The organism is Bacillus changyiensis, from assembly GCF_027706145.1.
Classification (GTDB): domain Bacteria; phylum Bacillota; class Bacilli; order Bacillales; family Bacillaceae; genus Bacillus; species Bacillus changyiensis.
This window is the reverse complement of record NZ_JAQFWW010000003.1, coordinates 1-115,343: the sequence shown is the minus strand read 5'-3', so window position 1 is coordinate 115,343 and position 115,343 is coordinate 1. Positions and strand designations below refer to the sequence as shown.

The 115,343-nt window shown below is 38.7% G+C and carries 96 protein-coding genes, 2 tRNA genes, 2 rRNA genes, 4 pseudogenes and 2 riboswitches (1 of these 106 running past the window's edge); of the genes and pseudogenes, 13 read left to right on the top strand and 91 right to left on the bottom strand.

Going from position 1 to position 115,343, the window contains the following annotated elements:
- Both PDT38_RS12320 and PDT38_RS12315 read right to left on the bottom strand, forming a co-directional pair.
- Positions 1–126, bottom strand: partial view of a C40 family peptidase gene (locus PDT38_RS12320; RefSeq protein WP_270801940.1) — the 5' portion only. It extends 465 nt beyond the left edge of the window; the window shows 126 of its 591 coding nt (coding positions 1–126); the start codon lies at positions 124–126; the stop codon falls past the left edge of the window.
- Between the two features lie 192 nt (positions 127–318).
- Positions 319–3,453: an efflux RND transporter permease subunit gene (locus tag PDT38_RS12315; RefSeq protein ID WP_270801936.1), complete on the bottom strand. Its 3,135-nt coding sequence runs from the start codon at positions 3,451–3,453 to the stop codon at positions 319–321.
- A gap of 145 nt (positions 3,454–3,598) precedes the next feature.
- Between PDT38_RS12315 and PDT38_RS12310 the strand changes: the two genes are divergently transcribed.
- Positions 3,599–4,450 (top strand): TetR/AcrR family transcriptional regulator, encoded by an 852-nt coding sequence (locus tag PDT38_RS12310; protein WP_270801935.1) that lies wholly within the window; start codon positions 3,599–3,601, stop codon positions 4,448–4,450.
- Between the two features lie 47 nt (positions 4,451–4,497).
- Here PDT38_RS12310 and gatB read toward each other — a convergent pair whose 3' ends face one another.
- The 3 genes from gatB to gatC are packed head-to-tail and all read right to left on the bottom strand — an operon-like array spanning position 4,498 to position 7,708.
- Positions 4,498–5,928, bottom strand: coding sequence for an Asp-tRNA(Asn)/Glu-tRNA(Gln) amidotransferase subunit GatB (gene gatB, locus PDT38_RS12305; RefSeq protein WP_270801933.1), 1,431 nt, complete (start codon positions 5,926–5,928; stop codon positions 4,498–4,500).
- A gap of 13 nt (positions 5,929–5,941) precedes the next feature.
- On the bottom strand, positions 5,942–7,399 hold the full coding sequence (gatA, locus tag PDT38_RS12300) for an Asp-tRNA(Asn)/Glu-tRNA(Gln) amidotransferase subunit GatA (RefSeq protein ID WP_270801930.1): 1,458 nt from the start codon (positions 7,397–7,399) through the stop codon (positions 5,942–5,944).
- Between the two features lie 18 nt (positions 7,400–7,417).
- On the bottom strand, positions 7,418–7,708 hold the full coding sequence (gatC, locus tag PDT38_RS12295) for an Asp-tRNA(Asn)/Glu-tRNA(Gln) amidotransferase subunit GatC (RefSeq protein WP_270801929.1): 291 nt from the start codon (positions 7,706–7,708) through the stop codon (positions 7,418–7,420).
- A gap of 427 nt (positions 7,709–8,135) precedes the next feature.
- Here gatC and putP point away from each other — a divergent pair, with 427 nt between their 5' ends.
- Positions 8,136–9,620, top strand: coding sequence for a sodium/proline symporter PutP (putP, locus tag PDT38_RS12290; RefSeq protein WP_270801927.1), 1,485 nt, complete (start codon positions 8,136–8,138; stop codon positions 9,618–9,620).
- A 128-nt stretch (positions 9,621–9,748) separates the two neighbouring features.
- On the top strand, positions 9,749–10,441 hold the full coding sequence (locus PDT38_RS12285; protein WP_270801925.1) for an MgtC/SapB family protein: 693 nt from the start codon (positions 9,749–9,751) through the stop codon (positions 10,439–10,441).
- Between the two features lie 73 nt (positions 10,442–10,514).
- Here PDT38_RS12285 and PDT38_RS12280 read toward each other — a convergent pair.
- The 16 genes and pseudogenes from PDT38_RS12280 to PDT38_RS12205 all read right to left on the bottom strand — a co-directional run bounded on the left by PDT38_RS12280 (position 10,515) and on the right by PDT38_RS12205 (position 28,358).
- Positions 10,515–11,193: pseudogene (locus PDT38_RS12280) on the bottom strand (glucosamine-6-phosphate deaminase).
- Between the two features lie 14 nt (positions 11,194–11,207).
- Positions 11,208–12,359, bottom strand: coding sequence for a YhfX family PLP-dependent enzyme (locus PDT38_RS12275; protein WP_270801924.1), 1,152 nt, complete (start codon positions 12,357–12,359; stop codon positions 11,208–11,210).
- Entirely contained in the window at positions 12,359–13,585 is a 1,227-nt protein-coding gene (locus tag PDT38_RS12270) for a phosphopentomutase (RefSeq protein ID WP_270801922.1), read from the bottom strand. Before PDT38_RS12270 ends, PDT38_RS12275 begins: the two co-directional genes overlap by 1 nt.
- The gene (locus tag PDT38_RS12265; protein ID WP_270801921.1) at positions 13,582–14,700 is read right to left on the bottom strand and encodes an aminotransferase class V-fold PLP-dependent enzyme; all 1,119 of its coding nucleotides are present in this window, start codon (positions 14,698–14,700) and stop codon (positions 13,582–13,584) included. The genes PDT38_RS12270 and PDT38_RS12265 overlap by 4 nt, the downstream gene beginning before the upstream one ends.
- Positions 14,697–15,587: a phosphotriesterase family protein gene (locus PDT38_RS12260; RefSeq protein ID WP_270801920.1), complete on the bottom strand. Its 891-nt coding sequence runs from the start codon at positions 15,585–15,587 to the stop codon at positions 14,697–14,699. Before PDT38_RS12260 ends, PDT38_RS12265 begins: the two co-directional genes overlap by 4 nt.
- A 27-nt stretch (positions 15,588–15,614) precedes the next feature.
- Entirely contained in the window at positions 15,615–16,916 is a 1,302-nt protein-coding gene (locus PDT38_RS12255; RefSeq protein ID WP_270801918.1) for a YhfT family protein, read from the bottom strand.
- A gap of 40 nt (positions 16,917–16,956) precedes the next feature.
- Positions 16,957–17,325, bottom strand: coding sequence for a DUF2620 domain-containing protein (locus PDT38_RS12250; protein ID WP_270801917.1), 369 nt, complete (start codon positions 17,323–17,325; stop codon positions 16,957–16,959).
- A gap of 15 nt (positions 17,326–17,340) precedes the next feature.
- Positions 17,341–17,703, bottom strand: coding sequence for a PRD domain-containing protein (locus PDT38_RS12245; RefSeq protein WP_270801916.1), 363 nt, complete (start codon positions 17,701–17,703; stop codon positions 17,341–17,343).
- Positions 17,704–17,920: 217 nt separating this feature from the next.
- Positions 17,921–18,835: a GntR family transcriptional regulator YhfZ gene (gene yhfZ, locus PDT38_RS12240; RefSeq protein ID WP_270801915.1), complete on the bottom strand. Its 915-nt coding sequence runs from the start codon at positions 18,833–18,835 to the stop codon at positions 17,921–17,923.
- 160 nt (positions 18,836–18,995) lie between these two features.
- The gene (locus tag PDT38_RS12235) at positions 18,996–20,186 is read right to left on the bottom strand and encodes a CamS family sex pheromone protein (RefSeq protein ID WP_270801914.1); all 1,191 of its coding nucleotides are present in this window, start codon (positions 20,184–20,186) and stop codon (positions 18,996–18,998) included.
- 15 nt (positions 20,187–20,201) lie between these two features.
- Positions 20,202–22,205 carry an NAD-dependent DNA ligase LigA gene (gene ligA / locus PDT38_RS12230; protein WP_270801912.1) on the bottom strand — a complete coding sequence of 668 codons (2,004 nt, stop codon included), beginning with the start codon at positions 22,203–22,205 and terminating at the stop codon, positions 20,202–20,204.
- 24 nt (positions 22,206–22,229) lie between these two features.
- The gene (gene pcrA, locus PDT38_RS12225; RefSeq protein ID WP_394356274.1) at positions 22,230–24,437 is read right to left on the bottom strand and encodes a DNA helicase PcrA; all 2,208 of its coding nucleotides are present in this window, start codon (positions 24,435–24,437) and stop codon (positions 22,230–22,232) included.
- 61 nt (positions 24,438–24,498) lie between these two features.
- Entirely contained in the window at positions 24,499–25,185 is a 687-nt protein-coding gene (locus PDT38_RS12220; RefSeq protein WP_270801908.1) for a heptaprenylglyceryl phosphate synthase, read from the bottom strand.
- 131 nt (positions 25,186–25,316) lie between these two features.
- Positions 25,317–25,622 (bottom strand): YerC/YecD family TrpR-related protein, encoded by a 306-nt coding sequence (locus tag PDT38_RS12215; RefSeq protein ID WP_270801906.1) that lies wholly within the window; start codon positions 25,620–25,622, stop codon positions 25,317–25,319.
- Between the two features lie 2 nt (positions 25,623–25,624).
- Positions 25,625–26,590, bottom strand: coding sequence for a DUF3048 domain-containing protein (locus PDT38_RS12210; RefSeq protein ID WP_270801904.1), 966 nt, complete (start codon positions 26,588–26,590; stop codon positions 25,625–25,627).
- A gap of 28 nt (positions 26,591–26,618) precedes the next feature.
- Positions 26,619–28,358 (bottom strand): adenine deaminase C-terminal domain-containing protein, encoded by a 1,740-nt coding sequence (locus PDT38_RS12205; RefSeq protein ID WP_270801901.1) that lies wholly within the window; start codon positions 28,356–28,358, stop codon positions 26,619–26,621.
- 107 nt (positions 28,359–28,465) lie between these two features.
- On the opposite strand from PDT38_RS12205, the gene PDT38_RS12200 reads away from it, so the two are divergent.
- Entirely contained in the window at positions 28,466–28,699 is a 234-nt protein-coding gene (locus PDT38_RS12200) for a YgaP family membrane protein (RefSeq protein WP_270801899.1), read from the top strand.
- Positions 28,700–29,339: 640 nt separating this feature from the next.
- Here the strand turns inward: PDT38_RS12200 and purD are convergent.
- The 15 genes from purD to PDT38_RS12125 form a co-directional block, all read right to left on the bottom strand.
- On the bottom strand, positions 29,340–30,599 hold the full coding sequence (gene purD / locus PDT38_RS12195) for a phosphoribosylamine--glycine ligase (protein WP_270801898.1): 1,260 nt from the start codon (positions 30,597–30,599) through the stop codon (positions 29,340–29,342).
- A gap of 13 nt (positions 30,600–30,612) precedes the next feature.
- Positions 30,613–32,151, bottom strand: a complete 1,539-nt coding sequence (gene purH / locus PDT38_RS12190) for a bifunctional phosphoribosylaminoimidazolecarboxamide formyltransferase/IMP cyclohydrolase (RefSeq protein ID WP_270802150.1) — start codon at positions 32,149–32,151, stop codon at positions 30,613–30,615.
- Positions 32,145–32,735, bottom strand: coding sequence for a phosphoribosylglycinamide formyltransferase (purN, locus tag PDT38_RS12185; RefSeq protein ID WP_270801897.1), 591 nt, complete (start codon positions 32,733–32,735; stop codon positions 32,145–32,147). The genes purH and purN overlap by 7 nt, the downstream gene beginning before the upstream one ends.
- Complete coding sequence (gene purM / locus PDT38_RS12180) at positions 32,732–33,772, bottom strand: phosphoribosylformylglycinamidine cyclo-ligase (protein WP_270801895.1); 1,041 nt, start codon at positions 33,770–33,772, stop codon at positions 32,732–32,734. Before purM ends, purN begins: the two co-directional genes overlap by 4 nt.
- A 67-nt stretch (positions 33,773–33,839) precedes the next feature.
- Positions 33,840–35,270 (bottom strand): amidophosphoribosyltransferase, encoded by a 1,431-nt coding sequence (gene purF, locus PDT38_RS12175; protein WP_270801893.1) that lies wholly within the window; start codon positions 35,268–35,270, stop codon positions 33,840–33,842.
- The gene (gene purL / locus PDT38_RS12170) at positions 35,246–37,474 is read right to left on the bottom strand and encodes a phosphoribosylformylglycinamidine synthase subunit PurL (protein ID WP_270801892.1); all 2,229 of its coding nucleotides are present in this window, start codon (positions 37,472–37,474) and stop codon (positions 35,246–35,248) included. The genes purF and purL overlap by 25 nt, the downstream gene beginning before the upstream one ends.
- On the bottom strand, positions 37,458–38,141 hold the full coding sequence (purQ, locus tag PDT38_RS12165) for a phosphoribosylformylglycinamidine synthase subunit PurQ (RefSeq protein WP_270801890.1): 684 nt from the start codon (positions 38,139–38,141) through the stop codon (positions 37,458–37,460). The genes purL and purQ overlap by 17 nt, the downstream gene beginning before the upstream one ends.
- On the bottom strand, positions 38,138–38,392 hold the full coding sequence (gene purS / locus PDT38_RS12160) for a phosphoribosylformylglycinamidine synthase subunit PurS (RefSeq protein ID WP_046130445.1): 255 nt from the start codon (positions 38,390–38,392) through the stop codon (positions 38,138–38,140). The genes purQ and purS overlap by 4 nt, the downstream gene beginning before the upstream one ends.
- 1 nt (position 38,393) lies before the next feature.
- Positions 38,394–39,110, bottom strand: a complete 717-nt coding sequence (purC, locus tag PDT38_RS12155; protein WP_270801887.1) for a phosphoribosylaminoimidazolesuccinocarboxamide synthase — start codon at positions 39,108–39,110, stop codon at positions 38,394–38,396.
- 67 nt (positions 39,111–39,177) lie between these two features.
- The gene (purB, locus tag PDT38_RS12150) at positions 39,178–40,473 is read right to left on the bottom strand and encodes an adenylosuccinate lyase (protein ID WP_270801884.1); all 1,296 of its coding nucleotides are present in this window, start codon (positions 40,471–40,473) and stop codon (positions 39,178–39,180) included.
- Positions 40,466–41,599, bottom strand: coding sequence for a 5-(carboxyamino)imidazole ribonucleotide synthase (gene purK / locus PDT38_RS12145; protein WP_270801883.1), 1,134 nt, complete (start codon positions 41,597–41,599; stop codon positions 40,466–40,468). Before purK ends, purB begins: the two co-directional genes overlap by 8 nt.
- On the bottom strand, positions 41,592–42,080 hold the full coding sequence (gene purE, locus PDT38_RS12140; RefSeq protein WP_270801881.1) for a 5-(carboxyamino)imidazole ribonucleotide mutase: 489 nt from the start codon (positions 42,078–42,080) through the stop codon (positions 41,592–41,594). The genes purK and purE overlap by 8 nt, the downstream gene beginning before the upstream one ends.
- 126 nt (positions 42,081–42,206) lie before the next feature.
- A riboswitch (purine riboswitch) is annotated at positions 42,207–42,308 on the bottom strand.
- A 79-nt stretch (positions 42,309–42,387) separates the two neighbouring features.
- A complete protein-coding gene (locus tag PDT38_RS12135) occupies positions 42,388–42,585 on the bottom strand; it encodes an NETI motif-containing protein (protein ID WP_270801878.1) in 198 nt (65 codons plus the stop codon).
- 110 nt (positions 42,586–42,695) lie between these two features.
- Positions 42,696–43,451 carry a hypothetical protein gene (locus tag PDT38_RS12130; protein ID WP_270801876.1) on the bottom strand — a complete coding sequence of 252 codons (756 nt, stop codon included), beginning with the start codon at positions 43,449–43,451 and terminating at the stop codon, positions 42,696–42,698.
- Between the two features lie 196 nt (positions 43,452–43,647).
- Positions 43,648–44,970 carry an NCS2 family permease gene (locus PDT38_RS12125; RefSeq protein ID WP_270801875.1) on the bottom strand — a complete coding sequence of 441 codons (1,323 nt, stop codon included), beginning with the start codon at positions 44,968–44,970 and terminating at the stop codon, positions 43,648–43,650.
- A gap of 133 nt (positions 44,971–45,103) precedes the next feature.
- Positions 45,104–45,205: riboswitch (purine riboswitch) on the bottom strand.
- Between the two features lie 460 nt (positions 45,206–45,665).
- Between PDT38_RS12125 and PDT38_RS12120 the strand changes: the two genes are divergently transcribed.
- Complete coding sequence (locus PDT38_RS12120; protein WP_270801874.1) at positions 45,666–46,406, top strand: MerR family transcriptional regulator; 741 nt, start codon at positions 45,666–45,668, stop codon at positions 46,404–46,406.
- A gap of 367 nt (positions 46,407–46,773) precedes the next feature.
- Here the strand turns inward: PDT38_RS12120 and PDT38_RS12115 are convergent, their stop codons facing one another.
- The 10 genes from PDT38_RS12115 to PDT38_RS12070 all read right to left on the bottom strand — a co-directional run bounded on the left by PDT38_RS12115 (position 46,774) and on the right by PDT38_RS12070 (position 62,220).
- Positions 46,774–46,980, bottom strand: a complete 207-nt coding sequence (locus PDT38_RS12115) for a hypothetical protein (RefSeq protein ID WP_270801873.1) — start codon at positions 46,978–46,980, stop codon at positions 46,774–46,776.
- A gap of 223 nt (positions 46,981–47,203) precedes the next feature.
- Positions 47,204–50,302, bottom strand: a complete 3,099-nt coding sequence (locus PDT38_RS12110) for a type I restriction endonuclease subunit R (RefSeq protein WP_270801871.1) — start codon at positions 50,300–50,302, stop codon at positions 47,204–47,206.
- A 41-nt stretch (positions 50,303–50,343) separates the two neighbouring features.
- On the bottom strand, positions 50,344–51,540 hold the full coding sequence (locus tag PDT38_RS12105; protein ID WP_270801870.1) for an AAA family ATPase: 1,197 nt from the start codon (positions 51,538–51,540) through the stop codon (positions 50,344–50,346).
- Between the two features lies 1 nt (position 51,541).
- Positions 51,542–52,792 (bottom strand): restriction endonuclease subunit S, encoded by a 1,251-nt coding sequence (locus PDT38_RS12100; RefSeq protein ID WP_270801869.1) that lies wholly within the window; start codon positions 52,790–52,792, stop codon positions 51,542–51,544.
- On the bottom strand, positions 52,789–54,333 hold the full coding sequence (locus tag PDT38_RS12095; protein ID WP_270801868.1) for a type I restriction-modification system subunit M: 1,545 nt from the start codon (positions 54,331–54,333) through the stop codon (positions 52,789–52,791). The genes PDT38_RS12100 and PDT38_RS12095 overlap by 4 nt, the downstream gene beginning before the upstream one ends.
- Before the next feature lie 523 nt (positions 54,334–54,856).
- A complete protein-coding gene (gene guaA, locus PDT38_RS12090; RefSeq protein WP_270801866.1) occupies positions 54,857–56,398 on the bottom strand; it encodes a glutamine-hydrolyzing GMP synthase in 1,542 nt (513 codons plus the stop codon).
- Positions 56,399–56,561: 163 nt separating this feature from the next.
- Positions 56,562–58,808, bottom strand: coding sequence for a DUF4129 domain-containing transglutaminase family protein (locus PDT38_RS12085; RefSeq protein ID WP_394356269.1), 2,247 nt, complete (start codon positions 58,806–58,808; stop codon positions 56,562–56,564).
- A 5-nt stretch (positions 58,809–58,813) separates the two neighbouring features.
- A complete protein-coding gene (locus PDT38_RS12080; protein ID WP_270801862.1) occupies positions 58,814–60,019 on the bottom strand; it encodes a DUF58 domain-containing protein in 1,206 nt (401 codons plus the stop codon).
- The gene (locus tag PDT38_RS12075) at positions 60,016–60,981 is read right to left on the bottom strand and encodes an AAA family ATPase (protein WP_270801861.1); all 966 of its coding nucleotides are present in this window, start codon (positions 60,979–60,981) and stop codon (positions 60,016–60,018) included. The genes PDT38_RS12080 and PDT38_RS12075 overlap by 4 nt, the downstream gene beginning before the upstream one ends.
- A gap of 363 nt (positions 60,982–61,344) precedes the next feature.
- On the bottom strand, positions 61,345–62,220 hold the full coding sequence (locus PDT38_RS12070; protein ID WP_270801859.1) for a cation diffusion facilitator family transporter: 876 nt from the start codon (positions 62,218–62,220) through the stop codon (positions 61,345–61,347).
- Positions 62,221–62,472: 252 nt separating this feature from the next.
- Between PDT38_RS12070 and PDT38_RS12065 the strand changes: the two genes are divergently transcribed.
- Positions 62,473–64,014 (top strand): multicopper oxidase family protein, encoded by a 1,542-nt coding sequence (locus tag PDT38_RS12065; RefSeq protein ID WP_270801856.1) that lies wholly within the window; start codon positions 62,473–62,475, stop codon positions 64,012–64,014.
- A gap of 81 nt (positions 64,015–64,095) precedes the next feature.
- Here the strand turns inward: PDT38_RS12065 and lepB are convergent, their stop codons facing one another.
- Complete coding sequence (gene lepB, locus PDT38_RS12060) at positions 64,096–64,638, bottom strand: signal peptidase I (protein WP_270801854.1); 543 nt, start codon at positions 64,636–64,638, stop codon at positions 64,096–64,098.
- A gap of 198 nt (positions 64,639–64,836) precedes the next feature.
- Between lepB and PDT38_RS12055 the strand changes: the two genes are divergently transcribed.
- Entirely contained in the window at positions 64,837–65,010 is a 174-nt protein-coding gene (locus tag PDT38_RS12055; protein ID WP_270801853.1) for a hypothetical protein, read from the top strand.
- Positions 65,011–65,091: 81 nt separating this feature from the next.
- On the opposite strand, the gene PDT38_RS12050 is transcribed toward PDT38_RS12055, so the two are convergent.
- From PDT38_RS12050 to PDT38_RS11985, 14 genes are all read right to left on the bottom strand, one after another.
- Positions 65,092–66,120 (bottom strand): TolB-like translocation protein, encoded by a 1,029-nt coding sequence (locus PDT38_RS12050; protein ID WP_270801851.1) that lies wholly within the window; start codon positions 66,118–66,120, stop codon positions 65,092–65,094.
- A gap of 50 nt (positions 66,121–66,170) precedes the next feature.
- Complete coding sequence (locus tag PDT38_RS12045; RefSeq protein ID WP_270801849.1) at positions 66,171–66,554, bottom strand: septal ring lytic transglycosylase RlpA family protein; 384 nt, start codon at positions 66,552–66,554, stop codon at positions 66,171–66,173.
- Positions 66,555–66,708: 154 nt separating this feature from the next.
- Positions 66,709–67,344: a GNAT family N-acetyltransferase gene (locus tag PDT38_RS12040; RefSeq protein ID WP_270801847.1), complete on the bottom strand. Its 636-nt coding sequence runs from the start codon at positions 67,342–67,344 to the stop codon at positions 66,709–66,711.
- A 281-nt stretch (positions 67,345–67,625) separates the two neighbouring features.
- Positions 67,626–68,312, bottom strand: coding sequence for a beta-phosphoglucomutase (gene pgmB, locus PDT38_RS12035; RefSeq protein ID WP_270801845.1), 687 nt, complete (start codon positions 68,310–68,312; stop codon positions 67,626–67,628).
- Positions 68,309–70,012 carry a glycoside hydrolase family 13 protein gene (locus PDT38_RS12030; RefSeq protein WP_270801842.1) on the bottom strand — a complete coding sequence of 568 codons (1,704 nt, stop codon included), beginning with the start codon at positions 70,010–70,012 and terminating at the stop codon, positions 68,309–68,311. The genes pgmB and PDT38_RS12030 overlap by 4 nt, the downstream gene beginning before the upstream one ends.
- Positions 70,005–72,290 carry a glycoside hydrolase family 65 protein gene (locus tag PDT38_RS12025; RefSeq protein WP_270801839.1) on the bottom strand — a complete coding sequence of 762 codons (2,286 nt, stop codon included), beginning with the start codon at positions 72,288–72,290 and terminating at the stop codon, positions 70,005–70,007. Before PDT38_RS12025 ends, PDT38_RS12030 begins: the two co-directional genes overlap by 8 nt.
- Positions 72,268–73,143: a DUF1189 family protein gene (locus tag PDT38_RS12020; protein WP_270801837.1), complete on the bottom strand. Its 876-nt coding sequence runs from the start codon at positions 73,141–73,143 to the stop codon at positions 72,268–72,270. The genes PDT38_RS12025 and PDT38_RS12020 overlap by 23 nt, the downstream gene beginning before the upstream one ends.
- A 2-nt stretch (positions 73,144–73,145) precedes the next feature.
- Positions 73,146–73,997, bottom strand: coding sequence for a sugar ABC transporter permease (locus PDT38_RS12015; protein WP_270801835.1), 852 nt, complete (start codon positions 73,995–73,997; stop codon positions 73,146–73,148).
- Complete coding sequence (locus tag PDT38_RS12010; RefSeq protein ID WP_270801833.1) at positions 73,998–75,305, bottom strand: carbohydrate ABC transporter permease; 1,308 nt, start codon at positions 75,303–75,305, stop codon at positions 73,998–74,000.
- 39 nt (positions 75,306–75,344) lie between these two features.
- The gene (locus tag PDT38_RS12005) at positions 75,345–76,598 is read right to left on the bottom strand and encodes an extracellular solute-binding protein (RefSeq protein WP_270801831.1); all 1,254 of its coding nucleotides are present in this window, start codon (positions 76,596–76,598) and stop codon (positions 75,345–75,347) included.
- Between the two features lie 94 nt (positions 76,599–76,692).
- Positions 76,693–78,450: a glycoside hydrolase family 13 protein gene (locus tag PDT38_RS12000; RefSeq protein WP_270801830.1), complete on the bottom strand. Its 1,758-nt coding sequence runs from the start codon at positions 78,448–78,450 to the stop codon at positions 76,693–76,695.
- A gap of 103 nt (positions 78,451–78,553) precedes the next feature.
- Positions 78,554–79,504, bottom strand: coding sequence for a LacI family DNA-binding transcriptional regulator (locus PDT38_RS11995; protein WP_270801828.1), 951 nt, complete (start codon positions 79,502–79,504; stop codon positions 78,554–78,556).
- A gap of 109 nt (positions 79,505–79,613) precedes the next feature.
- A complete protein-coding gene (amyS, locus tag PDT38_RS11990) occupies positions 79,614–81,149 on the bottom strand; it encodes an alpha-amylase (RefSeq protein WP_270801826.1) in 1,536 nt (511 codons plus the stop codon).
- A gap of 154 nt (positions 81,150–81,303) precedes the next feature.
- The gene (locus PDT38_RS11985) at positions 81,304–81,963 is read right to left on the bottom strand and encodes a DUF3298 and DUF4163 domain-containing protein (protein ID WP_270801824.1); all 660 of its coding nucleotides are present in this window, start codon (positions 81,961–81,963) and stop codon (positions 81,304–81,306) included.
- A gap of 190 nt (positions 81,964–82,153) precedes the next feature.
- Here PDT38_RS11985 and PDT38_RS11980 point away from each other — a divergent pair, with 190 nt between their 5' ends.
- Positions 82,154–82,537, top strand: coding sequence for a DUF488 domain-containing protein (locus tag PDT38_RS11980; RefSeq protein WP_270801822.1), 384 nt, complete (start codon positions 82,154–82,156; stop codon positions 82,535–82,537).
- A 330-nt stretch (positions 82,538–82,867) separates the two neighbouring features.
- Here the strand turns inward: PDT38_RS11980 and PDT38_RS11975 are convergent, their stop codons facing one another.
- From PDT38_RS11975 to PDT38_RS11930, 11 genes and pseudogenes are all read right to left on the bottom strand, one after another.
- Positions 82,868–83,062 carry a GNAT family N-acetyltransferase gene (locus PDT38_RS11975; RefSeq protein WP_270802148.1) on the bottom strand — a complete coding sequence of 65 codons (195 nt, stop codon included), beginning with the start codon at positions 83,060–83,062 and terminating at the stop codon, positions 82,868–82,870.
- 519 nt (positions 83,063–83,581) lie between these two features.
- Positions 83,582–84,529 (bottom strand): methyl-accepting chemotaxis protein, encoded by a 948-nt coding sequence (locus tag PDT38_RS19465; protein ID WP_394356273.1) that lies wholly within the window; start codon positions 84,527–84,529, stop codon positions 83,582–83,584.
- A pseudogene (locus PDT38_RS19460) lies at positions 84,524–85,264 on the bottom strand (MCP four helix bundle domain-containing protein); the annotation flags it as partial. The gene PDT38_RS19465 and the pseudogene PDT38_RS19460, both read right to left, overlap by 6 nt.
- 209 nt (positions 85,265–85,473) lie before the next feature.
- Entirely contained in the window at positions 85,474–86,301 is an 828-nt protein-coding gene (locus tag PDT38_RS11965; RefSeq protein ID WP_270801820.1) for a pentapeptide repeat-containing protein, read from the bottom strand.
- Between the two features lie 150 nt (positions 86,302–86,451).
- On the bottom strand, positions 86,452–87,912 hold the full coding sequence (locus PDT38_RS11960; protein ID WP_270801819.1) for a glycoside hydrolase family 32 protein: 1,461 nt from the start codon (positions 87,910–87,912) through the stop codon (positions 86,452–86,454).
- Positions 87,905–90,109, bottom strand: coding sequence for an alpha-galactosidase (locus PDT38_RS11955; RefSeq protein ID WP_270801817.1), 2,205 nt, complete (start codon positions 90,107–90,109; stop codon positions 87,905–87,907). The genes PDT38_RS11960 and PDT38_RS11955 overlap by 8 nt, the downstream gene beginning before the upstream one ends.
- 70 nt (positions 90,110–90,179) lie before the next feature.
- Positions 90,180–90,998, bottom strand: a complete 819-nt coding sequence (locus PDT38_RS11950) for a carbohydrate ABC transporter permease (RefSeq protein ID WP_270801816.1) — start codon at positions 90,996–90,998, stop codon at positions 90,180–90,182.
- Positions 90,998–91,831 carry a carbohydrate ABC transporter permease gene (locus PDT38_RS11945; RefSeq protein WP_270802146.1) on the bottom strand — a complete coding sequence of 278 codons (834 nt, stop codon included), beginning with the start codon at positions 91,829–91,831 and terminating at the stop codon, positions 90,998–91,000. Before PDT38_RS11945 ends, PDT38_RS11950 begins: the two co-directional genes overlap by 1 nt.
- 157 nt (positions 91,832–91,988) lie before the next feature.
- Positions 91,989–93,227 (bottom strand): ABC transporter substrate-binding protein, encoded by a 1,239-nt coding sequence (locus PDT38_RS11940; RefSeq protein ID WP_394356268.1) that lies wholly within the window; start codon positions 93,225–93,227, stop codon positions 91,989–91,991.
- Positions 93,228–93,263: 36 nt separating this feature from the next.
- The gene (locus PDT38_RS11935) at positions 93,264–94,319 is read right to left on the bottom strand and encodes a LacI family DNA-binding transcriptional regulator (protein ID WP_270801813.1); all 1,056 of its coding nucleotides are present in this window, start codon (positions 94,317–94,319) and stop codon (positions 93,264–93,266) included.
- 255 nt (positions 94,320–94,574) lie between these two features.
- Entirely contained in the window at positions 94,575–97,172 is a 2,598-nt protein-coding gene (locus PDT38_RS11930) for a calcium-translocating P-type ATPase, PMCA-type (protein WP_270801811.1), read from the bottom strand.
- Between the two features lie 285 nt (positions 97,173–97,457).
- On the opposite strand from PDT38_RS11930, the gene PDT38_RS11925 reads away from it, so the two are divergent.
- On the top strand, positions 97,458–98,309 hold the full coding sequence (locus PDT38_RS11925) for an AraC family transcriptional regulator (RefSeq protein ID WP_270801810.1): 852 nt from the start codon (positions 97,458–97,460) through the stop codon (positions 98,307–98,309).
- Between the two features lie 1,419 nt (positions 98,310–99,728).
- On the opposite strand, the gene PDT38_RS11920 is transcribed toward PDT38_RS11925, so the two are convergent.
- The 4 genes and pseudogenes from PDT38_RS11920 to PDT38_RS11905 form a co-directional block, all read right to left on the bottom strand.
- Positions 99,729–100,928, bottom strand: a complete 1,200-nt coding sequence (locus PDT38_RS11920; RefSeq protein WP_270801809.1) for a hypothetical protein — start codon at positions 100,926–100,928, stop codon at positions 99,729–99,731.
- A 50-nt stretch (positions 100,929–100,978) separates the two neighbouring features.
- Positions 100,979–101,728, bottom strand: a complete 750-nt coding sequence (locus tag PDT38_RS11915) for a hypothetical protein (RefSeq protein ID WP_270801807.1) — start codon at positions 101,726–101,728, stop codon at positions 100,979–100,981.
- A gap of 454 nt (positions 101,729–102,182) precedes the next feature.
- Positions 102,183–103,033, bottom strand: a pseudogene (locus PDT38_RS11910) (peptidoglycan recognition protein family protein).
- 63 nt (positions 103,034–103,096) lie between these two features.
- Positions 103,097–103,156 (bottom strand): hypothetical protein, encoded by a 60-nt coding sequence (locus PDT38_RS11905; protein WP_270802144.1) that lies wholly within the window; start codon positions 103,154–103,156, stop codon positions 103,097–103,099.
- Positions 103,157–103,181: 25 nt separating this feature from the next.
- Between PDT38_RS11905 and PDT38_RS11900 the strand changes: the two are divergent.
- Positions 103,182–103,452 (top strand): annotated as a pseudogene (locus PDT38_RS11900) (tyrosine-type recombinase/integrase); the annotation flags it as partial.
- Between the two features lie 57 nt (positions 103,453–103,509).
- Here the strand turns inward: PDT38_RS11900 and groL are convergent.
- Positions 103,510–105,147 (bottom strand): chaperonin GroEL, encoded by a 1,638-nt coding sequence (groL, locus tag PDT38_RS11895; RefSeq protein WP_270801806.1) that lies wholly within the window; start codon positions 105,145–105,147, stop codon positions 103,510–103,512.
- A gap of 44 nt (positions 105,148–105,191) precedes the next feature.
- On the bottom strand, positions 105,192–105,476 hold the full coding sequence (gene groES, locus PDT38_RS11890; RefSeq protein WP_152850215.1) for a co-chaperone GroES: 285 nt from the start codon (positions 105,474–105,476) through the stop codon (positions 105,192–105,194).
- Positions 105,477–105,704: 228 nt separating this feature from the next.
- Between groES and PDT38_RS11885 the strand changes: the two genes are divergently transcribed.
- Together PDT38_RS11885 and PDT38_RS11880 are read left to right on the top strand one after the other, a co-directional pair.
- Entirely contained in the window at positions 105,705–106,427 is a 723-nt protein-coding gene (locus PDT38_RS11885) for a CPBP family intramembrane glutamic endopeptidase (RefSeq protein ID WP_270801803.1), read from the top strand.
- Positions 106,427–106,615, top strand: a complete 189-nt coding sequence (locus PDT38_RS11880; protein WP_253907751.1) for a YdiK family protein — start codon at positions 106,427–106,429, stop codon at positions 106,613–106,615. Before PDT38_RS11885 ends, PDT38_RS11880 begins: the two co-directional genes overlap by 1 nt.
- Positions 106,616–106,633: 18 nt before the next feature.
- Here PDT38_RS11880 and tatC read toward each other — a convergent pair whose 3' ends face one another.
- The 4 genes from tatC to moaC are packed head-to-tail and all read right to left on the bottom strand — an operon-like array spanning position 106,634 to position 108,777.
- Entirely contained in the window at positions 106,634–107,401 is a 768-nt protein-coding gene (tatC, locus tag PDT38_RS11875) for a twin-arginine translocase subunit TatC (RefSeq protein ID WP_270801799.1), read from the bottom strand.
- A gap of 15 nt (positions 107,402–107,416) precedes the next feature.
- A complete protein-coding gene (locus PDT38_RS11870) occupies positions 107,417–107,593 on the bottom strand; it encodes a twin-arginine translocase TatA/TatE family subunit (protein ID WP_172293156.1) in 177 nt (58 codons plus the stop codon).
- Positions 107,594–107,614: 21 nt separating this feature from the next.
- On the bottom strand, positions 107,615–108,268 hold the full coding sequence (locus tag PDT38_RS11865) for a redox-sensing transcriptional repressor Rex (protein WP_270801796.1): 654 nt from the start codon (positions 108,266–108,268) through the stop codon (positions 107,615–107,617).
- Positions 108,265–108,777 carry a cyclic pyranopterin monophosphate synthase MoaC gene (gene moaC, locus PDT38_RS11860; RefSeq protein ID WP_270801794.1) on the bottom strand — a complete coding sequence of 171 codons (513 nt, stop codon included), beginning with the start codon at positions 108,775–108,777 and terminating at the stop codon, positions 108,265–108,267. Before moaC ends, PDT38_RS11865 begins: the two co-directional genes overlap by 4 nt.
- 146 nt (positions 108,778–108,923) lie before the next feature.
- Between moaC and PDT38_RS11855 the strand changes: the two genes are divergently transcribed.
- Complete coding sequence (locus tag PDT38_RS11855; protein ID WP_270801792.1) at positions 108,924–110,855, top strand: ABC-F family ATP-binding cassette domain-containing protein; 1,932 nt, start codon at positions 108,924–108,926, stop codon at positions 110,853–110,855.
- A gap of 228 nt (positions 110,856–111,083) precedes the next feature.
- On the opposite strand, the gene tsaD is transcribed toward PDT38_RS11855, so the two are convergent.
- From tsaD to PDT38_RS11810, 9 genes are all read right to left on the bottom strand, one after another.
- Positions 111,084–112,109 (bottom strand): tRNA (adenosine(37)-N6)-threonylcarbamoyltransferase complex transferase subunit TsaD, encoded by a 1,026-nt coding sequence (tsaD, locus tag PDT38_RS11850; RefSeq protein WP_270801790.1) that lies wholly within the window; start codon positions 112,107–112,109, stop codon positions 111,084–111,086.
- Positions 112,099–112,545, bottom strand: a complete 447-nt coding sequence (gene rimI / locus PDT38_RS11845) for a ribosomal protein S18-alanine N-acetyltransferase (RefSeq protein WP_270801788.1) — start codon at positions 112,543–112,545, stop codon at positions 112,099–112,101. The genes tsaD and rimI overlap by 11 nt, the downstream gene beginning before the upstream one ends.
- Positions 112,546–112,558: 13 nt before the next feature.
- Complete coding sequence (tsaB, locus tag PDT38_RS11840; protein ID WP_270801787.1) at positions 112,559–113,251, bottom strand: tRNA (adenosine(37)-N6)-threonylcarbamoyltransferase complex dimerization subunit type 1 TsaB; 693 nt, start codon at positions 113,249–113,251, stop codon at positions 112,559–112,561.
- Positions 113,232–113,708, bottom strand: coding sequence for a tRNA (adenosine(37)-N6)-threonylcarbamoyltransferase complex ATPase subunit type 1 TsaE (gene tsaE / locus PDT38_RS11835; protein WP_270801786.1), 477 nt, complete (start codon positions 113,706–113,708; stop codon positions 113,232–113,234). Before tsaE ends, tsaB begins: the two co-directional genes overlap by 20 nt.
- A gap of 16 nt (positions 113,709–113,724) precedes the next feature.
- Entirely contained in the window at positions 113,725–114,699 is a 975-nt protein-coding gene (gene thiL, locus PDT38_RS11830; RefSeq protein ID WP_270801785.1) for a thiamine-phosphate kinase, read from the bottom strand.
- Positions 114,700–114,862: 163 nt separating this feature from the next.
- Positions 114,863–114,939, bottom strand: a tRNA-Asp gene (locus PDT38_RS11825).
- 37 nt (positions 114,940–114,976) lie between these two features.
- Positions 114,977–115,053 (bottom strand) — tRNA-Met (locus PDT38_RS11820).
- A 12-nt stretch (positions 115,054–115,065) separates the two neighbouring features.
- A 5S ribosomal RNA gene (rrf, locus tag PDT38_RS11815) occupies positions 115,066–115,181 on the bottom strand.
- A gap of 63 nt (positions 115,182–115,244) precedes the next feature.
- Positions 115,245–115,343, bottom strand: a 23S ribosomal RNA gene (locus PDT38_RS11810); the annotation flags it as partial.

The window sequence follows — 115,343 nt, the reverse complement described above, 5'->3', positions numbered from 1 at the left end:
CATACGATGTTTTTTGGCGATGCCTGTGAGCGTATCACCCTTTTTTACATAGTATTGGGCGTTTGCAAGGTTCGGAAGTGTAAGCATTAGCGCTGTAAGACATGCAATGATTGTTGTTTTTTTCATGGTATGTTTTGCTCCTTACTTATCATTTTGATTTGCTTATTTTATCCATACACTTCTGTAATATTCCATAAATCTTTTTTTACGTTGGAAAGAGGTAGATTGGAAGACATGTGTATCTGCAATACATGTATTAGCCGAACAATTCAAAAAAAGCCTTGGTACCACCGATTCGTGGAACTAAGGCTTTTTTGTTTATTCTTCTTCAGTTTTCCGGCTCTTGCGTCTGAATTTGCTTAATACTTCATAAACAATCGGAACGATCACAAGTGTTAGAAGTGTTGAGCTTGTTAGACCACCAATGACGGTCACACCAAGTCCCTTAGAGACGATTTGACTTCCGCCTTCAAATCCTAATGCAAGTGGCAAAAGTGCGCCTATTGTTGCAAAAGCGGTCATTAAGATCGGGCGAAGCCTTGTTGCTCCTGCTTCAAGTAGGGATTCTCTCGTTGAAAGTCCTTCGCGTTCTTTGTGAATGACTCGGTCAATTAAGACAATCGCGTTTGTTACAACAATTCCGATTAGCATCAATACTCCAATTAACGCGTTTAAACTGATCGTCTCTTTTGCAATAAAGAGGCCAACAAGCGCTCCGATTACTGCAAACGGCAGTGAGAACAGGATGGCGAATGGTGCCAATGCTTCACCGAATGTGATCACAAGAATTAAATAGACGATCGCGATTGCAGCAAGCATGGCGAGCCCTAGTTGTGAAAATGATTCGGCAATATCTTTTGTAACTCCGCCAGTATCGATGTCAACATTAGACGGCAAGTCAAGTTTATCAACTTTTTTCTGGATGTCTTGCGATACTTTTGACACATCATCTGTTGTTAAATCAGCGCTGACTTCAACGAAAATTTTGCCGTCTCGTCTTGTCACTGTGTCAGACGTTTTACCTTTCTTCAGATCAACAACATCACCAATTTTTACTTTTTTCCCAAGTGGTGTTTGAATCATTTTGTTCTCTAAATCACTAATTTTTTTGTGATCTTTTTTGTCTGTCTGAACATAGACATCAAACTCTTTTCCATCTTTTTCAATTTGAGTCAGTGCAGGTTGGTTCCGTTCAGGCATAAGTTCAGCAGCAATTTGTGAGGCAGTAAGCCCTAGTTTGCTGAGTTTTTCTTGATCAGCTTTGAATGTAAATTCTTCATAAGACTCTGCTAAGCTAGAATCAACATTTTTTAATCCTGACTCTTTTTTCATAATCTTTTCGACATCTTTCACAGTGCCTTCAAGGTTTGAAATCTTGTCGCCATAAATAAAGTAACTGATTTTATTATTTGCACCGGACGATGACATGTTTTGCGATTCCCATTCACCTTTATTCGCCTTTTTCTGGATCGCTTTAACAGCTCGCTCTTTTTCTTTATCAAAGTTAGGTGTGTCTTCATCATAAGAGACAAAGAAGAGTGCATCATTAGTATTGCCTGGGTTCATTGGATTTTCAGATCCGAGTGAGAGCTGAACACTTTTGACATGATCTCGCTTCAAAAGGATCTCTTCCGCTTTTTTGACTTCTTTTTCTGCTTGGCTTCGCGTTTGTCCTGGTTCAGGGCTATACGTGATCATCGCAGTTTTTTCTTTTTCACTTGGCAAGAAGCTAACACCGATAAATGGTGTCAAAAGCAAACTACCGACAAGCATTAAGGTTGCGATTCCTGAAGTGATCCATTTATGATTCAATGTCCAGTTGAGAATGTTTTTATAAACATCAGCCAATTTGCTTGGCTTATGTTCTTTTAGTTTCGTTTGGCCTGTCAGTCCTTTTTTAAAGAGGCTGTGCGCCATTGCTGGCACAAGCGTAATTGAGATTAACAGAGAAGCAAGCAACGCAAAGACAATTGTCAGAGCAAACGGCATAAATAATTCGCCGACCATTCCACCTACCAAACCAAGCGGTAAAAAGACCGCAATTGTCACAATCGTTGAAGACATGATAGGCATAAACATTTCTTTTGTTGCTTCACGGACTAATTGTTTACCTCTCAGTTTTTCTTCTTTTAAAGCCATCCGCCTATAAATATTTTCAATAACGACAATCGAATCATCAATGACCCGGCCTATGGCAACTGTCATCGCTCCAAGAGTCATAATGTTGAGCGTAATATCCATCTGATTAAGAATAAAGATCGCAATCAACAGTGATAATGGAATCGACACGACTGAGATAATCGTTGATTTAATGTTTCTTAAAAACAAGAGAATGATCGCAATCGCAAACAATGCACCAAAAATCGCTTTGTTTAACATCGTGCTCACAGACTCTTCAATCGGTTTAGCCTGATCATAAGTTGTATTGAACTTTAAGCCTTTATGATCTTTTTCAAACTTTTTCAGTTCTTCTTTTACATGGTTTGCAACAACAACAGTATTGGCATCTGCCGCTTTCACAATTTGAATCCCGATACTTTCCTTACCATTTGTTCGAGAAATCGATTTTGCTTCACCGACAAGCTTCACATGAGCAATTTCTGAAAGTTTAACTGTTGGCACTCCACTACTTTGTGGTACGCGTGTTGGTGTCTGTGCTGCTTGTCCAGCTTGTGCACCCTGGCCTGCTTGAGCTGCACCAGAAGGTTGCCCAGTGACCGGAATCCGCATGTTTTTTAAATCTTTCAAACCGATAATGTTTCCATCAACGACTACCGATTTTTCTTTATTTCCAAAGGTTTGCAAACCTAAAGGCATTTTGATGTCAGAAGCTTTGATCATGTTTTTAACCGTTTCTTTATCAAGACCGTATTTTTTCAATTGATCTTCTTTAAAAGATAAACGAACTTCTTTTACTTGCTGACCAGCGATTTGAACAGAACCGACTCCATCAAGTCCTTTTAAAGATGGAACGATATCATTTTCAATGGTCGTAGTTAAATCTTCAAGCGAATCTTTTTCACTTGAAACACTTAGTGACATAATTGGAAAAGCATTAAAACTCATTCGAGAAATTTTTGGTTTCTCTGCACCATCTGGCAGTTTTAAATCAGAAAGGGCATCTGTTACTTCATCTTTTGCCTCATCCATATCTTTTTCAAACTTATATTGAATTTGAACTGATGATGCATTTTCAAATGAAGTTGATGTATAAACATCGACACCGTTCATATTTTGGACAGCCTGTTCAATCGGCTTTGTCACCTTCTCAGTTACTTCGTCAGGTGTTGCCCCAGGGTAAGTTGTCGTGACTGTGATGATTGGTGTAGTAATGTCTGGAATGGTTTCCTGTTTCATGTTCAAGCCAGCATATAAGCCAGCCAACGTCACAATGATTGTCAAAAGCCATACAGCAAACTTGTTCTTCAGCACAAAATTAATGATATAATTCATTACGACCTCCATTTTTTCTCGGAAATAATCAATAATACAGATTGACTGACTGGTCATTCTAGATAATAATAAACTGTACGGATAAACAGGGTCAACTGATATCCATTAAAATTTAACTAATTTTAAAGTTAAAAGGGGTACTTTTATGACAGAAAAAGAGGAAAAAATTATTAAAGCAGGTCTCCGCCTGTTCGCCAAAAAGGGGTTTGCTTCAACAACCATTCAAGACATCGTTAATGAATGTGAGATCTCGAAAGGATCTTTTTATCTACATTTCAAATCTAAAGACGCACTTTTATTAGCTATCATTAAATATTATATCGATCGAACGATGGACAATATGAAGAGGATTCAAGAAAAACATGCAATCCCGAAAGAAATTTTTAAAGAACAGATTGCTTATCAATTTAAAGAAAGCAAAGAGCAGCGTGACTTTATTCTAGTGATGATTAGTGAACATAGCATCCCAGAGAACAGCAAAATCAAAGAATATTTCAAAAAGATCGGTGATAAGTTCCATGAAACTTATTATGAAGTTCTTTTCTCAGCATATGGAGACACTTGCCAACCGTATCTTGCCGATCTATCCATTATGGTTCAAGGAATTGTTCAGTCCTATCAAAATTTATTTATCTTTCACGAACTTGATATTGATATTGATGAACTGGCCAGTTTCATCGTCAGAAGAGTCGATGAGATGATCGATGGACTCCTCTCAAGTGGCGAGAAACCAATGCTTAATTTAGATATTTTTTATTCTTACCGAAACGGCCACGATCACACAGATCAAATGAAAATTTTGCAGGAAATTGACAAACTAAAAAAAGAGGGTGAACTTCCAGAAGACATTATTATCACACTTGATGTCATTGAAGAAGAATTGAAAAAAGATGTGGTCAGAAAGCCTGTCATAAAAGGAATGCTGACAAACTTAGAAAAACAAAAGAATATGCATGGACTAATAGAGAAGATTTCTCATTTTCTTATGGACAATTGATGGTGAAAGTGCTATGCACTAAAAAAAGCAGCCGCATGGCTGCTTTTTTAACGTTTATTGATTTCTTCAAGCAGAAATTTATTGACCAGCGGTGGATTTGCCTGGCCTTTTGAAGCTTTCATAATTTGTCCCACAAGGAAGCCGATTGCTCGGTCTTTTCCATTTTTAAAGTCTTCGATCGACTGCGGGTTGTGATCAAGTGCTTCAGTCACAAGTTTTCTTAGTGTTGCTTCATCAGAGATTTGCACAAGTCCTTTTTCTTTGACAATTTTCTCTGGATCTCCGCCATTTTCAATTAATTCTTTAAAGACTTTTTTAGCGATTTTAGAGGAAATCGTTCCTTTTTCAATCAGCTTAATCATACCGGCAAGACCTTCAGGTGTCAGTGCAACATCTGCAAGTTCTTTCTGCTGTGCATTCAAATAAGCAGATACTTCACCCATTAGCCAGTTGGAGGCAAGTTTTGCGTCAGCACCTTTTTCAACAGCAGCTTCAAAGAAATCGGACATCTCTTTCGTTAATGTCAGCACTTTTGCATCATAAGCTGGTAATCCGAGCTTTTCGATATAACGTTTGCGGCGTTCATCAGGAAGTTCTGGAATGGTATCTTTCACACGCTGTTTCCACTCATCATCAATATAAAGCTCGACAAGATCAGGTTCGGGGAAATAACGGTAATCATCAGAACCTTCTTTGACCCTCATCAAAATCGTTGTCTTTGAGGCCTCATCATAGCGACGCGTTTCTTGCTGAATCACACCGCCTGAAAGAAGGACTTGTGCCTGACGTTTTTCTTCATGCTCAAGACCTTTTTGGACAAAGGCAAATGAATTTAGATTTTTAAGTTCTGTTTTTGTACCGAATTCTTCCTGACCAATTGGACGCAAGGAAATATTCGCATCACAGCGAAGTGAACCTTCCTCCATCTTACAGTCGGAAACACCTGTATATTGAATAATTGATTTTAGCTTTTCAAGATAGGCATATGCCTCTTCAGGTGTTCTGATATCTGGCTCTGAGACAATTTCAACAAGCGGTGTTCCTTGACGGTTATAATCAACAAGAGAGTATCCGTCACCTGTATGTGTCAGTTTTCCAGCATCTTCTTCTAAATGAAGACGAGTGATACCGATCCGTTTTGTTTTTCCTTCAACTTCAATCTCAATCCAGCCGTTTTCACCGATCGGTTTATCAAATTGAGAAATTTGATATGCTTTCGGATTATCTGGATAGAAATAGTTTTTTCGGTCGAATTTTGTCTCTGTTGCGATTTCACAGTTTAAAGCCATTGCCGCTTTCATCGCAAAATTGACTGCTTCTTTATTTAAAACAGGGAGAACACCCGGATAGCCCAAATCGATGACACTTGTTTGGGTATTGGCTTCAGCACCAAATGGTGTTGGTGAACTTGAGAAGATTTTTGATTTTGTTTTTAACTCCACATGGACTTCAAGTCCGATTACCGTTTCAAAATTCATGGATTATCACCCCTTACAATTCAGGTTTTTGTTTATGGTGGTCTGTTGCTTGTTCATAGGCATGGGCAACGCGGTATACAGTGCTCTCATCAAAATGTTTGCCAATGATTTGCAGGCCAAGCGGTAAACCATCCGCAAAACCGCATGGTACACTAATTCCTGGTACTCCAGCAAGATTGACAGGAATCGTCAAAATGTCGTTCGCATACATTGTTAGTGGATCACTTGTTTTTTCTCCAAGTTTAAACGCAGGTGTAGGCGTTGTTGGTCCAATAATCACGTCATAGTTTTCAAATACATCTTCAAAGTCTTTTTTGATCAATGTTCTAACTTTCTGCGCTTTTTTGTAGTAAGCGTCATAATATCCTGAACTTAATGCAAACGTTCCAAGCATAATGCGCCGCTTGACTTCATCGCCAAAGCCTTCGGAACGTGTCTGTTTATAAATATCGATTAAGCTATCGGCATGATCGGTTCGATAGCCATAGCGGATACCATCAAAACGAGCCAAGTTGGCTGAAGCTTCAGAAGATGCGAGCAAATAATAAGTGGCAAGCGCATATTTACTATGCGGCAAAGACACTTCTTCCCAAGTTGCGCCAAGACCTTCCAGTACTTTTAAAGATGCAAGAACTGAATCCTTGGCAGCTTGGCCAACACCTTCACCAAGATATTCTTTCGGAACCGCAATTTTAAGTCCTTTAATATCCCCGGTTAATGCAGACAAATAATCAGGTACTTCGACATTTGCGCTCGTCGAGTCCATCTCGTCGACCCCGGAAATGGCTTGAAGAAGATAGGCATTATCCTCAACAGATGTTGTAATGGGACCGATTTGATCTAATGAAGAAGCAAATGCAACAAGACCATATCTTGAAACACGACCATATGTCGGTTTTAAACCGACAACACCGCAGAAAGATGCCGGCTGGCGGATTGAGCCGCCTGTATCTGATCCGAGTGAAAATGGTACTTCCCCTGCTGCAACTGCTGCCGCTGAGCCACCGCTCGAGCCGCCGGGAACTGTTTCTAAGTTCCAAGGGTTTTTCGTTTTTTGGAATCCAGAGTTTTCTGTAGAAGACCCCATTGCAAACTCATCCATATTCAGTTTTCCAATTGTAACAGCCTCAGCTTCATGAAGGCGCTGAACAACGGTTGCATCATAAATCGGATCAAAATTTTGTAAAATTTTGCTTGCGCAGGTTGTCCGTAGATCCTTTGTTACAATATTATCCTTGATGCCAATCGGCAATCCGAAAAGAAGACCATGCTCATCTCGACTGCCTACCGCTTCATCAAGCTCCTTTGCATATGCGCGAGCTTTTTCTTCATCAAGCTGTAAAAAGGCTTGCACCTTTCCATCCACTTTTTGAATTCGTTGATAAGATTCATCGACTAAATCTGAGATCCTGATCTCTTTTTTATGTATGAGCGTTTTAAGTTCAGATATTTTGTGATCAAACAGTGACATCGTTTTACGCCCCCTCCTTTAGTCCAAAATTGATGGTACTCGAATATAGCCGTCTTTATGGTCAGGTGCGTTTTTGACAACGTCCTCAACCGGTAGGCCTTTACCCGGGTCATCTTCCCTCATAATATTTTTCATTTGCAATACATGTGTTGTTGGTTTAACATTCTCTGTATTCACTTCATTCAGCTCTTCTGCAAACGTAATGATACTGTCGAGTTGCTTTGTAAACATTTCCGCCTCCTCATCTGTAATCGCAAGTCTAGCAAGGTGGGCGACATGTTTTACTTCTTCTATAGAAATACGCGACATAAAAAAACACCTCCAAGATGATCCTATCCTTAGTCATATAATATTGATCATACCAAATTTCCGTATTGCAAAGCAATAGAACCGTAGATGAACCCTATTTCAAATAGTCAATTCCTCTTAAATGACATGTACTAATTTTCTGAATATTTTTACTTTATATTTTATTGTAAGCGTTTTCATTGTTTTGTTAATCGCGAAATTCAAGATTTTTTCAAAAAAAGAAATCATTTTATACGGTTGATCGATTTGCAATTGTTTGATAGTTTAAGTAACTAAGTACGATCCATATTGGCAGCGCCTGATTTATCAATACTTGATTTTTTAAAAAGAGAGGCTCTGCATTTATTCTTCGTACACAAAAAATCAGTGTTGATCAAAATCAAAAAGAGGTGATGCCAAATTAATGTAAAGAGGAGAGATATAAAACGTGAAAATTGAAATACTGATTGCTTTGGGGATTTATTTTGGTGTCATGTTGTTAATCGGCTGGTATTCATACCGAAAGACAACCAATCTGAATGACTATATGCTAGGTGGCAGAGGTCTTGGTCCTGCTGTTACCGCATTATCAGCTGGCGCATCAGATATGAGCGGCTGGATGTTAATGGGACTACCGGGAGCAATGTATACAACAGGTCTTTCCGGCGCTTGGCTTGCCATTGGTTTAACGATTGGAGCTTATCTAAACTATTTGATTGTCGCACCCCGTTTACGGACATATACAGAAGTGGCAAATGATGCGATTACGATTCCTGACTTTTTTGAAAACCGCTTCAATGATAAAACTAGAATCTTACGGCTGTCATCAGCTCTTGTCATTATCGTGTTTTTCACAATGTATACATCAGCGGGCATGGTGTCAGGTGGCAAGATGTTTGAAACAGCATTTGGGCTCGACTATAGGATTGGTTTAATCGTAACTGCTTCAGTCGTTATGATTTATACGTTGTTTGGCGGATTTTTAGCTGTCAGTCTCACTGACTTTCTGCAGGGTGTCATTATGTTTGTCGCACTAGTGCTCGTGCCGATCGTTGCCTTTACTGATTTAGGTGGAATCACTCCGACATTTAATGTCATAGAAGAAATCAATCCAAGCCTGTTAGATTTCTTCAAAGGAACGACCGTCATTGGCATTATTTCTTTTCTTGCTTGGGGATTAGGCTACTTCGGGCAGCCGCACATTATCGTCCGATTTATGGCGATTTCATCCGTTAAAGCGCTAAAACCAGCACGTCGCATTGCGATGAGCTGGATGATCATCTCCGTACTCGGAGCAGTGCTTGTCGGCTTAATTGGAGTAGCTTATGTTCATAATACAAGTGCGACCCTCGAAGACCCGGAAACGATATTTATCATCTTTTCACAAGTATTGTTCCATCCTTTGATTACTGGATTTTTACTTTCCGCATTGCTCGCAGCCATTATGAGTACGGTATCTTCTCAGCTGTTGGTGACATCAAGTGCCATGACCGAAGATTTTTACCGAACATTTTTCCGCCGCAAAGCAACAGATCGAGAACTTGTTTTTGTTGGACGGCTTAGTGTGTTACTCGTTGCTGTCATCGCGATCCTACTCTCTTTAAGTCCGAATAAGACGATTCTCGATCTTGTTGGTTATGCGTGGGCTGGGTTTGGTTCAGCATTTGGACCAGCGATTCTTCTCAGCTTATACTGGAAACGAATGAACCAGTGGGGCGCTTTAGGAGGTATGATAACAGGAGCAGTAACGGTATTAATCTGGATTATTACTGACCTTAAAGGTATAACAGGTATCTATGAACTGATTCCTGGATTCTTCATAAGCTTAGCTACGGTTGTTATCGTCAGTCTAGTTAGCAGTTTACCGGCTAAAGAAGCTACAGATCTATTTGAAGAAATGGAACAAACACATGGAAAACAACAATCTCTTTAATATATTAATGACCTGATAAAGCCGCCAAGGATGCGTTTCTTGGCGGCTTTTCATATCCTTTTAGGCATTCCATTACATTTTTCTGGCAAATATGATGTAACATAATCTGTAAAGGGGGGTCGGGAGACATGGATTGGTATATCGAATTTGATACATTTATGAAGTTAGGGATTGCGACATTAATTGGCATGGTCATCGGTCTTGAAAGGGAACTAAAAAATAAGCCGCTCGGCTTAAAAACTTGTATTGTCATTGCGATCAGTTCATGTGTATTAACAATGATCAGCATTGATGCGGCATACCATTTTCCAAAATCAAACCGGATTATGATGGATCCGTTACGTCTACCAGCACAGATTATTTCTGGAATTGGTTTTATCGGAGCCGGTGTGATTTTAAGAAAAAGCAATGATGTTATCTCAGGTCTCACCACTTCTGCGATGATTTGGGGGGCAGCAGGTCTAGGAGTGGCAATCGGTGCCGGCTTTTATAAAGAAGCGTTTGTTAGTCTTGCCTTTATTTTAGTCAGTGTTGAATTTTTGCCATGGTTTGTTGGCAAAATCGGACCGAACCGATTGCAGGAAAAAGAAATCCGAATTCGCATGTCATTATCTGATAAACATAAAATGACAGATATACTGAAGGAAATGAAAAAAAAGGACATTCGAATTCATTCCGTCCGTATTGATGATATGCGTGAAAAAGACTTTCCGATTATGGAAACGAAAGTCATGGTTCATAAGAAGCGTTATGTGACTGACGTTTATTATGATATTAAAGCAATTGACGGTGTTGTCGGGGTTAAATGTGATACTCTTTAAGTTCGTCAATGAGAAACCTACACCGCCAATTTTCAGGTGGTGCAGGTTGTAACTTCAATCGAACATTAAAGCTTCAGCATCTTGCAATGACTGTCACATCTTGATGTTTCCATAAAATAGAGGCCGGAAAATCTTTGGAAACATGACGACTTTTCAATAACCTTGCCAATGGTTTCGATTTCTTTTTCCCAGAAACAAGCAATAACATCTGTTTACTTTTCATGATTGACGTTATTCCCATCGTCATTGCCTTTGTCGGTACATGATCAATCGATGAAAAAAATCTAGCATTGGCTTTTCTAGTTGATTGATCTAATGTCACAATATGTGTACCACTTTTAAAACTTGTCCCTGGCTCATTAAAACCGATATGTCCATTTACCCCTATATTTGAATGTTCCGTTCATGATCAGAGATAAGTCTGTCATAGTTGATACATTCTTCATCTAAATCTTCTGCCATTCGGTTAGGAATATCAATCTGTTTAAATAATGTTTCTTTCATATAATAATGGAAACTGTGTTGATTCTCTTGAGCAAGTCCAACATATTCATCTAGGTTAAAGTCGTGTCATGTTTAAATGAAATGTCTTTTTGTTGGTAATGTTGAACTAAACAGTCATATAAACCTAATGGGGTTAAACCTGCTGCAAGACCTATGACAGGGTTTTGCAAAGCATTCATCTGTTTGATGATCAAACTAGCTGCCTTCAGACTCATTTCTTGATCATCCTTTACAGAGATGACTTTCAAATCTTGTTCTTCTTTCAAATTGAACGATTAATCAAATTCCCCATCGAATCATATATGCCGATCAACTGAGGATTTGTAGACAAATTTTTTATGATAGCTAAATGAGCATTTGTGACAAATACTTGTGTGCGAAAAGCATAGATGACAGGATCACCAACTTGAACTTCATCTGTATTTATTGAACCATAATAATCAATATGTGTTGGATCATTTTCTATAGTAGAAACTCGTTTAAGACTTGTTCCCACTAGTGCTTCTTTCATATGTGACCGTGGATAAAAACCTCCTCCAAAAACATAAGCATGATGATTGTATAGATGGGATACTTCAGATATATATACCATTGCAGGTTTTTCCGATAAATGGTGAACAGCATGTAGTGGAGTTGTTCCACTAAGAGCATGACCTGGTTCAGCTTGTGTTGCGCCATGTTCTTTCAGCAATTTCATTGTTGCAATGGAAGTAGCGCTTGGCATATTCATTTCAAGGTTTTGATATCCACAGTTGATTAAAAATGATTTTGCTGCTTGCATGGATTTGACATTAGAAGTAATCGTTGGGACCCCATCGTGAACAAATAAACAAGGGAAACTGGTTAATCCTGATATTTCAATTCCAGCCAACTGTTCGAGCTGGTCAATATCATATATCAGTTGGTCATGGGTGAATCCACCTTCTTGACCTTGATACATCTCATCATGTTGATTTGCGATTCGTAAAAATATTTTTTGTTTTATCCCCAATTCTTTGGCTACTCTGCTAATATTTTTTGCATTTTCATAACTGAATACTGTAACATAGTCAGGATTCAGCTTTAAGATTGTAGCGATCAAGTGGACCGGTATTTGTGTCAAATGTCCAACATGACCGATTTTAACCCCATGTTGATGAAGAGTAACTGCCTCCCATGGATCTACGGCAACTGCCTTTTCAATTCCGCCTTTTGCAATCGTTTGTGCCACTAGTGGATTCCGACCAAATTGCTTTGTCATAAAAAATAATTCAATATCCTGTTTACTGGCTTCTTCCCGTAAAGCAATTGCATTTTGTTCGATCGTATCCAAATCGATGACATAAGTATTGGGAAAAATCATACCTTGTTGATGAAATTCTAATGCAGTAGCGATTAATTTGTTGTTATATTTGAGTGTTGATTCCAAAAACATTAGCTTTTCTCCTCTTTTCCTTCTTGTAATAATGTAAGGAATGAATCGCCATTCTCAGGATGATGAAGACCTAAATATTCTGCTGAGGTTGCCGCTATATCAGAAAGTGTGTGTCTTTCGCCAATGTTTACTGGGGAGAATTTTTTATGGAAAGCTAACAAATATGTTTTCTCACGTGTGTGTTGACTATGACCAATTGTAGGGTCGTTTCCATGGTCTGCACTCATGAACAGCAAATCTTCATCTGTCATATTCTCTAGTACATCTGATAAATAGTGGTCTACTACTTCAATACGGTCTGAATAACGGAAAGGATTTTGTGCATGACCAGCCAAATCTGTTTCTTGTACTGTAGCAGCAATGACTCCATTCTTGACATGATTCATTTCCTGTAATATATCTTTCATGACTTGTTCTGTATCAACACCTGGTAACCTGTTTGCGCCTTTACAATAAATGACGTCCTGCATCTTTCCAATTAGTGAAACATCCAGCCCTTTGTTTTTCGCCAAAGTGGGCAACTGACCTTGAGGAGAGATGCCATAACCTAAATGCCTCACTTGATACCCTTGTTTGTAAACATTTGATTTAGGGGAATTGACTCCTACTAATCCATCTTCTCTTCTTTCAACCGAATTCCTCAGCTGTTCTGGTGTTACGTGTTCTCCACCCAGTACAATCACTCGATTGACTTCAACATGATCACGCACACATTGCCCGATTTTTAAGACCTCTTCAAATGAAATATGATCTAAAGGTGCGCTAACATTGTAGATTTGTCCGTAATCTGTTTCAATATTATCTGCCACAATGACTAAGTCATTGACCAATAAATAAGGTAATTCAGGATTTGGGATGGAGACATGATAACCTTGTTTTTCTAATGCCAGCTTAACATGATCAATATTTGTTAAAAGAGGTGCTAAATACGCCTTTTTTGGTTTCGTTCCCATGATTTCATTATGTCCTTCAAAACTGTCTGCTCCTTGATGCATCAGATTGAGCACACCGTAACTTGCAATATGATTAACATGTTTCAAGATGGGATGGTGTAAGATTTTATTGATTCCCATTCTTTCTAAGTTCGGGATCTTAATAGCAGGTACTTGATCAATAATATGATAAAATGTATTGGCTCCAACATCTGCTGGATGGTAGTTGCTTGCATCCTCCATATACCCGACACCTAGGCTATCCAATATGATGATCATGACTCTTCGATTCATTCCCATTCCCCTTCATTACATGTAGCTCGACGAATTGAGTTGTCTAGTATTCTTAAAACGGTCTCAACACCACTTCTTAACGGATTAATCCGAATCATTTTATCGGCCAAAGTTGGAGCTGAGGATAAGAAAGTACCTGAAACTCTATAAAACATCGGAACAACTTCATATCTTGATTCAGCTCCAACTGGATGGGGTGCTGCCCCTAATTCATTCGCATAATGGAGTACTTTCTCTGCCATTGGTTTCATCAATTCAACGAGGACAACTTTTGATTGTGCATTTGCTAAATAAGCCCGTTTTACGCCTTGAACGACTCCTTGATTTAGTCGCTGGACTAACTCATCAGTCACATCAGCTTGAATGGCCAGCATGACTGGAGCATAGATTAATCCCCTTAATGCTTCTAAGGCTTCATAACCTTGTACTTGACTCCCTCCTGAATAATGGATCTCTTCAATTTTCTCAATGAAAGCAGCTCTTCCTAAAATGACACCGATACCTTCTGGACCTAACAGTTTAAACAGTGAAAATGTTGATAAATCAGCACCAAGTTGCGCTCCGATCTGCTCAGCTTTCAGCGCAGCATAATTGTCATCTGTAATGATCTTTAAAGCCGGGTTTACGGAACGAATGTGATCAATGACTTCTACCAAATCATAATGGTCATCAAGTTTTTGTCTAGTATGCTGAATCAGCACACCTTTTAGGTCAGGGTTTTGCCTGATGACACGGTGTATGTCTTGACGATCATGAAAATCGACATAGATTGGTGTGACCCCCATTATGTTCAGTGTTGTTTGACTTGTAGGATATATTGGTGCATTGTGGACAAGCAGGTGATCACCCGGTTTCAAAAAACTCATTAAACCAAATCTTAATGCACCTGTTCCGGCACCACGTACTAACATAGCTTTTTCAACATGAAAGAAATCCGCTAATGTCTTTTCTACTTTTATTGTATAAAGAGGTTTATAGCTTCCTTTGACAATGCCTAAGTCACCAAGTGAAAGTGCTTCATTCCCACGAAAATACTTTGTCATTACATCAACAAGTTCAAACTGTTTTTGCTTTGCTTCTTCAATAGACATCCTTTTTAGTGGATTCGTTTTCATATTGATTCCCCCAACTCTTTCATAAAAGCATACGGATTGTGAATGAATAAACACTCAATCGAATGACTGGTAATTCCATATGCTTGTAATAAAGGAATAAATGAATCTAGCAAATAAGAATAGCCTAAGCCACCTTTATACTTGAGATGTGATTTTCTCGTAATATCCATTGACAAGAACACTTTCTCTATAAACCCTTTATCTTGGATTTTCTTTAACATCTTTGCTCGAACATGATCAGGCATGTAACTTTCTTTGCCAATTGTGTCAAATGCGATGTACACCCCTTCTCTTAGCATCTGAAGGATATAATCAATATCTCCGGTTAAATCAACATGACCAATCACCACTCGGTTTAAATTGACTCGATTCTTTTTAAAAAAATTGACCTGCTCATGTCCTAACGTTCCAAGTGAGGTATGGGTAGAAATTGGTTTTTTTGTTGCTTGATGTGCGATGATAACAGCTTCAAAGACCTTCTTTTCAGCTTCTGTCCATGTGTTATAACTTGTCCCAATTTCTCCAATCATTTCAGCTTTTATCGTTGTTCCTTTGATTCCGTCAACGATTTCGGCTATCATTCTTTCTGCCAGCTGTTGTTTCGTTTCTCTTAGTACCTGAATCGGATAAAATGACTCTTGGTAAAAACCAGTAGAAGAAATGATATTAATCCCGCTTTCCTCCGCTACTTTTTGGACATATGTGATGTTCCTCCCCATTCCAATATTTGTTACATCAACAAGGTTACGTACACCCTTTGCGTATAATGTCCGATATTCTTTAATCGTTTCAGAAAAAACATCTAACTTACAATCTTCATTATTTTTTACCTCAGAAAGGTCGATCGTTGTATGTTCATGCATATAGGTTATTCCGTTTTTGAACATGGCGATTTTTCTCCCTTTTATTCTTGTTTACCCTGCCGGCCATAATCCAATAACATTTAGGAGATTGATGATGACTCCTAACAAAATAGCTGCGATCGGACCAACTGCCAATTCAACGAGTGGTTTTTTCGCAATTCGATTGATTAAATAAAAGCCAAGCACCCAAAAGAAACCAATTCCTGGAGCTATTTTTGCAGCTGCCATAGCACTTCCTATTAATATAGCCATCCCGAGAACATCTGATAGTGAGGTTCGAATATGCTCACCCATCTCACGTACACCAGGTAATTTATCCATACTTTTTGATACGGCTGATAGTGATATGACCTCCAAATACATGACAACTGCACCTAATATAAAAGCGAGAATCGGTATATCCCTAAAAATAAGACCGATTGCAAATACTAACGTTGTTCCAGCTAAACCGTACACTCCTGTTACAATGGCAGTTGAGAAAACTAATGGAACAAATCCAATGGCTCTGACAAATGTAGCAATGGCTGCTTCAGTATAGAGACCTTGATTTATTAATGCTTGGGGCATTGCATCAACTGCTAAAATGAGCATGCATGATGTTAAAGAAATCAACCCACCCATTAAAGCTAATAACCAGCGGTTTTTCTTAATTCGATGAACACGTTCATTAAAAATATTGACTAAATCAGTATTTGTAGACGCATCCTTAGCTTTAATTCTTGCTGCATAATAAATCATCATCATCATTCCTGCTAATAAAGCGATACCTTCGGGACTAAGAACGATCTTATATCCGGCAATTTCAAATGTACCAAATTTTTCAAATAACAGAAGAAATGTTAACGTGACAATTGCAGTAGTGGCAGCTTTCTTTAAACCGTGTTGATACCCGACTGCAATTGCTGGAAAAACGGTAAAAGCGATAATAATAGGTTGGCCAATCAAATTTAAAGATTCCAAAAAATTCACATGGAGCATCTGAAATACATGTACGACAAATTGGAGCCCTAAAACAAGTCCAATACTATAGATTGCACCAATCACACCTGCTATGATCAATCCCAGTTTGCTTTTTGGCGACCAAATACCAATCATGTCACACGCTAACAAAATACTATGTCCAATCATAATTGCAGCACCGATGGAAAGCGGAATTCCAAATCCGATAATTAAACCAAAACTTAACGCAAAACTTGTTGCCGCAAGTTCTCCTCTTGTCATTCGCCCTTCTAGATATTCCGGCATGATCGGTCGCAACCCATCATTAAAGACAGCTACTCCACGATTAACTAAAACAGAGCCGAGCGCCCCGACCGAAACGATGACAACCCATTGAATAAATGTCAGATCCATTGTATATTTCACCTCTAGTTATCGTTTTTTCTTAGAACGACTATAAAGTTACTTTTAAAATAGCGGGAATGAGCACCTTTAAGATATGTTTGCTAGATGGAGCTGTAAAACCAAACGCAATTCTTCCTTCACTTACTTCATTCTCAATTTCTTGCTTGGTTTTGATCTTGCTTGGTGAGGCCAAAGTTACACACTGATCTTTTCCTAATAAAGCAAATGCCATTGCCAATGCACCGCCAGATCCTGTCTCACAGGCACCGATGTAATAGTCTGCTTGCTTGTTTTTAACAGCCATCACAGCATTTAAATCGCTTTTTACAGACACTTCCACATTGTGTCCACCCATTTCTTTTACTTGCTTTTCAATTGCTTGTTTATTTAACTGTCCACCTATTACAATTCTGACCATCACAAACCCCTCCATTTAATTGAATTCTAGAACTCTATGAAGATGAAGATAAAAATAGGCTTGCTCTCCTTCTGGTAAATCTTGATCTAACTGTGAATTGATATATGTGATAATGTCTTCAATATCTTTTTGATATGGTGTCTCACCCACTTCAATCATAATCGGATTTGAAGGACCATCTTCATATTCACCTCTTTCCACTCTAGTTAAGGCCAATGACATATGCGTCCAAAACATGTCCGAGTTTTCAATCACCTCCTTTTCTAGTTTTTTTGAAATGAAATCAAATGTATTTAAACTTAAATGAAACGCATCCTTCGTCACAACACCACTTCCTAATAAAATCACTAATTTGTCTTCGAGTTGTATTCTGTTCAATCCAAACCCTCCAATATACTGTATTTAGTATTTTGATAATAAAATTTTTTAGAGGACGCTATCTAAAAAGTCCTTTACAACATGGAACAAGGGGAATTGCGAGCCAGGCGGGACACCGCAGGAGCAAAGAACGAGCTTTGAGGAGGCTCACAGATCACCCGCGGAAAGCGAGCAAATTCCCCGATTCCCATTCATGCACACTACTTTCAGGACACCCTTAATAGCGTGGAATCTTTTCCCCTTTTTCGACGCTTTTCTGAATGTCTAATATACTTTCAATCTCGACTGAATCCCATTTGTCTGCTAGTTCTTGCTCTCGATCGCCATCAATCACGATCACAGCTTCTGTTGTGTCTTGAGAAATTTTCTTTGCTTTAGGCAATGAAAATTCAACTGCTGTAAATGTTTCAGACATTCTCTTGTCATCAGCATTCCAAACAGCTGCATCAATTTGTTTTGAATGGAGCATGTCAAATAATTGCATATAGTTGACATGAATATATTCGACATCCTTGTTTTCAAATTCAGCAAATGTGAGTTGTTTTTGGTCTAATGACTCCAAATCAACCCCAACTCTGTTAACGGCTCCACTTGACTGAGCTAAAAAAACTTTATGCACCGCTACATAACTACCTGTCCCAAACTTTTTAAAAATCTTCAAATTTGGATACTCGGCAATCATATGATCTGCCGTCATCTTAGACACAATCGCAAAATCACTTCTTTTCGTACGGACCGCCTCAATTCGATTCATCCCACCACGCATATAGATTAAATGCACTGTTTTTCCTGCAGATTCAAATTGCTCCACGATTCCTGTTGCTAACCCTTCGTATTTTCTAGAGTAAGGAAGGGGCATTGAGCCAATTAACGGTGCAATCCCGGCAATTTCAAGTAATAAATGGTTATCTTTACTGATTAAATATGTACCTAAGTGACCTCTTGCTTCTAATTTAATCGCTTTCATATCGTCTAATAAATTGAATGCACTTTGCACAGTTCCCCTACCAATAGATAATTTACTACAGTAGTCAGAGATTCGCGGAATTTTTTCACCGACTTCTACCTTCATCAATTCTTTCGCAATATTTTTTGCTGCTAATCCATTTTTAGAATAAAATTTTTCCCACATCATAAATTCTTCCTTAAACAATATACTATATTCTGTACAATCGATTATAAAGGGTGAGTTATATATTTGCAAGAGTGTTTAGTAAAAAAAAGAAATAGAGCTGTCCGAAAGGAGCAAAATAAAAAGGGCGTCCACTTGATTGGACAGCCCCGTCTAAAACTTATTTGTCATAAATATGAACAGTTGGTTCTTTGTCTCCTGGTTTTTTCAGGATAACAGCTTCTTGGCCTTCAGATGATTTAATATTGATTTCCACATTCAGATCACCTTTTCCATAGTAATCCATCACTTCACCTGTTAGGAATTGTGTGAAGGCAATGACTTCACTTTTCCCATAAAACTGCATCGGAATGTCAATTTTCATGGTCCTCATTTGATCATCATGATAAAGAGCTATACCTACAACTCCCGTATAGTTTGGAAAATAGGAATCCACTTTATTTTTGAAACGTTTAAATAGTTCCCAGTCATCCTGATGTTTTTCCTTTCCTTCATCAGATGGAAAAAAAACATATTCTTCATTAATATTATCCCAGTCGCCTATTTCACTTGTACCTGCTTTGACATCCGTTTTGGCAATAAAGTTACCAGGAACGATGGACGATTTTGGCGCTTGTTTGTAAAGGATAATTGTCAGCGGTATGTTTTTTAAGCTGTCCTTGTTGCGAACCCGTTTCGCCACTTCTTGTGCGATCTTTTCGCCTTCTTGTTTCAGTTTTTTATCACTGATCGTTACTTCTTTTTGCGGTTCGCCGACATCCTCTCGATAATAGTAAACTGAGTTAAGAGCGAGACCAATTACTACACCGCCAAGCTCAATCGTATCTTTGTCTTTACGGACAAGATAATTGTGCTCAAGCATATGGGCAAGATAAATCGGGCTTTCTTTATTTTGCTTATCCTTCGAACCACTTCCAGATAGCGGCGGATTCAAACCGATATTTTTAAAATCCTTATCTTTTTTCTGTTCTTTTTCCAAGTCAGATCCTGTCTTTTTCCGAGCCAGCCAACTTGTCACTGTATCCTCATCTAGATATTGCCCCTCTTGAAAAAGATAATCATCCGTTGGAAAAGAATCTTGTGCTAGGCGCATCATACCGGTTTCAAATTCATCAATATCAAGCCTTGTATTCAAACGCTCGGTTGTTAATCCCCGCGCTTTTCCAGCTTTAAACGGAAGAACCATTTTGTAATATGAATCAGAGATGTTGTATTTGGGGATGATCGCTTTTTCTTTTGACTTTTGCGTCTTTTGAACCATCTCTTGCTCTTCTTCGCCCCCAAAATTTGGTCCACAGGCAGAGAGCATGAGAATCCCCACCATAGAAACCAAACATAATGTCTTTTTCAATAGAAAACACTCCTCTTAGTTCTTTAGCTCACTGATCAATCTTTTTTCGTCCCACACTTCTATGTTAAGCTCGCTCGCCTTGTCTAGTTTGCTTCCTGCTGCTTCACCAGCAATCACTAAATCGGTTTTTTTACTTACACTACCAGTCACTTTGCCACCGAGTGCTTCAATTTTCGCTTTGGCATCATTTCTCGATAATTCATTGAGCTTTCCAGTCAATACGATCGTTTTACCAGCAAAATAGGAATCACTATCTTCAACTTTTATCTTTTTCGGACCTTTATATTCTGTGTTGACCCCAAGCTGTTTCAGTTCAGCCAATAAGTTTAACATCTCTTCTTTATGAAAATAGGTAACTAAGGCATCAGCCATTTTTTCGCCGATTTCATCAACTGCAATGAATTCCTCTTTTGAAGCCTGTTTGATTGTGTCAAGTGTTTCAAAATGCTGTGCCAGTGTTTTCGCGGCTTTTGCACCAATAAACCGGATACCAAGGCCGAAAAGAAGTCGTTCTAAAGAGTTTTCCTTTGATTTTTCAATCGACTGTAATAAGTTGTCCGACGATTTTTCTCCCATTCGTTCTAAGTTGATGAGTTGATCCTTCGAGAGTTTATAAAGGTCAGCGACAGTATGAACCAAATTCTCACGAAACAGTTGGGCAATCACCCGTTCTCCCAGCCCTTCAATATTCATCGCTTGACGAGAAACGAAGTGAATCAAGCCTTCCCTAATCTGCGCCGGACATTCAGGATTGATACAGCGAAGTGCAACTTCCTCCTCAATTCTGACAAGCTTGCTCCCGCACTCCGGACATTCCTCAGGCATGTTGAATTCTTTTTCTTCTCCAGTACGTTGGTCGATAAGCACATTCACGACCTCAGGAATGATATCACCGGCTTTTTTAATGACGACTTTGTCAAACAGTCTAATATCTTTCTCTTTGATTAAATCTTCATTATGAAGGGACGCTCTTTGAACGGTCGTTCCCGCTACCTTTACAGGTTCCAGAATCGCTGTCGGTGTCACCGTCCCCGTCCGGCCAACACTTAATTCTATATCTAGCAAAGTTGTGACCACTTCTTCAGCCGGAAATTTGTAGGCAATCGCCCAACGCGGGCTTTTCGCCGTAAAGCCTAGTTCTTCTTGCTGATGGAGCGAATTGACTTTAATGACAATCCCGTCGATTTCATAGGATAGATCGGCTCGCTTTGTTTTCAACTCTTCAATGAACACGATCACCTCTTCGATCGTTGCGCATTTTTTTCGTTCGTGATTGGTTTTAAACCCGAGTTCATCGAGAAAATCGAGCCCTTCGTTTTGCGTTTCCACACCCATTTCATCAAGCTCCGCTATACTGTAGACGAAAATATCGAGATTTCGTTTCGCTGCAATTTTCGGATCGAGCTGTCTTAATGAACCAGCAGCAGCATTCCGTGGATTGGCAAATGGCTCTTCCTCTCTTTCGATTCTCGCTTTGTTCAACTGTTCAAAGGAGCGTTTCGGCATAAATGCTTCTCCTCGCACTTCAATTGAAAGATCCCGGCTCATTTTAAGAGGAATGTTTCTGATCGTTTTCAGGTTCTCGCTAATATCCTCACCCGTTGTTCCGTCTCCCCTTGTCGCTCCTCTAACAAATACGCCGTTTTCATAACGCAATGAAACTGCAAGTCCATCTATTTTCAATTCAACATTATAGTCAACATCACCAACTGCCTGACGGACTCTGCGGTCAAAGTCGCGCAGATCCTCTTCATTAAATGCATTGCCAAGACTGAGCATTGGTGTTTTATGCTGTACTTTTTGAAAGGCATCCAACACGGCGCCACCGACACGCTGGGAAGGAGAATCAGGTGTTTTCAACTCTGGAAACTCTTCTTCAATCGCAATAAGCTCCTTCATCAGTTTGTCATATTCAGAATCAGGAACACTAGGATCATCAAGTGTATGGTATTCATAGTTGTATTTGTTAATGAGTGCATGCAGTTGTTCTACACGATGTTTTGCCACTTCTTTTTCCATTGATTTCGTCCTTTCAATTTGCGATTATTGCTTTTCAATTGGCGCAAAGGCCGCAAGAAGACGTTTGACCCCGATTGGACTAGGAAAAGCGATATCAAGCTCTATTGATTCTCCTGAGCCTTTGACACTGACTACCGTACCGACACCCCATTTTTTGTGGGAAGCCTTATCACCAACAGTCCAACCCATTTCATCAGCACCTGATTTACGGTATGGGACTGACGGTCGCATGACCGCTTCTCTCCGTTCTGTTTTTTTGGCAAACGGTTTTTTCAGACTCTTCTCTTCATTTAGATTGTCCAATAACTCGTCCGGTATTTCGGCAATAAACCTTGACTCCATATTCATATTTGTTCTACCGAATAATGTTCGCATTTTAGCATTTGATAAAAAGAGCTCCTCTTCCGCTCTCGTAATCCCAACATATGCAAGGCGCCGCTCTTCTTCCATCTCCGCTTCTTCCATCAATGAACGACTGTGCGGAAACACCCCTTCTTCTAACCCTGGTAAAAAGACGACCGGAAACTCCAGCCCTTTTGCAGCATGAAGTGTCATTAAAATGACAGCATCCTGTTGTCCCGCTTCTTCTTCTTTCTGATCAAGCTGATCAATATCAGCCACTAGCGCCAAATCTGTTAAAAAGGTGACAAGTGATTTATCTTCGCTTTGCCGTTCAAAGTTCTTTGTCACAGATAAAAACTCATCAATATTTTCGAGCCGGCTTTCCGCTTCAAGCGATTTTTCAGCTTTCAGCATTTCTCGGTATTCAGTTTTTTCAAGGATTTCTTCAGTCAGATCGGTAATGGTTAAGTATTCTTGCATATTTGTTAAGTTGTCAATCATCTGTCTGAACTCATCTAAAGTATTTGCTGCTCTTGCGCTAAGTCCGATAAAATCGACTTGACCGAGCGCTTCAAACAGTGACAAGTCATTCAAACCTGCATATGCTGCAATCTTCTCAACAGATGATGCCCCAACTCCTCGCTTCGGTACATTGACGATTCTCGCGAAACTGATATCATCATCAGGATTTGCGACAAGCCTTAAATACGCAAGCAGATCTTTAATTTCTTTTCTGTCATAGAACTTTGTACCACCGACCATTTGATAGTTAATGTTCGCTTTCATCAGTGTTTCCTCAATGACACGGGACTGGGCATTTGTCCGATATAAAACGGCAATGTCTGAAAGAGAACGTTTGCCTGATCTGATTAACTCCTGAATTTTCCCAGCAATAAATTGTCCTTCGGCAAATTCGTTATCTCCTCTGAAATAAGAAATTTTTGCCCCTTCATCATTGTCTGTCCAAAGCTTTTTCGGCTTTCTATTGGCATTGTGCCCAATCACACCATTTGCTGCATTCAATATGCATTTTGTAGATCTGTAGTTTTGTTCTAATAAAATGACACTTGCATTTGGATAGTCTTTTTCAAAAGAGAGGATGTTTGTGATATCGGCACCACGCCACTTATAAATCGACTGATCAGAATCACCGACAACACAAATATTTTCAAGACGTTGCGCCAATTTTTTGACAAGCCAATATTGCGCTCTATTCGTATCTTGATATTCATCAACATGAATAAATTGAAACTTGCGCTGATAATATTCCAGAACCTCAGGCACTCTCTCAAACAAGCGGATCGTTGCCATAATCAAGTCATCGAAATCAAGCGATTGATTCTTGTGCAGTTTTTTCTGATAGTCTTTGTAAACATCACTGACAACTTGCTCAAAATAACCACCTGCTGTTTTTTCATATTCCTCAGGGTCGATCAGTTCATTTTTCGCACCACTGATCGATCCAAGAATACTGCGTGGATCAAACTTTTTCGGATCGATGTTACGTTCTTTTAAGATTCCTTTAATAACTGAAAGCTGATCAGAGGTATCAAGAATTGAGAAATTCCTGTTGATCCCAATCCGGTCAATATCCCTCCGTAAAATTCGGACACACATACTGTGGAAAGTCGAAATCCAAATATTCTCTGCTTCCGGCCCCAGAATCTGTTCAACACGTTCTTTCATTTCCCTAGCAGCCTTATTTGTAAAAGTAATCGCTAAAATATTCCACGGAGCTACGCGTTTTTCCACCATTAAATAAGCGATCCGATGCGTTAGAACCCTTGTCTTTCCACTGCCTGCTCCAGCCATAATTAAAAGCGGTCCATCCGTTGTTTTAACCGCTTCTTGCTGAACACGATTTAATCCATTTAATAATTGATCACGCATACTATTCAACACTGCTCACCGCCTTTTCTCAAACATATGTTCTATTATAAACGAATTTGTTTTATTTTTTAACAGCCTTAACTGTTTGTAATGCATTTTTAAAATCATCATAAATCACATTTCCAACAACAATGACATCGGCATGCTCAGCCATTTTAACCGCTGTTTCATAACTGGTAATTCCGCCACCATAAAACAAAGTCGTGTTGGTCAACACGGCTTTTGTTTGTTTAACGATCTCCACATCTCCAAACATTCCGCTATATTCCAAATAAAAAATCGGCAAATGAAAAAGATGTTCAGCCATTCTCGCATATGCTTTAATGTCTTCTAGTTCAAGCGCTGTATCGGCATTTGTTAACGCCGCTGCTTTGCAGTCATGATTTAAAATACAGTAGCCTTCAACAATAATCTCTTCTGGTGAAATCAACTCTCCATACTCTTTCATCGCTTCTTGATGAAGACCAACAATCCACTTCCGATCCCGACTATTCAAAACAGTCGGGATAAAATAAAGATCAAATCCCGGCACAATCGCCTCAATTGTCGAAATTTCGAGAATGCACGGAACTAAAAAACGCCGAACCTTTGACATCAATCGCAATACATCATCTTCTGCAATATGATCACTTCCGCCAATCAAAATTGCATCCGTGCCAGATTCACATAGCTGTTCAAGTTGCTCATCTGTTATTTCTTTATGGGGATCGAGTTTAAAGACATGCTTCCACTCGGTAACATCATACATGAAAAAAGCTCCTCCAATCGTTCTTTCCATTTAAACATTATAACAAATTCCCCACCTTTTTTGAAAACGATCAATAGGCAAAAAAAAATCGCTTGGACATTTAAAAGCCAAGCGATATCTCTAGAAAAACATTATGAAGATGATTCGGTTTCTTTTACACGGTCAAGTGCCATTGTATAAGCATCATTACCATAGTTCAAACAGCGTTTCACCCTGGAAATCGTTGCAGTACTTGCGCCGGTTTCCAATTCGATTTTATGATATGTGTTGCCTTCGCGAAGCATTCTAGCCACTTCGAGCCGCTGAGCCAGCGATTGAATTTCATTTATTGTACAAAGGTCATCAAAAAAACGATAACACTCTTCAAGATCTTTCAATGATAGAATGGAATGAAAAAGCTGGTCAAGCTCTCTTCCGCGTAATTTATCGATCTGCATTGTTAAACACCTTCTCCTTTGCTAATAGAAACCTCTCTGAGATCAGGAATGATATTGATCCAGGTTTTTCCCGGAACAAAAGGGACGATGTTCCCGTCCATGACTGGCACTATACGACCGTTTTCATTTTTCCAGCTTACTTTATGAAGCTGACCTCCTGAAAGAAGTAATCCTTGTCCACCAGAACGCAGGTCGATGTTTCGTCTTCCCTTGTGATCTTTGACTTGATGTTCTGCTTCTACGATTAAAATATTTTGCAGAACAATCGGTTCCTCTGTTTCCATATCTGTTGTCAAAATACCGTCAGACTTTCTCACATACCCGTTCACATTCTGATCAAAACGATATTTCACCTGATTTGTTCCATAATTGAAACGAACCGAGACAGGCGCTTCATCAGGTGTTGTCTCATCTGTTTGAAAAGATAGTGGTCCTGTATGAGATTCAAGAGAATACCCTTTGTCACCAGCAGCTTTTTTTATGTTTTTAAATGAAGTATACGAATTATGGGGAGCTTTTCGAAAATCTGCTCTCCAAAATGTACTGCCATCATCATTGAGACCATTAATGTAGTCAGCAGCACCGCCTTCAAGCATTTCCCTAGCACCTGGGCTCCAACCATGATGAACATACAGAGCATTAAACCCAAGCGCTAATTCAATAAAGTACTCACGCGCACTTCTAACCGGACCGACCACTTCTGGCATTTCGCTTTGATAGATCGCTAAAAATCTGGTGATCGATCCTTCACTTAGGGCCTCAATCACAACATCCGCTTTGCTTAATCCAGACTGCGGCCGTGCTTTCGGATGATTGTTCACCATCACCGCAATCGGCCGCTCGACAACAGCTTTTTCCGCGTTGGTTCCTGTTAGTGGATAGACATTGCTCTTATTTTCCCGATTCGCACATGAAACAAGTAAAAAAACACAAACACTGTAAATCAGCACTCTTACATATCGATTCATCAAATATTAACCCCTGCTCTTTTATATTTTAACGCATTATCGATGGAAAGAGTACAGTTTTTTTCATCACATCAAAGATCCCTTTTGGCGTCACCCTAATATAAGGCAAATGTGTGCTCTGCAAAAAGTATAACGTATAGATTGGATCATTGAACATATACCCTCTCGCAAAAAGAAGTTCTTTTAACGTTTCTTCCCTTTCAAGCACTGTCTTATACGTCTCATTTGATGCACCACCGCTAATATGAAGAGGAATCTCATGAAGTATTTTTCCGTTTTCCGCCAACACAATACCGCCGCCAATTTCTTTCATCCGTTTAAACGCGAGTAACATATCTTGTTTATTTTTGCCGATGACAAGCAGATCACCCGTTGTTGAATAAGAGCTGACAAAGCCTTGAACATGGGTAGCAAAACCTTTTAGCATTGTGTTGACACGCCATTTTCCCTTTTTATCAAAAAGAGCAAGATAGCTTTCATCATGCTCAAAAGATAGCTGATCAACAGAATTGTCAATCTGAATCGTATACGGTTCCATAATCACGGCATTCCTCATTTTCAAACCGAGCGGCATGGAAAACTGCAGATCATCCATCGTTAAATCATATGAAAGTTGTAGCGGGACAAGACCTCCCTTTTTCCATTCTGGCTCTGAAAACATCTGTTGATCAATACCGTTTGCTTTTAAAATCTCTCCTTTTGCCACGACTGTGAGAGGCGTCGGGTTGTCAGGGCTCTCTAAAATATTAAATGTTGCAAATCTTCCAGGGGCAACAACACCGAGAAGGTCTTCAAGCTGATAGTATTTCGCAATGTTGAATGTCGCCATATTATAGGCATCAATTGTTGGGACACCTTCTTGAAGGGCAATCGTTATTTGCTCATTTGTCATGCCATCCTTATAAAAATGAGGTGTGGCACCGTCTGTCGTATAAAACATATGGTCATAATAATGAAAGCCTTCTTGATGAAGCTCCTGTAAAATTTTTCTTAAGTCGGGGCGGATTGAAGAGTTCCTTAATCCAACATACATTCCCAGTTCAAGCCGCTCCAACACCTCTTGACCTGTCATTGCTTCATGATCGGCATCTGCACCAAACAGCTTCATCTTTGTCAGTGTTTTCTGAGATGCGCCTGGAAAATGACCTTCAATTCGCTTCCCTCTCTTTTTCGTACATTGCATACAATGTAGCATTAAATCATCCCCATCCAAAAGGCGAGGCCAGCCAGTCATTTCTCCTCCTTGAATGACATCAGGATGTTCTCCCCAATGCTTTCGGTAGTCGATCGAAAGAATATGATCCTCATCCAACACTTCTGTCTGCAGATCATATCTTGACCACCAAAAATAGTGAACAGGCTGTTTTTTTAATTCTTCTAATATCGTAAACGCTTTCTTTTTTCCGCAATTCAAAAGCAAAAACAGGTTATCATTCACAAATGTCGTTGTGCCAAATTGTGATGCATGTTCCGCCAATGTTTGGGGATTATAAATTTGAAAAGGGTGCGCATGCGGTTCTATATATCCAGGTACAATGTATTTTCCTTTACAATCTATCGTATGTTTAACAGCTGATGTAGGAAGCTCACGACCAACATAAACAATTCTGTCATGATGGATCCAAACATTTGCGTAAATCCATTGCTTTAAATACGGGTTCAGTACAAATGCATTTTTTAAAAGGAGCGTTGGCAGCATCCTTGAACTGACGACATCAACTTGCGACCTGATGTGTTTGTTTTTCCAATTTAGGGTGCGTTCAATCATTCACATACTCTCCTTTACTTGTAGTGATCCCATGTTAACACATTTATTATTGCCACACATTCCCAAATCGTTACAATTTTTTGAAAATGTTAAAGGGAGGAATTTTAATGAAACAAAATATTGATCTGTTTGACGCTGTATTACGCATTGCCTGTGGGCTGACCATTTTATCTGCAGCAACAGCAAAGCTTATCAGAAAACCTTGGTGCAAGATGACACTGATGTGCATGTTTATGGGAGCACTAAAAGCTGGCTCAGGTATTCTAAGATTTTGCCCTGCCACATACCTTTGTCAAAATGCGATGGAACAAGACCAAAAAAGCGAAACAAATCATCAATAAAAGCACACCTAGTTGTATGCAGAAATCAACAGGCGTTCGTAAGACTGTCTGAACATCCTATTAATGAGTATTGAAAACGCTTTCTACAAGACAGCCAACAGCTCTCAAATTTTAAAACGCCTTGTGACCTTACACTTATTTCTCTTCTTATTTTAACAAAAAGTGAACAATAAAGTCGATTTTTATGGCTTTACAAGTTTAAAGCAGGCACAATTGCCTGCTTTAGTTCCTTTATAAGGATTCGGCTTGCAAAGACTATATTTTAGTTGCGTTTTTTACATGTTTATAGTCTGTAAATCGAGTGTTTCATACGATTTTTATGGGTATTTAATAATATTAATATATAATATATTTCAAGATAATCGCCCACTTATCGTTTTTTTCGATGTCTTTTAAGTTTTTTCAAGGGTATGATCTGTATTTTTGTTATTTTATCCTGTCAGTAAATCGACCTTTCACATCTTTCTAATTAAATCATTTTCACTTTTTTATCAAATGTAATGTTTCTTACAAATTACTGAATGACATCTTTTTTTATTTCCGCTTCACTCATGTTTTCTATTCGTATAGAATGATCTGAACAAAATATAAAGCTACAACAAAAAAAGAGGCGCAGCAAAAAGTGCAGCCTCTTTTCATTTTAACGATTTAATGCCCTGACACCGATATCGGTCCGATAAAACAACCCGGGCTTTTCAACTTGTTTAACCGCTTGATATGCTTTTTCGCGTGCCGCTTGAAATGTATTGGCAAATGCCGTGACATTGGCAACACGACCGCCATTTGTCACATACTGGTCAGCGTTTTTTTTCGTTCCTGCGTGAAAAACGACGGTCTCTTCCAGATCAGACTGTAAAGTGCCGATTGGTGTGCCTTTTTGATAGTTTTCCGGATATCCATCAGATGCTAATACAACCGTGACTGCCGCTTCATTTTTCCATTTTAACTCGACTTTGCGATCTTCCAAGAGATCAAGCACCACTTGGACAAGATCTGATTCAAGGCGCGGGAGGACGACTTGTGTTTCGGGATCACCGAATCTAGCGTTAAATTCAATTACTTTTGTACCGTGTTCTGTCAGCATTAAACCGGCATATAAAACCCCTGTAAATGGCCGTCCTTCATTGACCATCGCCTGTGCAGTAGGTTCTAAAATTGTTTTGATGGCATCATCAACAACTGCTTGAGGGATTTGCGGGACCGGCGAATATGCACCCATTCCCCCTGTATTTGGTCCGGTGTCTCCATCAAACGCTCGTTTATGGTCTTGAGCAATCACCATTGGATAAACTTTTTCCCCATTGACAAAAGCCATAAGAGAAAATTCCTCACCACTTAAAAATTCTTCAATGACAACAGATGCGCTGGCATCACCGAATTTCGCATCTTCTAGAAAATCGTGCAGACACCGGATCGCTTCTTCTTCTGTCAGTGCAACTGTCACACCTTTTCCAGCAGCAAGTCCATCCGCTTTGATGACAATTGGCGTTCCTTTTTGCTTAACATAAGCTTGTGCTTTTTCAAATGACGTAAATGTTTCATAATCGGCTGTTGGAATTTGATATTTCTTCATTAAATCTTTGGCAAACTGTTTACTGCCTTCGATCACCGCTGCGTTTGCTGTTGGGCCGAAACTTAGCAAACCGGCTGTTGTGAATTGATCAGCAAGTCCTTCTATTAACGGAACTTCAGGGCCAATGATGGTCAGGCCTATATTGTGATCCTTTGCAAATTCAAGAAGTCCCTGATGGTCTCCTTCATCAAGATCAACAAGTGTCGCAACCCCTGCCATCCCATCATTTCCTGGTGCTACATAAACAGTGTCGACAAGTGGACTTTGCGCCGCTTTCCAAGCAAGTGTGTGCTCTCTGCCACCTCTACCGATAATCAATAGATTCACATGGCTCCCCCCTTTAATGTTTGAAATGGCGAATTCCGGTGAACACCATGGCGATGCCGTATTCATCCGCTTTTTGAATCGAATCTTCATCACGAATCGAACCGCCCGGTTGAATGATTGCGGTCACACCTGCTTTTGCCGCCTCTTCAACTGTATCAGGCATTGGAAAATAGGCATCAGAACCAAGTGCACTACCTGATGCTTTCTCACCTGCTTGTTCGATTGCGATTTTCGCAGAGCCAACACGGTTCATTTGTCCGGCACCAACACCGACTGTCATATCATCTTTCGCAAGTACGATCGCATTTGATTTGACATGTTTGACAACTTTCCAAGCCAGTCTTAGATCAGCCCACTCTTTTTCAGTCGGTTCTCTTTTTGTTGGAATCGAGATGTCAGCATCTTTAAAGCCATGTGTATCAAGGTCTTGAATCAACAGACCGCCTTGAACAGATGTCAACTGTTTTTCGTTTTTGAGAGCCTGATCGACATCAAGTGTTAACAGACGAAGATTTTTCTTCATCGTTAAGATCTCAAGTGCTTCTTTACTGAATGAAGGTGCAATGATGATTTCTAAGAAGATTTGTTTAAGTACTTCAGCAGTTGCTTGATCGACCTCACGATTCAGTGCGATAATACCGCCAAAAATCGATGTTTGGTCAGCAGCATATGCTTTATGAAACGCCTCTGCAATCGTTTTGCCGACTCCGACACCACAAGGGTTCATATGTTTGACAGCAACTGCTGCTGGTTCTTGAAATTCACGGACAATTTGCAATGCTGCATCAGCATCTTTAATATTGTTGTATGACAGTTCTTTACCATGAAGCTGTGTGGCGCTTGCAATTGAGCCGGTGACAGGCAGTGCATGTTGATAAAAGACAGCTTCTTGATGCGGGTTTTCTCCATAGCGAAGCGATTGTTTTTTCTCAAATGTGACGGTGTATTGCTCAGGCTCTTTTTCACCTGTTACAGTTGTTAAATAGTCAGCGATTAATGCATCATAAGCAGCTGTGTGGCGGAAAACTTTTGCCGCAAGCTCTCGTTTTTTCTCAAGTGAAATATCGCCTGTTTCTTTGATTTCGCTAAGAATCGGGCTGTAATCGTCAGGATCAACGATAACTGTGACATCCTGATGGTTTTTCGCTGCGGCACGAAGCATGCTTGGACCGCCGATATCAATATTTTCAATCGCATCTTCAAATGTGACGCCTACTTTTGATATTGTTTCTTTAAATGGATAAAGGTTGACAATGACGAGATCAATCGGTTTGATACCTTGTTCATGAAGCTGTGCCATATGATGGTCGTTACTTCTGACAGCAAGAAGTCCGCTATGAATGTTCGGATGGAGTGTTTTAACACGGCCATCCATTATTTCCGGAAAACCGGTTACTTCTGAAATACCAATGACATCAACACCATGTTCTTGAAGCAGTTTTTTCGTTCCCCCGGTTGAAATGACTTCAACGCCAAGGGCTGTTAATTCTTTTACAAAAGGGACAATATTTGTTTTATCAGACACACTAATGAGTGCACGTTTGATCATGATTTCTTTTCACCTCTACTATTTAGTTCAAGAATATCTTTAATCACTTGGGGATAAAGCTGATGTTCCAGTTTGTGAATCTTTTCTTCAAGGGTTGTCAATGTATCATTCTCTTCTACTTGAAGAGCACGCTGGGCGATAATCGGTCCGGTATCCATTCCTTCATCAACAAAATGGACGGTAATTCCCGCAACTTTCACACCTGCTCTGTACGCCTGTCCAATCGCATCAAGTCCCGGAAAAGCTGGGAGCAGTGATGGATGAATGTTAATGATTTTGTTTCTGTAGGCTGATAGCAATGTATCACCGATCAGCCGCATATAACCGGCCAACACAAGCCATTCCGCTCCATGATGGTGAAGCTGTTCAACGATAGTCCGCTCAAATGCCGCTTTATTTTCAAATGATTTTGGTTCAAAAGCGAAGAACGGAATACCCGCTGTTTCAGCTCTTTCAAGAACTTTTGCCTGAGGGTTATCAGAAACGACAAGTACGATTTCCGCATTCCAGTTGTCTTCTTTCAATTGTTGCAAGATCGCTTGAAAATTCGTTCCACTACCAGATGCAAAGACAGCAATTTTTTTCATGAAAGTCTTGCACCGCCAAACGTCACACCATTTCTATTTTTCACTCGACCGATCAAATATGCTTTTTCCCCTTGCTGTTCGAGCGTTTGAATGACATCTAACATATGTTCTTCTTTTACAGCGAGGACAAAGCCAATTCCCATGTTGAAGACATTGAACATTTCCTCAGATGTTAGCTGGCCTTTTTCTTGAATAAACGGAAAGATTTCAGGAACTGGCCAAGATCCATTGTCGATCTCCACCCCTAAACTAGCAGGCAGCATCCGCGGGAGGTTTTCGATAAATCCACCGCCTGTGATATGTGCCATTCCATCGATTCTTCCTGATTTGACTGCTTCCAATACTGGTTTGACATAAATCTTTGTCGGTTCTAATAGCTCTTCACCAAGCGGTCGGGCAAACGGAGCATATGTTTGCTCTAGATCAAGACCTGCTTCTTCAAGAAGGATTTTTCGGACAAGCGAGAAACCATTACTGTGAAGACCGCTTGAAGAAAGTCCAATTAATAGATGTCCTTCACGAATGTTTTCACCTGTTACGATTTGATCTTTTTCAACAACACCTACAGAAAAACCAGCAATATCATATTCATTTTCGGTGTAAAGACCAGGCATTTCTGCCGTTTCACCACCGATGAGTGCTGAACTTGACTGAGTACAGCCTTCTGCAACACCTGCTACAATCGCTTCTATTTTGACCGGATCTGCCTTTCCGACGGCTAGATAGTCGAGAAAAAACAGCGGCTCTGCCCCTTGAGCAAGGACATCATTGACACACATCGCTACCGCATCAATTCCGATCGTATCATGCTTATCCATCGCAAAAGCAAGCTTTAGCTTTGTACCGACACCATCTGTCCCTGAGACAAGCACCGGTTTTTTGTATGGAAGCTCTGACAAGTCGAACATTCCGCCAAAACCGCCAAGTCCGCCCATCACACCGAGTCGTTTTGTCCGTTCAACATGTTTTTGCATTCGCTTGACAGCTTCATAGCCCGCTTCAATATCGACTCCAGCATTTTTATAGCTTTCAGACATCACAATCACTCCATTCAAACTGAAAAGGGCAGTAGCTTCTCGAAACTGCCCTTTTTGACCAGCTACATTATTTAGTCAGAACAGCTTCTTTCACATGAGGAAGCACAGTATCTTGGTAAATTTCGGTCGGATATTTCCCTGTAAAACAGGCCATACATTGACCACAATTTTCTCCTTCATATGTTCTACCAATTCCAGAAAGAAGACCTTCAATACTTAAAAATGACAACGTATCAGCACCGATTTCCTGACGGATCTCCTCCACAGAATGGGAGGATGCTATCAGTTCTTCATGTGTGGATGTATCGATTCCATAAAAACACGGATGAGAGATCGGGGGAGAACTGATTCTGACGTGGACTTCGGTCGCTCCCGCTTCTCTGAGCATAGTCACAATCCGCCGACTTGTCGTACCACGGACAATCGAATCATCTACCATCACCACACGTTTGCCTTCGACAACACCGCGGACAGCGGACAGCTTCATTCTCACTCCCTGTTCTCTAAGTGACTGAGACGGTTGAATAAATGTTCTGCCGACATAGCGGTTTTTAATCAATCCAAGTTCATAAGGGATACCTGTTGCTTCAGCATAACCGATCGCTGCAGAAATACTGGAATCAGGAACACCTGTCACAACATCAGCGTCAATTCCTGATTCCTCCGCAAGTTTTTTACCAAGGTTTTTCCGCGCGCTGTGGACGTTAATCCCATTGATATTGCTATCAGGTCTTGAGAAATAAATATATTCCATACTGCACATCGAACGGTTGATATTAAGAGAAAAACGCTCGGATTGCATTCCTTGATCATTGATGATCAGCATTTCTCCAGGTTCTACATCTCGTAAATATGTTGCCCCCACTACATCGAATGCACAAGTTTCTGAAGCAACGACATATGCATCACCCAACATGGCTACTGATAAAGGTCTGAGACCGTTCGGATCAAGCGCTACAATCATTTCTGTTTCTGTCATAATTAAGAAAGCGTAAGCACCTTTTAGCATGGAAAGAGCGTTTTTAATTTGGTCTTTTAATGCGAAATGACCGCTTCGTTTAATTAAATGGGCAAGTACTTCTGTATCAGAGGACGTTTGAAAAATGCTACCTTGGTTCTCAAGTTGCTGCTTGAGCTGTGTAGCATTGACTAAATTACCGTTGTGCGCCAACGCCAAACTTCCGTTATTTTGTGAACGGAACAGAAGCGGCTGAACATTTTCAAAACCGCCCCCACCTGCCGTCGCATAACGGACATGACCGATTGCTCCTCTTCCTTTCACTTTCTCAAGCTCACCATTTTGAAACACTTCCGTAATCAAACCTTGGCCTTTGTGGGCTGACAGCTTTTCGCCGTCAGTTGCCACAATGCCTGCACCTTCCTGCCCTCTATGTTGGAGGCTGTGCAATCCGTAATAGGTGATTTGCGGAGCTTCTTCATGTCCCCAAATTCCAAATACGCCGCACTCTTCGTTTAAGCCTTTGATTTCAGCAAGCATGGGATAGCTCCTTTCCATGCGCTTTCAAGTTCTTTCGTCTGCGCATGAATCCATTGTTGTCCTTCTTGACTTTGAATGGTGAACATTGCATCAGCTGTGACTTCACCAAGATGGATAGCATCTGTCACCAGTTTTTCAAAAGCCAGCTGATGTTCTTTTTTGACAGACACGACAAAACGTGATTGTGATTCACTAAATAGTAACGCAGGTTCTTCATTAAAGATTATTGATGCGCCAAGACCTTCTGTTGTCATCACACTTTCTGCAAGGGCTACAGCGAGACCGCCTTCAGAGACGTCATGAGCTGATTGAATGAAACCGGTGCGAATGGCTTCCAACAACATTTTTTGTCTCGCTTGTTCCACTCCAAGATCTATTAGAGGAGCTTTCCCATAAATTTTTCCTTCTGTCAGCTTTTGCAGCTCACTTCCGGCATACTCAGGAAGGGTTTTACCAATGACATAAATCAAATCACCAGCTGCTTTAAAATGTTGAGTCGTAATATGTGTTAGATCACTGATCAAACCGACCATTCCAATGACAGGCGTTGGATAAATCGCTTTTCCGTCTGATTCATTATAAAGTGACACATTTCCGCCAATCACCGGTGTACCAAGAATATTGCACGCTTCACTGATACCGTCAGCCGCTTTTTCAATTTGCCAGAAAATTTCTGGTTTTTCTGGGTTGCCAAAATTGAGGTTATCGGTAACAGCTAGTGGTTCAGCACCTGAGCAAACGATATTGCGTGCCGCTTCGGCAACAGCAATTTTACCACCGACTTCTGGATCAAGGTATAAATAACGGGCATTACAATCTGTTGTCATCGCAAGCGCTTTGTTCGTCCCGCGAATTCGAAGGACACCAGCATCTGAGCCTGGTGCAACAACTGTATTTGTCCGCACCATATAATCATATTGATCATAAACCCATTCCTTACTGGCAATTGTCGGCTGTTGTAAGAGGGAAAGCAGTGTTTCTTTGACGTTCTCCACTTTTGAAGCAGGAACAGTCATGTCTTGGAATTCTTTGTAATACACTGGAACTTTTGAAGGTTTATGATAAACAGGTGCTTCTTCTGCCAATGCATCAACTGGAAGTTCGGCAACTGTTTCACCTTGATGGATTAGTCTCAGCATTTTATCATCTGTAACATGACCAACAGCAACAGCTTCAAGATCATATTTATTAAAAATATCAATGATCTCTTGTTCACGACCACGCTCAATCACTAATAACATTCGTTCCTGAGATTCTGACAGCATCATTTCATACGCTGTCATCCCCGTTTCCCGCTGCGGAATTAAATCAAGGTTCATTTCGATTCCTGAACCAGCTTTAGAAGCCATTTCCGCACTTGAACTTGTCAGTCCAGCCGCCCCCATATCTTGAATACCGACAAGTGCATCAGATTTGATGACCTCGAGGCATGCTTCAAGCAACAGTTTTTCCATGAATGGATCACCGACTTGAACAGCGGAGCGTTTTTCTTCTGAAGCATCAGACATTTCCTCTGATGCGAAGGTTGCACCATGAATACCGTCACGACCTGTCTTTGCTCCGACATACATGACTGTATTGCCGACACCTTTTGCCTGCCCTTTTTTAATGTCTTCATGGTTGATTAAGCCGACACACATCGCATTGACAAGCGGGTTTCCTTCATAACAGCTGTCAAATTGCACTTCTCCACCGACCGTCGGAATGCCGATGCAATTACCGTAGCCGGCAATACCGGCGACTACTTCTTCAAACAAGTACTTCACACGAGGTGAAGTCAGTTCACCAAACCGAAGAGAGTTTAAAACAGCGATCGGACGTGCCCCCATTGAAAAGACATCACGAATGATACCGCCAACACCTGTTGCAGCACCTTGATAAGGCTCAATTGCTGATGGATGGTTGTGTGATTCGATTTTGAAGACAACCGCCTGATTGTCGCCGATGTCAACGATTCCAGCACCTTCTCCAGGCCCTTGGAGTACACGCTCACCCTTTGTCGGGAATTTGCGCAAGATGGGCTTAGAATTTTTATAGCTGCAATGCTCTGACCACATCACTGAGAAAATCCCAATTTCCGTATAGTTAGGGAGCCTTCCGAGAATCGATTCGATCATGGCGAACTCTTCATCACTGACACCCATCTGTTGATAGAGCTTCTCTTCTTTAATTTGTTGTTTACTTGGTTCAAGCAGTAGTGACATGAGTTTCCCTCCAATTTTTCACGATAGACTGAAACAATTTAAGACCATCGGCACTTCCTAAAAGAGAATCGACAGCTCGCTCAGGGTGAGGCATCATGCCAAGTACATTGCCTTTTTCATTGGTAATACCAGCAATATCAGCGACGCTTCCGTTTATATTCGTACCGTACGTGAATACGATCTGTTTGTTTTCTTTCAATGCAGTAAGCGTTTTTTCATCACAATAAAAATTTCCTTCACCATGGGCAACTGGAATTGTAATGGCCTCACCTTTATGATAAGAAGAAGTGAACGGTGTTTGGTTGTTTTCGACAATCAGTTCAACCGGACGGCAAATAAATTTCAACTCTTTGTTGCGTCTCATCGCACCTGGCAAAAGACCGAGCTCTTGTAAGATTTGAAAACCATTGCAAACCCCGAGGACAGGTTTTCCTTTTTCAGCCGCTTGTTTGACCGCTGGCATAATATTGGCAAAACGAGCAATCGCCCCACACCTCAAATAATCGCCATATGAAAAACCGCCTGGAATCAAAACGCCGTCATATTCATCAAGACTTGTTTCCGTGTGCCAGACATATTCTACTTCTTCACCAAGTTCATCCTTGACGGCATGAAACATATCGATATCACAGTTAGAACCTGGCAACACAATCACGGCAAATTTCACTGTGCGACAACCTCCTCAACTTCATATCTGTAATCTTCTATGACTGTGTTTGCTAGTAGTTTTTCGCACATTTCTTTCACTAAAACATCTAGGTCACGATCAGATTTTTCAATTGTGAGTTCCATGTATTTCCCGATCCGCACTTCTTGAACTTCTTTGTAAGACATGCTATGCAATGCATGCTGAACAGCACTTCCTTGAGGATCTAAAACACTTTCTTTTAAGCTGACATACACTTTCACTTTGTACATATTACATGCCTCCAAGTCGATTGAAAATTTCTTCGTACGCATCCGTTAATTCGCCTAAATTCCTTCTAAATACATCTTTGTCAAGCTTTTCGTTCGTCTCTTGATCCCAAAGCCGGCACGTATCAGGAGAAATTTCATCAGCCAGCAGGATTTCCCCAGCTTGATCAAGCCCGAATTCCAGCTTGAAGTCTATCAGCTTCACACCACATGTTGCAAATAGTTGTTGCAGTTGTTGATTGATCTGTTTAGTAATCGATTTGATGTTTTCCACTTGGTTAGGCTCAGCCGCTTTTAAGAGCCAAATGTGATCCTCTGTAATGAGCGGATCACCAAGCTGATCATCTTTATAGTAAAACTCGATTATCGGCTGTTTCAGTTCAGTACCTTCGGGAATGCCGAGCCGTTTTGACATACTTCCGGCAACAACATTGCGGACAACGACTTCAAGCGGGATGATCGTCACTTTTTGAATCAGTTGTTCTGTTTCCGATATTCTTTTAATAAAATGATTGTTAATGCCTTTCTCATGAAGCCTTGTAAAAATGATGCTGGAAATTTCATTGTTTAAACGGCCTTTTCCGGTGATCACAGCTTTCTTTTCACCATTAAAAGCTGTTGCAGAATCTTTGTACTCAACAAGCAAAACATGGTCATCTTCCGTCCGATAAATCTTTTTAGCTTTTCCTTCATATAAAAGTTCGTTTTTCACAATATTCACGGAATGCCTCCTATACTGAATCTTGGAAATATTTTTATAGCGGGAGGGCCGGCAAAGCGGCCCTTTTTTATGACAAACCTAAACGTTCAAAGATAAAGTCAACGTTTTTCAAATGGTAATTGTAATCAAAGCAATCATTGATTTGATCAGGAGTAAGACGGGATGTAATCTTGTCTTCAGCTTCAACAAGTTGGCGGAACGGCACTTGTTTCTCCCAAGCTTCCATCGCTTTCGGCTGTACAGTGTCATATGCTTCTTCACGAGTCATCCCGGTATCAATTAAAGCTAGAAGGACACGCTGGGAGTAGATTAGTCCAAGTGTGCGATCCATATTGCGCTTCATATTATCAGGGAAAACGGTCAAGTTTTTGACAATATTGCCGAAGCGGTTCAGCATATAGTTTAGTGCGATCGTGGCATCAGGCAAAATAATTCGTTCTGCAGAAGAATGGGAAATATCGCGTTCATGCCAAAGCGGTACATTCTCATACGCAGTCATCATGTAGCCGCGGATGACTCGGGCCATTCCCGTCATGTTTTCTGATCCGATCGGATTTCGTTTATGCGGCATTGCTGATGAACCTTTTTGTCCTTTGGCGAAAAACTCTTCAACTTCTCGTGTTTCACTTTTTTGCAGTCCGCGTATTTCAACGGCAAACTTCTCAATGCTTGTCGCGATCAATGCAAGAGTTGCCATATAATCAGCATGTCGGTCACGTTGTAATGTTTGCGTCGAAATTGGAGCTGGTTGCAAACCTAATTTCTCACAAACATACTGTTCAACAAACGGATCGATGTTGGCATATGTTCCAACAGCACCGGAGATTTTACCAACTTCTATCCCATCTTTTGCTTGTTTAAAGCGTTCTAGGTTACGTTTCATTTCTTCATACCAAAGGGCAAGTTTTAAACCAAATGTTGTTGGTTCTGCATGCACACCATGTGTTCGTCCCATCATGACCGTGTATTGATGTTCTTTTGCTTTTTCTTTTAATATGTCAATAAATCTCTCAAGATCATTGAGCAAAATCGTGTTGGCCTGTTTTAATAAATAAGAAAGAGCAGTGTCAACAACATCTGTTGATGTTAAACCATAATGAACCCATTTTCTTTCTTCGCCAAGCGTTTCAGAGACAGCGCGGGTGAAGGCAACAACATCATGGCGAGTATCCTGTTCGATTTCGAAAATTCGCTTAATGTCAAATGACGCATGTTCACGGATGACTTTGACATCTTCTTTCGGAATAATGCCAAGCTCAGCCCATGCCTCACACGCAAGTATCTCTACTTCAAGCCAAGCTTGAAATCTATTTTTATCCGTCCATATTGCAGCCATTTCCGGTCTTGAATAACGTTCAATCATCGTTTTTTTCCTCCGTCCACTTTTCAGTTATCTGCTTGATCCAGTCTTGATCAGGTTTTCTTACAAATGTAATATGACCCATTTTGCGCCCTGGTTTCATTTCATGCTTTCCATAAATATATAGTTTTGCTTCTTTTAAAATATCTGGCTCGTCTTGAATGATGTTCACTTCATCGCCAAGCAGATTGACCATCATCCCTTCTTTTAAAAGATCTGTTTTACCAAGCGGCAATCCGCAGATGGCGCGAATATGTTGTTCAAATTGACTTGTTTCACAAAGATCAAGCGTATAATGGCCTGAATTATGCGGACGTGGTGCAAGCTCATTTACAAGCAGTCCATCATCTTCAGTCAGAAACAATTCAACGGCCAGTGTTCCGACAAGTGAAAGCTTTTCCGCAAGCTTGACAGCGAGAGTGGTTGCTTCTTTTTGAATGGCACCGGCAACTCTCGCTGGAACAATGCTTTGGAACAAAATATTATCTTTATGAATATTTTCTGCCACTGGAAAAACAGCAACCTCACCACATACGGACCTAGTGACAATCACCGATAACTCCAGTTTGAAAGGAACCCAGCTTTCTAAAATGCACGTTCCATGTTGGAGAAGTGTTGCCGCTTCTTCGATTTGAGCCTTATCTTTGATCACAAACTGGCCTTTTCCATCATATCCACCACGGCATGTTTTCAGAACAGCTGGAAGCCCAAGCTCTGCTATAGCTGTTATAAGCTCGGTCTGCTCATGTATGATTTTGTATGGAGCCACATTACAGCCTGCGGCTTCAATCGCTTTTTTCTCTGTCTCCCTGTTTTGGGTTAACAATAAAAGCTCGCTTCCTTGAGGTAAATAAGCATTGACCTCAAGCCATTTGAGTGCATCATAATCGATATTCTCAAATTCAAAGGTCATGACATCACTCACTTCGGCAAGCTTTTGAATCGCTTCTTGATCATTGTAAGCTCCTGTAATTTCAAGGTCTGCAACCTGACCACAAGGTGATGATGGAAATGGATCAACCACGGCTACATAGTAACCCATTTGTTTAGCAGCGACCGCCATCATTTTACCAAGTTGGCCCCCACCGATGATACCAATTGTTTTTCCCGGGAAAATCTGTTTAGACAAGCTGATCACTGCTTTCCAAAACGGTTTCTTTTACATTTTCTCTTCGTTCACGTAATGTTTGAGCTAGCTTCTCATCAAAGGCTGCAAGCATTTGCGCCGCAAGCAATCCTGCATTGACAGAACCGGCTTTTCCAATCGCAACCGTTGCCACTGGAACACCGCCTGGCATTTGCACGATCGATAATAACGAGTCAAGCCCGTTCAATGCTTTTGATTGAACCGGCACACCGATCACAGGCAGTGTCGTTTTAGCAGCAACCATTCCTGGTAAGTGAGCTGCGCCTCCTGCTCCGGCAATGATCACTTTCAAACCTCGTTTTCGTGCTGTTTCTGCATACTCAAACATGAATTCAGGTGTTCGATGAGCAGAAACAACCTTTTTTTCAAATGGAATCTCTAATTCTTCAAGGATGTCACAGGCATGTTTCATCGTTTCCCAATCAGATGTACTACCCATAATCACACCTACAAGAGGCTGCATATTTTTGTCCCACCTTTAGTTTTCCAAAATAAAAACCCGGTTTGTATTGCATAATGAGGAAGCAACACAAACCGGGCATGGCGCGTGTATCATTAGTTGTCCGCTTCTCACGATTTCCATGTCAGTTTATTGTTCACTTTCCTGCATAGTCCGATGATTTACGGTCATCGGGTAGAGACTTATGGGCCATATTCCCAAGATTATATGAGGTTCGTGTTTTCATGTCATGTTTATCTTAACAACGGACTCCGAGAATGTCAACGACATTATCGAACGATACTGTTTTTTGTCGTTTTAATGTTCGGTTTTAGCGTAATTTCCCTTCAAATATTATTTTTCTTCCGTAGGGAATCACTTGAATTGTTCCATTTTCCTCTTTTTCTTTAAACACCGGTTCCTCCATTCGGCGCACCGGAGTATATCCTTCTTTTTGCATTTGGTTGAGGACGGTATCGATCGTTTCCCCTTCCGTCACTTCAAACCGCTTTTTCTTCGGCTTTGTCATGAGTTCTATTTTCTCCTTTATTAAATAATCGATATCATATTGATAACCAAAAAGATGGTAATCATACTAAATAAAAAAGCGCTCATGATTGAACGCCTTTTTATTTACCCTTAAACGGGAATCAATGAAGACAATAGATAACCAGCGATAAACTTCCAAGTCACACCAACAAACACCAATTCAATCAACAGCACACTAAAAACACAGTACATTAAATCAGCCCGTCTTTTTTCAGTTTGCTCATAAATGGATTGAATCATCGTGAAGGATGCAAATGTCAGACCTAAAAACATTAAAATTGACAGAATCACTGTCATGACCGTAAAATTGACAATCGCAAATACCATCCACAGTGCCGCTGGTATGATAAATGGTACTAAAAGTGAGCCGTACTTTGCCACTGTTTCAGCAAACGTTATTTTATAAGTCATCATAAATCTTGATACGGCCCAGATCGCTGCCGCCACTGTAAACATAAAGATCATACAGTACAGAAACACGACAAAAAACACTTCAAAGAATGGAACGGATACGCCAAACCCAAGAATTCTACCGCGCCCCGCCAGCAACTGATAAAAATTGCCAAGCGAAAAAAAGACAGCAATCAGCATCATAGAAATTACGGCATACTTAAAATAACTCCGATTATATTCTTCAACAATGCGAACTGGGGATTTTAAAACATCCAGTACATAGCTGAAGTAACGAACCAAAGCAGCAATGATAATCGCGAAAATCATTTTGACTTTCGCAGCGGATGTCGTAGGTTCTTGGTTTTTCTTTGTTTTCCGTGAACTTCTCGACATTCTTGATGCCGGTTCTTGCTCTATATCCTCATGATTTTTTTGATACTTTTCGTCCATCATATAAGCAACTCCTATTCTTTTTGAGCAGCTTTCACATAAATGAAATGCACTTTATAAATTACCCAAGTCATGTGAAACAGTCAAGTGAAATCCCTAGTTGTTATATATGACGGAAAATAGAATGTGAATGTTCCACTCTCATGATATGGAACAAAACAAAGCTCTGTCCGTGTGAATGAACAGAGCTTTTCACTTTTTATTTTAAGAAAATGAAATAGAAAATAAAAACGACAAACAGTCCGTACATAATCGGATGGATCTCTTTTGCTTTGCCTTTACAAATCATTGTAATCGGATAGAAAATAAAACCGATGGCAATCCCTGTCGCAATACTGTACGTCAGCGGCATCGCGATCATCGTTAAAAATGCCGGTACTGCCGTTTCAAATTTGCTCCAATCGATCTTATTGAGATTGGCAACCATCAAGACACCAACAATAATTAAAGCAGGTGCCGTCACATTTGAGGTAATCACGCTGAGAACTGGTGAGAAAAATAGTGACAATAAAAACAGTACACCTGTAACAACTGCGGCAAAACCGGAGCGTGCCCCAGCGGCTACTCCTGCACTAGATTCGACATATGATGTTGTTGTTGATGTCCCAAGGATCGCTCCTGCGACAGTTGCAGTTGAATCAGCAAGCAATGCACGTCCAGCGCGCGGCAACTTATTATCTTTCATCAAACCAGCCTGTGAAGCAACTCCAACCAATGTCCCGGCTGTATCAAAGAAATCAACAAATAAAAATGTTAAAATGACAATTAGCATTTGCATCGAGAATACTTCAGGGAAATGGAACAATGCTTGGCCAAATGTTGGTGCAAGACTCGGAACTGCCCCAACAACTTTTTCCGGTACATCAATCAAACCAAATATCATTCCAACAGCAGCTGTAATCAACATTCCAAAGAAAATACCGCCGTTAACACGCAACACCATTAAAATCACCGTTACAGCTAATCCAAACACAGTTAGAAGAACAGGTGCTGAATGTACATCACCAAGTGCCACGATTGTACCTGGATTGCTGACAATGAGGTGTGAGCCTTGCAGTCCGACAAAGGCAATAAACAACCCTATTCCCGCACCAACAGCCATTTTGAGCTCAAACGGAATCGAATTGATAATTTTCTCCCGCAAACCGGACAAAGATAACACAATAAAAATCAGCCCTGATACCATGACACCAGAAAGAGCGGTTTGCCATGGAATCTGCATGTTTAAAATAACAGAAAAAGCAAAAAAAGCGTTCAAACCCATTCCGGGTGCAAGCGCAATCGGATACTTGGCCAAGACCCCCATCGTAAAACAGCCAACTGCTGCCGCAAGAGCTGTTGCAGTAAAGACGGCGCTTTGATCCATTCGCAATGCATCAGGAAAGTTGTCTATAGAAGCTAAAGACAATGTCAGCGGATTGACGATCAATATGTATGCCATCGATAAAAAAGTCGTAAGTCCGCCAATCACTTCTCTTCGATAATTCGTACCCAATTCATTAAACTGAAAGTAACGCTTCAAAATGATATACTCCTCTCAATATACTGTCGTTTTTATTGTTTCAAAAACCTTAAATTTTAAACAAAAAACGCCCCAATAAAACGGGACGCTTGACTGACACTTTTTGTATACTGAAAAAAAGATAGTTCACATCTCAAATCATATATACAAGCGTAGTCAAGCTATTTACGGCAGCTTGGTAGAAACTTATGGGCCATATCCCCATGATTATACGACAAGTTTTTTTATCATTACTATTGTATTGTAACAGCATCTAACGGATAGTACAATATAAAAAACGAACGTTATGGTTTATAACATCCGTTTCGTTCGTCATTTTTCCAGTTTCTGATGTGATCAGTTTGTTTTTGTCAATTCAATCAAATCTACCTGATCTTCATTAAAATAAAACTCAGGCAATCAGGTATTGAACAATGATAACGATAGTCACATTCAAATATGGGTGACACCCGCCTTCTCTTTTAGCTGCGAAATATGGTAGCCATGATGTTGAGAAATGCACATTTAAGATCCACCAGCCAATCATGTGATCAGAAATACTAAATCCTTTCTTACCGCAGAAAAAGCCGTACCAATACTTTTTACTCTACTGCAACTTTATAATAGGAAAACAACAACCAATTACAATTTCTCCATTATAACACCAGACTTTTCATTGGTGTTACGATAGTAGTGTTGAGTGAGGTGATTGAACCTTGAAAACATATAAAACAGCTCAAATCGCTAAAATAATTGGAGTCCATCCCAATACAGTTCGACTCTATGAAGATTTAGGTCTTATTGCAAAACCTGAACGCCAAGCAAATGGCTATCGAATTTTCACTGACCTTCATTTAGAGCAACTCAAACTTGCTCGACTTGCTTTCCAAGTAGAAGTGCTACAAAATGGATTAAGAAAAAAGATTGTCAAAATGGTCAAAACGGCAGCATTAAGTGATTACGACAAGGCTTTACAACTTACCCAAGAATATAGATTACAATTACAAGAAGAACGAAATCATGCAGAAGAAGCCATAGACATAGTGAAACGACTTTTAGATGGTGAATCACCAATAAATAAACTGTCCATGAAAAGAAAAGAAGTTTCCGATTATCTCCACATTTCTATGGACACACTTAGAAATTGGGAGATGAATGGTCTTTTATCTGTTAAACGGAAAGAAAATGGTTATCGTATTTATAGTGATAAAGATATAAGGCAATTAAAAATAATCCGTTCTCTCCGGTGTGCAAATTATTCTCTTGAGTCTATATTACGTATGCTTAATGCATTGTCCTCAAATCCAAAGGCAAACTTAAAAGAAGTGCTTCATACTCCCACAAGGAATGAAGAAATTATATCAGTATGCGATAAGTTAATCGATTCATTGAATAAAGCTGAGAACAATGCACAGATTATGATGTTTCAACTGCAAAATATGAAAAACAGATTTTAATAAACCTTACACTTTAACACCAGCCTTCTGACTGGTGTTATTTTTTTATGTGAACAAGATTAAAGGAGGAAATATGTATGCTAGATGTCATTCGTGTGGATCAGTTATCTAAAGCTTATAAAGGATTGCCAGTAGTTAAAAATTTGAATCTCTCTGTAAAACAAGGAATGGTTTTTGGTTAATATAATTTAAAACTTTTTTAAAAACCTTTATTCAACTGCGGCAAATTAACTCTCCTTTTGAAATCCCCTTCTACTGCTAATTATTTATAAATTGTAGGACTAATTTTTTAACAACCGAGAGGCTGTCCAGTAAGTCGATTTTTGACTATTGGACGCCCTTTTCACGTTTAACGAACGATGATATATCAGTAATCTTGAATCATAAGTTTAACAATTTTACTCTGTCCAATTGCAGCAAGTGCAGGTAGGTACTCTGGTTCCGATACAGATGATTCTTTTGCATTTTCAAAGTTCACCCGTTCAATTGGCTGAACCGTTGAACCAGAAACTGAGGATACACCAACAAATGCACAAATAAGAATTAGGCTAATAGCTATTAACCTTTTTTTCATTTCTAACCCTCCTTTGTGTAAAAAAATGATATAGTGTATTTATCTGGATGTTAATCTATATATTACCAAAGAAGCGGGTGATAGTATTGTTATTTAAAAAAATTATGGTACTAAATAAAAAGGTGATGATGTAGACTGAAATAATTCTACACTATCACCAATGAAATTTTGTTCCTTTAGAATAAAAGTCAAATATTTTGATGTAACCGCTATTTTAGATTTATTAAATTTTTCCACCCACACCCTTGAACTTATCCACAAAGGCAGAGATTTTCTGAAAAACGCTCTGCTTTTTTGTTAAATACTGAGGATTAAGAGGACTCATTTTAGGAAGAACTTCATTAAGCTCCGTTCCATTTTCACTGGCATATTCTCTTTTTAATGAAGCTAAAAAATATCTTTTTGCAGCTTCTTCATTAAGATTTTCAGTACTAATCAATTCTTCTGCTTCACGTTTTTGCTCAGTTTGAGCAAATGAGAAAAAGGCATCAATAATACTTGCTTTATCTTGAATACTATCTAAATCAGCTTGATTGATAAAATCAACTACCAAGCTTTCTTTTGCACGGTTTCCTACACTAGAGCGAATTAAGCGACGAACTTCTTCAACCAAAGATGCTTTATCTTTTACTTTTTTGTTATGTTCAAAAATAAGTTCAAGAATATAATCTAAATTGATCTCTTGGGATTTTAAAAGATCTACTTCAAAGACAACATCATCCCAATCAATATAGGAATTATCTTTTTCTTTTCCAGTTTTTTCACGGCGGATCCAATCACGAATGTCATTATATGAAGAGCGGTAATCTTGAATCGTTCTTTCTTCTGGTACTTGAATCTCTTGCATAGCCGCTATATCTTCATCTGTTACATAATGAGTCGATTTAAAATCTTCAAGAGCCATAGGGTCACTCACATCTAGAGTTTGTAGAGCTTTTAAACTTGTAAATTCATCATAGTTCTGTAGGATATTTTCAATGCGCAAATATTCACCAAAAAGTTTCGCAAAATCCTTTTTATCCTTCTCCGTAGCAATATCTTCAACATTAGGAAAACGCTCTTGTAGCTCTTTGACTACGTCTACATAACCACGACGGGCTTCACCCGTTGCCACATCTGAGAATCCTTCCATATAATCTTTATAGCTTTTTTCCAGCACCACATTTTTAGTGTTTTTCTCCCCAAAAAGAGTAATGGCGTCTATGGTTGCTTGTTCTAAATCTCTAAAAGTAACAATATTACCAAAGGTTTTGGTGGAATCATAAATACGATTTGTTCTTGAAAAAGCTTGCATTAAACCATGATACCGAAGATTTTTATCAACAAATAAAGTATTTAATGTAGGTGCATCAAAACCTGTTAAAAACATTCCAACAACAATCAGTAAATCAATCTCTTTGTTTTTCACCCGTTTAGCAAGGTCACGATAGTAATTTTGAAATCCCTTACTTTCAACGCCATAATTGGTTTTAAACATGGCATTATAGTCTTTAATGGCTATACTTAAAAACTCTTTTGCACTACTATCCATAGCTGTAGGTTCAAAAGTTTCATCAAGAATTTCACCTATAGCATTTTGCTCCTCATTCGCTGCAAAGGAGAAAATTGTCGCAATCTTAAGGGGGGTACTGCTTCCCTGTTGTAAGTTATTTAGTGATTCATAGTAGAGTTTGGCTGCGTCAACACTACTCACAGCAAACATGGCGTTAAATCCTTTTCCATTCGCGTTTAAACGATGGGTTTTTACTCTAAAATTAGAAAGAATGTATTGGGAAATTTCTTTAATCCGTTCAGGATGCAGCAAAGCTTCTTTATTTTCTGCTGCTGATAGCTTCTTCTCATCCTGTTCTGTTTCAATTGATTTGAACTTTGGACGTACATCGTTATAATCTACTTTGAACTTTAAAACTTTTTCATCTCTAATGGCATCTGTAATGACATAAGAGTGTAATTCTCGACCAAAAACAGAAGAAGTCGTTTCAGAACCCAAAGCATTTTCAGGAAAAATAGGTGTCCCTGTAAATCCAAACTGATAGAACTTTTTAAACTTTTTCTTGATATTCTTTTGAGCTTCACCAAATTGTGAACGATGAGCTTCATCAAAAATAAATACCACTTGCTTATTATATATAGAGAGTTCCGCTTCGCTTTTAATGAGATTATTCAGTTTTTGAATCGTCGTCACAATAATTTTATTATCATCTTTATCAATGTTACGCTTTAATCCTGCGGTACTTTCTGAACCATTAACACTGTCAGGGGAAAAACGCTGATACTCTTTCATCGTCTGAAAATCCAGGTCTTTCCGATCGACAACAAAAAATACTTTATCTATAAAATCCAGTTCAGTAGCCAAACGAGCAGCTTTAAAACTCGTAAGCGTTTTTCCCGAACCTGTTGTATGCCAAATATACCCCCCGCTTTCAGTGGTACTCCATTTTTGGGCTTGGTATGTACTCTTGATTTTCCATAAGATTCTCTCAGCAGCGGCAATTTGATAAGGACGCATAATCAGCAGGTTATCACTCACATCAAAAACGGAATATTTCAGTAGTACATTCAATAAAGTATCTTTCTGAAAAAATGTAGCTGTAAAATCTTTTAGATCTTTAATCAGGATATTATCCGCTTTTGCCCAATTCATCGTAAAATCAAAACTGTTCTTGTCACGTTTCGTCGTATTCGCAAAATAACGGCTGTCTGTCCCATTAGAAATCACGAAAATCTGTAAATATTTAAACAGAGATTTTTCAGAGTTAAAACTCTCTTTACTATATCGATGAACCTGATTAAAGGCTTCACGAATAGCAATCCCACGCTTTTTAAGCTCCACTTGTACTAAAGGTAATCCATTGACCAGGATGGTCACATCATATCGATTGGCTTCCGTTCCTTTTTGCTCAAATTGCGAAATGACCTGCACTTTATTGTTGGCCATATTGTTCTTGTCTACCAGGTAAATATTCTGAATATGCCCATCATCAAAGACAAAGTCATAAATATAGTCATTATGAATTTTACGGGTTTTATCAATATGGTTATCACCGGGTTTATCTAAAAACTGCTCACAAAATCGAATCCATTCCTCTTCTGAAAACTGAACATTGTTGAGGTTTTGCAGTTGCACACGAACATTAGCAAATATTTTTTCGCGAGTGTTTAAACTTGGCAGATGCTCATAGCCTTGATTAACTAAATCTTGAATTAGCTCTCGTTCTAAATTAGCTTCCGTTTGATAGCCAACCCCTTGTTCTGCTATCTTGGTATACTTATCTAAAACTATATAGTGATTTGATTCTGCAATGGTTTTGAGATCGCTCATTAAATTCCCGCCTCCTCTGCTTCAATTTTATATCTTTCATCTTATTTAAAATGATATTTTTCCTTAAGTCCCTTTAGTAAATAATTCAAAACACGTTTATCATCATCTAATAACTCAGGTATTTCATCTCCTGAATGCTTAGAATGACTCGAAATATTAATGATTCTTGTAATATAAGGTTCAGGGTTTCCCTCTGTAATTTCAAATAAAAGTTCTCCCCAGTTGTCATAACCCAAAAATGTCGATGTTTTCTCCAAAATATTCCTAAGGTAATTAAAATGATACTTTTTTAATTGATCTGTTTCAATAGCTCTCTCTATTTCAGTTTTTAAGAAAAGATGATAGGAAAAAGGTGAATCATTCCTTTGGGAAACTAATTCATGTTCCCCATCTCCCTTTTTTTTAAGAAAATATTTTTTAAATTTATCTTTCTTAAACTCATTATGTAATACATTATAAAATAGAGGATTATGTGTGGTTATAATAAACTTAAGTTCTGACTGACTTCTCTTAATCAATTTTGCCAAACTTACCGCTAATTCAATCAAACGATTGTCATCCAATGAACTTACTGGGTCATCTATAAATACATATTCCAACTGATTAAATTGATCTGTTTCTCTATCACTTGGTTCAGCTACATTTAATACATCAATAACTTGTTCAAGTAGAGAATTAAAAACACACCATACAAAGTTACTCTCTTCACCTTTTGAAATTTTAATGCTATCTGAAATCTCATCATTACCACGTTCATATGAAAAGGTTATTTCTGTAAAAGCCCCTACTGTTACATTATTCCCATTCTTATCTTTAATAGAATATTCTTCATTAAAATGTGGAGTTAATTTTTCATCAGTATAGTGTTGAAAATTAGAAATAATATTCCTGTCTTGTCCTTGCCTTTCTAAAATCCAGTTTGTAAATGTATTAGGATGAATTTTAAGTTTTGGTGCAGTATCATTTTCTAAGTCATTATCCCAATAAAACAAATCTTCCGTAAAAGCATTATAATAAAGATAATTTTTACCCACTACTTCCGATAACTCTAACTCCGTATCCCCATCTAAATTCGTTGATAATAACGATTTGAATTCCCGTGAAAGCCTAGTTTTCCCCGTCCCATTAAAAGCATAAATCAACTGAACTTTTACATCAGATTCACTCGCATCTTTAGCTCTAGTTTTATGTTTGGCGACTTTCAGCGTTTGTGCAATTTCAGTTAATGAAGTTCCCATATTACTCCTCTACCTCCTTTTTTAGAAAGCTAAGAAACATATCACGATAACATTCATATTGTTTCTGGCGCAGCTCTATTTCACGACGTAAATCTTCAGTAATTGAGAATATCAAGGTATCGAATTTGTCGAGGATAGATGCGATACGAGCTTGTTCTACAAGAGATTTGTCTGGGTTATCTGGGTACGGAATTGGGATTTTGACTTTTCTAATAGCATTGGCATTAAATTGGGGCTGTCCACCACCTGATACCAATTTGTTAGCTTGATGCCAAAACAGTTCGCTTTGAGCAAAGTGCCAATAATATTTGGAATTGATGATTTTCTTATCAAAACTAAGTTTGATTAAAAAGCCGGCGAAAATAGCAGGGTAATCTTCTTCAAATATCATCGTTTTACCAAAAGTTGCTCCAGTCCGAGCCATTAACAAATCATCTTTTTCCAGAATAAATCTTTCGTTCTCTTCTGAAATATCAACGAACTTTGCATCTGTTGGTATAAGTTTTCCATTCATATTTATATCTGTAATCCTGATAAATCTGGCATCACCCGAATCCTGAGCTTTTGCAGCGTAGCCATAAACGAACTCGCCCACATCACCCAACCGTTTCCACTCAACATTCCCCTCTTCAAAAGTCAGCAACTTATCACGATAAAATCCATATTGCTTTTTACGAGATGTAAGCTCTGCTGTAAGCTCTGCTGTAAGCTCTGCTGTATGGTCTGAGAAAGAGTCTAAAATACGAATGATTTCTTCTTGCACTTTAAGAGATGGGATAGGGATTTTAAACTCTTTGACCTTAGCATCAGAAATTGCTGGATATGCTGATCCACTTTGATTCTCTTCTAAATACCTTTTAAAATCAGATGAAAAAATATAATGATAAATCCATTTAGGTAAAACTTCATTTGTTTTCGCTCTTAAGATACAATAACCAGTACTAGCAACTCCTCCGGAAAATTCTTCAGTAATCAAACAAACTCGTTGCTGGGTGGGACGAGTTGTTGCAAAAATAACATCATTTTTGATTACTAACTTTTTGGCTCTGCTTGGTGCATCTTCGGCGGATATTTCAGTTGTTTTAATTATTTTGTTTGTTTCGCGACTAACTGAAGTTAAATCAATATACCGATAAGTATCCTTTGTCTCTCTCCACTTAATATTGGAAGTTGGTAATGTAACATCCCCTAAGGCTTTCCACTCAACCTCAACCTCATCAAGTAGTTTCTCTATATAATTCGGTTTAATCATGATTCAATCACCTCAATAATGTCATCAATTTCAGCACGAAGTTGGTCTATCTTTGCTACAGTCGTTTTTATCTCGGCATTCAGCTCATTAATATCAATGATTTCCTTTGCATTTTTCGCTTTCACGTATGAACTTACTGAAAGATTGTAATCATTTTGAACGATTGCCTCATAATCAACAGAGTTTGCAACATGATCAATATCTTCTTTACTGTCAAACATTTTCATTATTTTCTCTATATGTTCATCTGTAAGTATGTTATTATTCGTTTCTTTTTTATAGAAATCTACTCCACTTGCATCAATAAATTGAGTTTTATTATCGGTTTTATGCTTAGAAAGTACCAAGATATTAACTGCTATTGAAGTCCCGTAAAAGAGGTTAGGTGCTAATGAAATAACCGTTTCAACAAAGTTATTATCAATCAGATACTTTCTAATTTTTTGTTCTGCACCACCACGGTAAAAAATACCTGGGAAACAAACGATAGCAGCACGACCTTTACTTGAAAGGTAACTAAGTGCGTGAAGTACAAAGGCAAAATCGGCTTTAGATTTTGGCGCTAATACGCCTGCAGGGGCAAATCTTTCATCATTAATAAGCGTTGGGTCATCACTACCAATCCATTTTACGGAATAAGGTGGATTTGATACAATGGCATCAAATGGCTTTTCGTCACCAAAGTGAGGATCTCCAAGCGTATTTCCTAAAGCAATATTAAACTTATCGTAGTTTATATTGTGTAAAAACATATTCATACGGGCAAGGTTATAAGTTGTAAAGTTAATCTCCTGTCCATAAAAACCATCTTCGATAATATGAGCATCAAATTGTTTTTTTGCTTGTAATAAAAGTGAACCTGAACCGGCTGCAGGGTCATAAATCTTATTAATGGTTGTTTGCTTGTGTATTGCTAATTGAGCAATAAGCTTTGATACATGCTGAGGTGTGAAGAATTCTCCTCCAGATTTTCCTGCGTTTGCAGCATAATTAGAGATTAAAAACTCATAGGCATCACCAAAAAGGTCAATTTGATTATCTTCAAATTCACCAAAATTAAGCCCTGCAACACCTTTAATGACAGCAGCTAAACGACTGTTTTTGTCCTTCACAGTATACCCTAGTCGATTACTAGTTGTGTCGAAATCAGCGAATAATCCTTTAATATCTAGTTCAGATGGATAACCATATGCTGAACTTTCAATAGCGGCAAATATAGCTGCTAAATCTGTATTCAAGCTTTCATTTGTGTTAGCAGTTTTCGCAAGATTAACAAACAGCTGACTTGGATATATGAAATACCCTTTTGTTTTAATGGCATCCTCTTTGATTTCTTTCGTTATAATATCATCTGGAAGTTCTGCATAATTGACGCTTTCATCTCCAGCTTCAATATAACTAGAAAAGTTTTCGCTAATGAAGCGATAAAACAGTGTTCCTAAAACATATTGTTTAAAATCCCATCCGTCTACAGAGCCACGGACATCATTGGCTATTTTCCAAATTTGAGATTGTAATTCGGCACGTTGTGCATAAGACATTTGTATACCCCCAAATTTCTTCTGATACATTGATTATAAAGTTATTCTAGATAAATTTGAATATTCTTCCACCTTTTTAGTTTCTTACCATATTCAAACAACAATACAATGTTCTTATTTTCTCTTCTAGTATAACATTTACAGGCATGTGTGGATTATCTGTATATCTTTTTTTATTATATTTCGCAAGATATTCTAATGACAAGATTGTACCTCCACATTATAAACCCTGCCACCGTGATGACCGTAATCAGAATCACCCGTCCATTGGACTTCACTTACAATTTAGATAATGTCTAACTTTATGGGGTCACTTCAATAGCCGGTGGTTTAATGTTTCGCGCGTTTAAAGCACTCACCCGGCTAAAGCCTAAATAAAAAATCCCACCGACAATCATTCGGTGAGATTTTTTTGGCGACAATCTTGGAGACAATCCAAATGATTTTTACTCTCCAAAAGCCACTTGAGTTTTACCTAAACAGCGCAAAATCAACGTTTTGGGATGTATAAGGTGTCACTAGATTATTCCCACTCAATCGTTGCAGGTGGCTTGCTCGTAATATCATACACAACGCGGTTAATGTGCTTCACTTCGTTAACAATCCGGGTTGAAATCGTTTCAAGCACATCCCACGGGATTCTTGCCCAATCAGATGTCATTCCATCAATCGAAGTGACAGCGCGAATACCAATTGTATAATCGTATGTGCGGGCATCTCCCATAACACCGACACTGCGGATATCAGGGAGAACGGTGAAGTATTGCCAAACATCACGTTCAAGTCCAGCTTTGGCGATTTCTTCGCGTAAAATAGCGTCTGACTCACGAACAATTTCCAGCTTTTCTTCTGATATCTCTCCCAAAACACGAATACCAAGGCCTGGACCTGGGAACGGCTGACGCCAAACAATTTCATCAGGAATACCAAGCTCTGTTCCAAGTGCGCGAACTTCATCTTTAAACAGTGTATTCAATGGTTCAATCAGTTGAAACTGCATGTCTTCAGGCAGTCCGCCAACATTGTGGTGTGACTTGATCGTTTGCGCGGTTGCTGTACCGCTCTCAATAATGTCAGTATAAAGCGTACCCTGTGCAAGAAAATCGATTCCTTTCAGCTTGTCCGCTTCATCATCAAATACATAAATAAATTCATTTCCAATGATTTTTCGTTTTTGCTCAGGATCTGAAACACCTTTCAACTTGTTCAAGAAGCGGTCTTTTGCATCCACTTTGATCACGTTCATGTTAAAACCTTCGCTAAATGTTTTCATGACGCCTTCTGCCTCACCTTTACGAAGCAGACCATGATCAACAAATATACAAGTGAGCTGATCTCCGATTGCTTTATGGATTAGGACGGCGACAACAGAAGAATCGACACCACCACTTAGTGCACATAAAACTTGTTTATCTCCAACTGTTTCGCGGATTTTCTCCATTTCAATTTCGATAAAGTTTTCCATTGACCATTCGCCGACACATCCACAGACACCGAAAACAAAGTTTTTCAGTAGATCATTACCATATTCAGAGTGGCGAACCTCAGGATGGAATTGCACGCCGTACCATTTTTTATCTTTATTGCTCATGGCTGAGTTTGGACAATGGTGGCTTGTTGCATCAACGGTAAATCCTTCTGGAACTTCAACAACTAAATCACCATGACTCATCCACACGACTTGTTCGTTCGGAAGATCCATAAACAGATCTGGTTCACCTTCTATGTGAATATTGGCTTTACCGTACTCACGCTGACTTGCTGCTTCCACTCTTCCCCCTAAATAATGGGTCATAAGTTGCATACCATAACATATCCCAAGCACAGGGATGTCCAGCTCAAAAATCTTTTCGTCACAGCGGAAAGACCCTTCATCATATACACTGTTCGGACCGCCTGACAAAATAATTCCTTTCGGATTTATTTTTTTGATTTCTTCAGCCGACAATGTATGCGGATGAAGTTCACTGTACACACCAAATTCACGGATACGACGGGTAATAAGCTGGTTATATTGGCTTCCAAAATCCAATACAAGAATCATTTCATTCACTAACTTTGTCATGGTGTCACCTCTTTATCAAATTGTCTTTTGCACAGAAAAAATGGCGGCGGACATACGGGTCCTGCCCCCATTCGCAGGGTCGCATCAGTATGAAAGACTGAGCTTGCCAGCAAAGGTTTTTAATATTCACTAATTCTAACAATAGGAAAGAAAGCGGTCAAGACTATCTTCTTTTAATTAAATTTTCCCATAACTCTACAGAATGTTCCCAAAGCTCTTGGGCATTTTCTTTTCGGTACAGAATCCTTTCATAGCGCAAAGTCAAATCCGTCATATCACGATTGTGATAATAAGCATCAACTTCAGATGCAAACTCGCGGAGAGTTTGTGTCGCTCCTTTTTTCATGCCTTTTCGACTCAGTTGATGAAGCAATGCATCATAAGCTTTGAAGAAGACTGTCTCATCGCGCCGGTGTTTCAGCTTCGCAACAATAACCAGTGGTATCCATCTTGCACGTGTAAAGTAAAGACTTACTGCTACCCCGGCAAGGAAAACGAACAGAATCGCTCCGCCAATCCAAAGGAAACGATTGAAATCTTGATGTTTAATCGTTGTATGAGCCTGAGCGGTTTCTTTTGAAACAAAATCTTTTTGATTTGGCTGTTTATTTTGTTCTTTATTGACTTTCTTTTCATCTTGTTTTAGCTTTTGTTTCTTCTCTTTTTCGATTTTTTTTGAAACAGCTGCATCCGTATCATTTTTTTTCTGAGCATGAGTTTGTTTATGCAAGTTTTCAGGACTAGTGAAACCTTTTGTCGGCTCAAATGTGACCCAACCCTGACCTTCAAAGTACACTTCGACCCAAGAATGGGCATTATTGTTTGTGACTTCATAAATTTGATTTTTTCCATCGGTTGTTGTTCCGGCATACTCCCCTGAAGTGTAGCCTTTTACCCAACGAGCAGGTATATTCGCACTCCTCAATAAAACAATCATAGCCGATGAAAAATTATCGCAATATCCTTTTTTTGTTTCAAATAAAAATTGGTCGACATAATCTTGATTTTTATTCGGCACAGCGACATCTTTTGTTTCATAGGAAAAGCCAGGTGATTGAAGATAATCTTTAATCGCTTTTGTTTTGTCATATACATTGTCTTGATTCTGTGTCAAATTCTGGGCGAGTTTTTTGACTCGTTTAGGAAGAGAACTGGGAAGCTGTAAATATTTCTTATGGTTTCTGCTCCATCCTTCTTCAGAACTCATATTAATGTTTTGAAGATCGTTTACATTAAAAACAGGTGATTCATAGACTAATGTATAACTTTCAAGGTTTTTGACATTCGTTCCAGCTTTTCCAAAAGGACCAATTCTCTCTGTGTTATTGTTCATCTGAAGAGGTATAGAAGAATGATTCAATTTAATTTTGCTTGTTCCAATTGGATAAAGCGCATGGTTATAGCGATATTCTGTATCCATATCGAGTTTTATACGGCGGGTTTTTGTTTTAACACCTTCTTCAAACCATTGATAATGAAGTTGATCATTCTCTATTTTGTAAGTTGATCCATTTTCCTCATCTTCAATCCAGCCTTTCCCAGTATAATAACTCTTTGTCTCCGCTCTGAAATAGCTTCTTTCCTCTCCTTGCCATGTAAACACCCAAGAATCATCAGCCTTATAAGGGCCTCCAAGTGTTTGATCATTTGTACCATAGCCAACTTGACTCCCATCTTTACGATCAGAATCACTGTTTGTCGTTTTTTTAATAAATGGTACCGGATCTGGCCAGATCGGGTCTGGTTTTGGTACAGCAGCTCCAATACAAATTGAAATAACTGTCATGAATAATAAAGACGCAAACCATTTGATAATCAGCAATCTGGTAAATTTAAAGTTCTCACTTTCCTTTACCCGTTCTAAATAGAGGAGCCCCAGCAACAGAAATCCGAACAGCATAATTCGAACAATGGCATATGATGCATCAAATGGGGTAAATGTATCAAGAACAGTAATATAGACAATCGTCATGATAAAGAAAAAGAAAATTCTCCGCTGATAAATCACCCAATAATGGAGAAGATAGACAAGCAGCCAAAGTAGGACAAAAAACAGCATTGTCCGAAACAAAGGCGACATTTCCTTCCACATCCCTGAAACAATAAAAGAACCATTCTGACTGAATTCTTGCGCTAGCTTACCGATCCATGAAACAGAAAACAGAGAACCTGTGTAAAATATTTGATGGAGGGCAAACAAAATAAAGCCAAGACCTAATGGAAACTTAACAAACCAGGGAATCTCAAAAAATGTCAGCAAAAAAACAAGCGCGATAAATATAATAAAATAGGCGGTATGACCCGTATCTGTAAAATATTGCAATGGACGGAGCCATTCCCATAGCAGCAAAAAAGTTAGTGCATATAAAAATAGAAAACCGACCCGATCGCCTATTTTCCCGGACATCATCATCTTCACCTCGCTTTCGCAAAAGCTTGAGAAAAGTGATTTTCAGCAAATACATTCACTTCAATTCCCCGCACTTTCAAATGTTGAATAAGCAGTTGCTCATCCTTTAAAAATGAATCGTTTTTTCCTTTGATTAAAAATAGCTTAGCTGCCTTATTTCTTAAAGTTTGTTCTAGAATCTGTGACAACTCAGGTGTGATGCTACCTGTTACAATATATTTGACAGCCTCTCTCATATTGGACGACAGTTTCAATTCTCTCTCAAGCTGTTGATGAAACGGTTCAACAGAATCACAATCAACAAGTGCCAAATGGTAGAAGAGTTTTTTCAAATGATCATCACCATAGCAGACCGGAAAAACATGGCGGTCTTTCCCGATAGAAACAAGTCCGGTACTAACTCCATTTTTTAAAGCGGAGCGTACAATAGACGCTGTAAACATCACCATATCTTCGAAAACAATGGAAGGAGACTGATCAAGCCAAATCAGTAAATCATGCCCTTTCATTTGTTCAAATTCTTTTGTTATTAATTGGTTCCGCCGTGCAGACGTTTTCCAATCCACCCATGAAAAGCGATCACCTGGTTGATATTCTCTAATTCCTGAAACCAATACACTGTGTTGTTGCTGAATATCGGAAATGGTCCCAACTTGATCATCAAAACTCCCGGATTTCCCAATATAATTAATATCTTGATAAGACGGAAAAACAAGCAAAGAAGTCTCAAGCGGTACATACACTTCTTTCTCAAGTAGCCCTAACAGATCACCACCGCGGAGTCTAACTGCTTTTAAGTGGTGCTTGCCTCTTGGAATCGATTTGATTGTATAAGTTATCCTGACTTCCTTTTGAAACCATAGAAAAAGAACTCGCTTCGCTTTCGTCATCTTGTCACTCTTTAAGAGTGACTTTGGCAAACAATCTTCAACAACTAAAAACATAAGCGGAAAGGGGAACTTTCTTTTTAAAATGATCACGGCTTCTAATTGTTCACCGGCTTTAAACTGGTTCTGACTCAATTGCCGCTTTACCGTTATTTTTTTAAATGGATAAAAAGCGAATAGGATGGCATACAAAACAAAGGGAAGAAAAGCACAAAACAAAAACCAGCTGACAAATCCCCCTTGAAACATTGCATAACTGAACAAGGCAATCGGCAGAGCTGCTAAAACGAGAAGCTTCCAGCCATACTTCATACGAGCTATCATGATTTCATTTTCGGCCTTTCCATTGGGACCTTTGTATCCATTATAATGTCTTGAAGAATCGTTTCCGGACGCTTTCCTTCAAATTTGGCCTCTGGGCGTAATATCAATCTGTGTGTAAGGGTATAAGGCGCCAAATACTGTATATCGTCTGGAATAACATAATCGCGGTTATATAAAAAAGCAAAAGCTTGGGCAGCCTTCATTAAAGCAATCGATCCCCTCGGGCTAACCCCGAGATAGATATCAGAATGATGCCTCGTTTTTTGAGTCATTTGAACGATATATTCTTTAATCGATAAATCTACATAAACCGTTTCTACTTGTTTTTGAAAACCAACTAGTTCGTCCTTTGTAATAACGGACTCGATCTCTAAAAGTGGATGTCTTTTTTCCTGTAAGTCAAGCACTTCAAGTTCTTCTGCAACTGTTGGATAACCCATGCGAAGTTTAAATAAAAAACGATCCAGCTGTGCTTCTGGTAACGGGTAAGTCCCTTCATATTCAACAGGGTTTTGTGTCGCCATCACAAAAAATGGCCTGCCAAGCGACATTGTCACTCCATCTATAGTCACACTGTCTTCTTCCATTGCTTCAAGTAAGGCTGATTGAGTTTTTGGTGATGTACGATTAATTTCATCAGCTAAAATGATATTTCCCATAATCGGACCTGAGCGGTATTCAAATTCAAGTGTTTTTGGATTATATATCGAAACGCCAGTTACATCTGAAGGTAGTAAATCGGGTGTAAACTGAATTCTTTTAAATTCAGCACCTGTTGATTTGGCTAAAGCCCGAACCATCATTGTTTTTCCTACGCCAGGCACATCTTCTAACAGCACATGCCCGTTTGCAAGAATGGCGGTCAAGCTCAATACCACGATGTCTTTTTTTCCTACCATTACTTTTTCAATATTATCGGCTACTTTTCCCAAAGTAGGGTGCAGTGTTTCTTGGTAAGCCATCCTCTTCCTCCTCATTGTTACCGATTCGAAGTCTATTTTACTTTACAATAAACGATCTGCCAGTAGAAAACAACTAACCTATGAAAATAGACTTTTTATTTTGGTTTCTTCTAAAGGAGATCATTGGATATTCGATGTAAAAAGTAAGCGAAAAAACCACGAAGACAAGTTTTCCCCGCGGTTTTTCGTTATAAAAATTTTCGGCATGAATTGAAACAGGATGACCATTTGATCAAAAAGTGATCCATATATGGATCACTTTTCAATGATATTGGCTTTTTGAAGAAGGGCACTCCCTTATCTTTCTATTCTTCAACCGATTGTTATACACTAACATTTATTTTGCTTAAAACAGAAGCTAGGTTATTTCTCGTTATGATAAGGTTCTATGTGAATATGAGAATGGATAATGGCATGTTCTTGCTGCATTCTTCTTTCGATTTCGTCAGCAATTTCATGGCTTTCAGCAATGTTCAAATCCGGCTGCACTTCAACGACTACCTCAATATGTACTGCACTTCCCAAATAACGTGCTTTCACATCTTTCAGCCGTCCAACACCTGGAACTTCTTGAATTGTTTTTTTGTATTTTGAAATATCTTTAATATCAAAACCATCTGTTAAAGAATGGGCTGCTTCTTTAAAAATATTCCATGCTGTTTTACAAATGATAAGCCCGATAACAAAAGCTGCAACAGTATCCACCCAGATCAGATTAAATTGTGAGGCAAAAATACCTGCAAATGTGCCAATGCTCACAAACGCATCTGATTTGTTATCAGCGGCAGCCGCGTAAAGAGCATGGCTATTTACTTTTTTGGCGAGCCTTTTATTGTACATGAAAACTAAGAACATGATGACTGCACTGCCTGCCGCCGTCCAAGCTGCTATCATATCCGGAGTTGTCACCCTTGGGTGAAAAAGCATTTCTCCTGAACGATATAAAACCTCAAGCCCGACAACCATCATGATAAATGATGCAACTAGTGAAGCAATCGTCTCAGCACGAAAATGACCGTATGGATGGTCTTCATCAGGCGGTTTTTGTGAAATTTTAAGTCCGATTAACACCGCTAAAGAAGCCATGATATCTGTTGTATTATTAAGTCCATCTGCCCGGAGAGCCTCAGAATGAAAAACATATCCGATGGCCAGCTTAACAGCTGACAGCACAAGGTAAGCCACTATACTGACCCATGCACCTGTTTCTCCTTTTTTTAATTCGTCATACCGTTCCATAAAAAAGCTTCCTTTCCCATCCATGTTTTCGCCTTTAATCATACAAAGTAAAACTTGAGTAAGTCTATAGAAACATGATTCACTTATGGCAGAAATATAGTCGGAAAGGAACTTTTTTTATCTAAGGAAAAAAACTTCTCCTTGAGACAATTAGCGGTTTTCCTCTTGACTACTAAAGGAACCTAACAGGTCATCCTGTACTATAATGTACTAATTATTTGATCATCAGAACAAAAAAAGGACAGGTGAATCATGGAACTTGAAAAATTTGTTGATCCTCTACCCATTCCTGAAGTGCTCATACCGCACGAAAGAATGGGTAGCAAAACCTATTATGAAGTGACGATGGAAGAATGTTATCAAAAGCTCCATCGCGATCTCCCGCCTACTCGGCTTTACGGATATAATGGAAGTTTTCCTGGTCCCACATTTGAAGTGAAAAAACATGAACTGATCGCAGTAAAGTGGATGAATAAGCTCCCAGATCGTCACTTTCTCCCAATTGATCATACGATTCATGACAACCACCATGTAGATGGAGTCAAAACAGTCGTACATCTGCATGGTGGGAAAACACCAGCCGACAGTGATGGCTATCCTGAGGCCTGGTTTACAAAGGATTTTAAAGAAACAGGGCCATATTTTAAAAGCGAAATCTCTGAATACCCCAATGATCAAGATGCAACCGCTCTCTGGTACCATGATCATGCCATGGCCATTACAAGACTGAATATTTATGCTGGACTGGTTGGGTTATATTTTATCCGTGACAGAGAAGAACAATCACTAAACTTGCCGAAAAAAGAATATGAAATTCCTTTGTTAATTCTAGATAAATCTTTTCGTGAAGATGGTTCATTGTTATATCCACGTCAACCTCATAACAACACTTCAGCCAATCTGCCTGATCCATCAATCATCCCTAGTTTTTGCGGGGATACTATTTTAGTGAACGGGAAAGTTTGGCCCTATGCTGAAGTCGAGCCACGAAAGTATCGGTTTCGTATTGTAAACGGTTCGAACAGAAGAATATATGAGCTCTATTTCGATTCTGGACTCATCTTTCAGCAAATTGGATCAGATGGCGGTCTTTTACATCACCCAGTAAAAGCCCAGTCATTGACAATCGCCCCGGCTGAGCGCTGTGATGTGATTGTTGATTTTTCAAATATAGAAGGTAAAACAATAACACTCAAAAACCGCCTCGGCTGCGGCGCTCAGGAAGCAGATTCAGATCGAGACGCATACATTATGCAATTTCGCGTCTTAAAACCATTGAAAACAAAAGACATGAGCTCAATTCCGAAAGTACTAAGAAAGCGCCCTTATTTTGACAAACAACAGGTTCATACGATCAGAAAATTAACATTGGGAGCAGACAGTGATCAATACGGAAGACCCGTTTTTCTTCTTAACAATAAGAGGTGGAGTGATCCTGTGACTGAGACACCGGGACTTGGAAAAACAGAAATCTGGTCGATCATCAATACAGGAAGAGGGATCCATCCGATTCATTTACATCTCGTTCAATTTCGCATCCTTGACAGCCGGCCCTTTGACATGGACAGATTCCGAGAAAATAGAGAGCTTGTTTTCACAGGACCCGCCATTCCTCCTCCTCCTAATGAAAGAGGGCTGAAAGATACTGTGAAAGTTCCCCCAGGATCTGTTACACGTATTATGGCCAATTTTAGTCCATATAGCGGTAAATATGTATGGCATTGTCACATTTTGGAGCATGAAGATTATGATATGATGCGCCCCCTTGATATCACAAAGACTCACCATCGCTAACACCTCCAAGTTGGGAGGCTTTTTCATTCTTTTACGAAAAAAGGTCAATCAAGAGTATTCAATCTTAATTGACCTTCAATCCTATTCTATTCCACCAATTTCATTGAATGGAAAATAGCGAAATTCGACTTTGCCAATCACCGAATCTTTTGAGATAAACCCAATTACGCGGCTGTCTCTACTATTTCCGCGGTTATCTCCCATTACAAAATAGCTGTCTTTCGGCACTTTTTCTTTTCCCGTTACTTCTTTCAATGTAAAATCATTGGTTAAACGCTCATCACCAGTTAGTTTTTGTTTAGATTTTTTCAAATATGGCTCATCATACTTTTTTCCATTAACATAAAGAACATCATCTTTCATTTTAATCGAATCGCCAGGAACACCGATCACTCTTTTTACATAGTTTTCGTCAGCATCAGGTGCCTCAAAAATGATTTTATCAAACCTCTGAATCTCACTAACTTTACTAATCATCACCATATTGCCATCTTCTAAAGTTGGTGACATGGACTCTCCCAAAACGGTTGATGGTGAAAAGAGAAAATAACGGATAACAGTAATGATAACAGCAGCAATAACAAGTGTTTTTAACAATGACAATATTTCTTTTTTTATGTTCATATGGACTCTCCTTTTTTTTTAGTTGATTTCGGATGCTTATCAACCGGACATCAATACACTTGATACTATATAAATTAGTGAAATTAGTAAAAAAACCCTTCATTTTTTGCTTACAAATATCATAACATGCCCAAGCAAATTCGAGCCATTGATAATAAATTATCTTATCACATAAAAGGTGGTGGTTAACCCATATGTATGATGATTATGAGGACTACGATCCCTATAGCCCTGCTCGGAAGAAAGAAGTCGCTCAGCTCTCCCGCCAAAGAAATTGGCATTCAGATGATAGACGCTTCAAATGCAGACCAAAAAACTGTTCTAATGAACATGATGATCGGTTTAAATGCAGGAGGAAAAAGTGCTGACTAATGATGAAAAGCCGATTGATCATCATCATCGGCTTTTAACAATATGCCAAAAACAGCAAGGATATACCTTTCCGTTTTTTTGTCAGTTCAAAACTTTGAAGCTATTGATGATCCCATCTGGCTTTTCCCACTCTTTTTTCACTGTTTTTGTGTCGCGATCATAAGAGTAAATCGTCCTTACTTTTGCTTCATTCTCTTCCTTATCTTTAATGACCTTCGCATCTTTTGCTTCAGCAAGAAAGAAGATTTTCTTTCCATCCTTTGAGAACTGCGGTAAAGCTGAGTCGATCAATGTAAACGCCTTTTGATCAGATATTACAGTCCGACATGTTTTTTTGCTAATATCCATCATCGTAATGACCGTTTTCTCACCATCATTAATGGTCTCGGTAAAAACTGCTGTTTTCCCATCTGGTGAAATTCCGATATCATTCATATATTTCGCTACTGTTTTAATATGCTGTATTCCTTTTTGATCAGCCAGCGAAATCCACATGTTCGTCGGTTCTGGTAAAATCCCCTTCTCATTTGCCTCATTTGTTTTTCGACGATCTTCTTTCATTGAAAAATGCAATAAAACAAATTGATTTTTTTCTCGATTGTATTGATAGAAACTAACATTTTCATCTTTATTTTTTGCTTCTGGATAGATTGAAGAAAATGTTTTCTTTTTCAAATTAAATGATGCTAGCTGAAAATTCTCATGATCTGAGGGAATGCGGCGCAGAAAAAGTGTTGAACGATCTTTTGATAGACTTAACTCATCAATATCCATCTCACCTGAATATAGAGTCGTTTTTTCGCTTGATTTGAGGTTCAGTCTAATCAGGTGTTTCACATTGTTATCAGTATTTGTGTAATAAAGTAAGCGATCTTTCTGATCAAGAGCCATCCCCGGATAGTCTGTCATTTTTTCTTTGTAGAGCATGTCTTGATTTTCATAATATGAAGTCATAAGCTTTTGATCTGTTATTGCAACAAGCAGATCTGTACCACTGCTTTGACTGCTTTTTTCTGGTTCACTGTGCTTTGAATCAAAAAAACGGACAGCCACTATCCCTCCTGCAATCAACACAACCGCAACAAATAAATATATCATTCTTTTTTTCATATTAATCTCCACCAAAAAGAAGCAAGAAAGATTTTCTTGCTCCATTTCGTCTATTTTTTATAGTAGTAATGTCCTTTAATTTTTCCTTTGCTTGTTGAAAAACCTAAAGCTCTAAATGCTCGCGGACTTACATCCAACACAGCACCACGAGGCATTCTGCCAACATCATATTTATATACTGTAATCACTTTTTTCGGTTTCGCTTTTGAATATGCTCTAATTTTTGTACCTTTTCTCGGAACATCAAAACCCATTTTTGTTGCACAGTCCCAATGACCGAGTCTTTTTCCGTCAGCGCCTCTTTTTCCAACTCCATTATACCATGTAATATAGCCGCTGACTTTTTTAACTTTAGCACTAGCATGATCTGTGAAATTGAATGACATGAGGATGCTTGCTGCTAAAATTAAAACGGAAAATAGTATTTTCTTCATAAAATAAATAGCCTCCAGGTTGGGATTTATTTTGGTAGTTTAGATTATACCTGGTTTTTTAGGCATTCTACTTTACAGTTTGTTTACGGTTAAGATGCAAATATTACACAGCTGTTTGAAAAATGATATAAAGCTGGATAAAAGCGACAATTCATCAGATGACCTTATCAGTAAAACGATATACAACCACTTCAGCTATAGGCTGATATCCTATCTTCTGATATAACTTATTGGAAGTAGGGTTATCAGCATCTGCAAACAAACAACAAAATGCAATCCCTGTGTCTAATAATGCCTGACTGAAAGCTGCCACACATGATAAAGCATAACCTTTTCTGCGATGATTCGGCGGGGTAAAGACAAGATTGACCGCGATACCTTCCTGAGTCGGTCTGGCTTTTTGCACCATTGAAACAGGGAGACCGCGTTCCTCCCATAAATAAAGAGAAGAATTCTCGATTCCCTGAAGTGCAATCGTTTTTGCTTGATTTCGCTCCATTGCTTCATATAATGCCTCTACGGAAAATGAACATATCCACTCTGTGACCAGCTCTAGATTTTGGTGATTGGCTTTTCTCAAAAAGCCTAAACTGTGTTTCACAATATGGCTCACTTTGTCCAGTTTATAAAGTTTTTGTTTCATCTGTATTGTTTTCGGACTTTTCCATGCAACCGCAAAAGCCTCGGCAATCGGGGGTTTTCCAATGACGCCAGGTACTCGGATTCTCATTTTTTCTAAATAAACTGCCAGTTTTCCAATCGCTTCTATATGAAGTTCTTCTCCAGTCAAGATTAAATCGCCTGAAGTCATGATGGCAATGAGCTGAATTCCCTCATCATTTTCTGCTGATAAGAAAACCGACTCACCACGAGATCGTTTTCTTAAGTGATAAAGGAGACCAAATGGTAGATTGTTGACCGCTTCATATTTTTATTTTAAAAGGTATGCTTCGGTATGAGCTAAAAACTGTTCTGGACAAATGAACCTTTTGACTTCTATTTTGACCATCTCCTCTTTAATCGTTTGAAAAAAGACCACCTCTGTCAAATAAAAGGTGGTCTTTCATCATTTTATGATTCTATTTTATTTCTTTTCTCCCTCCACTGTTTCATCCCTTTATTTAATAATGCAAATGACAAATCAGACGTTTCTCTGACAATGAGGTCAGCAGCAGCCATAGATTGTTTGTTTCCGACGCCAACAGCAAACATTCCGGCAGATTTAATTGAGGCAATCCCCGCTTCAGCATCTTCTATACCTATACAGTCAGTTGGAGAAACACCCAATTGTTTAGCAGCCGTCAAAAATATTTCAGGATCTGGCTTTCCGTTTGTAAGTGTCTCTGGGTCTACAATAGTATGAAAATCACCCATGATCTCCAGGCATTGTAAAATCGCTGGAGCATTGCGGCTGGCTGAAGCTAAGGCCAAATTGATTTGTTGATGTTTCAGTTCAGAGAGAAGCTGACGGATTCCCGGCAATAAATCGTCTGGCGTTAAAGTTTGAATCAACTGTTGATAATAGCGATTTTTCTCTTCCATTAAATCCTGTTTAGCGTCTTCTGAATACTTAGCTGACACATGACCGTGAACAAGAATCATGTCAAGTGATTCACTTCTACTGATTCCTTTAAGCCTTTCATTAAAATCACGATCAAACGGAATATTTAATTGATCAGCAAGCCTTTTCCATGCGAGAAAATGATACTCGGCTGTATCTGTTATGACACCATCTAAATCAAATATAACGGCTTTCATGACATCAGATCCTCTGATGTGCTGATCCAAATGCATGATTCATAAGGCTCTAAACATAAATCTTTTATGTCAGCGTGTTGTCGAGAACAGTTGGAAAGTAGAACTTTCCATTGCTCATTCATTAATTGTGAAGGAGCTTCAATAGAAGCAGTCTCCTCTGACAAATTCACTGCCACCAACAGCTTTTCTCCTTGATACTTACGGATGTATACAAATAGTTGCGGATGATTCTCTAGTAACAGCTGATAGTCTCCGTACACCATCACCTTGTGTTGCTTTCGCAATTGAATGAGTTTTTGATAGTAATAAAAAACCGAATCAGGATCAGCGAGCGCCTCTTTCACATTGATTTCTTTATAGCGTTGATTTACTGGTAGCCAAGGTGTTCCCACTGTGAATCCTGCATGTTCACTGTCATTCCATTGCATCGGTGTTCGAGCATGATCCCTTCCTTTTTTGGAAACAGCTTTTATAAAGTCTTTCTCTGTCATCGTTTTATGTTCAACAACCAAATCCTGATATGCATTTTTAATTTCAAGATCATCATACAATTCTAGCGGTATATCAGTATTAACCATTCCAATCTCTTCACCTTGATAAATAAACGGCGTTCCTTTCAGCCCGTGAAGAACAGTTGCAAATGCTTTGGCACATTGCTTCCGCAAGGTGTTATCATTCCCCCAGCGGGAGATGACCCTTGGCTGATCGTGATTTTCAAAATATAAACTATTCCAACCATTATTCATTAAAGCTGTTTGCCACTTGGTCAGCACTTTTTTCAGAGCGATCAGATCGAACGGTTTAACTTGCCATTTCCCATTTGGTGAATTCCACTCTGTATCAATATCCATATGTTCAAATGTAATGACCATATTCAATTCATTTCTGGATGGGTCCGTATATTTTTTAGCTACATCAATATCCGCACCATTCGCTTCTCCTACTGTCATACAATCATAATGGGAGAGAACTTCTTGATTCATCTCCTGTATAAACTCATGAAGACGGGGACCGTTAGCATGATAATGTCCGACAATATAACGGCGGTTGTCAGCTGTCTGATAATCTGGAAAATCAATGTGTTTAGAAATCGAACCAATCACATCCATCCGCCAGCCATCAATACCTTTATCCATCCAAAACTTCATCAAATCATAAACTTCCTGACGGACAGCTTCATTTTCCCAATTTAAATCAGGCTGTTTCTTCGAAAAATAATGTAAATAATACTGTCCTGTCAGCTCATCAAACTCCCATGCCGAACCTGAAAAGATCGAACCCCAATTGTTCGGTTCTGTGCCGTCTGGTTGTGGATCTTTCCAAAAATAATAATCGCGATACGGACTATCCTTCGATTTACGGCTTTTGACAAACCATGAATGTTCATCTGATGTATGGTTCACAACTAAATCCATGATGATTTTCATCCCGCGTTTATGAACTTCATCAATTAATTGAAACATATCCTCGTTTGCCCCAAACTTTTCGTACATCTTTCGGTAATCGCGAATGTCATAACCGTTATCATCCTGAGGTGAATCAAATACAGGGGATAACCAAATGACATCCACTCCTAGTAATTTAATATAATCAAGTTTTTGAATGATTCCCTGCAAATCGCCAAATCCATCACCATTTGAATCATAAAAACTGCGAGGATAGATTTGGTAGACGACAGCTTCTTTCCACCAATTACTCATCAAGCTTCCTCCATTCGTAGCTGTTGTTCAGTTCTATCGATTCATTGAAGACAGTGATGCTTAACGGTTCTCCTTTCAATAGTTCAAAAACTGTTTTTTCTTCAGTCACACTAATTTTAATTAATCGTCCCCGATAATTGATTTTAAATGCATAACTATCCCAGTCTTTCGGTAGGAATGGTGCAAATGAGAGCTGTTCATTCCAGACTCGCATTCCTGCAAACCCTTGGACGATCGCAAGCCAGCTACCAGTCATCGATGTAATGTGAAGCCCATCTTCTGTGTCATGATTGTAATTGTCAAGATCAAGACGAGCTGTACGCTTATACAGTTCAACCGCTTTGTCTTCCTTCTTAAGCTCAGCTGCAATAACAGCATGTACAGACGGTGAAAGACTTGATTCATGAACGGTCATCGGTTCATAAAATTCAAAATTCCGCCGTTTTTCTTCCATTGTAAAACGATCACTCAATAAATAAATTCCTTGCAGTACATCAGCCTGCTTTATAAAGTTGGATCGAAGGATTTTATCCCAAGACCAATTCTGATAAAGTGGACGATCACTCAAATTCAATTGATCTGTCATTTTCAATTCTTTATCTAAAAACGTATCATGTTGAACAAAGATCTTTAGCTCTTCACTGTAAGGATAGTACATCCGTTTGATAATATCCTTCCATGAGGTGATTTCTTCTTCCTGAACCGCCAACTCGCTAGATTTTTCTAGCGGGAGATCACGAAGATTTTCTAAAGTATATTCAAGTGTCCACACTGCCATTAAATTTGTGTACCAGTTGTTGTTCACATTGTTTTCATATTCGTTTGGCCCTGTAACACCATGAATCATATACTTGCCAGTTCGTTTCGAAAAGTGCACACGATCCGCCCAAAACCTGCTGATCTCGACCAATACATCAATACCATATTCTTTCATATAGTCACGATCGCCCGTATAATTCACATAATTATAAATGGCATACGCGATTGCACCATTTCGGTGAATTTCTTCAAAGGTGATCTCCCATTCATTGTGGCACTCATCACCGACAAAAGTGACCATCGGATAAAGTGCCCCTTTCAATCCTAGTTTGTCAGCATTGCGTTTAGCAGCTTCTAAATGGTTGTAACGATATAAAAGCAAATTTTTTGTTACCTCAGGACTAGCGACGGACAAATACATTGGAACTGCATATGCCTCGGTATCCCAATAAGCGGCTCCCCCATACTTTTCACCTGTAAATCCTTTTGGACCAATATTCAAGCGGGGATCCTCACCATAATAAGTCGAAAATAACTGGAACATGTTATAACGAATGCCTTGTTGAAGCTCGTCATCTCCATTAATTTCGATATCTGCTTTTAGCCATCTTTCCTTCCACTTATCAATATGATGTTGCTTCACTTGCTCATACCCCTGCTGAAGAACACGTTTCAGCAGTTCCTGACCGCTTGCTAATAGCTCTGATTCCTGAAAATCGCGAGATGTCGTGACAATGATATATTTTTTCAAAGAAGCCGTTGTTCCTGGTTTAATGTAGTATGTGTAGCGATTTTCCACATACATGGTAGCTGTTTCAGAACTTTCATTCACAAACCCTTCTGTTCTATTGGCCATTCTAGCAGAAACGGTAAACCGTGGTGTTCCAAATTGGTTTTCAATCGTTTTTGTCATCAAATAACCTGAGTGGTGGTCAGCCCCTTTTTCAATCTCCTGCCAAAACTGCTCCTCGTAATTGGCATCTTCATTTGTAACATTGCCATCCAAATAAGGGACAAGCGTTACCTTCGCCTCACCTGTCAAACACTCCACCTGATATTCAATTGCACAAAGCTGTTTCACCGCCAGACTGAGAAAGCGCTCAGACGAGATTTTGATCATTTGCTCACCGAGACGAATTACAACACTGCGCCTTAACATTCCTTGTTTCATATCCAGTTCTAATTCAAAAGATTCGATTTTATTTTGATAAAGATCAACTTTTTCATCATTGATATAGACATCAATTCCAATAAAATTCATCGCGTTGATCACTTTTCCAAAATAGTCAGGATAACCATTTTTCCACCAGCCAACCCTTGTTTTATCAGGAAACCACACCCCTGCAAGATATGTTCCTTGATGGCTATCACCAGAGTAGCTCTCTTCAAAGTTACCCCTGGTCCCCATATAACCATTACCTAGAGAAGTCAGGCTTTCTTGCAGCCGTTTATGTTGATGGTCAAATGTATTCGTTTTGATTTTCCATTTATCAATGTCAAATAGCCGTTGAATTGTCATGGCTTCCTCCTTGTGATGATTTACGAGTTGTAAAAAAGTATCTGAATGTAAACGAGATCATTAAAATGATGCCAAAGGATTGAATTAACAGCATCGTGATCAAATCAAAATGAATCAAACCGCTCACTACCGCTGCAAAAATGGGAATTGCCGAAACACTGACCGCTATTGCAGCTGCTTCTCGTAAAGACTTGATGCCAGACATTTTTGATTTTTTCGTGATCCATATCCCTCCAGTAAGACACCCTGTTAAAAACAGCTGACTCACTAAAATCAAGGAAAGCGTTAACACCATGATAAGCGGCTTATATTGAGCAAGCCATCGTTCTGCAATAAACGCTTTTAGTTTGCTAGCATTCATATCTTTCATCTGCATATCCTTCTTGCCATAACCGATAGAAAAACCAGTACCACTTTGATCGCTTATGATAAAATGATCCTTCTGAAATATAATTGCTTGATCATAGCCGTTCACTTTGATCCGACCGTTTTCACCAGTCGTTTTGAACTTCTGGCTCATATCAATGGCCAACATCGTTCCCTTTTCAGTTTGATTAAAGCCGCTACCGCCCGTTAGTTTACCATTACGCAACTGGTAAACTCTCAATTGTTCAGCAAATCCTTGATCGATCTTTTCAATAGTTACCGGAAGTAAAAATTTCATTTGAAAGTGATTGATTTTCATCATTGAGATCGAAAACGGTACCATTAAACAAGCCGTTAAAAAAACAAACAAAAAAGTGATATGCAACCAACTGAATGTGTAACGATATTGATATATTTTTGATGGTGAAACCATCGCTTTCACATAGCGAATGATAAGACTTTCATTTGTCATTTGCAGTGTTCCCATGATTATCCCTTCGTTCCGCCAGTTGTTAAACCAGACACAAAGTTCTTTTGTAAGAAAAAGAACAATAGACAGATTGGTAATGCAGCAAGGATTGCACCGGCTGCAAACAGGGCTACTTTTTGCTCTTGATGGTTCGAAATAAATGACTGAAGCCCAACAGCAATTGTCAGTCTTTCTGGTGAACGAAGCAAAAATTTTGCCAGTAAAAAGTCACCGAACGGAGCCATAAATGCCCAAAGCCCTTGTACAGCAAGCATTGGTTTGACAAGAGGGAGAACGATAGATGCAAAGATTCGCAAATGTCCAGCTCCATCAATCCGCGCTGCTTCATCAATTTCTCGCGGCACTGTATCAAAATAACCTTTCATTAACCACGTATTCATCGGAATACCACCGCCAATATAGAGCGCTGTCAAAAACCAATATTGATCAAGTGCACCGATTAACATGGCCAAAACGTAAAATGCAGTTAGTGCAGCCATCGTCGGCACCATTTGAATAATTAAAAAGAATATTAAACTATTTTTCCTGCCTGCAAAACGATATCGACTATACGTGTAACCAGCCAATGTGACGATTGTAACCTGGAGAACCATAACTGATATGGCAATGATCAGTGTATTGCCGTACCAATCCAGATAAAATGTCTTTTGAAACAACTCTCTAAAGTGTTCCAATGTCCAACTGCCTGAAAAATCGAGCACAAAAGCTGCCACATTCCCCGGTCGAAATGCTGATGACGCAGTAATCAGAATCGGATAGATTATGATGATGCTTAATAGTGTCATAAACAAATAGGTCAACATTTGATTAACGATCCGAGCGGTCCTGGCATTTTTAAACATATGTTTCATCTACATGACCTCCTCATTGCCAAAGGCATTTGACTTCTTAAAAGCAATCAGAGAGATTCCCATGACAATAATCGAAATCAAGAGGGTCACGGCCGCTGCAACCGAATATTGTGGTGATGTGCCTGTCGTTAGCTTATAGATCCACGATATTAAAATATCGGTTGAACCAGCACCAGCTCCGGCACTTCCTGGTCCTCCTTCATTAAACAAGTAAATAATAGAGAAATTGTTAAAATTAAACGTGTACTGGGTAATCATCACTGGAGCAGTCGCAAATAAGATCATTGGCATTGTAATATGTTTAAAACGCTGGATAGCTGAAGCTCCGTCAATTTTGGCTGCTTCATATAATTCACCGGGAATCGCCTGAAGCACACCTGTGACCATCACATAAATGAATGGGAAGCCTAGCCAAGCCTGGATCATGATCAAAGCAGTCTTCGTCCAAAACGGATCTGTTTTCCACGCAATTGCCGGCAAATCGATAAATGGCAGGTGATTCAATAGCGGAATGACCTGGGCATTAATCGCCCCGACACTGTCGTTGAAAATGTTGGAAAAGCTCATGATCGAAATAAAAGCCGGTACTGCCCATGGAAGCAAGAATATAATTCGGAAGATTCGTTTGCCTTTAATAAAATCCTGATTGACAGAAAGCGCTATCAAGATACCAAGACCGATTTGCAATGTTGTTGCAAGTATCGTCCAAATAAGCGTCCATCCCAGTACACCAACAAATGTCTCACGATAAGAACCGAGCAAAAGGGTATTTGCAAAGTTTTTGAAACCAACCCAATCAATTAGGTTATTGGGCGGAATATGATAAAAATCATAGTTTGTAAACGCAATGAACAGCGTCACTAACACTGGAAAAATAATGACAAACACCATCATGATATAAGCGGGCAAGGTAAATAAATATGGAAATCCTTTATCCCCGGCATTTCTGATGATATCCTTAGCCGATGTATTGATCTCAAATCCGGCTGCCTTGATCATTGCGATTTTGCGAGCATCATAAATATTAAAGATATAGAACATTAGAAAAATGATTGTTACAATCAATTGCAGTGTACCTTCGATCAATAAAAACAATGAATGATCTTGCCCTGCAACAGTTCCTAATGTGACCAAGCCACTTAATGCATCAATTCCGAAAATCGCTAGTTCTCCAACAAACAATGCTGTAATGATTAGAAAAAACAATCCTTTTGATAATTGTTGATTGACGATCTGGCCAATTCCCGGAATGATGGATAAAAACATTGCTTTTCGACTCTGTTTTGCAACTATTTTATCGTTGTTCATTTTGTTCGCCCTCTATTCTTCCGGACGTTAACCCGCCTGTTATTTTGTATACTTCTCTTTAATGTTTTCTTTAATGACTTTTACGGCATCATCTGCTGATTGCTGTGCTGATTTCTTTCCTGAAGCTGCATCAAATATTAAGCTTTCTGCACCTTTCCAAACCTCGGCCATTTCCGGAATATTAGGGGTTGGTGTTGCTGTTTCATACTGTTTAATAACAGCTGATGTCAATTCATTATTTTGCTTACCCGCTTTTTTACGTGCCTCTAAATGAGCAGGTACTTCATTTGTTTCTTCATAGAAAGCATAAGCATTTTTTTCATTTGAAGCATATTCAAGCCATTTTTTAGCTAACTCAGGTTCTTTTGTGTAATTTGATGCGACCCAACCTTTTCCGCCAGCAAATGGTGCATATTCTTTTCCATTTGGCAATGTCGGAATTTTAGCTATACCATAGTTCACTTTCGCTTTTTTATATTCAGCTGCTGCCCAAGGTCCATCGATAACAGCTGCAGCTTTACCTTTTATAAATGTTTGTTGAATAAAGTTGGCAGCACTTGTGTTGTCCTGCATACCTTTTGGCCAATGGTTTTTAAACCATTTCATCGCATATTCGACACCTTCTACAGCGTCTTTATTATTAATCCCAATGTCTTCTGGATTTGAACCATTATCACCAATGGCATATCCGCCATAGCCCGCCAATAAGCCATAAGACATATAGAAATCAGTCCATTTTGCCAAGAACGCAGTTGATTTTCCTTTTTCAGAAGTAAAAGCAAATCGTTTATCATCTGTTAAACTTTCAAGCTCTTGAAATGTTGTTGGTGCTTTTTTTAAGAGATCTTTGTTGTAATATAAAACAAGTGTTTCGATGACTAGCGGAGAACCATATACTTTGCCATCCACTGTCACTTGCTTCATTTCTTTATCACCAAAGTTTTTTGTATCAGATGGTTTGATCTCAAGTAAATGGCCTTGATGTCCGAGGCCGCCGATCCGGTCATAAGCAGCAAGCATAACATCTGGTGCATTTCCGGCCGGTCCATCTAGTGGAAGGGCTTCTAATTGGTCAAACATCGGCTTCTCAACAATTTTCACTGTTACATCATTCTTTTTTTCAAAATCAGTTTTTATCTTTTCAATATAATTCTTATATTTCTCTTCTACAGACACGGTGAGTACCTTTTTCCCATCAGAACTTCCTGTTTTCTTCGAACTGGAGCAAGCAGCCATTCCAAATGTAAGAATTGCCACTAATAATAAAGCGAAAACCTTTTTAAAATGTCTCATCATTTTTTCCCCCTTTTATTATGGATCTATTTCGATTGTAGCCCCAACCAGAAAGCGGTTACAATATCTTCAAAAATGTTACCGGTAACAGAATTTATGGAGCGTCCGTCACAGCTAAAATGACAAATTCTTCTGGATGAACAGTGATCATATCACATTGATTTGTCCACAGATTGTCAACGTGTTCATTTTCACCAATCTCTAAATCTTCCAAATTGATATAATGCACTTCTTTGCCTTGATTAAAGAAATAAATCAATCTCTTTTTATCGGTTACTCTTGAAAAACTAATAAAATCAGCTTGATCATCGATTTGGTTCCAGACAAGCGCCCCATGTGTAAACACTTCATTTTCCTGTTTCCGTAAGGCGATTAATCGCTTCATAAAAGACAGCATCTCTTGATCTTGTTTGACTTCATCCCATTCCATACATTTTCGACAGAGCGGATCATTTTCACCAGACAGGCCAATTTCTGTTCCGTAATAGATACATGGTGATCCCTTCTGAGCAAACATAAATGCTAATAAAGACTGGGCTTTTTTCTTATTGTGCTGACATCTTGTTAAAAGCCGTTTTGTATCATGGCTATCAAGTAAATTAAACATCACTTCATTCACTTGCTCCATCCCACTCTGTAAATGTCCATTTAAACGGTGTACCATTTGTGAAGCTGGTATGATTTGATCGGCAAAGTATTCTAGCATCGGTTCTGTAAAAGGATAATTCATGACCGCATGAAATTCGTCTCCTTTAAGCCATGGATCAGATTGATGCCAAATTTCTCCTAATATATACAGGTCAGGCTTTTCAGCCAAGACGACTTGATGGAATTTTTTCCAGAATGCATGGTCAACTTCATTGGCTACATCCAAACGCCAGCCATCAATGTCAAATTCACGAATCCAATATAAAGCAATATCTAATAAATAGGATTGCACTTCTGGATTGGCGGTATTTAACTTTGGCATCTCAGGGGTAAATGCAAACGTGTCATAATGGTTTTCTTTAACAGGGAAAGAATGAATATGAAACCAATCTTTAAAGCGTGAACTCTCACCGTTTTTCACGACATCCTGCCATTGAGGTGAAGCACTTCCAATGTGATTAAAAACCGCATCAAGCATTATTTTCATGCCCCGCTTGTGAAACTGTTTGACTAGTGTCCGAAAAATCTCCTCATCTCCAAAATGCGGATCGATTGAATAATAGTCCAATGTATCGTATTTATGATTCGTAGGAGCAGAAAAGATCGGATTCAAATAAATTCCATTAACACCTAAATCCTCTAGGTAATCAAGCTTATCGATAATCCCTTGTAAATCCCCACCAAAAAAATCATGAATATCAGGATCTTTGCTTCCCCACGGCAGGGTCCCTTCAGGTGACAAATCATCCCTCCCATTTGCAAATCGTTCTGGGAAAATTTGATACCAAACAGTTGATTTTACCCACTCAGGTGCCTTGAATGTATCAACTTTATGAACAAACGGAAATTTAAAATAAAAATTAATGTTATCAAGCGTTTTCTGATGATATGGATAGACACCTGAGCTCCCATAAAAAGTCTCTTTTTCATCAGTTCCGCGTACAACAAAAGCGTATTGTAAACGGCGATATGGCGGTTTTACCTCCGCAAACCAATAATCATGTAGTTCTGTTGAGGCCATTTTTTTCATCTGTTGTTCTTTCGACACCCATTTTTCTGTGACATACTCATAAGGATCTCCCCAAATTAAGCGTACTTGGTCTGCGTCAGCTTTTTTTGTGCGAATCTTGATGTGCAGTGTATCCTCATCATATGAGTAAGCATAAGCACTAAAAGGCTGGTGGTAAATTGCTGCATATTCCATTTTGTCTCCTCCTGTTCATTTTTCGGCTTACAAATTGAAATTATCATGCCGATGTAACAGGAACAATCGTTTTTAGATTGTTAACGGTAACAGAATGTTAGCTTCACAAACTCGATTCTCTTACAATTAACTCAGGCTCAAAAAACTGATTCCCTTGGGAAGCTCCAGCTTCATTGATTTTTTTAAGCAATGTTTTTGCACATGCTTCACCCATTTCAACGACAGGCTGACGTACAGTTGTCAACCGCGGTGAAGAGATCCGGTCAAGAAAAACACCGTCAAAACCGGTAACTGCCACATCTTCCGGAATTCTTTTTCCAAGAGATTGTGCTGCACGGATCACACCGATCGCGATTCGATCAGAAGCACAGACAATCGCAGTTCGTTCATTTTTGGACGTCAACATTTTCCGGGCACAATTTTCACTTTTCTTAGAACTATTCTCCACATGGTAAATTTGTATCTGTCCCATTTTTTCTGTCATTGCCTTTATATAGCCTTTTTCTCGTGAACGCTCAAATGGTTCATCTAAATCGATGCCAAAAAAGACAACATTCCGTATCCCTAGCCCTAAAAGGTGTCGAGTTGCCATAAAAGTTCCTTTTTCATTATGAACATCAATAAAGTCATAGCCCATTTCATTCTGTCCAAATACGACGACCGGCTTTTCAAACTCCTTAATCAGCCCTTCAAAATCCGGACGTCTTAGACCGGTTGCAATAATCCCGTCACATTGGCCAATGTTGAGAGATTTTCGTGTGACAAGCTGTAATGCATAATGATGGCGATCCAGTTCCCGGCTGATTCCGGTCAACAAGTTCATATAATAAGGTTCTGTCGTGTCCATTTCTTCAAGAATTAATAATTTTATAACCTGTGTTCTATTTTGAACGAGCGCCCTTGCCGCATAGTTAGGAATGTAGTTCAGTTCTTTCATTGCAGAGTGAACGAGTTTTTTCAGTTCATCTGTTACGGTCTCCGGGTGATTGATCACTCGCGATACTGTCATTTTAGAAACATTTGCTTTTTTCGCAACATCTGATAAAGTTGCCACTTTAACCCCACCTCTCTTGTCATTATCAATCATTATAGTATAAGCATTGAAAGAGAGCGCAAAAAAAAAAGCAGACTTTCCTTTAGGAAAATCCGCCATTCACTATGTTTTACTTTTCAACATAAATCGAAACTGAGCCACTGTTCACATGAAACTGTCCCCAACCATCGGAATTGATGGTCACTAAATCAGAACGATTTCCAGTCATGTCATACCATGTCTCACCTGCATGCTGTTTGCCAACACACATCCATTTTGATCCGCCATGTCCATCTGTGATGAGGGTTGCTAACCCTGATTTTGTAACCGATTGATCACCTTCTCTAGTCCAGCCAATCAGATCGTGATGATCCAAATAATCATGCTGAGGTCCATATGCATAGTGTTTACGCGCTTTTAAAATCGGCTCTAATTTGTTTTTCAGTGCAGGGATTTCCCTTGATGTGGAACCTTTCGTCCCATACATATCACCGTAAAAAACTTGTGGGTAACCGGCCTCTCTTGTGAGAATGAAAGCATATGCGAGCGGTTTAAACCATGTTGCAACAGTTGATTCGAGTGACTGTCCAGGTTGTGAATCATGGTTTTCCACAAATGTAACTGCTTTTGTTGGATGTTTGGCGACGACTGTGTCTTTTAAAAGCTGACGCATATCATATGAACCGCCTTGTGTAGATGCCGCATGCAAATTATAGTGAAGCGGAACATCGAAAACAGAGTGATTATGGTCCGTTTTTTTCAAGTAGTTATCAATTGAATGAAGGTTGTTTTCCCAGTATTCAGCAACCGTAAACATCTCTTTGCCAGTTGATTTTCTTACAGCTTGCACCCAATCACGCAAATACGAAAATTTGATGTGTTTAACTGCATCAAGCCGAAAACCGTCTAATTGGAGTTCGTTCGCATACCATGTTCCCCATTTTTTGATTTCTTCCGCAACAACAGGATGATCATAGTCGATATCTGCATACATCAAATAGTCGTAATTGCCATTTTCATTAGAGACTTCCCAGTCCCAGCCTTTCCCATGGCCGTGAAACCTATAAATATTGTTTTGTTTGCTAGACTCATCCCAATCTGTTCCATCAAAATGATGCCAATTCCATTTAAAATCACTGTAGGTGTTACCTCGTCCTGAAAAATGAAATTTTGTCCAAGCTTTAATTTGATGTGAATCAGAAACTTCATGGTGACGGTTTCCCCGATGGACTTTGATAGCGGTTACATCTTCTGTCGTATCAGCACCTGCCTTATGATTAATAACGACATCACCATAGACATGAATGTTTTGTGAATGAAGGCTACCAATTGCTGACTGAAGCTCTGATTTCAAGCCATATTTTGTTCGTACCGTTCCTTTTTGATGAAACTCGCCTAAATCGTACAAATCATATGGACCATATCCTGTGTCAGATTGAGAAATCCCTTTATACGCTGGTGGAATCCACACAGCTGTTATTCCAATATCAGATAAATGACCAGCATCTTTCTGTAAACGCTTCCAATGATGTCCGTCATTAGGCAAATACCACTCAAAATACTGCATAATCGTACCATTTTGACTTGCTGCAGAAATTTTTGATACAGGAAACACAACAGAAAGCAACATCAAACACAATAGTAAACGCTTACATTTTTGGAGCATTTTTTTCTCCCCTTTTTGCTTAATAAAGTTCAATAGCCATTTTACATTTAAAAGAAAATTTAGGCAAATATATATTTTCCTATTTTTTTTATATCAAAAAAGCGTTCATTTGAACGCTTTAAACATTTTACAAACCTAAAGTCTCACTTATAAACTAATACGAAATCTTCACTTCTTGGTTTCCGCTAGGTGATGATGAAAGTTCATATTGCTGAAAAACAATCGAGATTCCATCATTAGTAAAATAAAAAGACGTATTGTCATTTAATCTAATGTCGCTCTTTTTAAGCCCTGAGTAAAATTGTTCTGGATGTTCATGGATATAAATAAAAATATCATTTTTTGCTTTCTCAAGTTTTGCTTGAGTATTCAAAAGGTCTGTCAGCTTGATACGCTTTTGTTTTTTGAAATCATAATTGTAAGCAGCAACACTATACACACCACGTGACCCACCAGGTAATTGATAATCATATATTAAAAAGCTTAGTTTTTCTCCGTCATTAAACTTTACTTTATATGATGTCTCATAAGCAGTTTCTTGTTTTTTCTTGTTAATATTTTTCTTCAACGACCGATAATGATGGTAAGAATCTTTCATATGAAGCTGCACTTCATCATTAACGAGCTTTAAATTCTCACGTTTTAAATGGCTGAATGTTGGAAATGATAAAGAATTTATGTTTTTATAAATCTCTGTTTGAACATCAGCTTTTTGATTTTGCGAAGCACTTATTTGTGAGAACATATTGATCGCAAATATGAAGAAAACGATCAGCACACCAAAAACTCCTAACATGGCCATTGCTTTTTTCATCATCATACTCCTTTATTCACACTATCATTGTAATGAAAATTTTATATTGTAATATTTTTGTAATATATTTATTATATTTGTAATGATACTAATTTTTAAACGATTCGTCAACTTTCTAATTGAAATCTTTGAAAATGTCCACAACTGTGTTTTATGATATAAACAAATGAAAGCAAGCGGGGTGAGGATGTTGACAATTGTTTTGCAGCGAATTTATGAAGACAATTCCCAATTAAAAGGTCATCGCGTTTTAATTGATCGTGTTTGGCCGCGAGGAATATCTAAGGATGAAGCAAATCTTGATGAATGGATGAAAGACATTGCACCAAGTCCATCATTAAGAAAGTGGTTCAATCATGATCCACAAAAATTCACAGAATTTACACAAGCCTATCAAGCTGAAATCAAGCAAGACAATGAAAAACAGAAAAAGCTGAACGAGTTAATCGAATTAGCTGCTAAAAAAAAGGTCATCCTCCTTTATGGTGCAAAAGATGAACGTCATAATCACGCTGTCGTGCTAAAAGAATTGTTACATGAACGCAGGCATGACGGGCAAAAGACCTCGAGGTAGCTGTCACCATTTGTTTACACATTAACCAGAAGTAGTGAAGCTCGTGCAACTGTTTTGAGTCTGCAAAGCTTTGCTCTATTTGAATACATTGTTTTCCCTATGGTTAACATGCGATTCTGTCTTACCATTTCTTTACATACTTTTTTTAATCCCTGTTTTTAGCAACTGTTTTCTGGTACATTACTGTTGTCAGATCGTGCAAGATAGGCGTGGCTTCTCGACCATTTACGATAGCACAATAAACTCTTTTTCTAAGTCCATTCTCTCCCAAAAGTGTAAAGCTGATTCATTCTCCAAATCAACTTGTACATGAATGAAAGAAACCGCGTTTTAATGAAACCAATCCATTAAATCATTTACTAAATGTTTAGCCATTTTTTGGCTGCAATATTCTGGTGCTACATAAACCTCATCTATTTGTCCATATACTTGTTTCATTGAAGCAATCCCATATCCAACCAGCTGATCTTGTTCATTTATCACAACAAAAACCGCACCATATGTTGATTGAGTATACTGTTTAATTTGCTCTTTGAGTGCATCCCTCTCACTCTTTTCTAACTCTCAATCTGCAGTTTCTTTAACATGTTGATTCCATAATTGTATTATTTGGTTTATCTTTTCGTCATTGTGAAGTTGTTTAATTGTTATCATTTTAGTTTTCTCCTTTTGGTCCCTAAAAAATGTGGTATGATATTCTTTTAAAATTAGTCTGATTGACTCATATCATAAAAGGTGATAAGAATGAAAAATTATAAAGATTATCTTCTGCCGTTTTTTATTACATTTGCGACCTTACAAGTCACAGATGACTTAAACATAGCTAATAATTGGTTTTTAACAGAATTTGTTCGTCTGATTCTTTGTTTTACTGTATTTTTTATTGTTATGTTTATCATCGGTACGATATTTAAAGAGAAGCATTCCGAATAATCCTTCCCATGATCATTCTTCTCCCTCACATTTAGGATGGCTAAATTCCAGTAAAAAAGTCAAAAAGCCTAATTCCCTTAAAAGAAGGAAATCAGGCTTTTAAAAAGTGTTTCAGACTTTAAATGTTGATATCATCGATTGTAAATTTTCTGCTAGGCCTGATAGAGCTTGGGCCGATGCCGAAACTTCTTCCATTGTCGCTAATTGTTCCTCAGATGCGGCAGAACTTTCTTGGCTTGCTAGAACACTCGTTTCTGCAATTTCTTTCACTTGTTCTGAACTTTTTACGATATGATGACTGACAGAAGCCATTTCTTGAATTGATGAGGAGACTTCTTGAACTCTTAAAGATACAGATGAGATGAGCTCCTGAATATTTTGAAATGATTGATTTACTTCATTTGAAAGCGTGATTCCTTCATTAACTTTCTCCGTCCCATCCTTCATATAGATAACCGCATGACTTGTTTCTGATTGGATTTCTGTTAAAGTCTCAGTAATCTGAATAGCTGATTGTGTTGACTCTTCCGCTAATTTCCTTACTTCATCAGCAACAACCGCAAAACCTTTACCGTGCTCACCTGCTCTTGCAGCTTCAATTGCCGCGTTTAATGCTAGCAAATTGGTTTGTTCAGAAATATTCGTGATGATATTTGTAATGTTTCCAATTTGCTTTGATTTTTGATCTAGATTTGATAGTAAACGAGATAGTTCTTCTACTATTTTAGAAATGACAGACATTTGTTGAACAACATGGTTAACTGTTTTAGAACCATTGACTGTTGCTTCATTTGCTTTTCCTGAAATAGATAGGACGTCTCGACTATTTGATGCAATGTGTTGAATCGAATCAGACAACTGGTGAATTGCGCTAGATACTTTGCTTACACTTTGTAATTGCTTTTCAGCGCCTTCAGCTGAATTCTGAGAAATGGTTGCAACTTGTTCTGTCGTACGGGTACTTTGTTCAGCTGCTGCACTAAGCTGTTCGGCTGAGGCCGAAACTTGCTCACTCGTTTGTGCAGTATGAACGACAAGAGTATTTAGGTTGGCTTGCATCACATTAATTCCTGTTGTTAATTCTCCCATTTCATCTTTTGATTGAACGAAGATCTTCTCTCCAGTTAAATCACCATCAGATATTTTTGAAACGCGACCTACAACAGTTCGAATAGAACGGGCAAATTTATTTCCGATCTTCGTAGAGACAGCAATTGCAATCACAATAGCGACAACAATACTAATGATTAATATCGTCTGAATGATATGGAAAGTGTTTCTATTATCATTCATTAATTGTTCTGCAAGTTGCTTTTTCGTATCGATTAACTTTTTCAGTTCATTGTTTGCAGCATTATATTCATCTCTGCCAAGTTTAATCCCTTTGTCTGCCTCTTTAAAATTATCATTTTTCATCAATGACGCATTATTTTGGACTCTTTGAGCAAAAATTCCCCATTTAGATTTAAACTCTTCAAAAACCTTCTTTTCTGCATCGGAAAGATTGGCTTTTTCATAACCCTCAATTAATTGATCAATACCTTTTAAATCCTTTAATGCGTTTTCCGTTAAAGAACTGTCTTTTCTCAAAAGCGCTTGAACCATTTGTATCCTGATATTACCTGACTTTTCTACTATTTTAGTGAGATCTATAACAGGTACCAGTCGATCATTATACATATTTTCACCATTCTTATTGATATGTACAACTGAAAAATTCGAAAATATACCTAATAATATAAACATGAATACAAATATCAAATAAGATAGCAGGAGTTTAGTTTTAATTTTCACTTGTTATGTCTCCTCTTACGAAGTAGTCTTTAATACCTATATTATTTTAGTTCCACCCAACATTTTAGTCAATGTGATATAGTTCAATTGTAGTTCTTTTGTAATAGTTATTGTCTAAATTATGAAAGTTGAAACTGTCTAAGAAAACGTGAAAAGGCGTCCAATTGTCAAAAAATTGACTTATTGGACGCCCCATCCACAGAATACTCTCATATTTCTCGCCAATGATGAGGGATATTTAAAAGCGGCGGCAGTTTTGTATGGTGATCACCTCTCGCCGCGTTTACTTGCGCTTGCGTAAGAAAGATACTGTCAGTAAGGTTTGCGCCGCTGAGATCAGCATCTCTAAAGTCTGCACCAATGAGGTCAGCCTTTCTAAGATCGGCATTTCTAAGATCAGCAGCGATCAGTAGTGCGCCTCTTAAATTAGCACCTTTCAGATCATATCCTTTTAGATGAGCACCGATAAGGTTACTACCTCGACTGATATTTTTGGGGAATTTTTTATGAAGTGCGTTGGTACGCACTAGTTCACTTGTTCTTATTAGCAAGTCATTGACTTGCACTCTATGTTCAGATACGTTTATTTTTAAAATCCGCTCTTTGCTTTGTTGTGTAAGTTGTTCCGTTTTTTCAAGCATGTCCTGCAAATCAAGATGAATCTCTTGAGCTGCTTTAATTAATAGTGCTTCTTGTAAATACCAAAGCATCTCGTGCAGTTGCTGCATGATCGGAAGGACAGCAAACATGTCTTTCGCTAAGGTTGGATGTTGTCGCCAATCCTTCCCTTCGAAAGTAATTTGTGACACCTTTTGGCCAGCACCAAAACATTCATATGCTACACAACCTCGAAATCCCTTTTGTCTTAGATCACTATGAATGATACATTGATGATTTGTCTGTAAATTTTGACAAGGAGTCCCTCCATCTTTATCTACAGCAAAATCTGCAGATTTCGCATATGGTAAAGCTACACAACACAATCCAAAACATTTACTGCAATCTGCTCTTAAATCTTCCAGCATCGTATTAACCATGATGATATATCCTTCTTTCACACATAAAGACTTTGCTACCTTTCTTGCATTATAACTGAAATGTTTTCTTTTGACATGATTTTTTGATGACCCTTTCGCCCAAAACCGAAGAAGCAACCAGGCTGGTACAAGCCTGACTGCTTCGTTTTATTATTTACTGTTCCAAATATCCTTTAATGACCAAGCCTGCAAAGTAAGCAAGTCTGCTTCTCCACCTTCTGCAAATACTTCAACACCATTACTGCCAGCTTTCGGATAAATTCGGCTTGTCATGACTGTTTCTCCATCATTCACAAACAGTTCCACAGATGATCGGTCAATAAAAATTTGCAGTTTAATGGTATCAAGACTGCTCATTTTTGCTTTTCGAATTCCGCCTTCTCCTTCACCAGCTTGATTTCGGTCTACAACTATTTTTCCTTCTGTTGCGTCAAAGCGAAGTACGGTTTTTTCCTGTCCATCTTCTGAGCAGCGAACATTTAAGCCAAATGATGAAGATGTTTTTTTGGCAAATTCCGCAATTATTTCAAGCCGGTCACCCGCAAAGCTCAGTTTTTTTACACCTGAAACAGTCATTGATTCTGCCATTAATTTTTCATGGCGGAGCATTTGTAATTCTTCTACTGGTTTCATGAGTAATTGTCCTGATGAATGAAACGTCAGTTCACGCGGTATGGTAAGCGCTCCTGCCCAGCCTTGTGCCTGTTCTGGCATCTCCGCTTCCCACATGTTCATCCACCCATAGAGAATACGCCTGCCTTTACCATCTTTAAATGTCTGGGCTGCGTAAAAATCAAATCCTCTGTCCAGTTCGGTAAATTCACCGTGGTTGAAATGAGCTGATTCGTAATCAAAATTTCCAATGAGCGTTCCTGTTTGATATAAATTTTGATAATGATCTCCTTCAGGTTCAATACCCTGTGGTGAAAACACTAGTACATGCCTGCCTTCCAGTTCAAAAAAATCTGGACATTCAAGCATAAAACCAAGCCTTCCATCACTTTTCACGATGGCACCACGATCTCTCCAAGAAAGCAAATCGTCTGATTCATATAAATGAATATTGCCAAGTTTATTTTTCTGGCTGCCAACAACCATATACCACTTACCACGATGTTTCCACACTTTTGGGTCACGAAAATCATGAGAAGCGCCCTTCGGCGGGATTGCAATAACCGGATTTTGTGGATGCTTCGTAAAGTGAATACCGTCTCTACTTTCAGCCATACACTGTGTTTCTGTCATAACGCCGTCATCATTCACATGTCCGGTATAAATCAGTGTCAGCACGCCATTATTGTCGACAGCACTTCCGGAAAAACAGCCACTTTTGTCATATGGTTTATCTGGAGCAATTGCGATCGGCAAGTGCTCCCAATGAACCAAATCCTTGCTCTTCATATGGCCCCAGTGTATAGAGCCAGGCTTTACGTCAAATGGATGATGCTGATAAAAAACATGATATTCACCGTTCCAGTGGATCAATCCATTGGGGTCGTTTATCCAACGGGCTGGAGCCATAATATGATATCCAAGACGATAACAACTGTTTGCAGCTTTTTCGATGTCCCGCCCATATAATTCGTGGTTTTGTTCTAGCACTTTATTCACCTGCTTTTACCTCTTTTAAATGCCATACAAGACTTTGGAAATCACCGCTTAAACTTGCCGGAATAGCAAGACCTGCATACATCAATTCATCTCCTCCAACGACCTCGCCGGTTTCTTCTATATGATAATTTTTTTCGGGATGAAGTCCGGCAAGTGTAAACGAACGGAATGGAGCATTTGGTTCATTCAGTACACGGAAGTAGGAGACCAACACCTCGGTTTTTTCTTTATTCACAAACAGCCAAGCTGTTTCATTGCCTTCGAATGGGCTAAGCAGACGGTAAAAGTCGCCAAATTGCACAAGTGAACGGACCTTTTTATAATCGGCCACCTGCTGTTTCACTCCTTCTTTTTCCTCTTCTGTCAACTTGGTAAGGTCGAGCTCATAACCAAAGTTGCCTGAGGAAGCTACATCTCCGCGCATTTTAAGGGATGTTATTCGGTTTACTTGGTGATTTGGAACAGCAGAGACATGGGCACCAATTGAACTGATTGGATAAATTAAGCTTGTCCCATATTGTATTTTTAAGCGTGACACGGCATCTGTATTATCACTTGTCCATGTTTGCGGCATGTAATAAAGCATACCTGGGTCAAACCGGCCGCCTCCACCAGAGCAGCTTTCAAATAAAATATGCGGGAATGAAGTGGTGATCTTTTCCATCACTTTATAGAGCCCCAACATATAACGGTGTGCAGTTTCCCTTTGACGGTCAGCCGGCAAAAGAGCTGAACCAATTTCAGTCATATGGCGATTCATATCCCATTTGACATAGGTAATTGGAGCACTGGCTAAAATGTCTGAGACTACTTTTGTAATGTATTCACATACATCATCACGCGAAAAATCCAGAATTAACTGGTTCCGACCTTCTGAACGGGTTGCATTCGGCACATGGAGGCACCAATCGGGATTTTGACGATACAGATCACTGTTCACCGATACCATTTCTGGCTCAAACCAAAGGCCGAACTCCATTTCCATGTTTTGCACGCGGTTTGCTAAATCTGCTAAACCATTTGGCAATTTTAGCTTGTTCACAAACCAATCACCAAGCGAAGATTTATCATCGTCCCGTTTGCCAAACCAACCGTCATCCAATACAAATAATTCAATCCCCAGCTCACTTCCAGCTTGGGCAATGGCTTCAATTTTTTCAGTATTAAAATCAAAATACGTCGCTTCCCAGTTATTAATTAAAATCGGTCTTTCTTTATCACGGAATTGACCACGCGCCAATCGTGTGCGGTACAGGTCATGATACGTTCTTGACATGCCGCCGAGACCTTCATGAGAATAGACCATAACGACTTCCGGCGCCTGAAACGATTCTCCTGCTTCAAGTTTCCAGGCAAAATCAAACGGATTGATCCCCATCGTTACACGCGTATTTTGAAATGGATCGACTTCTGCCTGTGCTAAAAAATTCCCACTGTATACAAAGCTAAAACCATAAACATCACCGTTCTGCTCATCTGCGTTTTTTCGAAGGAGCGCGATAAATGGATGAAACTGATGGCTGCTGGCTCCGCGGCGACTTTCAACAGACTGTATACCAGAACGTAATGGCTGGCGCTCAATGTGGCGTTCCCGTTCATGAGCACCGGTCAGTTGCAGAAAATCAAAATCAGCGTCTCGGAAATCTAGACTAGTACTCAGCGCACGTAGTAGGTGAAAAGATTTAGTCCCCTCATTGATATAACGAACAGAACGAGTGATCACATTGCGGCCTTCAAAGACTGTATAAGAAAGAACCGCTTTCATTTTGGAAAGTGAATCTTTCATCACAATTTCTAATGTAGATGCTTCTTCGTTTGACTCTACATATGTCGCTGGAAGCCCCTCAAGAGCCGGTTTTCCCCTGATGATCTGATGAGAATCATAGCGGAAATCCGTAATTGTTGTCCCATTTTCAAGCTGTACCTGAACAATCGGCGCCCGATAATCAGTCGTTCCATACACAGGAAATTCCTGTGGCAATGTATCAAGAGAAAAGGTACGGTCTTGAGAGGGATACGGATTTCCGGAAAATCCGCGATCCTTAAACTGCAGGTGATTGGCAAAACGGTAACCGCTTACTTTTCGACCCCAGTATAGATGAGCTAAGAAACCCTCGTTGACAATCTGCATGACATAACTTGTGTTTCCTGCTTTTAAATGAAATGTTTTTGTAGATGCTGTGAATTCAATACCCATTTTTCCCTCTTCTTTCAATAGGTTATTTTTAAAAAGCTGCCGGGACACTCTGACCTCGGCAGCTCACTTATTACTTGATCGCACCGCGTACAACGCCGCCAATAATCCATTTTTGAGCAAAGATATAGACAATGACCATCGGAGACAATGCTAACAAATAAGAAGCAAAAGCCAAGTTGTAATCTGCACCAAATTCAGACTGGAAAATATACTGTACAAGCGGTAATGTTGCATCAGCCTGGTCACTTAAGATAATGAGCGGCAGAAGAAAATCGTTCCATGCCCATAAGCAAGTTAAAATTCCAATTGTCGCATTAATTGGTGTTAGAAGTGGAAAAATCACCTTCCAAAATACGCCCCATGTACTGCACCCGTCTACTATTGCTGCTTCCTCCAGCTCCAGTGGGATGGAACGTATATATCCGACATAAATAAATATATTGAGGGCAGCTCCGTACACGATATACAAGAAAATCAAGCCACCTGGATTGTCCATCCCAAACAGTGACACTTGCTTGACAAGTGGTAGCATAATAATTGGAAACGGAATAAATAGTGCAGCAACAAAATAATAATACATAATTTTAAAGATGCGGCGATGCATGTTACGGGCAATTGCGTATGCAACCATCGAATTTGTTAGAATGGTAAAGACAACGGTCACAACGGTAATGATCACACTGTTTGTAAAGGCATTAAAAAAGTGAGTTGCCTCTATCGCTTTTGCAAAGTTTTCAAAATGAAGCCCTGTCGGTAGTGAAAAAGGCGACTTTGCAAGTTCTTGCGGTGTTTTTAAGGCGATAGAAATCGCTATATAAAGAGGGAACAAAATAAATAATGATCCTAAAGCAATCAATGATGTTGCTGTCCAGTTTGTTTTCTTTATCATTACATATCCATCTCCCTTTTTTGGAGCACTTTAATTTGAAAGATTGAAATTACAAGGATAACAATAAAGTAGATGACTGAGTTTGCAGATTGATATGCAAATTCACCGCCAAAACCGCCTTTATAAATTAAAACAGAAATCGATTCAGTTGCACGTCCTGGCCCACCGCCTGTCAGCGCAAGTACCTGATCAAACACCATTAAAAAGTTTTTCATTGACAACACCATGTTTATCGTGAAAAATGGAGCGATCATCGGAAAGGTTATTTTCCAAAATTCTTGCCATTTGTTAGCACCATCAAGGCTTGAAGCTTCATACAATTCACCTGGCACTGTCTGAAGACCGGCCAAATATAAAATAACGCTAAAGGCGCAAGCCTGCCAGACCGTTACAATGACAATCCCGAGCCACGCTGTACTTTCACTTCCTAAGATGTTAACTGATAAAAATCCGATATTTAACGTTTCACCCATTTTTGGAATTACATTCGCAAAAATATAATTGAAAATATATCCAACAATTAGTACACCTAAAACATTCGGTAAAAAGTACACACCGCGGAAAAAATTTCTTCCTTTAATTTTGGCATTTAACCCTAGTGCAATGACAAGACTTAAAACGTTTACTAAGATGGTCGACAGCACCGCAAACTTAAACGTAAACCAGTAAGAATTCAATATATTTGCATCTTTAAATAAGTTCATGTAGTTTTTAAGCCCAACAAAATCATAGGCAAAACTAATACCATCCCAGTTTGTAAAAGAATAGTACACACCCTGAAGTGCCGGAAACGTATGGAATATAGCAAATAATAAAACAGCCGGCAATGTCATTAAATAGAAGTAAATATTCTTTTTATTAAAACGCTTTTTCTTTACAGCGGCTGGATCAGCAGGCTCACTTATTGAAAAAGGCTTCAGAGCCATGTATGTCATCTCCTTTTTTAAAAATAACAGGAACCAGTTCCTCACGGTTCCTGTTAGATTATCGTTATTTGCGGTCGGCTACTTTCTCCCATTCAGCATCTATTTTTTTCAGGTAGGCATTTGAATCTTGTTTTTTCACAAATTCTTGAAGCAGTTTATCTAATCCGACTGCTGATGGAACATAATGGTCAGGGAAATCAACAACCGCTCCTTTTTTAAAGCTTTCTTTCAATCCTTCAACAGAAGGATCTTTCTGTACTAATCCCTGTTTAGCTGAGAATGCATTTTGCTCAGCGAGATACTCTTTTGCTACTTTATCAGTTGTTAAAAATTCAATAAATTTTTTCGCTTCTTCAGGGTGTTCTGTAGTTGTTGCAGTTGCAAGAAGCAAATCAACACCTGAGACGACTTTTGATTCACCCGGCTTGTTTGTGACAGGGAATGGGAAAACCCCAAGTTCAATATTCGGGTTTGCTTTTTTGATTTCAGGAATTGCCCAGATCCCTTGCAGGTACATGGCCGATTCACCGTTCGCAAACGCTGTGTTCCCATCATTATAAGCTTTACCATTTTGATTTTTGTGGCCGTATTCAAGCAACTTCAAGTATTTATTGGCAGCTTCTTTATGCCCTTTAGAAAATGATGTTTTACCTGCATGGAGTTTTTCAAAAAAATCTTCCCCTTGCGTATTTGCAGCTAGGACATTATAAGAAGGAAGGGTTGTCCAAGCATCTTTAAATGTGAAATAGAATGGGATTTTTCCAGATTTTTTTACTTTTTCTGCTGTTGCAATCAATTCATCCCATGTTTGAGGCACTTTAAGCCCCATTTCTTTGAACATCTTTTTGTTATAAATGACACCTACTGCATTTGTTGCGTATGGTATGCCATACACTTCTTTCGCACCAGAAACATCTTTCACCATCTGAACATAAGCCGGCTGTATACCGTCAAGTGCAGGGCTATCTGACATATCCGCAAGCGCTTTCGCATCAACTAACTCTTTTAGTGTTACATCCGCCCCCATCCCAATAACATCAGGCATATCCCGTTTAGCAATTCTTGTTTTTAATACTGTCATTGCATCAGGTGGATTAGATTGGACAACACGGATTTCTGGATTTTCTTTTTCAAATTTTGCAATGAGCTTATCAAACGTACCTCTTGCTTCAGTTTTGTATTGGAAAAATTCAATTTCTACCTTTCCGTCTTTTGAAGCGTCGTCTTTTTTACATGCTGTTAGACTTGAGAAAGCAAGGATGACGATCAATAATAAAAAGACTACTTTTTTCAATGTATCCACTCTCCTATGATTTTGAAAGTTTTTTAATCGTTCAGACTACAAATGTTCTTGCGAAGTTTGAGGATTACGACTGCTTTCCCGTAAAATCAATTTTGTGTCAAGAATCACTTTCACTGGAATTGTACGGTTATAGAATATACGATCAGCAAGAAGCTTCACCGCTGACTTACCTAATTCATCGGGATAAATCTTTACCGAAGATAGCGGTGGGTTTAAATAGGCAGCGCTTTCAATATCATCAAAGCTAATCACTGATAAATCATCTGGTACTCGTATACCTGTTTCGTTTAGCATTCGAATAGCCCCAATGGCCATCGGATCACTTCCAATGATCATTGCATCTGGTAAGTCTCCGCTTTCAATCAATTCTTTCATTAACTGATAACCGCTGTTTGGATTCCAGTCACCTGTTAACACATGTTTTGGATTATACAAACCTTTTTCTTGCATAACCTTTATGAATGTTGCTTTTCGAATTTCATCGACTTCAATATCTGTTTTACCAGTAATCGATTTAACAGTTTGTTCTCCTCCCATATAGCCAATTGTTTTATGACCAGAGGTGAATAATGTATTCATGACTTCAATCGTTGCTTCTTCAAGATCAATGTTGATTAGATCATAGCCTTTGCATGAATTAGAGTTGTCCACAAATACAATATTTTCGTTTTTATAAAAATAATGAGCTATATCCTCCGTAATAACTGAGCCAACAACAATAAGACCATCAAGCTCATTTAAATCGGGAAAAGGCTGGTCCCTTTTAATTCTAAGTAAACTGCCAATTGTGAGAGAAAACTGCTTACATGCCTGTTCAATCCCTAAGCGAATCTGTTGAAAATAAGGATCATTCAGTTCATCCTCTTCAGTAGTAGATAAAATAACACCTATCCTGTATTCTTTTAAACTTGACCTTTTTAAATTCTGGTTATTCTTTTTTCTTGTCGGTTTATATTGAAGCTCCGCAGCTATTTCTAAGACCCGCTTTTTCGTTTGTTCAGTAATCGAAAGAGTCGGATCGTGATTTAACAGCCGTGAAACAGTTGCGGTTGAAACACCTGCTTTTTCAGCAATTTCTCTAATAGTAGCCATTTTTCCCTCCTTGTTTAGTTATGTTAACTAAAACTTACAAATTGATTATAGCATTTAAAGCGCTTTCATTCAACTTTATTTTAAAAAACATCTAAGTAAGATTGCGTTTTTTTACTTATTTTTAAGTTATGTTTACTAAAATTAACTACAATTCACCTTATGTCTCTTAACAATAACCATTTGTTTAGTAAAATTCCATTTCATTTTTTAACCGATCATTAATAAAATCCGTGAAAATAAACACGGATTTTATTATTACCTTTTTATAAGCTTGTATAGTTGAATGATGATTAACGGAATTAACGCTAATCCAATCACCCAGGTTAATTGAGTTCCAGATAATACAGCGGTCTCAAATATCCCTCTTAAAGCTGGAACAAATAGAGCAAGCATCAGCAGTATCACGCCAATAATGACAGAAAACCATAGATACTGATTTGTGAACACACCTATTTTAAAAATAGATTGTTTTGATCTGGCATTAAACCCATAAAACAATCTTGCTAAACATAAGGTTGCAAACGCCATTGTGCTTGCCACCATCTCGTCACCGGTTTGCAAGCCAATGTGAAAGGCAATTAATGTAGATATCCCAATGAGCAGCCCACCGAATCCGACTAATAGAGCAAATGATTTGTTTAACAAAGGTTGATTAATATCTCTTGGCTTTTCTTTCATAATGTTTTGATTATGCGGCTCAAGCCCTAGCGCTATAGCCGGTAAACTATCTGTTAATAAGTTAATAAACAGAAGATGAACAGGTGCAAAAGGCACTGGCAATGCTAACAGAGAAGCGTATAAGACCGCTAATACACCCGCTGTGTTGCCCGCCAATAAAAACCGAATCGCATTATTAATGTTTGCGTATATACTTCTTCCATTCGAAATCGCTTTGACGATTGTTGAAAAGTTATCATCAGTTAAAACCATTGCAGATGCATCTTTGGCTACTTCTGTCCCTGTAATCCCCATGGCAATCCCAATATCAGCTTGCTTCAAAGCAGGTCCATCATTGACTCCATCCCCTGTCATCGCCACAACATTTCCTTTTTCCTGCCAAGCTTTCACAATTCGAATTTTATGTTCTGGTGATACACGAGCATAAACAGAAATATGTTCAACCTTTCCTTTTAATTCTTCGTCTGGCATTTTTTCTAATTCAATACCTTCAATCGCTTCTGTATCACTCTTTAATATTCCAATTTGTTTTGCAATTGCAGATGCTGTTATCTTATGATCCCCTGTAATCATGACTGGTTTAATTTTAGCTGAAATACAACTCTCTACAGCCTCTTTTGATTCAGGTCTTGGTGGATCCATCATTGCTGTCAGTCCCACAAATGTTAAATCCCTCTCATCATCGAAATGAACAGCTTGTCCTTCATTCACTTCTTTATAAGCAAAACCTAAAACACGTAAACCATTTTTTGAAAAATCCTCGTTTACTTTCTCAATTTCTTTTTTATGTTCCTCTGTAAAAGGAACAACCCCTGACGATGTCTCCATTTTGATCATCCGTGACAAAAGTACATCAAGAGCACCTTTTGTCATTAGAAGATATTTCCCTTCGATTTGCTGAACTGTACTCATTAACTTACGGTCAGAATCAAATGGTAACTCTTTTAAACGAGGGTATTGCTTTCTTACTTCTAACTCATCAAATTGATATTGTTCACCAAAATTAACAAGGGCAATTTCTGTTGGATCACCAATTTCCTTTTGATCTGCTGTCACAGAGTCATTACATAACAATCCCATCAAAATAAGTTTTTTATGTAGTGCATCTTCTTGGTTTAGCTGCTCATGAGAAATGACTGTTTGATCGACATATACTTGTTGCACGGTCATTTTGTTTTGTGTCAAGGTTCCAGTTTTGTCAGAACAAATGACTGAGATACTGCCAAGGCTTTCAACAGCATGTAGTTTTCTCATAATGGCATTTTCCTTTGCCATTTTCTGTGTTCCAAATGCGAGAACGATCGTCACGATCGAACTTAAGGCTTCTGGAATCGCTGCTACGGCAAGAGAAACAGCAAACATAAAGGAATCTACAATCTCACGCCCTCTAAAGATATCAAGTCCAAAAATAAGGAGAGCAATCATGATGATAATCACTGCTAATCTTTTTCCGAAATGATCTAATGTGACTTGAAGAGGGGTTTTCTTTTCTTCTGCTGATTCTAATAAATTGGCTATTTTTCCGATTTCAGTCTTCATTCCAATATCGGTTACGACTACAACACCTCGTCCATTGGTTACAAAACTTCCAGAGAAGACCATATTCTTTTTGTCACCTAATGATACATCTTTTTCAGTTATGGGTTCTATTTCTTTAACAACCGCCAAAGACTCACCTGTCAGAGAACTTTCATTAACCTGTAAGCTGTGATTCTCGATTATTCTGCCGTCTGCCGGCACGAAATCACCAGCATCTAAATGAAGGATATCTCCTACTACCACTTCTCTTGATGGAATTTCCATTTTCTGTCCATTCCGAAATACTTTCGCATTTGGAGATGATAAAGCTTTTAAACTGTTGAGAGACTGCTCTGCTTTCACATGCTGAATGGTACCAAGGATTGCGTTTAAAATAACAACACCCATAATCACAATAGCACTTTCGATTTTTCCAAGGAAAGCCGATATGAAAGCGGCTACGATTAAAATAATAACAAGGAAATCTTTAAATTGTTCTAAGAAAACTTGTATTGTGCTCTTTTTCTTTGTTTCCGCAAGTTCATTAAAACCGTACTGTTCTCTTCTTTTATCCACTTCATCAGAGCTTATTCCATCCCTTGTTACTTTTAACAGACTTATTACTTCATCTGAAGTTTTACGGTAGTATTCACCCATTTCCCACTTTCCCTCCTTATCAAGTTGATTTTAATTAGTATTTTTCACAATTGAGTCAATATCATACTAACTTGCATTTTTAGACTTCACAGCTAAAAAGTTCACTAACACACCCCACTAATCCTGCTTTTACTGGGAAAACATATTTTCAATTTTAAAAGAAGGAAACACACTTAAGGTCCTAGAATACGCTATTGGTAGTGAAAATCCGACATATTTGGGCAGGAAATGTCGGACAGAAAACATCCTTTTTCTTTATATTAGATATTGAAAGGAGCAACAATTATGGATTGGCTAGAGAGAATGAATAACGCATTGGATTACATTGAAGACCATCTAGATCACGAGATCGATTACAAAAAGCTAGCACAAGCCGCTTTATGTTCGGAGTATCATTTTTCAAGGATGTTTTCAGCATTATCAGGAATATCACTTTCAGAATATATAAGACGCAGACGCCTAACACTTGCAGCGTTTGAATTACAAAAAAGCGATATTCGGATTGTTGACCTCGCGGTGAAATATGGATATGATTCTGCCGACTCGTTTTCACGTGCTTTTCAAAAAACGCTTGGATTAAAACCATCTGAGGCTCGCAATAAAGGAATACAGCTAAAAGCCTTTCCAAAAATCTCCTTTCAAATTTCAATAAAAGGAGACATTGAAATGGAGTATAGAATTGAAAATCTTGATTTTGAATTAAAACTAATCGGAAAAGGAGTTCCAGTGAAAACGAGCAAAGCTTTTAAAACCATTCCTACACTTTGGAATACCGCCAAAAAGGATGGCTTTATGCAAAAGCTAATTGATATGTCATGGGAAAATCCAAAATGTACACTTGAAAGCCTTCTAGGGGTTTGCGGAAAAGAAGCAGCCATAACAGACGAAGAATTTACTTATTTTATGGGAATACGATATGATGGTGACGCTCCAAGCGATATGGAGAGCATCGTCATTACCCACAGCACTTGGGCCGTTTTCCCGAATATAGTAGACGCATGGAAACGTTTATATTCTGAATGGCTTCCTACTTCTAGTTACGAACTAGCTGACTTTCCCTGTATCGAATGCTATTACCCGCCAAAGCATAAACCGAAACATGAACTTTGGGTTCCTGTTGTTTCTAGAGAGGTTTGATCGAAATAGTGGGGTTACAGCAACTGTTGAAACTCCGTTTTTATGATAATAAACTGGTAGAAATGAAAGGAGTAACTGGGGCAAAGGAATGCTGTTTTGGTTACAGTGGAAATTCATCCCCTGAATCTCCCGTTATCAATCCGACAGCTAAAAGTCTTTTATTTTGATACGAATAAGTTCTTTGGGCGAAAAACTGCTTCAACAAGTAGGAGGCGAACAGTTCGAACAGTTTTTCGAAGGAATTCTGTGGTTTCATAGACCTCCTCGCTTTGGCCGGCTATCTTTATTTAAGACTAGTCATGAAAAAAGGTCAATTAAGTTAAACTTAATTGACCTTATTATACGAAATAGACCTTCCCTTGAGCCTCGAAACTTAAAGGGAAAGGTCTATTTAAAAAGAGCCAGCCCCTTGATGGTCACTTTGTACAATGGACTCGACTGATATAAACAGTCGGATTTTTTAGTTTATGCATCTTCTTTAGAAGTTAATCTTATTTCTAAATCAATAAACAAAGTTTTTCAATGAGATAGCATCTGAACAGAAGCAAAAATAAAAAAAGATGCTTCACAAAAAGTCCAAAAGACTTTCGGAAACATCCTCAATATTGGGATTTCATAAAGAAATGTTATTAAAATGTTATTTTTTTGAGCATTTCAGATGAAATCAACAGTCAAACCCTTGGTATATCAAGGGTTTTATCCGTTTAATTACATCATGCCGCCCATTTCTGCACTAACTGCCCTTTAAAACCCTTTGAACCCTGTTAATCCCTTATAACACAAGAATTTTCAGTTGTTCTTATTGCCCACTAAAAATAAGCAAAAACATAAGAAAATCTCCCCCACTGTGGGCAAATGGTGGGGCAATGTTCTGATCTCAATCATAAATCGGAAAAGGCTAAAAGATAAACAAATCATTCATTTTATCTTTAATATAATTAAATCAACAACACAAAAAAGGGACGTGTAAAAAAGAGCATCAACAAAGTCAGATCAGCAATGTACAGTCGGCTAAAATTTTAGGAGATGTCAATGCGGTTAAACAAGGGAAAGTAGGGAAACGCATCGCCCGTCGTACTACCGGAAAAACGACAGGAAATTGTTAGGTAAACTATTCAAATAGGATACGAAAAAAGCCCTTCTCATTAGAGTTGGGCTTCAAATTAAATTTTAATTGCTCTATTCTGTAATGTTACGCCTAATCTAGACTCATTTGTAACTCACGCGAGAAACAGCAAGGATATTTTCAGTTGTAATAGTGTCCTTGTTTGTCGGCTCTTAAAATAATCTCGTAAATAGTCTTCATTGATTTTTGATAAATAATGATTGAATTAGAAATTTAACTATCGAACAGTCCTTTTGCCTGACTAATCAACCAAGAAGGTAGTACAGTAAAATTTTAAAGACAACCCATATCTGTTATTCTCGATTCCTATTTATCATGAAGAAATCATATTGAAATACATTATGTTTATTCACTATTTTCTCAAGCCCTTTAATAGGTATCGTTTTTATTTTTTTTCCGTTTTCATATGAATAAGAATTAATCTCAAAATTTCCAGATTCTCTTTTCTCTAACAAGAAGATTTCAGAGTCTCCAAAATAGGTCATATCAGCTTGATCTTCAAATTTCGTTGACCTTGTTAATGGATAACTCTCTGCTACTTGCATCTTTTTTAAGTCAAAAGTATAGAGATATGAATTTGCGGCTAGATGATACAACTTGTGATCTTTAATGATAAAATTATTTGTTGTAAACTGGCTAGCAAGGTTTGAGATCTCAATTGGAATATTATAAGTACCTAAAGGATATGTTCCTTTAAACTTCTGGTTCTTTATATCAACAATAGCAATTTTTAATTGTATTTTTTTGGATTCATCAGATTGATTATCAACTATAAAATATGCCAATCCTTTATTTATTAAAATCTGTGAAGCAATACTCCAATTGCCATCTTTTAAGCCAGTAATAGGTATTCTTTTATTTAAAAAAACTTTTTTTTCACTTACATTGATAGACTGAAAATTAACCTTGCCCGTGTCCATATCCTCAGTGATTACATAAATATTTTCTTCATCGTTTCCAGTGCTTACATAATATCCAGGAATTATTTTTTCACGAAAGTTATTCTGATTTCCCCATCGAATTAAACTATTGTATTGTTTTTCCCCAAATCCTTGATTATTAATGAAATAAAAAAGATTTGTTTTGTTTAGATAACCTGATGACTGCCCATAACTTGTATGTACTTTATGTTTAATTGGGAATTTCTTCAAATTTCCACCAATCATTAATACCTCTTTTTCATTCTGCCTAACTACAAAATTTTTCCCTTGAGCAATCGTACCTACTTCAATTGCATCTCCTCTTACAGCTGATGCAACACCTTTTTTATCAATGTAAACAGTGTAGCTACCCTCTTGTGGAGTATAAGCTGAACCAGAATAATATACTGCTGCAACTTTATCATTTAAAAAGTTTTTTTTGTTTTCAATTTCATATCCTTTTTCTACTGAATTCATATTAGTATAATAGTATGCAATAACACCTATCATAACACTTACAATAAGAATCGATCCTATAATATACAATTTTTTTTTTTCAATTTTAATATTCAACTCCTAAAATATTAAGATAACTCCCTAATTTGACTTAGGGAGCCAACAATTTAATCTACTCTTCTAACAAATTTAGTATAAGAAGAGTCTCGAATATCTTTTGGATAAACACCATAGCCTTTGTTTTTATCCATGTCAATACCTGCTTTCATTTTAAAAGCTGACCATACTAATTTTGAGCAGTTTTTAGCACCATAATGACTTGTTATTCTATTAGTTACAAAATTACCTGAGTAACCATCTTTCCCTACACGACTTTTTCCCCAATTAACTGAATTGTACTTTTTATTCTTAGAGACTTTAACTGATTTAACAACAGCATTTCTTTCTACAAATACTCTATTGGTTTTTATAGCTCTAACGCCTCCTTTAACAGACTCAACAATCGTATTAGATGTATAGTACATTCCTACATGTCCGTGTTGAACTCCAATAGTAGCAGCTGGAGTATAAAAAATGTTTCCTTTTGAACTAGTACCTATCTGTTTTTTTGACCCACTACTACTACTACTACTACCTGCTGCACTAAAAGTGATACTTTTGGCTTCTTCATTTCTGGTTAAGTTTTCTTGTTTTTTAAGTTCACTTTTTACTTCATTAAGTACTTGTTCAGTTGATTTTTTACTTTGTTTTGCAGCTTGCTTTGCTGAATTCATTAACTCTCCCTTAGTAAGACCCGGATTCATTTTTAATATGTAGTTAATAGTTTCCGAGTTAGGAGATTCAGCCGCCTTTAAATTTGTCACACCGGTAAAAACTAGCGGTACAGCTACACAAAATGTAATTAAAAGTTTTTTCATCTTCTTTCCAATACCTCCTATGTAATATCATAACGATTTTAACATCCAAAAGACCTAAAATGTAATAGATGAAAAGTTTCATTTACTACTAAAAATAATAGGTCTTTATGATCATTTTGATCATTATCTATTCTTCTCTTATATTATGATCACAAGAGACTACGATTGGTCATTTTTAGTATTTTAGAAATTAGTAATATATCTTCAGAAAAATAAAGAAAGTTACTGCATTATTTCTCTACAAAAGAGATAATAGATAAAACATGTTGTTCAATTTGGATTTGGGGTATTTATCACTATAAAAAAATGTAAAAAAGTTATCTGGGATAATGGATATCCAGAAACCGAAGAAGATGAATGAATACAACATCAATTTACAGAGTTAGAGATTCATTCGTTTGATTATAGTTGTTTTGAAGTATATGATTTGAATAAGGCCTTAAAGAATAAACTATTATATCATCTTTAATTGGTTGACCCTCAATATTGAGGGCCTTTTAATTACTTCAATAAACGCCTCAAGCTTCGTCTTTGACCCATTAATACCGTCCGCAGCTAGTCCATGCATCAATTGGAATCGTCTTAACCGCATCTTCTGTCTTCGGTCCATAGTAACCATCAACCTCATTATTTTCCGCGCCTTTGTCTGGGTAAAAATGAAGTCCCGCCAGTGCTTCTTGAATCTGCTTAACTGCTTCCCCTTTCATCATTGGAGTTTGAAGTTTATAAACACCGGAAGGCAACGGGTATCCTAATTTCTTGTTACTACTTGAAGATGCGTTTGTTTTTGTGACAGTTTTATTTCCTAGTAAGCTATCAACTTTTTTCCGAAATGCTGATAGTTGACTTGAATCACTTACCCAAGAAGCCGGACAGTTTTTTTACGTGACATCGTAATGACGAACGATTCTGCTTGTGGATAGTCTGTATCGCTTACATAGTTTTGCAACTAGTTCAGCCGCATTTTCAACAGCTTCACTGTGGATTTCCCCGTCTTTTTCCACACACATTTCCACACTGATTGCTGTTTGATTGGCGTTTGGCTTTAAGAAACTAACATAACAACGGTTCCCATCATGGGCATGATAAGTCATTTTCAGGGATAATGTACTGCGCTTCTTTGCGGTCTACAAAATAATGGGCCGATGCGTAACGCTTATCGACCACACATGTACTGTTAAAATAGTTGCGTTCATTTAATGAAGATGCCCCAGGAGTTGCTGTCCAGTGCATGACAATTCCTTTAACACCTGATAATTTAACACCTGGACGAGTATAACGATTGACTGTTACAAAATTTTTCACGGACTTTTACCATTTAAACCACTCCTATTGTTTAATAAAAAAAGACTGCCTCTTGGCAGCCCATCATTTTGTTAGTCCGTTTTGTTTTAACACTTCTTTTTGTTTCTTACTTTTGCTAGTCACATAGTTATTTTTATACCTAGATAAAGAAAATGCAGGCTATCCACCTTATGTGAAGTTAATCCAGATACGCATGAAAAGATTGCTTAAAATTGCTGGTTTAAACTCTGCACCCACACCACATTCATTGAGACACACTCATACATCTCTACTTGCTGAAGCAGGGGTTAGCCTAGAACAAATTATGGATCGCATGGGGCACATATGATGATACAACTAAAAATATCTATTTGCATATTACTAAGCCAAAAAAAGAAGCTTCCCACAAGTTTGCTAAACTCATGAGAAGCTTCTTTTAATATTTCCACTGTGGGAAAAAAGTGGGCAATAATGCTTTAGAGGATAAGAAAACCTTATTACATCATGCCGCCCATTCCACCCATGCCGCCCATATCAGGCATTCCGGCACCGGCAGCACCTTTTTCTTCTGGCTTGTCAGCGACAACCGCTTCAGTTGTTAAGAACATCGCTGCTACAGAAGCTGCGTTTTGTAGAGCTGAGCGTGTTACTTTTGTAGGGTCTACAATACCCTTTTCGATCATGTTGACCCATTCGCCAGTTGCTGCATTGTAGCCGATGCCGACTTGTTCTTTTTTGAGGCGCTCAACAATAACAGAGCCTTCAAGTCCAGCATTGTGTGCAATTTGACGAATTGGTTCTTCAAGGGCGCGAAGAACGATGTTCACACCTGTTAGTTCGTCACTTTCAGCATTTAGTTCAGATACTTTTTTGTATACATTAACAAGCGCTGTACCACCGCCAGATACGATTCCTTCTTCTACTGCAGCGCGAGTAGAATTGAGGGCATCTTCAATGCGTAGTTTGCGTTCTTTTAGTTCTGTCTCAGTTGCAGCACCAACTTTGATGACAGCTACGCCGCCAGCAAGTTTTGCAAGGCGCTCTTGTAATTTTTCTTTGTCGAACTCAGAAGTTGTTTCTTCAACTTGAGCACGGATTTGGTTGACACGAGCAGCGATTTTTTCTGATTCGCCAGCACCTTCAACAATTGTTGTGTTTTCTTTCGTAACAACAACTTTAGAAGCGCGTCCTAATTGGCTGATTTCAGTTGATTTAAGATCTAAACCTAAATCTTCTGTAATCACTTCTGCACCAGTCAAAATAGAGATGTCTTCAAGCATCGCTTTACGACGGTCACCGAATCCAGGAGCTTTTACAGCAACTGCATTGAATGTTCCACGCAATTTGTTGACAACAAGTGTTGCAAGAGCTTCACCTTCAACATCTTCGGCAATCAGAAGCAATGGTTTTCCTTGTTGAACAACTTGTTCAAGCACTGGCAGGATTTCTTGAATGTTGGTGATTTTCTTGTCTGTTACTAAGATATAAGGATTGTCAAGAACCGCTTCCATCTTATCAGAATCCGTTACCATGTAAGGAGAAGCATATCCACGGTCGAATTGCATACCTTCCACAACTTCAAGTTCTGTTGTAAATCCTTTTGATTCTTCAATTGTGATGACACCGTCGTTTCCAACGCGTTCCATCGCTTCAGCAATCAGACTTCCGACTTCTTCATCAGCTGCAGAAATCGCAGCAACTTGAGCAATTGATTCCTTGCCTTCGATCGGTTTAGAAATTTCTTGCAAGCTTTCAATTGCTACAGAAACAGCTTGCTCAATCCCTTTACGTACGCCCACAGGGTTAGCACCAGCTGTCACGTTTTTCAAGCCTTCGCGAATCATCGCTTGAGCAAGAACTGTTGCTGTTGTTGTTCCGTCACCGGCAACATCGTTTGTTTTGCTGGCAACTTCAGCAACTAGCTTCGCACCCATGTTTTCAAAAGCATCTTCAAGTTCGATTTCTTTGGCAATTGTTACACCGTCATTTGTGATTAATGGAGACCCGAATTTTTTCTCAAGAACGACATTGCGTCCTTTTGGTCCTAAAGTCACTTTTACAGCATCCGCTAATGCATCTACACCTCTGAGCATTGAACGGCGGGCTTCTTCGCTAAACTTAATATCTTTTGCCATGTTTTTCAAACCTCCTCAAGATTGTGTAAAGATTTATTTATGGCTTAGCCAATCACAGCTAAAATGTCACTTTCACGTAAAATCAAGTAATCAGCACCTTCATACTTCACTTCGGTACCAGCATATTTTGAGAAGATAATGCGGTCGCCTGTTTTGACTTCTAATGCAACGCGCTCTCCGCTCTCTAATACACGGCCTGAACCGGCAGCAACCACTTTACCCTCTTGGGGCTTTTCTTTTGCGGAGTCAGGAAGTACAATTCCGCTAGCAGTTTTTTCTTCAGACTCAACGAGCTCAATGACAACGCGATCACCTAATGGCTTTAACAATGAAACAACCTCCTCAATATTTTCATATGTAATTTTAGCACTCACACTCAATGAGTGCTAACACAATTCTTATAATAAATAATCTCTCAGGCAATTTCAAGTGATAAGCATGAAAAATTTTCATAATGCCAATTTTCTTAGTGTTCTTTATTAGCCTATAATTTAAAAAGAGTGTGTTACAATAAAAAAATAGTTTATTTTATACTTTAAAAAAGGAGTACATACGGCTTGCGAAAACAATATTGGTATATTATTTTGACATATGTCGGCATGCAATTCATCAGCTTTCTCGTTTCTAGCTGGCTAGTAGGAACAGGTCAGATGTCTCAGAAAACGTATCTTACATGGGTAGGTGTCTGGTCTGTCATTGCCTTTTCACTCTGTCTTGTGATCGTGCTACTCATCTTGAGAACGTTACCGAAGACAACGCTCAGAAACCGCCCGAAAGCATCACCTGGAGTTTCAATATTATGGGCGATTGGCGGCGTTTTCCTCGCCCTGTTTGCCCAATCCATTGCTGCAATGATTGAAATGAAATTATTCGGTGTTAATCCTGAATCGAAAAATACACAAAAAATCATGGAAGTCATTCAAACATTGCCACTAATGGTTATCGTCTCTTCTTTGCTCGGTCCTATTTTGGAAGAAATCATTTTTAGAAAGATTGCGTTTGGGGTGATCTATGAAAAAACAAACTTTTTCATTGCTGCTTTGTTCAGTTCTTTCATGTTTTCACTTGTGCATTTCGATTTTACCCATATTTTAATCTATACAGCGATGGGCTTTACTTTCGCCTTTTTATACGTTAGAACAAACAGAATTATTGTTCCTATTTTTGCCCATGTTGCGATGAATACACTTGTTGTGCTTGTTCAAGTGTTTCGGGAACCTATTGAAGATTTTTTACAACGTGCTGAAAACATGCAACTAATTATTGGAGGATTTTTATGATGAGAAGCCCGATGTTTTGGGGATTGATTTATCTGCTAACAGGTGTGCTGTTTACTTATTTAGCTGCAACTTCACCAGGGGATATGTGGTCTTTCTACACAGTTCTTCTCATGTTGTTTGCCGCTTATAATATCAGCATTTCCATTAAAATGTTCGTCTTATCAAGTAAACTGAACCGTAAAAAATAAAGAGCCACTGCTGGCTCTTTATTTTGTTTGACGATTGGCAAATGATTGATTTTCTTCCTGTATGACAGTTTTTTGAGCCTGTCGGTAAGATACTCTTGAAATTGCAATACTGACTTCATAAAGAATTAATAAAGGCACTGATACCATTAAATGAGACATAACATCAGGAGGCGTAATCAATGCTGCAATGACAAAGAGAACGAAATAGGCGTACTTTCTGATCTTTCCTAAAAACATCGGTGTCAACAGCCCGAGCCTTGTGAAAAACATGATGACTACAGGCATCTGAAATAAAAGGCCAAAAGGCAATGTTAATTGCAATAGAAATTGAAAGTACTCATGTATGCCAATCACTTGATTGACATGGAGATCCTCGGTGATATTTGTCATAAAATCAACAACAAACGGAAATAAAATAAAGTAAGAAAAGGCAATCCCGCCCAGAAAAAGTATAATCGAAATTGGAATATAGCTTAACGTCACTTTTCGTTCTTTTTCATAAAGACCTGGACTGATGAAAGCCCATATTTGATAAAAAAACAACGGTGATGTTAATACTGCGCCAATGATGAATGCAAACTGCACATACACAAATAAGGGATCTGTCAGCTTAAAGGCATTGAGGGTAAGCAGTTTTGCTTCATCTGTCTGTTGCAAGTAAATGATAACCGGCTTCGCAAGAAAAAAGCCTACTGTGACAAACAAGACAAAAAAGACAATCATAAACAATAGACGTCTGCGAAGTTCTGTGATGTGCTGTGCAAGTGACATTTCTTTTTCTTTCATCAATGTCACCCTAACCTACTGATTCTCTTTCTTTTTATCGGTATCATCATCTGCTAACCCTTTGGTTGCATTTTTAAATTCACGCAACGTATTCCCCGCGGCTTTTCCTAGTTCAGGAAGTTTTTTCGGACCGAAAATTAACAGCGCCACCACAACGATTAAAATAAAGCTTCCAGGACCGATTGTCGGCATAAAAAATGAGCCCCCTTTCCTTTATTTTACGCTTCCCTCTTTCATTGAATAATGTTTTAGAAAATACACCAGTGACTGAAGTTCAACCGCTAAATCTATATGATGAGTTCGAATATGCTCCGGCACATTCAAACGAGCCGGCGTAAAATTAAGAATTCCTCTAATACCGAGTTCCACCAGCCGATCTGTAATGGATTGAGCAGCTTGAGCAGGAACCGTTAAAATGGCAACAGGAATGTTACCCCCCATATGTTCTTCAAGCTTGTTCAGATCATAGACAGGAACACCACCAATCTCCGTTCCGATCTTATCCTTATTGATATCAAAAGCCATTGCAATTCTTGTATTATTGTTTTTAATAAAATTGTAATTCAAAAAGGCTGTCCCTAAATTCCCTACACCAATCAAGATTACATCTGTCATTTCGTCCTGATCAAGCGTTTTTCTAAAAAAAGACAATAAATAGTTGACATTGTAACCATATCCCTTTTTACCCAGTGCGCCAAAATAGGAAAAATCCCTGCGAATTGTGGCGGAGTCGACTTTTACTGCATCACTTAACTCAGCAGATGAGACACGCTGCTTCCCTGATGCATGAAGGTTTTTCAAAAAACGATAATATAGCGGCAATCGTTTCGCTGTCGCTTGCGGAATTTTTGAATGATCCATGTTCATAAGTGATCCTCCGTATTTATACCGACTTTTCCCCTTTTAAAATCACCACTTTTTCCACCCGTCTTCTCAAGAAGAGCGGTAGGACCTATTACCATTCCCTTATCCACAGCTTTACACATGTCATAAACGGTCAGCGCGCACACACTAACTGAAGTTAACGCTTCCATTTCAACACCTGTACTTCCTTTTGTCTTCACCATAGATCGTATGTGCAGAATGCTTTCATCTTCCTGCCTTTCCCATTGAAAGGAAATATCGACTCCTTTTAGTGCAATTGGATGGCACATGGGAATCATATTAGATGTTTGTTTCGCAGCCATAATACCAGCTACTTGGGCTACAGCTAAAACATCGCCTTTTCCGATTTGCTGATTGGTAATCCTTTCATAAACCGAGTTGCTCATTGTTACACTTGAAACAGCTACAGCGATGCGAACCGAAGCTTCCTTTTCACTTATGTCAACCATCTTGGCTCTACCTTGTTCATTGAAATGTGTAAATTCATTCATATCTATAACTCTCCTCATAACGATTTTACACTATTTTTTTCATTCTGTCTGTTTCTTTTGGTTAAATTCTTCCAGACTTCTTTTAATTGTTTGCTGACAGCTTTCCGATAAGCTACACTTAAATTAGCAAACAAGAGGTGAATATCATGATGATCTTACAAGTTAATCAGCTCTCAAAATCGTTTGGAGCCGATAAAATTTTAACAAATATAAAACTGGAAGTCAGATCTCGGGATCGAATTGCGATTGTTGGCCGGAATGGGGCTGGAAAATCAACTTTGTTAAAAATGATCGCCGGTCAAATGTCTTATGATGAAGGAGACATGATCAAGCCTAAAGATCTCACAATAGGCTATCTTGACCAACACTCAGGACTCGATTCGAAGCTGACCCTAAAAGAAGAACTGCTATCAGTATTTGAATTTTTGAAAGCGATAGAAAAAGAGATGCGTTCGATTGAAGAACAAATGGCAGTGGTCGACTCCCAAAAACTAGAAAGTTTAATGAAAACATATGATAGGCTTCAGCAGGAATTTAAAGATAAAGGTGGTTATCAATATGAAGCTGAAGTCAGGTCTATCATTCATGGACTTGGCTTTGCTGATGACTCCGCTCGAGTTCAGGATTTAAGCGGCGGACAGAAAACAAGGCTTGCGCTTGGGAAAATGCTTTTAACAAAACCCGAGCTCCTCATTCTCGATGAACCGACAAACCATTTGGACATTGATACATTAACATGGTTGGAACAATATTTACAAAACTATAGCGGCGCCATTTTAATCGTTTCTCATGACAGGTATTTTCTTGATAAAGTCGTCACACAAGTTTACGAGATTTCCCGTACACAAAGTAAAAAATATCAAGGAAACTATAGCTCTTATCTGCAATTAAAAGCGGAACAGCTTGAAAGAGAAATGAAGTTGTATGAAAAACAACAGGACGAAATTGCCAAACTCCAACAATTCGTTGAGCGGAATTTAGCCAGAGCCTCAACAACAAAACGAGCACAAAGTAGGAGAAAACAGCTCGAACGAATGGATGTGATGGAGAAACCGCTCGGCGATGAAAAATCAGCATCTTTTCATTTTGAAATTTCTAAACAAAGCGGAAACGATGTTTTACGAGTTCAAGACTTGACAGTCAGTTACCAAAATCAGCCGCCGGTCCTTCGCTCATTAAATTTTTATATTACCCGCGGAGAAAGCGTGGCACTCGTCGGTCCGAACGGTATCGGTAAATCAACTCTTTTAAAAACACTGATTCAAAGGCTAAAACCTGTCTCAGGTACAATTTCAACAGGTTCACATGTCTCAATCGGCTATTATGACCAAGAACAAGCTGAACTTACTTCTTCAAAACGTGTGTTGGACGAGCTTTGGGATGATTATCCTGAGTTAAATGAAAAAGATATTCGAACATGTTTAGGAAATTTTCTGTTTTCTGGAGATGATGTCTTAAAGCCAGTGCATGCTTTAAGTGGTGGAGAAAAAGCTAGGCTTGCTCTTTCAAAACTCATGCTTCAAAAAGCTAATTTTCTTATTCTTGATGAGCCGACAAACCATCTTGATTTAGACAGTAAAGAAGTATTAGAGAATGCTCTGATTGATTACCCTGGCACAATTTTATTCGTGTCCCATGACCGTTATTTTATCAACCGTATCGCGACAAAGGTATTTGAGCTTTCATCTGAAAAAGCAGAAGAATACTTGGGAGACTATGATTATTATACAGAAAAAAAAGCCCAACAGCTTGAACTTGAAGAACTTGAAGAACTTGAAAAACAAAGGACAGATGTCCACAAACAAACGAGTACTGAAAAACCTAGTTCAAAACGAAGTTATGAAGAAGAGAAAGAGTGGAAGAGAAAAGAACGACAGCGGCAACGTCGCATTGAAGAAATCGAATCAACAATCACCAACCTTGAAGAACAAATTGAAAAAAATGAACAATTGTTATGTGATGCTGATGTATTTCAAGATCATAAAAAGGTTCAAGAAATCAATTCCGAAAATGAACAGCTTCATGTGGAACTTGATCAATTATTAGCTGAATGGGAAGGACTTTCAACAGCTGAATAATTCAAAAAACCGCTTCATATATTCCCGAAGCGGTTTTTTGTTATCCACAAAACAATAGCTCTATTTACAAGAATGAAAACGATTTACCCACAATATCCACAAAAAATATAATATTTATACACATTATCAACAGGTTAAAAAGGTCTATATAACAGGTTATTTAACGTTATACACAGGTCTGTGGATAGATGTGAATAAAATGTTAATCATTTTTATCAGCTGTAAAGTCTAGTAAGAAATCAATTCCAAGCCAGGGTGACCATTCATATCATATTTTCCTCTTATTCCTTTTTCAAACGCTACAGCACCTGCGGCTGCAATCATAGCCGCATTGTCTGTGCATAATGAAAGGGGCGGAATCAATAGCTCAATATCCGTGTATTTGGCAAATGTCTGATCAAGCGCTGTTCTTAACCCTTTATTTGCAGCGACTCCCCCGGCAAGCAAAATCTGTTTGACATGAAAAGCTTTTGCAGCGCGTTCCGTTTTGGTGACGAGCACTTCAATGACGCTTTCTTGAAAACTTGCTGACAAGTCCTCTGGTGAGATTGTCTCCCCTTTTTGTGATGCATTGTGAAGCGTATTGATCACCGCAGATTTTAAGCCACTAAAGCTGAAATGATAACTGCCTTCTTCAAGCCAAGCACGGGGCAATGGTACATTTGCAGTTCCTTGTTGAGCCAATTTATCAATATGGGGACCGCCAGGATAAGGGAGTCCCATCGTTCTAGCCACTTTATCATATGCTTCACCTGCAGCATCATCAAGTGTTTCCCCAATCACTTCAAACGATCCGTGTTCTTTCATATAAACAAGTTCAGTATGCCCTCCTGAGACAACTAAAGCCAGTGCAGGAAAACATAGTTCCTTTACAAGGCGATTGGCATAAATATGACCTGCAATATGATGAACACCCACCAGCGGAATATTGTGAGCAAAACTAAGTGCTTTCGCAGCGTTCACCCCAATCAGTAACGCACCGACAAGCCCAGGCCCTTCAGTTACCGCAATCGCGTCAATATCGTCAAAAGACATACCTGATTTTAATAGAGCTTCTTCAAGTACAATAGTGATTTGTTCTACATGGTGTCTTGAAGCAATTTCTGGCACAACTCCCCCAAAACGTTTATGACTTTCAATTTGTGATGCAACGACATTCGTAATGATTTCCGTGCCGTTTTTTACAATCGCAACAGCAGTTTCATCACAGCTAGTTTCAATTCCTAATACATATAAGTCTTTTTTATGATTCATTCAATTTCACCCACATTAATAAAGCATCTTCTCCATTATCACTATAATAGTTTTTACGGATTCCCCCGGGTTGAAAACCGAGTTTTCGATATAAGCTCTGTGCAATATGATTGGACACCCTGACTTCAAGGGAGAGCTGTTCTGCTTCTTCTTTTCGACATCGATTCATGGCAGCCATTAAAAGAGTCTCTCCATAGGAACGCCCTCGATATGCGGGTGTGATGGCAATGTTCGTAATTTGTGCATCATCCATCACAATCCAAATTCCGCAATAACCGATGACTTGCTCTTCGATTTCAATGACAAGGTAATGAGCATATATATTATGATGAAGCTCATGATAAAACGATTCCTTTTTCCATGGGGTTGGAAACGAGTGCTGTTCAATTTCGATGACTTGATCTAAATCTTTAGTGCTCATATCCCTTATAATCATATCACTTCACCCGTTACTTTTGTTTTTCCAGCCATAGAGCTTCAGCTTCAGCCAAACGAAGATAGTTAGGAACGAGGCCATGTACGGGTTCAGGTTCTTTAAACTCTCCAATTAAAGCTAGTTCAGATGGACGAGGAAGCTGAAGTGCAGGTTCTGCAATCATCGCTTGTTGACCGAGAATTTGTTCAATCATTTCCTTATGGATTTTTGTATCATGACCGAGAAACAACACTTGCTTGTCTATTTTTTTGAGCTTTTGTAGCCAATCTTCAAACAAAATATTTTGGTCGTCTTCTAAAGCAACCAACTTGTCGCTTTCCTCATAATGGTATAATCCTGTATAAACTTGCCCACGCCTTGCATCGAAAACCGGGCAAAGCAGGCCAGAGAAAAAACGACCGTTTGCGGCTAACACTTCAAGGCTGGAAACGGCTGCAATCGGAAGTTGTAAAGACCATGCAAGCGTTTTTGCAATTGTGACACCGATCCGTACGCCTGTATAAGATCCAGGGCCTTTAGCCACAACAATTTTAGTTAAATCAGCTGTTTGTAAGCCGCACTCCTTAAGCAATTCAACAATTGCTGGCATTGCTCTAATGGAGTGGTTTTTTTTCAGATGTGAGAGATGTTCAGCTATCACTTTTCCATCTCTCACTAAAGCAATTCCTAATGTTAAATTAGAGGTATCAATCGCAAGTATTGTCATATTCACTTAGCTCCTTACAAAGAATATCGTATCGTTCGCCTTTTGGTGAAAATGTCAGTTTTCTCTCATCTTCATTTAGCCTGTTAATGACAATTTCCAGACGTTCTTTGGGGAGCTGTTCATGAATTAAATGAGCCCATTCAACAAGGCAAACCCCATCACCATCAAAATATTCATCCAATCCAAGATCTTCGAAACTATCTTCCATTCTGTATACATCCATATGAAACAAAGGAAGTATCCCATCTCGATATTCTTTAATAATGTTAAAAGTAGGGCTGTTGACGATTCGACGGATGCCGAGACCTTCAGCAAAACCTTTTGTAAAAGTAGTTTTCCCAGCCCCTAAATCCCCTTCCAATGTAATGACATCACCTGCTTTAATTAAACTGGCGGTTCGTTCACCAATTTTCTTCGTCTCTTCAGGTTTTGTCGTATGCCACTCTAATATGTTCACCTTTATGTCACCTGTCTTATTTAAAATGTTGATATCCTTTTTTCTCAAGAGGAACTCGGTTTTGTCCATTTAGTAAAAAGACTTTAAAGTCACTTTCTTGGCTCACATGGCCAATTTGCGTTACCGATACTTGATGGTCAGCACATTCTTTTGCAAAACGTTCCCACTGTTGGCTTGAGATTGTACCAACTAACTCAAAGTCCTCACCACCAAATAAAACAAACTTTTCCCACTCTGTGTGTAGTTTATGTAATTCAGCATGCTTAGGAATCATATTCTGGTAAATCTCTATAGAAACACGACTTGCTACAGCAATTTCATTCAGTTCATTGGCAAGCCCGTCACTAATATCGTTAAGGGCAACCCGTTCATAATGTGAACAAATGAACCCCGCTTCAATTTGTGGTCTTGGTCTTTTATGTCGTTCAATAAAATATTGCGCCAGAACCTCATCTTTTGTGGAGATTTTCTCCAATAAAAGTGCAAGTCCTGCTGATGATGAACCAAGCTCTCCTGTTACAAAAACAACATCACCGGGTTGTGCATGACTACGTAAACAAACTTTTCCTTTTTCGATCTCACCAATAACTGTTACAGTTATCACCAGATGTCCATTAGTAGATACGGTATCACCGCCGATAAGATCCATTTTATATAGTTTCGCCAGTTTATTCATCTCTTCATACATTGTCTCAATAGCAGCCTCATTCCAGCCTGATGGAATCGCAAGAGATACAAGATAGAACTTTGGATACCCACCCATTGCTGCAATATCGCTAATATTGACAGCCAATGCTTTGTAACCGATATCAGCAGGAGATGAATGAGAAGAAAGAAAATGCACACCATCTACCATGGTATCGACACAAACGATTTCCTCATAGCCTTCTTTTGATTCATAAACGGCTGCATCATCACCTATCCCGATCTTGACTTCTCGATGAGACAGAGAACTTGGCGTTATCCTCTCTATCAGCTCAAATTCATCCATAAGAACATGCTCCTTTGTTGTTGCTGGCTTGAAACACTACCCTTATCTTATCGAATAATGACCAATTATCCAAGAAATAAAAGAAGCTTAGGTCAAAACCCAAGCTTTTAAAAACGAGCGTATAAAAAAAAACGAAAGCAATATGTTTCGTTTGTTTGTAATATGGCGGTCCGGACGGGACTCGAACCCGCGACCTCCTGCGTGACAGGCAGGCATTCTAACCAACTGAACTACCGGACCATATTTTAGTTGTTCCTTTTAAACAACTTTTTTAAATTGGTTGCGGGGGCAGGATTTGAACCTGCGACCTTCGGGTTATGAGCCCGACGAGCTACCGAACTGCTCCACCCCGCGATATTATAAACAGCTTGGCGACGTCCTACTCTCACAGGGGGAAACCCCCAACTACCATCGGCGCTGAAGAGCTTAACTTCCGTGTTCGGTATGGGAACGGGTGTGACCTCTTCGCTATCGCCACCAAACTAAAATTGAGAGGTATTCTCTCAAAACTAGATAACGTGTGATAAACCATTCACAAATCATTTTAGGTTAAGTCCTCGATCGATTAGTATCTGTCAGCTCCATGTGTCACCACACTTCCACCTCAGACCTATCAACCTGATCATCTTTCAGGGATCTTACTT

Excerpts from the sequence above, each read along its gene's own strand:
- PDT38_RS11855 (WP_270801792.1), top strand. The coding sequence starts at position 108,924 with ATGATGATCTTACAAGTTAATCAGCTCTCAAAATCGTTTGGAGCCGAT.
- PDT38_RS12310 (WP_270801935.1), top strand. The coding sequence starts at position 3,599 with ATGACAGAAAAAGAGGAAAAAATTATTAAAGCAGGTCTCCGCCTGTTC.
- PDT38_RS12045 (WP_270801849.1), bottom strand. The coding sequence starts at position 66,554 with ATGAAGAAAATACTATTTTCCGTTTTAATTTTAGCAGCAAGCATCCTC.
- PDT38_RS12050 (WP_270801851.1), bottom strand. The coding sequence starts at position 66,120 with ATGAAAAAAAGAATGATATATTTATTTGTTGCGGTTGTGTTGATTGCA.
- PDT38_RS12010 (WP_270801833.1), bottom strand. The coding sequence starts at position 75,305 with ATGAACAACGATAAAATAGTTGCAAAACAGAGTCGAAAAGCAATGTTT.
- gatB (WP_270801933.1), bottom strand. The coding sequence starts at position 5,928 with ATGAATTTTGAAACGGTAATCGGACTTGAAGTCCATGTGGAGTTAAAA.
- PDT38_RS12105 (WP_270801870.1), bottom strand. The coding sequence starts at position 51,540 with ATGGGAACTTCATTAACTGAAATTGCACAAACGCTGAAAGTCGCCAAA.
- PDT38_RS12250 (WP_270801917.1), bottom strand. The coding sequence starts at position 17,325 with ATGGTCAGAATTGTAATAGGTGGACAGTTAAATAAACAAGCAATTGAA.
- PDT38_RS11965 (WP_270801820.1), bottom strand. The coding sequence starts at position 86,301 with ATGGTTAATACGATGCTGGAAGATTTAAGAGCAGATTGCAGTAAATGT.
- PDT38_RS11870 (WP_172293156.1), bottom strand. The coding sequence starts at position 107,593 with ATGCCGACAATCGGTCCTGGAAGCTTTATTTTAATCGTTGTGGTGGCG.
- purE (WP_270801881.1), bottom strand. The coding sequence starts at position 42,080 with ATGCAGCCTCTTGTAGGTGTGATTATGGGTAGTACATCTGATTGGGAA.
- PDT38_RS12070 (WP_270801859.1), bottom strand. The coding sequence starts at position 62,220 with ATGGAACGGTATGACGAATTAAAAAAAGGAGAAACAGGTGCATGGGTC.
- lepB (WP_270801854.1), bottom strand. The coding sequence starts at position 64,638 with ATGAACATAAAAAAAGAAATATTGTCATTGTTAAAAACACTTGTTATT.
- purL (WP_270801892.1), bottom strand. The coding sequence starts at position 37,474 with ATGTCACTACTGCTTGAACCAAGTAAACAACAAATTAAAGAAGAGAAG.
- moaC (WP_270801794.1), bottom strand. The coding sequence starts at position 108,777 with ATGAATGAATTTACACATTTCAATGAACAAGGTAGAGCCAAGATGGTT.
- PDT38_RS12285 (WP_270801925.1), top strand. The coding sequence starts at position 9,749 with ATGGATTGGTATATCGAATTTGATACATTTATGAAGTTAGGGATTGCG.
- groL (WP_270801806.1), bottom strand. The coding sequence starts at position 105,147 with ATGGCAAAAGATATTAAGTTTAGCGAAGAAGCCCGCCGTTCAATGCTC.
- PDT38_RS12000 (WP_270801830.1), bottom strand. The coding sequence starts at position 78,450 with ATGGAATATGCAGCAATTTACCACCAGCCTTTTAGTGCTTATGCTTAC.
- PDT38_RS12065 (WP_270801856.1), top strand. The coding sequence starts at position 62,473 with ATGGAACTTGAAAAATTTGTTGATCCTCTACCCATTCCTGAAGTGCTC.
- PDT38_RS12275 (WP_270801924.1), bottom strand. The coding sequence starts at position 12,359 with ATGTTTTTGGAATCAACACTCAAATATAACAACAAATTAATCGCTACT.
- pgmB (WP_270801845.1), bottom strand. The coding sequence starts at position 68,312 with ATGAAAGCCGTTATATTTGATTTAGATGGTGTCATAACAGATACAGCC.
- PDT38_RS12095 (WP_270801868.1), bottom strand. The coding sequence starts at position 54,333 with ATGTCTTATGCACAACGTGCCGAATTACAATCTCAAATTTGGAAAATA.
- PDT38_RS12055 (WP_270801853.1), top strand. The coding sequence starts at position 64,837 with ATGATGATTATGAGGACTACGATCCCTATAGCCCTGCTCGGAAGAAAG.
- PDT38_RS12015 (WP_270801835.1), bottom strand. The coding sequence starts at position 73,997 with ATGAAACATATGTTTAAAAATGCCAGGACCGCTCGGATCGTTAATCAA.
- PDT38_RS12020 (WP_270801837.1), bottom strand. The coding sequence starts at position 73,143 with ATGGGAACACTGCAAATGACAAATGAAAGTCTTATCATTCGCTATGTG.
- gatC (WP_270801929.1), bottom strand. The coding sequence starts at position 7,708 with ATGTCGCGTATTTCTATAGAAGAAGTAAAACATGTCGCCCACCTTGCT.
- PDT38_RS12080 (WP_270801862.1), bottom strand. The coding sequence starts at position 60,019 with ATGATAGCTCGTATGAAGTATGGCTGGAAGCTTCTCGTTTTAGCAGCT.
- purB (WP_270801884.1), bottom strand. The coding sequence starts at position 40,473 with ATGATTGAACGTTATTCAAGACCGGAAATGGCTGCAATATGGACGGAT.
- PDT38_RS12205 (WP_270801901.1), bottom strand. The coding sequence starts at position 28,358 with ATGATTGAACGCACCCTAAATTGGAAAAACAAACACATCAGGTCGCAA.
- thiL (WP_270801785.1), bottom strand. The coding sequence starts at position 114,699 with ATGGATGAATTTGAGCTGATAGAGAGGATAACGCCAAGTTCTCTGTCT.
- PDT38_RS12220 (WP_270801908.1), bottom strand. The coding sequence starts at position 25,185 with ATGTATGATGTTACCGAGTGGAAGCATGTCTTTAAACTCGATCCCCAT.
- PDT38_RS11985 (WP_270801824.1), bottom strand. The coding sequence starts at position 81,963 with ATGAAAAAAGCAATGGCCATGTTAGGAGTTTTTGGTGTGCTGATCGTT.
- PDT38_RS12005 (WP_270801831.1), bottom strand. The coding sequence starts at position 76,598 with ATGAGACATTTTAAAAAGGTTTTCGCTTTATTATTAGTGGCAATTCTT.
- PDT38_RS12115 (WP_270801873.1), bottom strand. The coding sequence starts at position 46,980 with ATGAAAAAAAGGTTAATAGCTATTAGCCTAATTCTTATTTGTGCATTT.
- guaA (WP_270801866.1), bottom strand. The coding sequence starts at position 56,398 with ATGACAAAGTTAGTGAATGAAATGATTCTTGTATTGGATTTTGGAAGC.
- amyS (WP_270801826.1), bottom strand. The coding sequence starts at position 81,149 with ATGCTCCAAAAATGTAAGCGTTTACTATTGTGTTTGATGTTGCTTTCT.
- PDT38_RS12255 (WP_270801918.1), bottom strand. The coding sequence starts at position 16,916 with ATGGATCTGACATTTATTCAATGGGTTGTCATCGTTTCGGTCGGGGCG.
- PDT38_RS11930 (WP_270801811.1), bottom strand. The coding sequence starts at position 97,172 with ATGGGTGAATACTACCGTAAAACTTCAGATGAAGTAATAAGTCTGTTA.
- PDT38_RS12200 (WP_270801899.1), top strand. The coding sequence starts at position 28,466 with ATGAAACAAAATATTGATCTGTTTGACGCTGTATTACGCATTGCCTGT.
- tsaD (WP_270801790.1), bottom strand. The coding sequence starts at position 112,109 with ATGAATCATAAAAAAGACTTATATGTATTAGGAATTGAAACTAGCTGT.
- yhfZ (WP_270801915.1), bottom strand. The coding sequence starts at position 18,835 with ATGTGGGAAAAATTTTATTCTAAAAATGGATTAGCAGCAAAAAATATT.
- PDT38_RS12260 (WP_270801920.1), bottom strand. The coding sequence starts at position 15,587 with ATGTTCAAAAACGGAATAACCTATATGCATGAACATACAACGATCGAC.
- tsaB (WP_270801787.1), bottom strand. The coding sequence starts at position 113,251 with ATGACAATACTTGCGATTGATACCTCTAATTTAACATTAGGAATTGCT.
- tatC (WP_270801799.1), bottom strand. The coding sequence starts at position 107,401 with ATGAAAGAAAAAGAAATGTCACTTGCACAGCACATCACAGAACTTCGC.
- PDT38_RS12265 (WP_270801921.1), bottom strand. The coding sequence starts at position 14,700 with ATGAAAACGAATCCACTAAAAAGGATGTCTATTGAAGAAGCAAAGCAA.
- PDT38_RS12100 (WP_270801869.1), bottom strand. The coding sequence starts at position 52,792 with ATGATTAAACCGAATTATATAGAGAAACTACTTGATGAGGTTGAGGTT.
- ligA (WP_270801912.1), bottom strand. The coding sequence starts at position 22,205 with ATGGAAAAAGAAGTGGCAAAACATCGTGTAGAACAACTGCATGCACTC.
- PDT38_RS12270 (WP_270801922.1), bottom strand. The coding sequence starts at position 13,585 with ATGAATCGAAGAGTCATGATCATCATATTGGATAGCCTAGGTGTCGGG.
- purF (WP_270801893.1), bottom strand. The coding sequence starts at position 35,270 with ATGCTTGCTGAAATCAAAGGCTTAAACGAAGAGTGCGGCGTATTTGGA.
- PDT38_RS19465 (WP_394356273.1), bottom strand. The coding sequence starts at position 84,529 with ATGCAAGCCAACCTAAATACTCTTGTCGTTCATACTGCACAAACGAGT.
- PDT38_RS12110 (WP_270801871.1), bottom strand. The coding sequence starts at position 50,302 with ATGAGCGATCTCAAAACCATTGCAGAATCAAATCACTATATAGTTTTA.
- pcrA (WP_394356274.1), bottom strand. The coding sequence starts at position 24,437 with ATGCGTGATCAATTATTAAATGGATTAAATCGTGTTCAGCAAGAAGCG.
- purS (WP_046130445.1), bottom strand. The coding sequence starts at position 38,392 with ATGTACAAAGTGAAAGTGTATGTCAGCTTAAAAGAAAGTGTTTTAGAT.
- gatA (WP_270801930.1), bottom strand. The coding sequence starts at position 7,399 with ATGTCACTGTTTGATCACAAAATATCTGAACTTAAAACGCTCATACAT.
- purM (WP_270801895.1), bottom strand. The coding sequence starts at position 33,772 with ATGTCTGAAAGCTATAAAAATGCTGGAGTCGATATTGAAGCGGGCTAT.
- PDT38_RS12215 (WP_270801906.1), bottom strand. The coding sequence starts at position 25,622 with ATGCAGATCGATAAATTACGCGGAAGAGAGCTTGACCAGCTTTTTCAT.
- PDT38_RS11925 (WP_270801810.1), top strand. The coding sequence starts at position 97,458 with ATGGATTGGCTAGAGAGAATGAATAACGCATTGGATTACATTGAAGAC.
- PDT38_RS11945 (WP_270802146.1), bottom strand. The coding sequence starts at position 91,831 with ATGACATTGCCGGCTGTTTTATTATTTGCTATATTCCATACGTTTCCG.
- PDT38_RS11955 (WP_270801817.1), bottom strand. The coding sequence starts at position 90,109 with ATGGGTATTGAATTCACAGCATCTACAAAAACATTTCATTTAAAAGCA.
- purN (WP_270801897.1), bottom strand. The coding sequence starts at position 32,735 with ATGAAAAAAATTGCTGTCTTTGCATCTGGTAGTGGAACGAATTTTCAA.
- PDT38_RS12075 (WP_270801861.1), bottom strand. The coding sequence starts at position 60,981 with ATGGCTTACCAAGAAACACTGCACCCTACTTTGGGAAAAGTAGCCGAT.
- PDT38_RS12210 (WP_270801904.1), bottom strand. The coding sequence starts at position 26,590 with ATGAATCGATATGTAAGAGTGCTGATTTACAGTGTTTGTGTTTTTTTA.
- PDT38_RS11935 (WP_270801813.1), bottom strand. The coding sequence starts at position 94,319 with ATGGCTACTATTAGAGAAATTGCTGAAAAAGCAGGTGTTTCAACCGCA.
- PDT38_RS11880 (WP_253907751.1), top strand. The coding sequence starts at position 106,427 with ATGAGAAGCCCGATGTTTTGGGGATTGATTTATCTGCTAACAGGTGTG.
- PDT38_RS12030 (WP_270801842.1), bottom strand. The coding sequence starts at position 70,012 with ATGAGTAATTGGTGGAAAGAAGCTGTCGTCTACCAAATCTATCCTCGC.
- rimI (WP_270801788.1), bottom strand. The coding sequence starts at position 112,545 with ATGATTATAAGGGATATGAGCACTAAAGATTTAGATCAAGTCATCGAA.
- PDT38_RS12135 (WP_270801878.1), bottom strand. The coding sequence starts at position 42,585 with ATGACAAAGCCGAAGAAAAAGCGGTTTGAAGTGACGGAAGGGGAAACG.
- PDT38_RS12130 (WP_270801876.1), bottom strand. The coding sequence starts at position 43,451 with ATGATGGACGAAAAGTATCAAAAAAATCATGAGGATATAGAGCAAGAA.
- PDT38_RS11950 (WP_270801816.1), bottom strand. The coding sequence starts at position 90,998 with ATGATAAAGAAAACAAACTGGACAGCAACATCATTGATTGCTTTAGGA.
- PDT38_RS12315 (WP_270801936.1), bottom strand. The coding sequence starts at position 3,453 with ATGAATTATATCATTAATTTTGTGCTGAAGAACAAGTTTGCTGTATGG.
- PDT38_RS12085 (WP_394356269.1), bottom strand. The coding sequence starts at position 58,808 with ATGATGTCCGGGAAAATAGGCGATCGGGTCGGTTTTCTATTTTTATAT.
- PDT38_RS12025 (WP_270801839.1), bottom strand. The coding sequence starts at position 72,290 with ATGACAATTCAACGGCTATTTGACATTGATAAATGGAAAATCAAAACG.
- PDT38_RS11865 (WP_270801796.1), bottom strand. The coding sequence starts at position 108,268 with ATGAACATGGATCATTCAAAAATTCCGCAAGCGACAGCGAAACGATTG.
- PDT38_RS11915 (WP_270801807.1), bottom strand. The coding sequence starts at position 101,728 with ATGAAAAAACTTTTAATTACATTTTGTGTAGCTGTACCGCTAGTTTTT.